Origin of the sequence: Gilliamella apicola (assembly GCF_003202915.1) — a bacterium.
Classification (GTDB): domain Bacteria; phylum Pseudomonadota; class Gammaproteobacteria; order Enterobacterales; family Orbaceae; genus Gilliamella; species Gilliamella apicola_Q.
This window is the reverse complement of sequence record NZ_QGLP01000005.1, coordinates 288,358-403,700: the sequence shown is the minus strand read 5'-3', so window position 1 is coordinate 403,700 and position 115,343 is coordinate 288,358. Positions and strand designations below refer to the sequence as shown.

The following is a 115,343-nucleotide window of genomic DNA, read 5'->3' as shown; positions in this document are numbered from 1 at the left end:
TTGGTATTTCGGTGGATACCGCAACGGATATTGCTAAAGAATCGGCCGATATTATTTTGCTAGAAAAAAGCTTAATGGTATTAGAAGAGGGGGTAATATGTGGTCGTGAAACCTTCGGTAATATTATGAAATATCTTAATATGACCGCCAGTTCAAATTTTGGTAATATCTTCTCTGTATTGGTGGCAAGCGCGTTTTTACCGTTTTTACCAATGCTTGCGATTCATCTGCTTATCCAAAATTTATTATATGATATTTCACAACTATCATTACCTTGGGATAAAATGGATGAAGAGTTTTTACAAAAACCACGTAAATGGGATGCGCCAAATATTGGACGTTTCATGATTTGGATTGGCCCAACATCGTCGATTTTTGATATTACAACATATGCATTAATGTGGTTTGTATTCAGTGCTAATAGTGTTGAAGCCCAATCATTATTCCATTCCGGTTGGTTTATCGAAGGGTTGTTATCCCAAACCTTAGTGGTACATATGCTAAGAACACAAAAAATTCCATTTATTCAGAGCACAGCGGCATTTCCAGTGATTGTTATGACTATGTTAATTATGGCGGTGGGTATTTATATTCCATTTTCACCAATCGGTAGCTTAATTGGTCTTCAACCTTTACCATGGTCATACTTCCCATGGTTGATTGCAACCTTATTGAGTTACTGTGTTGTTGCCCAAATAATGAAAAAGATTTATATCAAACGCTTTGGACAATGGTTCTAAAATAATAAAATTGATGTAAGTAATGCTTACATCATTAACTAAAAGAATATAAATATTAAACTAATGTGTTATAGTGTTTTAATAAAACATCATTGAAAGCATAACGGATGATAATATTTATATAGCAACAAAACGCTTTAAATATCAATTTAAGGCGCATTTATATAACAACAAGAGGAGTAAAAAATGAAAACCCCACATAAAAATTTAATTACACTAATCAAAAACCGTAAGTTGAAAAAAGCGCAAGAAAAATTGAATAAATGACGATTTGCCTAATGATTTGTGTAAAGTTGTAATCAAATTAAACCCCATAACTTGGGGTTTTTTCTCACATAATAAAGATCGAAAACGCTTAATTTGATAAATTAAGCCGAAGCTTTTTTCAAAATCTCATAAAGTTGATCTTTTAATTTTAGTTTCTGTTTTTTTAGATTTTCAATACTTTCTGAAGTATCAACAGCAATACCCGATTCGATGTTTTTAATTTTTTGATCAAGCTCATTGTGTTCATCAAATAACTTTTGGAAACGCAAATCGGATTTTTTTAATTTAGAAATTAAGTCACGATATTCTGGAAACATACAGCCCCCTTACAAGATTAGTTAAAATAATAGCAGTTATTTCTAAATCAGCTTACAATATTCTCAATTGTTTTAATAGCAATTTTTGAATGGGAGATGTTTATGAGTGAAAAGATCGTTATTGCCAAAAGTGAAGGTAATGATTTATACATCCTTGCATCGTTGGCCAATCGCCATGGTTTAATTACTGGTGCAACTGGAACCGGTAAAACCGTAACCCTACAAAAAATGGCGGAAAAGTTTTCGCAAATTGGTGTACCTGTATTTCTTGCTGATGTAAAAGGTGATCTAACCGGCCTTGGTGAAAAAGGAGTATTATCGGAAAAAGTACAATCACGGTTAGCAAATATTGGGGTAACTGATTGGTTACCTACGTCATCACCTTTAGAATTATGGGATGTATTTGGCGAAAAAGGTATTCCAGTTCGCAGTACGGTTTCTGATATTGGTCCGATTTTATTGGGACGACTCTTAAATCTAAACGACATTCAATCTGGCGTTTTACAATTAGTTTTTAAAATTGCTGATGATAATGGTTTATTATTACTCGATTTTAAAGATTTAAGGACTTTTATCCAATTTATTGGTGATAATGCTAAAAAATTTACTACTCAATATGGCAATATTAGTTCAGCAACAATAGGGGCAATTCAACGAGGATTACTTACTTTACAACAGCAAGGTGCAGAATTCTTCCTAGGTGAACCAATGTTCGATATTTATGATTTGTTGCAAACTAATGCAGAAGGTCGTGGAGTTATCAATATTTTATCCGCCAATAAATTATATAATTCCCCAAAATTATATTCAGTTTTCCTATTGTGGTTATTATCCGAACTGTTTGAACATTTACCGGAAGTAGGTGATCTTGATAAGCCTAAACTGGTATTCTTTTTTGATGAAGCACATTTACTTTTTAATGATATTTCCCCGGCTTTATTAGAAAAAATCGAACAAGTTGTTCGTCTAATTCGTTCTAAAGGGGTAGGTGTCTATTTTGCCACCCAAAGCCCAACCGATATACCTGAAACTATCCTTGGGCAATTAGGTAATCGCGTCCAGCACGCATTACGGGCATTTACCCCTAAAGATCAAAAAGCGGTTAAAGTTGCCGCCCAAACTATGCGAGCTAACCCAAATTTTGATACCGAAAAAGCTATCATGGAGCTTGGTGTCGGCGAGGCTCTTATTTCATTTTTAGATGAGAAGGGGCGACCGAATATCGTTCAACGAGGCATGGTCATTGCCCCAGATTCTAAAATGGGACCAATGGATAGTGATAATCAGCTGTCGATCATTCATCAATCCCACTTTTATGACAAATATTCAAAAACTATCGATCGTGAATCAGCCTACGAAAAACTCAAACAAGGTTTTACTATCAATACGGCCAATGATCAAAATCCAGCAGAAAGCAATTCAAAACCAAGCTCTACAAATCAAGATGAGCACGGTGGTGTAATGGATTTTTTAAGTTCAATTTTTTTTGGCAGGACAGGGTCAAAAGGCGGACAACATGACGGGATAGTTCAATCTGTTGCAAAAAGTGCAACTAGACAAATGGTTAATAAAATTGGCAAACAAATTACACGAGGGATCTTGGGTGGTTTTAATAAATAAGTTAAATAACTAACAGATAAACGGCAAAAAAACTTAAGGAGTTATAGATGTTAAAATTGTTTATTGAATGGTACAAAAAACGCTTTAGCGATCCACATGTGGTATCGCTGATGATTGTTATTATTGTGTTATTTTTTATCATCTATTTCTTCAATAAAATTTTGCTGCCCATTTTAATTGCCATTGTTTTATCTTATCTGCTTGATAGACCTGTCAATTATCTACAACAAAAAAAAGTTCCGCATACATTAGCCGTCGTTATCGTGTTATTAGTGTTTATGTTAGTTGGTTTAGCTGGAATGATGATTTTACTTCCTTTGATTTGGCAACAAGGTGTTAGTTTAATTACTAATATTCCAACAATGTTGAATTTTGCTAACAAATTTATTACCTCTCTGCCTGAACATTATCCTGAACTTATTGATGTTGGATTATTTGATTCGATAATTCAAGGCATAACCAGTAAAGTGGTGCAAACCGGTAATTCATTATTACAGTTTTCAATTAGCTCTTTATTTAGTTTAGTTTCGGTGATTATTAATGCCGTCTTAGTACCGATTATTATGTTTTTCTTATTAAAAGATAAATCGAAAATATGGGGATATTGTTCTAAGGCTTTACCCAAAAATCGAACTATATTAAATAAAGTTGCTACCGAAATGGATCAACAAATATCGAATTACATAGTCGGTAATGTTTTACATATCATTATTTTATCGGTCTGTGTTTATATACCGTTTTGGTATTTTGGTTTGGATTATGGATTATTGTTAGCCGTTTTAGTTGGTCTTTCAGTGCTGATCCCCTACATTGGCATTATTATTTCCAGTATTCCGGTGGTGTTAATTGCGCTTTCGCAATGGGGCTTCACAGCGCAATTTAGTTATTTAATTTTCTTTTATATTCTTATTCAAGCTCTTGATGGTAATTTATTAGTTCCTTATCTTTTTTCTGAAAAACTTAATTTGCATCCATTGGTTATCATTGTAGCCGTAATCATTTTTGGCGGATTATGGGGATTTTGGGGCGTATTTTTTGCTATACCTTTAGCAACATTAGTCAAAGCAATTATTAATGCTTGGCCGAATCTAGAAGAGATAAATAATATAAAAAATGAAAAAAAGCAGATTAAATGATTAATCTGCTTTAATCTGAAAAATTAACTATGACTTTTGAGATAATCTAAAACAATAGTGTGATGGTTAGCCGTTTTAAAATCATCAAAAACTTTTTCGATCTTGCCATCTTTATCAATCAAAAAACTTATGCGATGAATACCATCATAAGTTTTTCCCATAAATTCTTTTTCACCCCAAACGCCAAAGGCATCACAAGTTTTATGATCTTCATCTGAAAGTAGGGTAAAGTTTAATAATTCTTTATCAACAAAACGTGATAGTTTTTCCGGTTTATCCGTACTAATACCAATAACAACTACATTATATTTTTTAAAATCATCAGCACTATCACGCAAATTACATGCTTGTACTGTGCAACCAGGCGTCATCGCTTTAGGGTAGAAATAGAGTAAAATACGCTGATCTTTAAACTCTTTTGAACTAATTAGCTCACCATCTTGGTCAGGTAGAGAAAATGGAGGTGCTTTTTCACCTTCTTTTAGTGGATTAACCATAAATTTAATACCTATGTTAATAGTTAAAATTTTAATCGATATGAGTATAATTTACTATATTTTATCAAGTTAACTTATGTTTCTAAAAAAACGGCTTGCTGCATCAATTGTTAGATTGATCTCTTTATCTGTGTGCATAAGTGACATGAAACCAGCTTCGAAGGCTGAAGGAGCAAAGTAAACTCCTTCAGCGAGCATATGATGATAGAATTTTTTGAATAATTCAACATTACAATTCATTACATCCTTATAACTGCTCACTTCTAGAGCAGTTGTAAAGAAAAATCCAAACATTCCTCCTGCATGATTAGCTACAAAAGGTACATTAAAACGTTTTGCCGCTGACAATAGGCCATTAACTAATGTGCTGGTTTTTTCCGCTAATTCTTGATAAATACCTACATCCATCAACTTGGTCAAAGTGGTATAACCAGCCGCCATAGCAACTGGATTACCGGAAAGGGTTCCTGCTTGATAAATTGGTCCGGTTGGTGCTAATTGTTGCATGATTTCACTTCGACCACCAAAAGCACCGACCGGCATACCACCACCGATAATTTTACCTAAGCAAGTTAAATCAGGAATAACATCGTAGTATTCTTGCGCGCCACCTAAGGCAACCCTAAAGCCAGTCATTACCTCATCAATAATTAATAAAGCACCATAATTATCACATAGACTTCTTAATCCTTGTAAGAATGACTTTTTAGCGGGAACACAGTTCATATTACCGGCAACAGGCTCAATGATAATCGCAGCTATCTGATCCGGAAACTGCTCAAATTGTTTTTTTACCGATTCTAAATCGTTATAATCACAGACTAAGGTATGCTTAACAAAATCATGAGGTACACCAGGAGAAGTCGGGTGACCAAAAGTAAGTGCTCCAGAACCTGCTTTAACTAATAAATAGTCCGCATGTCCATGATAACAGCCTTCAAATTTGATTATTTTGTCACGACCGGTATAGCCACGAGCAAGACGTATTGCACTCATGGTTGCTTCAGTACCTGAATTTACCATGCGTAACATCTCTATAGATGGCATCAATTGGCTAACAAGGTTGGCCATTTTTGTTTCAATTTCGGTTGGTGCTCCATAGCTTAAACCTTTACGAACGGCATTAATGACAGCCTCTGCTACGTCGGCATCATTATGACCTAAAATCATTGGTCCCCAAGATCCAACATAATCAATATATGCTTTTTCATCAACATCATAAATATAAGCACCATCAGCTTTCTCAATGAATATCGGTGTTCCACCAACTCCATTAAAGGCTCGTACAGGCGAATTAACACCTCCTGGCATTAAAGTTAATGCTTCGTGGTAAAGCTTTTCTGATTTAAATGTTTTAAGCATAATTAATGGTCTTCTCTCTAGAAATTGTTGTCGTATTTATTCATAAAATTAACTTAAATTCAAGCAAACCATGCAAATTTAACTAATTGATGTTTTCATTTTGTATTTTCTTTTTTCAAGAGTATATAATATAACAGTACTTAAAGTAGGAGAATAAAATGAGCGACGCGTTACCAATTAACTTTACTGATGCTGCAGCAAATAAAGTAAAAACTCTAGTAACGGAAGAAGAAAACCCTAATCTTAAATTACGAGTTTATATCACCGGTGGTGGGTGTAGTGGATTCCAGTATGGTTTTACCTTTGACGAAAAAGTTAATGAAGATGATCTAGCGATCGAAAAAAATGGTGTCTCACTTCTTATTGACCCTATGAGCCTACAATACCTTGTCGGTGGCACAATAGACTATATTGAAGGATTGCAAGGTTCACGTTTTGTGGTAGATAACCCAAATGCAACTACCACTTGTGGTTGTGGTTCGTCTTTCAGTGTTTAATCAACTCATTATCATTAATTAAATTTTCATTATTATTCATATTCAAACCAATTTTTGAGGGGATTGATTAAAAATTCCCTCAAATGTGACAAACATTGAGCAATTAGACAATTATTTTAAATTTTCTATTGACGTAAAAATTAAGATCGGTAAAATGCACAGCATCCAAAACGCAGTTACCTTTAGGTACTAAGTTTTGCGCCCGGGTGGTGAAATCGGTAGACACAAGGGATTTAAAATCCCTCGGCCTTTTTGGCCGTGCGAGTTCAAGTCTCGCCCCGGGCACCATTTAAAACACTTCTAATGCGGGAATAGCTCAGTTGGTAGAGCGCAACCTTGCCAAGGTTGAGGTCGCGAGTTCGAACCTCGTTTCCCGCTCCACTTGTTCATTCAAACAACACTAATAATCTATTAATTATTTAAATAATCGAGTTAATCCGAAATTTACTGTATTCCATACGAATCAACTTAATACAAGCAAATTTAAATCCGCGGTTTATATTACTAATTTTACATCTATATTCATTCTATTATGTCTACACAGTTTAATAGTAAAAATATAGGGTTACTAATTGTCTTTGTATTCCATCTGCATCATATAATTCAACGTTAAATGAAGTCGATTATAATTAAATCTATCCACTTAATGATTAAATTCTAGTCTAAGGTGTTTAAGCGAATCAAATACGGTATTCGAAATAAATTCGATTTTCATCGCCTTAAAAATTGATTCAGCAATTGCATTATCATATCGATAATCCTTAGGACTTAACAAATGCTTGATTCCAAATTCATATTAATATTTATCAATCAATTGATTATCAAAATCTTTCTTTTATTCGAATAAAAGAACTCAACATATTGTAATTTCAATGAAATTTGATTGGTTGTTTGAATAGTAAGTGATGCGGTTTTATTTATTCATTCGCATTGTAAAAGGATTTCTCAATTAGTGACATTGATAATTACATAAAGATAGTGTAAATGCTCTCTCTGACATAATTTAAATCAATTATCTGTTTATTTCGCTACGGCTCTACTTCGAACTTACTGTTTAATAGAATTCCAACGGTTGATTGAATACTTTCTTTAAAGTTAGCTCGGTATTCAATGCTTTTTAATATAAATTCTTTCTCTTTAGCTCTAGGGGTATCTTGAACTATAAATGAACCGACGGTTTAGTACAACATTATCCATTTATCTAATGTTGATTTGGTAAGGTCACATTTAATAATGATGGCGACAGAAAAAAGGATAGCATACAAAATTATAACTCGAACTATATTAAGCTAATTTATATTTAGGAGATATATTTAACGTCGATTATAGAGAATAAAATAAACACCATAAAATCAAAGGTACAGATTCGATAAAAATTGACAGCTCCGGCGAAAAAATTTTAAATATTAGTCGACTTTGCTTTAAATAAAGGTTTAGCTAATGTTAAAAAAGTTGAGACCTTTTAGTTAAACTTAAACATAGAATAACATTTTACAGTGGGACATGGACCAATTAATAATCCGTGATTTATTTCAATTATTAATGTAGGTTAATTATTTAAATTTAATTTAACCATAAAAATTTTTTACCTAGCTTATTTCATTATTTTTCTTAAACTCAATGAAAACGATATTAGAAATAGTTTTAATACTTACCTAATAATTACCTAACACTTTTTAAAATCTTAATAAAAACCGTACGATAATTGGTTGTTATACGTTTTGGTTTGTTTGAAATTTGCAATATCAGATTTTTATTAAAAAAAAGAAGTTATCAAAAAAATCTATTTTTATCGAAAGATTGTTTCTTTTTAACGTCTCTTTTTTTTACATGATAGTGTTATACTATTTATAACTTAAATTGTAAATAAAGATATTAATAATCATAGAGTAAGCAATTTCGTTTTACAGATCCTATTGTTTTCCAATTTAGTAACAAATATTTTATAATATAAACAAATCATTGATTAGAGTAATGCATTCATGAATATAAAACAACTTAAATACTTTCAGATACTCGCTAAAAATCAACACTATACTTACACTTCCGAATATTTTTCTATTAGTCAACCAAGTCTTAGTCATGCTATTGCTGAATTAGAGAAAGAGGTTGGTATCAAATTATTTCAGAAGAAGGGGCGTAATGTAGAGTTGACCAAAGAAGGGGAACAGTATCTCCTCTACGTTAATCAAGCATTACAATCGTTAAATGAAGGTGAACAATTTATAAAAGAATTAACTAGCATATCGCATGGACATATCCGATTAGCTTTTGTTTATTCATTATGTATGGGGTATGTACCCAAAATTATTAAAGCGTTTACTAGCTTACCGGAATATAAAAATATTTCATTTTCTTTTTATGAAGATTTAAGCGCTAATATTGTGCAAGAGCTGAAAAGTAAACGTTATGATATCGGGTTATGCTCTTATTTGCATGATGATCCTGAAATAGAATTCACGCGTTTAGCTAAACAAGAAATTGTTTTTATTATCTCAAATGAACATCCGCTATCTAAACGCAAAAAGCTAGATTTAAAAGATATCGCTAATGAGCCGGTAATTTTATATACCGAGCGTAGCGGTATGAAAGGTTATTTGGATAGTATTATTAGCGAATCAGGAGTTAAACTGACCAATGTGGTTAGTCATGTTGAGAGTGAAAATGCCATGATTGGTTTGGTATCCATCAATTACGGTATAGGCATGATGATAAACGTACCTGTTCCAGAACAAGCAAATGTTTCATTGATACCAATGAATAAAAATCGTCAAAAACGTGAAATTTATGTCGCAACCGTTAAAAACAGACCACTGATGCCGGTAGCGCAAAAATTTTATCGATTTTTAACCCAATATTGTGGAGATAGTTTTTTTAATAATTAATTTTGTGCTACTATTCATATAATTATTTAATAAATGTTGTTATTTACATAGATAATTTAAATATATTTGTTAAATGATAAACTTAAAACAACATATCTTGTTTTAAAAATTGATTAATTTCGGTAGCTAGAATAATTTGATGAGAGAAAAATGACACTATTAATTAAAAACATTAGCTTAAGCAATTCTGTATCAATCGAACAGTTAGGTTTTGGTACTTTTAAAATTGTTGATCAGCAAGAAGCCAATAACGCTATCATGACGGCCTTAAACGATGGTTATCGCTCATTTGATACCGCTCAACTCTATAATAACGAAAAAATACTTGGTGAAGCTTTTGTCAATTCAGGTGTTGCAAGACAAGAACTGTTTCTAACGACTAAAGTAAGTAACCTCAATCAAGGTTATGAACTAACGTTAAAATCCGTTGAACAATCCTTAAAAGATTTACAAACAGACTATCTAGACCTTTTCTTAGTCCATTGGCCATTAAAAAATTATTTTTTCGATACTTGGAAAGCGCTAGAAAAAATTTATGAAACAAAAATGGCTCGGGCAATTGGTGTTTGTAACTTTCATCAATCTCATTTTGAATTATTAAAAACTCAAGCAAATATTAAGCCAATGATTAACCAAATTGAGATTCATCCTTATTTAGTACAAAAAGAGTTAATCGAATACTTAAATAAAGAACAAATTGCGATTGAAGCCTGGAGTCCACTAGCTCGAGGTCGGGTTGTTGATGAACCTTTATTAATAAATATTGGTAAAAAATATCAAAAATCTGCCTCACAAGTAACATTACGTTGGCATGTGCAAAAAGATCTTATTGTTATCCCTAAATCGGTTAACCCTCAGCGTATAGCGGAAAATAGACAAATTTTTGATTTTGAACTCACTGAAGACGAAATGCTGCAAATCGATAGTTTGAATGAAAATTTTAGAACTGGCCCAAATCCTGATAATGTTTATCAAAAAAATGGTTTTTAAATATAACATATGTAATCTTTAATATATTATTTCTTAGGATAATTTTAAAACGTTATTCAAGTTATTAAATTAAGATTACATATTCTTATCTCTTTTCTGGTTAGAAAACTTTCCTATAAATTGAATCTCATAACTAAATCAATCTGTCACATCTAGCAGATTTCTATTTTTTAATATTGAGACCTAAAATTAATTTTTATTTTAATTAAATCACCAACAGTTATTAACAAAATAGCTTTAACTGTAATAAAATATTTACATGCATTTTTAATTTAATTATTTGATATGGTTATAGTTTATAATATTTTGTGGTTATCTGTAAATAATTGTTGCAATTATGTATATTAAGAATAACATATATAAAAGTACTAGGTTATTGATATGAGATTTTGAAAATGAATAAAACTATCTTTCTCGTTGGAGCGCGAGCGTCTGGAAAAACAACAATGGGGCGTCTACTTGCTGAAAAATTACATTACTCATTTATTGATACCGATGTTTACCTATATGAAACCACTAAACAAACTGTGGCTGAAATAGTAGAAAAAGAGGGATGGGAAGGTTTTAGAAAGCAAGAAAGCCAAGTTTTAAAAGATGTCACCCAACCATGTCGAGTTATAGCAACCGGTGGCGGAATGATTTTAGCTGATCAAAATCGTCTACATATGCAAAAAAGGGGGATAGTATTCTTTTTATCGGCTCCAGCAAACATTCTAGCAGAACGTTTAATGAAAGATCCGAAAATTGCTCAACGCCCTTCGTTAACAGGTTTATCTATTGCTGACGAGATGGAAAAAGTACTTGAAGATCGTCATCATCTCTATATGGATTGCGCAAGTCATGTAATCAATGTTGATTGTCCGGAGATGCAAATATTAGGGCAATTTTTAGAAGTGCTCAATATCGACTAAAAAATTTGTTTTTTTAATGATTAATTCATTACCATTGAGATGAAATTCCTCCGTTTGCCCATTTTAAATATTATTATTTATTATAACTAATTGAATATAAATAATAATTAATTAATGGCACAATTCCTAAGGTTATTTTTTCTTTTATTAAAACACATTTACCGCTAATATTAACTTTAATAGATTTATAAAATTTTTAAATTAATAATGGAGTATTAACTAATGAATAACTATAAGAACAACTCCTGTTCGATAGCAGGGTCTATCTATGCTAATTACATTATTCAAAGTATCGCTTTAATCGTAATTATGCAATTTTCTGTCGAAATCTCAGCGCAACTTAATACTGATCTAGTTGGTGTAGGTGGTGTTGCTGCAGGAATTGGTGTTGGTAAAATATTGTTAATGTTTGTTGGTGGAATACTCTCTGATAAATTTGGACGTAAACCATTTATTCTTATGGGTATGTGTTGTTACATAATCTTTTTTATTGGGATACTTTTTTGTCATGATGTAAATATTGCTTTCTTTTTGGCTATGTTTATTGGGGCAGGGAACTCATTTTTAGATACAGGTTCAATGCCAGCATTAACCGAATGCTTTCCGCGTTCTGCTGGAACAGCGAGTGTTTTAATTAAAGCATTTATCTCAATGGGTACATTAGTCTTACCATTTATTGTTACTCTATTTCATGCTTATCATTTATGGTATGGTTATGCTTTCCTTGGCTTTGTCGCTTGTATTGTTATAAATTTCTTATTTTTAATCCCAAGAAAATTTCCTTCTAAAAATACAGTTATCTGTGGTAATGAAGGTCATAGTGACTATTTTATTGGTAAGCCTAATATTTTATTTGAGGGAATTTTGTTAATCATTATGGGCTTTACCACAACAGCAACCTTTATCATCATTTTACAATGGTTACCAGCGATTGCTGAAAATGGTATTGGAATGGATCCAATCGCCTCTAAACAATTAATTAGTTATTATAGTATTGCATCAATAATTTCCGTGTTTACTACTGCTTATATCGTTAAAAAATTCATTAAACCAATTTATTGTATTATTATTCTGCCACTACTATCAGCATTAATTTTATTAATGTTCCTCTTTAATCTTAATCCTACAATGAGCTTAATAGCGGCAATTGGCATGGGGTTGACAGCAGCCGGAGGTGTATTACAACTTACCTTGGTTGTTATGCAACAATTATTTCCTAATCATAAAGGCTTTGCCGTTGGAACCATGTATACCCTAAGTGGCTTATCATTTATCGTTATCCCTTTAGTAGTACCAAAATTAGCAGTAACAAATGTTAGTTATGCGATCTTAGTTGATCTTGTCATCGCATCAACAAGTGTGATATTAGGTTTAATTGTTTATTCACGTTTCAAAAAAGTTATTGATATGAAGAAAATTTAATCACTATTTGCGTCGTAATTTAAAAAAAGCATCTTATTGCAATAAGATGCTTTACCATTCATAATTGTGTTACTGCAAAATAATCGGCATCAGCATTATTAACCTTATGATTATTCCCAAAACAAAATCAAGTTGGATTTTAATAGGTAGCTATCTAGTTTTGTCAGTAATCCTTGAGATAATTATTGATATTATCTATCCTAATTTCAGCCATATTTATGGTTCACATGCGAAAATTGGTTCCTATTTTTTAATGCCTATCCTGTGGATAATATATGGGGTATATATATACTTTCTAGGACTTAAACTAAATTATAAAAAGAGTTTATTGCACCATCTATAATTTCTAGTGGCACTAATTACATTAAAGTGAAAGATACTAAATACACTTTTTTTGCCATTCCGATCCAATACGTTGGTTTATTATCTTTGATATTTGGGATTGTTATGCTATCGATACAAATCGTTTATCGATACCTATATTTATAATATTTTATTAAGAGATTATCTGCGGAAGGTTGTTGAATGATTAACCACAAGTCTTACTCAGCATACTTGTGGCTTTTTATTAGTTAATCATTGTTGCTTGTAATTGATAACACAATCTTATCTACGATTTGGTAGTTCAAAAATTTTATGATATCTAGCAATAATCACCAAGGCTAAAATTGCCCCTAATACCGCGATAAAGGCGTCAAACAAAATAATATTAGCGATACTGGTTTTAGAAATAATTCCGGTCACAACTGGTATAGAGAAAGTAGCTAAACTAGAAGAGGTAAAGAAAATACCAAGGACTTTACCTTTACCTTCAGGATAAAATTCTGACATGGTGGTTAATGCTAATTGTAAAACTCCCCCAGCTGCTGTAAATCCTAAAATAAATCCACCTGCAATACATAAAGTTGGCGAAGGGAACAAGAATAAAACGAACAACATAATTGCCGATAAACAAGGATAAACAAACACTATATAAACCGGACGAATCCAGCTTTTAACTAATATTGAGGTTAAAATAACACTGGCTAATGTCCCAATAGCATAATAACTAATAGTTTGCGCAGATGCAGAAGGACTCATCATTGCAACCGATTCAGAGAATTTAGGTAACCATATTGATACTAAATAAAATGTGGCGGTTGATGTATAACCAATAATGATAAAACAAACACCTTCAATCCAAAAGTTAGCTTTTTGTTTTAATTTTGGTAATGGTTTGGTCTCTTGTTCGACGGATTCTTTTGCAATTTCTTCAGCTATTGGTTGTTTATGATTTGGAAAAGGCATTTTTAATACAGCTAAAGCATTAAGGGCTAAAATAGCAACGCAGAAAAGAAATGACCAACCATAATAAGCATTAGAAACGATAATTATCGTCATCACAATCGGTAACACAAATTGTCCACCAGCAATTGCCGCTTTGGTTAAAATGGATGCGGTTCCGGTAGCCTTAGGAAATGATTCCATTAATGCTGGGTAAGTACCTGCGTCTAGCGTTGAATTAGCAATACCGCCTAAAACAGCAAACATAAATGCGACTTGGAGATTTGGGCTAATCAAAATGCCAAGCAAAAAGCCTATATAAAAAAGTCCACCTAAAAAAACGAATGGTTTACGACCAAATTTATCAGATAATGCTCCCATAACAAACAAAACTATTAAGCGTCCAATCCCTAAACCTGAGATTACATAAGCAATCCCCTCACTATCAGTATTGAATTGATTAGCCAAATAATTCATATTTTGGGCGAGAATGATTGCCCCCATACCATGAACAAAATAGTTCATGTATAAGCATATCGAAGTAGGGATATAGTTATTTTTCATAGTGCATCCTTTGTTGAATAATTTAATTTTACAACTGTTATGTCATTCCAATTATTAAAAACAATTTATTTTATAAAATAGTTTTTTAGTTACCGATAATTTAATTCGCATCTGATTACTGAGTAATTAATATCGTTTTATTTCTATAAATCAGTGAAATAGATTTTTTTTATTTCTTCATTTCATAATCTTACCTAAATAATTTTAGCGATTATTTTATTTATTATGTATAAATTTATAAAAAAAATAAATTAAAATAACAAAATCTATAGATAAATTTATTTTATTGTTTTACATTATTAGCATCTTATTTTTACTAAATTCAGCTAAATTATTTAAAATTTCAGGAGGATTGCATGGCAATTGAACGTCCTATAGGGCTTGCGGCCTTAACGGTATTAGATGTATCTCCAGCAAATCAAGTTATTGTGGCCGCAGAAGCTGGTTATACTCATGTTGGTTTAAGACTTATTCCTGCCACACCTACTGAGCCGGTTTATGCAACAGTTGGTGATACCCCATTAATTCGGGAAGTCGAGCGACGATTAAAAGAGACAGGTATCAAAGTTTTAGATATTGAAATTTTTCGGCTCAAACCAGATACCCGAGTTATCAACTTTTTGCCGGTATTAGAAACAGGAGCTCGCTTAGGCGCAAGCCAAGTATTATTAGCCGGTAATGATCCTGATAAAAATCGTTTAGCTGATAATTTTGCACGGTTATGTGAAATTGCAGCCCCATTAGGTATCGCAATCAATATTGAACCAATGCCTTGGACAGATATTCCTACCGTTAATTCTGGGGTAGAATTACTCAAAGCCGCCAACCAAAACAATCAAGGTATGATTATTGATCCATTGCATTTTGATCGTGGAGCTAATACTCTGGAGGACTTGCAGAAAGTACCTAAGGATTGTTGGCGCTATATGCAATTATGCGATGGAACTAAAGAGAAACCAAAAGATACCGAAGGATTACTTTATCAGGCAAGAAATTATCGATTATCACCGGGACGTGGCGGCATTGATTTAGTATCATTATTAAAAGCTTTACCAGAAATGCCGATTTCAATTGAATGTTGTAATGATGAATTTGCGTTGAGTCATTCTCCAATTGAACGAGCTAAAATGTATCTTGAAGATACCAAAAAATTACTTAAACAAGTCGCTGAATCTTAATAATAACTAATTGGAGAGAAGTATGAGAGCAAACATCGATGGACATTTTTTATTAATCGGACTAATGGCTTATCCAATTCGACATAGCTTATCACCGAAAATGCAAAATATAATTTATTCTAAACTAGACGTTCCTTATGTCTATTTAGCTTTTGAGGTGACACAAGAAAAATTACCTGATGCGATAAAAGGATTACGCGCATTAGGTTTACGAGGTAGTGCGGTATCAATGCCAAATAAACAACTGGTCTGCCAATATTTAGATAAATTAACACCGGCTGTTGAGCTTATTGGCGCTTGTAATACCATTTCTAATGATGACGGTGTTCTAACCGGATATAACACGGATGGAATGGGATACATGCGTTCATTAAAAGAGGCTGGTGTTGATATTATTGGTAAAAAAATGACATTACTTGGTGGTGGTGGTGCCGCAAGTGCTATTGCTGTACAAGCTGCACTGGATGGCGTTAAAGCGATTTCTATTTTTAACCAAAAAGATGAATGCTTTGATAAAATTGTTGAAATAGCTAAGCGAATCAATGAAAAAACTGATTGTAAAGCCACGGTTTATGATTTAGATGATCAAGCTAAATTGCGTCAAGAAATCGCTGAAAGTGCCGTATTATGCAATGCTACTGGTGTCGGTATGAAACCGTTAGAAGGACAGAGTCTGATTACCGATCCTAGCATGTTAAGGAAAGATCTCGTTGTAACCGATTGTATTTATAGCCCACGTAAAACAAAATTACTGGAAATTGCCGAAGCACAAGGTTGTAAAACTTTAAACGGTATCGGAATGATGTTATGGCAAGGTCATGCACAAATAAAAATTTGGACAGGACAAGATGCTCCGATTGATTATGTAAAAGAAAAAATGGGTTTTAATGACTAAAAAATTTTAGTTAACTTAATATAATTAATATAAATATTAATATCAGCATAAATTATCCTCTTAATAATTTTGATTAAGAGTAAAGAAAAAATAAATTGGTGATTAGATGACAAAGATTACAGTAAAAGGTTTAGATATAGGCGTTGGAGCGCCTAAGATTATCGTTCCAATTGTAGGTAAAACAGAACAAGAGTTAGTAAATGAAGCTGAATTTTTAACGCAAATCGATTTCGATATGGTTGAATGGCGAGTGGATCATTTTCAAAATGTTGATGATGTTGAAAAAGTAAAACAAACAGCAAACAAATTACACGCAATCATTGGTCACAAACCAATTTTATTCACATTTCGTACCGCTAATGAAGGCGGTGTCTATCCTGCTTCGGTCGAATTTTATATCAATCTAAATAAACAGATGATTAAAACTGGCTTGATCGACCTTGTCGATATCGAAGTTTTCACCGGTGATCCATATGTTGAAGAAATTGTTGAATTAGCTCATCAACATAATGTTTTAGTTATTGCTTCAAATCATGATTTTGATAAGACACCAGCAAAAGATGAAATTGTCGCAAGATTACGCAAAATGCAAGATCTCGGTGTAGACATTCCGAAAATCGCAGTAATGCCGCGTTCGCGTGAAGATGTCATTAACTTATTGGCCGCAACAGCTGAAATGAAAGACAAATATGCGCGTAAACCACTCATTACCATGTCAATGGCAGGAAAAGGCGCAATTAGTCGAGTTGCTGGTGAAACCTTTGGTTCTGACCTTACCTTCGGCGCAGCAAAAAATGCTTCAGCACCTGGGCAGCTTGATGTTAAAGAGCTAAGACAAATTTTGAATATTTTACATAGAAGTTTAGCTTAAAAATAATGACTTTCTTACAAATAATCTAAAAAGATTAAGTGATTAAAAAGTTTGTTGTGAAGCAAGTCAAAGATATAAACCGTCAAGTTAAAATGATTAATCGTAAATAACGACGATTAATATAAAGATAATATTAGGAGTCTGTATGAATAATAATTGGTTAGGTTTAGAGGGTGATGTCTGCGTCATCACTGGTGCGGTCGGTGGTATGGGGGCTGAAATTTGCCGGGAATTTGCTAAACAAAAAGCAAATTTAGTACTGATCGATCTTAATGAAACCAAATGCCAAGATTTTGCCTCTGAATTAGCCAAAGAATACGGCATCAAAGCCATAGGTTTGGCTTGTAATACTACTGATGAAAAAAGTGTGGATAATGCCGTTGCTTTAGTTAAGCAACAGTTCGGCCGGTGTGATGTATTGGTTAATACTGCTGCTATTTTAAAATTCTGTCCGTTGGAAGATTTACCGCTTGATGAATGGCAATTAACTATTGATGTCAACATGACTGGTTACTTCCTTATGTCTCAACGTTTTGGTCGTATGATGATCGAACAAAAATCTGGTCGTATGGTGCATATTTCAACCGTAGCTTCACATACGCCAGAAACCTATAGTGGCGCATATAGCCCGACGAAAGCTGCTATTTCCATGTTATCAAAACAAATTGCTGCCGAATGGGGACAATTTGGCATTCGTTCTAACGCTGTTTGCCCATGTTTTGTTAAAACTCCATTGTCAAAAAAATTCTATGAAGATAAAGAAGTAGAAGAAGGCCGTACACGAATGATTGCCAGTCGTCGTATTGGTGAAACAATTGATATTGCAAATGCTGTTTTATATTTAGCCAGCAAACGTTCGGATTATTCTAATGGTACTGAATTAGTTGTCGATGGCGGTTATGAAATCATGTTAGGTGACTTAGTGCCAAGACCTGGTGGGCGCCGTCAATTTGCTATTAATTCACGTCAAGCGAATAAAAGCTAAACGCCCGCAATTATCTCATTATCTAACCTTAATAAGATCAATTTCTACCATAACACCACTTAAAGAGTGGTGTTTTCTATTTAAAAAATAAATAAAAAATATAAAAAATATTTATAAATTCAATAAAAAATAAACTGAATTTTGTTTGAATCACATTTGCATGTGATCATTCAATAATGATTGTAACTTGTTGTATTGAAAATTTTTAATTCATTGATCAACAGATAAATTAAGCTAATTTTGTTACTAAAATAGAACCAAAAACTCATAACCATTTGATAAATAATAACTCTATTTTTAATTCATCTATAGAAGAAATATATAAATTAATTGAAAAATAAAGAATATATTTATTGATAAATTGTGTATAATAGAGTTAATCGAATATCAATTTAAAATTTAAAAGTAGCACAACTTCAGAGTTGTGTGATGGTATGAGGGAGTAACATGAGCGATTTCTCTTCAATTTTTCAACCTATCACAATTAAACGCACCACGATTAAAAATCGAATTGTAATGCCGCCGATTGGAACTAACTTTGCAACCTTAAGTGGTGAATTTGTTGATGACCACATACAGTATTATGAACAACGAGCTAAGGGTGGAACTGGATTAATTATTCTTGAAAACGTCTGTATTGATTACCCATATGGAACTAATGGGACAACACAACTACGGATTGATAATGACCAGTATATACCTGGATTATTTAAATTCACAGAACGTATGCATAAACATGGTGCCACTGTCGCTGTACAAATTAATCATGCAGGTGCATCTGCTTATTTTGGACGACTGAATGGCTTGCAGCCTATTTCTGCATCAAATATTCCATCAAAAACGGGTGGCAATGCTCCAAGACCTATGTCAGTTGATGAAATATATTATGTTGTGAAACAATATGGATTAGCCGCATCAAGAGTACAACGAGCAGGATTTGATGCTGTCGAAATTCATGCAGGACACTCCTACTTACTTAGTCAATTCTTATCTCCAATATTTAACAAACGTACTGACGAATTTGGTGGGAGCGTTGAAAACCGTGCGCGAATAGTTCGCATGGTCATTGACGAAATTCGCAAACATGTTGGACCAAATTTTCTAATAATGTTGCGTTTTAGTGCTGATGACTTTATTGAAGGTGGCAATAGCTTAGAAGATACGCTAGAAATTCTAGAATATTTAAACGAAGGCGTTGATATTTTTGATGTATCAGCGGCTCAAAATGACACTTTATTCATGCAAATCGATCAGATGAACTTACCCGATGGTTGGCGATCATATATGGCGAAAGCAGTGAAAGACAAATTCAACAAACCAACCATTGCCTCAGGAAATTTCCGTGATCCAAAAATTATTGCTGATACGATAGCAAACGGTGTTTCCGATTTTGTTGTAATGGGGCGAGGATTAATTGCAGAACCTTATTGGGTTGAAAAAGTTAAAAATAACGAAATTGATACATTAAGACGTTGTATATCATGTAATATCGGGTGTGCAGATCATCGAATTGCCAAATCTAAACCAATACGCTGCACAGTAAATCCTGATATTATCAGTTATGAAGATTATAAACGCTATCAAATAACTGAACCACTTAATGTTGTCGTAATAGGTGGAGGGACTGCTGGGCTTGAAGCTGCAGCCACCGCAGCCGAAGTTGGTTGTAACGTAACCCTATATGAAGAAAAACCATTTCTTGGTGGATTATCATCCATTATTTCACGTTTTCCTTATAAACGACGTATAGCGGATCTACCAAAATTTTTGATCAACCGTATCAACAAATTAGACAATGTCACAATCCATTTAAATACAAAAGCAACACCAGAGATGGTAGCAAGTCATCACCCTGATCTGGTTGTCGCAGCCACAGGTGCTAAGGCTCTATTACCTCCTATTAAAGGATTACATGAACAGTTAGCAAAAGAGAATCGCAACGTCTTCTCAATTTTTGATCTGATGGATAATTTCGAATACTTTACTGATATTCCTAATAAAAAAATTGTTGTAATCGGTGGCGGAGCTGTCGGTTTAGATGTGGTTGAATATTTCTCTGAAAATAAAGCTAAAAGCACCACTATTGTTGAAATGCAGTCGGCATTAGCAAAAGATTTAGATATGATTGGCCGTTTATCAATGATGAGAATGATTGATGATAATCACGTCAACGTAATGTTAGAAACTACATTACAAGAAGTTAAAGAAGACCGCTTTATTGTTTCTCGAAATGGTCAAATTGAAGAGCTCGATTTCGACTATGGTTTTGTCTGCTTAGGTTTAACCCCTGTGTCAGAATTTACTGAACAATTCCGACAACATGCAGATAAAAACCACTATCAATTCCAACAAATTGGTGATTGCAAACAAGCAAGAAAATTAATTGATGGAATGCGAGAAGGCCGTGATGTCATCGCTGCAATTCAATCTATAGAAAGAAGCCGAGCACATAATATTCGTGGTGTAGATGTTAATTATGCTATTTAGTTTTTCAACTTGTTTATTTCACAATAAATGATTAAAAGAGAACTCAAAACGAGTTCTCTTTTATATTTAATCTAAATGTAATCATATCACTCAAATTTTATCTTGTTAGTTGCATAAATTTTTAAATGATAGTTTTAAACATCATCTTTAATGAAATAACTAGAAGAAAATTCAAAATCTATAAAAAAATATGCTAAAAATAATTTTTTATAGATTTATATGATTGATGTTAATAACTGTAAATTACTATCTTTATAAAACCTAATTAAAATTATTAAAAAATTCCATTTTTATTAATAGATTGAATTTTTTCTACACCTCTTTCAATTACGTCCCAATGTTCGACTATTTTATGATTTTCAACGCGGAAAATATCACATACTTTATTTACACTGCCATCAGCGAGGGTGCATTTATGAAATAGATAAACCATATCGCCTTCACTACACATATTAATAATTTCAAATTTTGGTTTTAATTGAAGGAAACCTCTGAAAAAATTAATAAAAGCTTCGCGACCTGTTTCAACTTTAGGGTTGTGTTGGATATAATCTTCGATAACATATTCAGGGATTTTATCAATTTCACCGTTTAATAAATACGTGCTGATAAAATTGTTTAATTAGTTCTTTATTCGTCATAAAACATACCATTTTATTAATAAAAATGAGTATTATATCTCTATATTAGGTTAATGATGCAGTTGTTAACGAGAAGTTAAATTATAACTTTCAGTCAGAAAATCAAATATTTCTTTATCGGTTAGTGGTCCAGAAAGAACAATACTAATCCAATGTTCTTTATTCATATGATAAGCTGGCAAAATACCTTCTTTTTTTCTTAACGATCCAATATATTCTGGTCTGAGTTTGACATTTAATATATCCACTTCTTTATCATCTTTGAGACCTAATTTTGTACCAGGCACATTCATCACAATAGCAAACCACTTATCTCCATCATCGTGATGCCGTAATACAGCATACCTAGGAAAATTGTTCCAAAGATAATTAGGTTCTGCATGAAATTGCTTTTTGGCATAGTTTAATAACGTTTCCCTTTTCATAATGACTCCTTGGAGTATTAAATAGATGATTAGAATAATTACTTTATATGATGGAACTAAGCAGTTTAACTAATGGCTTATATTTTAGCATTAAATATGCATTAACAAACTAAATGTAATAGTGATTATTTATCAATAAAATTCAGTCCTGCTGTGATAATATTTTTAAAACTAAATCAAGATTATTATTAATCAGTTCATTATAAAGTGATTTATTTTCTTTATAAACAACGCTGATATTGATTAATCCCTCTAATATCACCATTAATTGGTTGGTTAAAATTGTCTGTTGTGGGCTTTGAGGCAGCTGGTTATAAATCAGTTTTCGGATAAATTCTTTATGTTCAATCACCATTTGTTGTACGGCCTGATCGTCATGAATTTCTTCTTTTGCTCTTACAAATAAGCAGCCATTAAAATCGACTTGATTAAACCAATCGAGATGCCATTTGAATATTTGTATAATTGACTCATAATGATCAAGATTAGCAATTGTTTCAGTAAGTTTTTGTCTAAAGCGTAAATCCCTTATTTTCAATATTTCAAAAATTAAATTATCTTTATTACCAAAATATTTATATAACGTTGTTTTAGAACAACCCGATTGATCTCTAATTTCATCAACCCCGACATTGCCAAATCCTTTTTGATAAAAGAGTTGCTCAGCGGTATCAGCTATTAATTTAGAGGTTTTTTTCATTTTTGATCCAAAGTGTTTGATATATGAACAAATTTGTACTAATACAAAAATGAACATAGTTGGTCATTTTTAGGTTTACACCCATACTTTCACTCATTTAGTATAATAAAGAATAATGAAATCAATTCTTTTCAGCAAGGAAAAGTTGCCAACAAAATCAAAAAATAGTGAATTATTACAAAGTTTAGTTGGCAGTTTTGGTTCTGTTTTTTTAATGGTTTTAATCATTTTATAAATTACACCATTTATGATGCCACCTTTTGGAGCAAATTGTGTAATTTTATTTGCAGTATCCCTGTCACAATTAGCTCACCCAGAAATGTTATCTTTTTCATTTAATTGTCGCTTTCGTTGGATTAATTTTCTTAAACTATTTGGTTGTACTACCATTATTGTCACATTAGCAGTTGCTGGCACAATTAAAGATACTTTGCTCGCAACAGGTACTGCTATTGTCTTTGAAAATATTGATAAACCTAATTAAAACACACCCTGAACTACTTGCAAAAAAGTACTTATCGATTAAGTTAATAAGGACATATTTCACTTTATAGTTTACGTTAGTTTTCATCCAAGACTAAATAGAACAATACCTAAAATAAGGTTACAGTGGGCAAGAAGTTCTAACTGAAGTATCGATAACTTTAATGGCTAAGTTTGAGAAAAAATATTAATCAAGTTGATGGGATAATTTAAGTAATAGGTAGCCTTATATTTCGATTGATGACTTGAGTCCTAAGGATATAATTAAATCTAAAGGCAGAATGGTGAGCCTAGCCAAAATATTAGATAGTGCTCACCTTTATAATATTGTTATTTAACTGATATTATTTTTATTCTTCAGCATCCGATAAATTTTTTAATTTGGCTGGTTTTGAAAAAAGAATTATGATTAATTGAATTAAAAAACCGATTAACACTGCAAGAATACAACTTTTCACACCAAAATTTGCACTTATGTACACTCCTATGGCTGCCCCCAAAGGCCGAGCCCCAAAAGTAACAGTCATGATCACCGACGATACTTTAGCTATCATATTACTAGGCGTGACTAGCTGTCTTAATGATACTGTTGATATAGTCCATATAATAGGTCCAAATCCAAAAAAGAAGAAAGCGACAAAAACTAATATTTTGGCAGAATAAATAAGAGTTAAGAATATCAAAATTGAAGCCATAAAAGCAGATATAGGCCCTAAAGACAGTTGAAAACCAAAATTAATTTTTTTAGATATAATTTTGTATAAAAATGATCCTATTAACATTCCTAAACCAATTAAACTTAATGAAGCTCCAACTTCAAAAGAAGTAAAGTATAGATTATTGATAACATAATAAGCAAAAATAGATAATAGCAAGTATTGTGATAGATTAAACACAAAGGCAGTTATGGTTATTGGCATAAGATATTTATTTTTTATTAAAAAAATCAAACCATCACAAAGTTCTTGAATAATATTTCTTCCAGATTTTTCTATAAGTGGCTCTTTAGGTAAACATATTAGAAAAACAGCGCTTACTATTGAGAGCGAAAAAGCCAAGATGAACGCTAACCCGCCAGATAAATAACTAGCAAGAATACCACCTAAAGCTGGCCCAGCTGTAAAAGCCACACTTTTGGCAATTTCTATTGATCTATTGGCATTAATAAGTTGCTCTTTTATGACAAAAGATGCCACTAAAGCCGGACTTGCTACACTGTAAATAACAGTACCCATGGCTATAAAAAAACCGAATAATGCAATTTTATTGATTGATAGACTCCCTGAGAACGTCAAATAAAATAATATAAATATAGCCGTTGCTCGAACTATTTCTATTATGATCATTAATTTTTTTCTAGATACTCTATCTGCAATTACTCCCATCGGAATCGATAGTAATAGAAAAGGCAAAGTATTTATCATTTGTATAAAAGCGGTTTCAGCTGCTGAAGCACTCATAGATAGCACTGCTATAATCGGCAGCACGGCTATTATTATTTGTTCAGAGAATTGCGCGCATAAATTTGAATAAGAAATCTTATGAATTAGCAATTTGTTCATCTTCTCTTCCCATTATTTATTAGTAAAATACCATAAGAAATTTTAGTAAAAATGTATTATTTGCGATCGCCAATATTACTTTTAATCGCGTGTTCATCTATATGCAAGTAAGCTTTTAATTAGATCTATGTCTGGAGAGGATAGGTACCTTAATGATCGCTTCCATACATTTTTATTTTCTATTAAAGATTCATGTCTATCTTTTATAATAGAAAAATGACTGCATAAATATTATAATTTCTACGTTTTTGAATTTTATTTTTAACACTTTCCATTTATCCTTTCCTTGTGTTTACCTGATTGTTTATTTTTAAGTTATAGTAAAATTTATTCAGCATTGTTAACAATCCGAATCTTGCTAAAGTTTCAAATGACTGTTGTCAATAATGTAAAAAATTGGGTAGGTCGCACTAATTAATATTGGTTTTATTAGATCATTGTTATGAAAAAAATAAAGAAGATGAGAACAATGGTAATTAATTAACCTTGTAAAAAAAACAGTCTTACAAACGAGTTTTAAAGTAGGTAGTAATACTGAATCAAAATGGAAAGAAGTGAGTTGAGATTGTTGATAATTATGACCTAACTAAATTAGCGCCAAACAAATGTATAATTTAGTACCAAACAACTAGTTTATATACTGCTCAAAATAATTGTAACGCTAAAAGGGTGTGCTTGCAAAACCCTCAGTTATTTCTTCTTTATGAAGCTCGCTTTAATTATTACTAGTTTATTGTAGTCAATCATCTGTTTTAGCGCCTTCCCAACCAATCATCGCGGCTTTCCGATCGCAACCCCAATGATATTGCCCCAGTAATCCTGTTGATTTTATAACCCTATGGCAAGGAATTAAAAATGCAACTGGGTTATCACCAATAGCAGATCCAACCGCACGGCTAGCTTTTGGATTATTTATTTTGTTTGCTATGTTGCTATAGGTTGAGAGTTTGCCCATAGGGATTGTTAATAAAGCCTGCCATACCTTAAGTTGAAAATCAGTACCCTTGATATGTAGCTTTATTTTATCTAGTCTTGACCAATCTTGTGTAAATACAATTATTGCATTTTGTTGCATCTTATCTCTGTGTTTTTGGTACTGAGCATTAGGATATTGGTTTTTCAATAATTTAAGTGATGATTCTTCATTATCAACAAAAGCGATATAACAAATTCCCTTTATTGTCGATGCAACAATAGCTTTTCCAAAAGGACTTTCAACAAAACTGTAGTTAATTGATAAGTTTTCACCGCCATTTTTATATTCTCCAGGAGTCATACCTTCAATATCAATAAACAAATCGTGTAATCGGCTCGTACTTGATAATCCCAACTCATAGGTAGTATCCAATAATGAAGCTTTATCTTCTTTTAGAAGTTTTTTAGCATGAGTTATATTGATGTATCTTAGGAATTGTTTAGGACTAACACCCGCCCAGTTAGAAAACATACGTTGAAAATGATAAGAACTTAAATTTACATGCTCTGCTGCTTGTTCAAGTGTCGGTTGAGATTTATAGTTTTCACTCAAATATCCGATAGCTTTTCTTATTCGAGCAAAGTCTATCTGTTTTTGTCTTTGTATCATGAATACTCCGTTTCAACTAGCCAGTGAAGCAATGTAGGAATGTTCTTGTTTATTTGAATATTGACTAATCTGTTTTAATCCTCGGAATAACAAATTGTATTTTGGAAAAACAAGTGTATCAGTATCTCAATTCGTACTAGCTCCATTCAACTTTCTTAAGTTTTTTCAATGTAAGTTACTTGAATTTGTTTATTAGTATTTGACTTTTTAGCACCACTATCAGCCAGTTTTAAATAATCACTTTTGTATAACTTTTCATGCTTTTTTTATTATAATTAATGATAGAACCTATAATATTTAATATTTCAACAATTAAAAACCCGAATCTTGCTATTAAAATAATTCATTTTGCAAAGTAAATAATGAGTGCATTGGCTTATCTTTGATTATGTCGGTTTCAAGAAGATCACCTATTAATTTAGGCGAACATTTATTATGTAGGTGTCTATTAGCTAGGACTTTTCTCTTTGATGATGTCGCATAACAGTATACACATCCCAAAGAGCAGGTATCATATGTTCCAATATCAATACTTTCTATACATTGACAGGTTGGTCGCTGATTTTTATCTTTCTTAGCCAGCAATAAGCAACCAGTCATCTTTTCAATGCGTGTTTTATCGATACAAGCTCCATGAGAAATATTGCAATTCAATAACTCTATTTCCTCAGCACATGTTTGTAAAGTTAGTTGATTAAATCTAGCAATTTCAGATAGTGAACTGCATAGATTTAATATGTCAGCTAACTCTAATTGTATGATTCGTTCTTTAATTAAAGACTGTCGTATGTGTGGATAATCATCAATAAAACTAATGATACAGGTATCTGTGTAACCGCGAAGAGAGGAAGCAATTTGATTAAAAAAATCGATGTGATAGTCAACTGTATAGTGTGTATTTATTAATATAGGATCATATCGCCAAATAACACGATCTTGTCCAACTTGCTCAGCTAATTGCTTGAATATTGCTATTCGTTTTTGCAAAGAGGGAAGATGTTTTTCAATGTCTGTTTGATAAGCTGTTAATGTAAACTGAAAATAAAAAGGATAACCTGAAAGATTCGCCAGTTTATTTAACATGGGAAGTGGGTTTTTAGTCCAAAATACAATACAATCAACTATATCGGGTGATAGAGAAATGCGACTTAATTGCTTTGGATTCCTTGGATTAGAAACCAGAACAAACCCATCTTTCAGTCGGTTAAAAAACCATGAAGAGTAAAAAGCTGGAATATCTGTTCTACGGCTGGCACTGATAATCATAATTTATTTATTTTACGTTTCATAGATCGAATGATGATTTTTGTACTAGAATCCACTTTCAATGATTCGGTTATTTTTTGTAATGCTTTATTATAAATCCAATCATCTAGCTGATTTTTCTGCAAGTATGACATTGTTAACGTAGGCAACTCACGAAAGTAAATAGAAATTGCCCATGCAACAGCCATCTTAACATAGTAATCATCGTTTTTTATTTGATCAAACAAAGTGAATGCTTTCTGCGCATACTCATCATCAACAAAATAAAAAAGCAACATGACCACAGCAAAGCGAATATCATATGGTTTATCCGATGCAAAATAGGGCTGTAGAAATTGCCATACAAGCTCTTTTTCTGAAACCTCAAACTTTAAACCACAACAAAAACTATCACAGACTGACCAGTTATTAATTTTAGAGATAAATTGTTTCACATAACGTGAACGCTCAGTCCATGGCAATTTAATTTCACCTATAATCATACCTTGTAACATCACTTCCTCGAAGTATAAGGGATTATCCATTGCAAGGTAGTATTCATAATCAATCTGTACTATTTTTTTTGCTATCTTACGCAGTTTAGGTAATCTCACACCTAATAAATTATCAATGTTGGGAATAAGCTTTGCAGCAAAGATCCGATAATTTTCTTCGGCTATTTTTTCAAGTTCTTTGCGAATTTTTTCTCTCATGATATGATTTTACAAACTTTATTATCTATTACAATCTGAATCTTGCTATTTGATAATTACATTCTATATGTTGAAAAATAAAGGTTCGAGTTTGGCAAAAATCTAGCTATCAGATTTAATTTTTCTTATTAAGAGTTACTTTAAAAATTTCAAAAATTAGATTATTTGTATTACTGTAATATTTTCATAACATTGTTTTAGTGCCCCGATTGTTCTCTAATTTCATCTTCACGACATTTCCGAGTCCTTTTTGATAAAAGAGTTACTTGGCTATATCAGCGATTAATTTGAATGTTTTTTATTTTTTTGATTCAAATGGTTTGATAAGTGAACAGATTTGTACTAATATAAAAATGAACAGAATTGTTCATTTTTATTTTTTTACTCATACTTTTACTCATCGAATAGGATAAAGAATAATGAAATCATTTTTTTTCAGCAAGGAAAAGTTGCCGCCAAAGCCCAAAAATAGTGAATTATTGCAAAGCTTAATTGGTGGTTTTGTTTCTATATTGTGTCTTATCGCCTTAAGCCATTTAACTGGTTACACTTATATCATGGCGCCATTTGGGGCTAGTTGTGTAATTTTGTTTGCAGTATCTCAATCACCATTAGCGCAACCAAGAAATGTTATCTTTGGCCATTTGATATCGGCGTTTGTTGGACTAGTTTTTCTTAAACTATTCGGTAACGATATGATTGTTACTGCATCAGCTGTAGCCATTGCAATTGTCGCAATGCAATATTTTCGAGCAGTGCATCCACCAGCCGGTGCTAATCCATTGGTTATTTTATTGACTGCGGACAAGATCGATTATGATTTTAATTTTCTTTTATTTCCGGTATTGTTCGGCGCAGTGATATTAGTTGCTATTGCTTATATAATTAATAATCTTTTCAATAAAACTCATTGGCCAATTTATTGGTTGGCATTGTTCAGTAGTAAAAAATAGTCTTAATCTATTGTTAGTGAAGAGAAGGCTACTCAAATTTAAACAACTTAGTTTGTTGATCTAAGTAGCTAAGTAAATCTGGCATGCGATGTTTGCCTGCCATCGATTTAATGTCTTGTGCTGCTTTGGTTAATGCTGTTCCTAATGACGTGACATATAACGGCTTATTACTTTGGCCGCGTGTCACTTCTATCACATATTGACTATTATCAGCAAAGGACTTTTTAGCAACACCAATAACAGGTATCTTTTTATCAAGGGCTTGATATAGATGACCACCTAAACCAAGCTTACCGTCATTTAAATGAACATAACCGTCAACAATAATCGCATCAATTGTATTGAGATCGACCTGAGACAATAACGCTAATATGCAAGGTAATTCACGTTGATAAAATTGACCTGATTGATATGGGGCAACATTCGATTGGTAATCAGTGACAACGGATTTTATCTCCTTGATACTATCAGTAAATTGCTCAAACAAAATACCAACGGTTTTCGCTTTATCATCCAAATAGTAAACATCTATTGCAAGTATCATTTTTTTAAATTCCTTTTTGGAGTAGAATAGCACTGCTCTCATATATCTCTCTCTATTAAAAAACAATTAGTCGTTAATTTCAAATAAATAAAAATTTAGTTCCTGACACATCTTGTTAACTATTATTTATCCAATTACGCCAGAAACATGGGCCTTTTAGATTGGATCGACACTTGGAGGTAGGAATGTATTTACTCGAAATGGCACCAAAATTTTTAGTTGCACTTATTATTTTACTTATTTATGTTAAATTATCTGGTAAAAGCCAAATAGCGCCGATGTCGCAATTAGATCAAGTCGGTAGCATGGTTATTGGTGCGTTGGTAGGAGGAACGTTACTTAATGCTAATGTTTCAGCGTGGGAATCAGCTGGCGCTGTGGCAATTTGGGCAGGACTGCTTATTTTAGTTCGATTCATCAAATCTAAAAACTCAAAATTACGCGACGCTATCGACGGTGAGCCGATACAATTAGTTAAAAATGGTCATCTACTCTCTGAAAATTTTATTAAAGCCAATCTACCGGTTAGAGATTTCGAAACGTTAATTAATATTCAAGGAATTTGCGCTTTTAATGAATTAAAACAAGTTTGGTACGAATTAAATGGATCATTAACCATTATCAAAAAAGGTGACAAAGATATCGCGGTATTAGTGATTGAAAATGGAGCTATTAGCCAAGACAATCTTGAACAATTACATAAAAGTGAAACTTGGCTTAAGCATGAAATTAAAAAGCAAGGATATAAAGATATTAAAGAAATCTTTTGTGCAGAATGGTTTGACGATAAATTATTGGTTTACCCTTATGATGACGTTCGTAAGTCAAAATCCGAGAGTAAAAAATAATGACTAAAAATGCAAAATAAAAGGGGGGGCGGGGAGAAACTCGGCCCCCCTCTTATTGGAAACTTATTACCGAAGTTGACTATCTTTACTGCCACGACGATTGTATAACATGGCGGATTTTGTCAATTGCTTATCCACCTCTTGCTGACACGCCAAACAGTATTGCACGCCGGGTAGAGCAAGTTGTCTTGCTTTTGCAATAGCATCGCCACATTCAACACAAAACTCGGCACTTGGCTTATCGTGTTTTAGTTGGCGTCTGGCAATTTCGATAGCATCAGTGATTGTGCTTTCAATTTGTTGGTTAACTGCATCATCAGATGCCCAACCACTAGCCATATTTACACCTCCTAAAAATTATATTAGATGAATAATATGGTGCTTATTTGACCAGTTTCAAGTAATATAAATATATTGTTTTGAGGGTAAGTAAGTGTTGTAATTTTAAATAAAGATCGTTTCTATTAATATCAATTAATTGGGGGTTTTTATGCAACATTATGAACAAGCAACATTTGCAGGAGGATGTTTTTGGTGTATGGTAAAACCTTTCGATAAATATGAAGGTGTCATTAGTGTGATCTCTGGTTATACAGGTGGCCATACGGTAAATCCAACCTATCAACAAGTTTGCCAAGGCCACACAGGCCATACTGAAGCGGTGCAAATTACCTTTGATCCAACGCTGATCAGTTATAAAAAATTACTCGACATTTTTTGGCAACAGATTGATCCGACTGATTCACAAGGACAATTTGCCGATCGTGGCGAGTCTTATCGTCCGGCAATTTTTTATCATAATAAATTCCAACAGCAGCAGGCGATAGCATCTAAACAAGCGTTAGAAGAGAGTAAACGATTTACTCAGCCGATTAATGTCGTTATAGAGCCGGCAACAACGTTTTATCCAGCTGAAGATTACCACCAAGATTACTATAAAAAACAACCCGAACATTATAATCGTTATTATCGCTTATCTGGACGAGCTAATTTTATTGCCAATAATTGGCAAGATAAGCCAGCAACAAAAAGTGAGTAAGCAATGCAAAGTTATCCGCAGTATAGCAGTAAACAAAAATGGATCCATTGGTCATCAGCCTTATTAATCGTGATTACTATTTTGCTACTTTTAGCTAAAGTGACAATGTCGAATATTTTAGGCGGTATGCCAATCGTTTATTTATTGCATAAATCTTTAGGAGTTGTTGTTTTGTTATTAACGGTATGGCGAATAATAGTAATTCGTAGTCAAGGTGTACCAGATGTTTTACCTAAAGAGCAAAAACTCAAACGTATATTGTCAAAATCTACTCAAGGAATTATTTATCTGTTACTGATTATTGTGCCTTTATCGGGGTATTTGATGAGTGGGAGAGATCTTAATGTTTTTGGGTTTATATCGATTCCAGCTATAGATATGCCAAATAACCTACATCAACTTTTTCATACAATGCATCTAATTGGTTCAGAGCTATTAGTAATTTTAGTGCTATTTCACATATTAGTTGCGTTGTACCACTATTTCTGGATTAAAGATAACGTATTACAGTCAATGTTAAATAACCGCGATTAATACGAATATAAAATTTCAATACTAGTTATCGCATTTATAACATAGCGTGAGGCAGATATACTATGAAAAAATCATTGAAAGAAAAGGCCATCTCAGCACTAACACCTATGCAATATCAAGTCACACAACTAAATGGTACCGAACCGCCATTCGATAACCAATATCACGCAAATCATCGTGAGGGGATCTACGTTGATATTGTTTCTGGCGAGCCACTATTTACCTCACTTGACAAGTTTGATTCAGGGTGTGGTTGGCCAAGCTTCGCCAAACCAATTAACCAACAGCAGATTGTAGAAAAAGAAGATAACAGTTACGGAATGAACCGCGTTGAGGTACGCTCGTTAGAGGCAGATTCACATCTTGGCCATGTTTTTAATGATGGACCACTGGCATTAGGAGGATTACGTTACTGCATAAATTCAGCGGCGTTAAAGTTTATACCCAAAGAAGAGCTTGAAGCTCAAGGTTATGGAGAATATTTAAGATTATTTGAATAAATTGAAATTATTTATTCATTATCTAAATAAAGGATGCAAACTATCCAAGTCAGCAGCACCGAGCTTTCAGATTTATTATTGAGTTTAATCAAGATATATAGAGGCAATTTTGCTTAATATATAGATATAGTTGGTATATAACATCTTATTTTTATATACCAACATCATTGTATTAATCAGTGATTATACCTATAGTTTATAAACTAATTATTGATAAGCTAATTTTTTCGTTTAAATAAAATATAACTGATTAATAAAAAAACTAAACTAGTTAGCATTGATCCAACAAAAGGATAAATGCCTATCACAATACTGGTTTGTGCGAAAAGATTATCGGCGATATAAAAAATAAAACCAAAACTTATACCAATAATCACCCTAACACCCATGGAGACGCTCCGTAAAGGACCGAAGATGAATGATAAAGCTAGCAATAACATAACAGCAACTGAAACTGGTTTAATCAATTTCTTCCAAAACAGCAAATCATAATATTTAGTGTCTTGACCTGACATTTTCAAATATTGTGAATATTGATAAAGTCCAGAAGCTGACAAAGATTCAGGATCAAAAGCCACTATGCTCAACTTATCAGGAGTGATATTCGTCTTCCACTGCATGTTGAGCAGATTAGTACCTGTTACTTGCTGTGGATTAGTAAGATCATTCATCTCAATTTGTGATAACGTCCACTCTCCATTTTCAAACGTGCCGCTATCAGCATGGGTAATTGATAACAACTTATTATTATCGACACTATAAATATCAATATTGGAAATTGAGTTATCGCTATTGACATGACCAATAAAAATATAATCATTATTATCTTTTGCCCACAAACTACCACGCTCAGATAATAATGAGTTACCATAAAGTTTTTCTGACCGCATATTTCGTGCGGTTTGTTCACTGATCGGGGCAACCCACTCACCTATTGCCATTGTGATTAGTACCAAGGGTAAAGCGGTTTTCATGACAGCTAAAGCAATTTTAAAACGGCTAAAGCCTGAAGTTTCCATTACAATAAGCTCGCTACGTGAAGCTAAAATTCCCAAGCCGATTAAGCCACCTAAAAGTGCTGCCATAGGGAAAAATATCTCTAAATCTTTAGGAACCATTAATAAAGAATAAAAACCAACAGACAAAGCATCATAATCAAATTTGATTCTTCTAAGCTGATCGATAAAACGGATAATTCCTGATAAACTAATTAATAAAAATAAGCAAATCCCAATGGTATTTAAAATAGTTTTACCAATATAGCGATCTAAAATCGAAAACATCGTTCTCCCCTTAAAACGCAGTAAATTTTAAACGAAGTTTACGCATAAATAAGTTATCCCAACAATTCAAAATCAAAGCCAGTAAAAAATAACCTGAATTAATCATACAAAACCACAAAGCTGGATCCAATCGTTCTTTACCTGCATTGGCTTTAACTGAGCTAGAAAGTAAAAAATAGACCAAGTAAAGCAATAATGCTGGTAAAATTTGTGCAAGTCGTCCTTGTCTTGGGTTTGAAACACTCAATGGAATAACCAAAAAAGCCATCAAAGGAACTGAAATAATTAACGTTAATCGCCAAAAAAATTCAGCTTTAGCCTTAGCTGTTGGATTTTCGTGAAGTTCCAGTAATCCTAATTGCTGAACATCCATTTTATCTTCATCAACATTGGTATCTAACTCCTTAGGTTTAATAATAGCTAAATAATTATGAAAATTAGAAATTCGGAATTCTTTTAGCTGCGCTGTTCCTTCATAGCGATTTGCATCCTCAAGAGTAATGAATTGGTTACCTTTTTTATCTTCTTCGGTTTTCCCTCTATTGGCAATAATGATAGAGGGACGTTGACTGTTTTTCGGATTGATCTGGGCAATAAATACATTATCCATCTTATTACGATCAACATTACCAATATAAATCACCGAATTGCCATCAGGGGTTTGTTGAAATTGACCTGCTAACAGACCGGCCAAACTTGGATTGATCTTGGCATTTTCGACTAATTGATCTTGTTTTATACTTGACCAAGGACCAAACCAAAGGCTATTGATCGTAGTTAATATACAGGTAATTACACAGAGAAATAGAACTACCTGATAATTAAGTCTCCTTTTAATTCCACAAGCATGCATTGCCACCATCTCACTGTCAGAATAGAGTCGTCCAAATGTCACCAATACCCCTAAGAACAGACTTAATGGCAAAATAAGATCAGCCATACTTGATACGCCCAACACTAAAAGCGGCATAATCAAATCACGAGGAATACTGCCATCAATTGCACTGGATAAAATTTTGATTAATTTTTGAGAAAAGAAAATCAGCAATAAAATAAACAGTATTGCGCCTTGCGTCTTCATCGTCTCTTTAATTAAATATCGGCGAATTATCACTCTTTTACCTATCTATCCGTCTTATAAAATCAGACTATTATAATCAGATTTGCGTTGTTTAGTTATCTTTTTGTTGCTATCGTTCAATGAACCGATAAAATGTTACTATTGACCATAAAAATCTTACAAGAGAACGCTATGCAATACACAATCAAAAACAGTACATCTATCATTAAACAAAAAGAAGAATGTTTAGTCGTTACCGTCCAAACAGGTAAAACACAATCTAACTTAATCAAAGAGATAGATCAATCAACTAATGGCATGATAAGCCAATTGATTAATTCAGGTGACATTAGCGGTGAATTGGGTAAAACGACTTTTTTATACGTTACCCCAAATTCAAATAAACAAAAAATATTAGTAGTTGGATGTGGCCAAGGCAAAAATTTTGATATCAATGCAGCCAAAAAAGTGATTCAAGCTGCTATAAAAGAGCTAACTACCAAAAAAGTTAAAAACATTTGTTGGGATATTCTAACTCTCAATTCAGCATTAAGTGGTGAAATCGCTAAGCAGTTACCACAAATTACCAGCGAATTAACCTACAGTTTTGATCAATTCAAATCAACAAAATCAAAACAACCAAACTTACAAAAAATAACTTTGCTTTATAGCGATAAACAAACCATCAACCATGTTGAAAGTCAATTATCCCAAGGGCAAATTATTGCCGATGCTATTACAAGTACCAAAAACATTGCCAACATGCCATCTAACGTCTGTAATGCCAAATATTTAGCAGAGGAGGGCGAAAGTTTAGGCAAACAATACACCAACTTAAAAGTTACCTGCTTAGGTGAGAAAGAACTAGCCGAACTTAACATGAATGCTTACTTAGCAGTTGGAAGAGGATCGGCGAACGAATCAATTATGACCGTCATTGAATACCATGGTGCGAAAGACAAAAAAGCCAAGCCTTATGTATTAGTTGGTAAAGGGTTAACCTTCGATTCAGGCGGTATATCTATTAAGCCTTCTGCTGGTATGGACGAAATGAAGTATGACATGTGCGGTGCAGCCACTGTCTTTGGTGTCATGCAAGCTGTCGCTGAATTAAAACTATCTATCAATGTGGTTGGTGTAATGGCAGGTTGTGAAAATATGCCCGATGGTAATTCTTATCGCCCTGGCGATATCCTAACAACTATGTCCGGCACCACTGTGGAAATCATCAACACCGATGCAGAAGGGCGTTTAGTATTATGTGATGTATTAACTTATGTTGAACGTTTCCAACCAAAAACGGTGATCGACATAGCCACTCTTACTGGGGCTTGTATTATTGCACTTGGTCATCATTATACTGGCGTGATGGGCAACAACCTACAACTCATTGAGCAATTGGTAAACTCGTCCAACAAAGCGGGCGACAAAGCATGGTCATTACCTATTGATAGCGACTTCCAAGAACAAATTAAATCAACCTGTGCTGACATCGTTAATGCGGGCGGTCGAGACGGTGGAACCATTACTGCTGCTTGTTTCCTATCTCGCTTCACGGAAAAATATCAATGGGCTCATCTTGATATTGCCGGTACAGCTTGGAAATCAGGAGCCAACAAAGGCGCAACTGGCCGACCGGTTGCGATGTTAATTCAATACTTACTTGATCAAAAATAAGTAGATAAACATCATGAAAAAAGTGATTTTCTATTTACTAGAAAACCCAACCCCAGCTAATGACGCTGGGGTACTATTCCAAGAAAAGCTTGCCTGCGAAAAAATTGTCGAAGCGTGGCAAAATAAACAGCGTGTGCTAGTTGCTTGTCAAGATCAAGCACAAGCCGAAAGAATCGACGAATATTTATGGCAGCTAGACACCAACAATTTTGTCCCACATAATCTAGCTGGGGAAGGTCCAAAAGGCGGATCACCTGTGGAAATCTGTTGGCCACAAAAACGTAGCAGTAATGGCTCACGCCATCTACTTATCAATCTACAAGAACAATACCCTGAATTTGCTGGCGTATACCGCGACATCATCGACTTTGTTCCTGTCGATGATCAACAAAAATCGTTAGCCAGAGAAAGATATAAAGCTTATAAAGAAGCAGGTTTTAATCTTAAAACTATTCCAATTACGTGTTGATGAACAAAAGCATTAAAAAATGACTTCAGCCTAACTAGTTTATAGAAATATGATAAAGTTAGTTTTTAAAGTAGATTTGGAATAAATACAGCGCCTATTCTTAAAATTACCTATTAAAGCATCACAATTCTTTTTTAGGGATAAAAAAATCATAAAAATCGATAACATAAAAATATATTTACAATTTATAAAAAGAGTTCGCGTAAACTCTCTTTACTCGGGCGTAATTACATTATTGAATTAGTCACCTAATAATAAAATGTCCGAAACTCATAGAACCCTAAAATTTGAGGGAGGAGCGTTTTATTACCCAAATCTTATAAATAACATACCATTATCAAAAATAATTTAATAAATTAAGAAAAATGGTATGAAAAGAATATTTTTTGTTTTATTACTCCCCGTCATATTTACAACTTTTGCTTTTGCCGAAAATTCAATACAGTGAAAAGTTGATTCATGTAAATCTATTTCTGATAAAGATCAGCGATTAGCTTGTTATGATGCAGTTTTTGATGTCTTAAGAATCATACCATGCTAATACATAACTCAATAAATTTATAAAAAATTTATTAGAACTTTTGTTATAATAACCAATTATTAATCTTAAGCCAAAAATAAAATGTTAAAAAAATTATTGGTGCTCCTCATATCTTTTTTAGCTTTAATCGGTTGCCAAGAGCGACAGAAGATTACTGCAGAAATGTTGGTAGGAACTTGGCGTTGTGAAGTTGATAATAGTCGCGGCACAAAATACGATTTTGACGGTTCAAAGTTGAGAACAATGCTACCTTATACGTTAAATAATGCTGATTATGTTGTACTTATCGGGAAAGAGGAAGAAAGACTTTTGGTGCAATCTAAATATTATCAGCTTATTGTGCCGATTTCACCTGATAATAATTACACAAAATTTAAAGGTGCCCTTGAATGTAAATCGAAATATCAAATCAACAATATCATAACTGAAATGGAGTATAAATTTATTTCAGAAGATGAATTAAAAGAGAGCTCATTTACCAAATATGAACGTTGTGATATTCAAAAATCGATTATGGAATTCAATATAGAAGCGACATGTAAACGAGTACATTAACACATATCAACTGCTTCAGTGGTTAGTTTACGAACGCCAGCCTAAAACTATCACCAATGTGCCAAGTAAGATAATCCCTGCGCCAATTAAATCAAAAGTAGACAGCTTAATATTATCTACAAATTTAAGCCAACCTATTGAAACAACAATATAGATTCCACCATAAGTAGCATAAATCCGACCGCTAGCTTCAGGGGGTATGGACAGTAACCAAGCAAATAACATTAAACATAATGCAGCTAACGCTAAAAAACAGTTGGATGCTGCTTTTTTAAACCAAACATAAACACAATAACAACCAAAGATTTTGGTTAATGCGGTTAACACAAATAGTCCAATAATTTTTATCATAAAGTATCCCTAAATTACTAATGACATTATCTTATCATAACCATTGATGTCAAACGTCTTACTATCAAGATTATTAATTTGCAATAATTTTTCGATGATAAAGTTATAATTTGTATTATCAATTCATAAAAATGATAATAAAAGTTATAGATTATAATTAGAAAAAAAGCATCATCAAAAGTGATTGTAACTCGAGTAGAAACATATATCGCTAAGAAATTTTAAGCTAATGGATAAAAGATTTATAATCGTTAAAAAAGATGAATCTGGCGATTGAAGCTATTATTGATTTTGCGATGGGCTTTTAGCTGATAAGTTTTCTCATATATCGGGAAAAGTTGTTTATGATGAATCTATTTACTCAATCAACCAACTTAATATTCTACCAAATAAACCATTCATTTTTGCGTTTCGGTTAGTAGAATTAGTAGAGTTAAATTTGGTTTAATAAAAGTTATGTTGAATCGGTTTAATGAAAATGGAACCATATAAAATTAATCTTTATTCCCAAAGAAGCTAAGCATCATTTTTGGATTATTGGTGTAAAACCACTGAAGATGAGAAAAAATCTAGTTGTATACTTGAATTAGAAGAATCAATTAGAAGACTAAAAATAAAAAAATACTAAAAATTGCATTTAACCTCTATCCTGAGGAATAGCTATTTTTCTTATTTTAAAACGTATATATTGTGGTTTAAAATTAACTACCAAATAATAAATACTTTTATAACTTAACAAATATACACTTTTCAATTACAACCCAATCTTAAAATCAATTACCTTAAAAAATTTTGTGCTGAAGTTTTAAAGCCAAAATTTATTGTATTAAAAGTAAGTCAATTTATAACAAGCAATCAGAGCTTAAAACCTGCACATTATTAGCATTAAAATCGCAATTTTAATTTATAACCTATTAATATCTTTACAATACTTAACAATTGAAACTTTAAAATGAGTTGCTGAGCTGATTTTTGTGACTATACTATGAGGGTGATCAAAAAGTGTTCAATTTGAGTGAGATTTAAATAAAAACTTAACATTAATTGGCAGGTTTATAAGAGTGAATTATAATTTTAACCATAACAATTGTTCATATCACAATATTAATTTAGTAAGTTTCAACAATCAAGATTTAGTTTTTACATTCAGTTTATTTTTCCATAAGCTTCTAAGCGTTTTCTATAAATTATTTTGTAGTTTTATATACAAATATTTTTTTTTGAAGATATTATTTGTTCTATTATTATTAATCCCTTATCATGGTCAAGCATTAACATCTATCACATCGAATTTTATTCATGGTCATTCGCCCTATTTAACCTTTGACGGTGGTCGCACTCGTGCTACTGATATCAATAGCCTTCTTTGGATAGCTTTATCAAATGGTGTTAAATTTACTCCGACAACAAATAATTCATCAACCCTACCAATTGAGTTGCCAAATGTTGGTGAAAGTTTTGCTGATATAGATATGTTAATACCAACTGATAATGATTCTATTTCACTAAATACGATTATCGGCTCACCTTATAATTATTGGGGAGATGATGATGGAGATGGTCAAGGTATAAATGGAATTTCAGTTAGCGGTAGCTTAAGTTTATCCATAGTAGATAAATATAATCAAGCTGTTGCACGTCGTGATGTATTATCAAACTGTAATGCACCTTATAAAATAACCTTAACAAGTACAGATGGAACGTTAAGTACTCAGTATGGTGTTCCTAATAATAACAACTTTAATGCTAGTAATGTGACTTACTATATTAATCCTAAAATAATTCCTGAGGTTTGCTTTGTAATGCCTTCTTTAGAAAATAGTGGAATAGTTGAAGGAATCAATTTTAGTGGTCCAGCTAATATTTGGAAGGATAAAAAGGGGTTTATTCCGCAATCTAATGACCCATCATCTTACCATTTAAATTTTCCTACTACAGGGGCTGATAAGCTGGCATTTGATTTAGAGATAGTTAATGGTCAAATTTTGAGATGGACACCGGTTAATAAAAGTAACATTATAGCTACTGTGTCTTTCAATAATGCTACTGGTTCAAGTGTTAAAGTAACATTATCAGGCCCCTCTGCTAATCTTACTCAATGGGATTTGGACTCGCCAGCGCCTATATTTAAGCCAGATTTACCACAAGTATTTGAATTATTAGGTAGGGATTATCAAAATAATATTGTTGTCAAATATGGATTTGTCTTAAAACAATGGTTTGTTAACCGAAGTACCAAAGACTATTCATATTCCAATTCATCAAGATGGTGTTCAGCGATTGGCTACAATATGCCCAAAGTAAAAGATTTGACTAATGCTGTTTGTTTGGGGCTATGGGCAGGGGATCATTGTGAAGGTTCATCCGGTGCTTTACCTGCATCAGATGGTAATTATTATAAGCGTCAAATTAATGCTGGTTTATTCTCAGAATGGGGAAATATGCCTACTTATAGCAATGCTAAATTCGGCATAAATCATTATTGGACATCAGACTCGAATGGGAATGGCGAACAGTTTGGCGTATATGCAACTGGTGGTGGTATCTTCAAATTTAACCCGAATGATAGCAGTGACACTTATAGCCACACAATTTGCGTTGCCCCTTAGTTTTTTTATTACAAGGAAATATATTAGGAAATATAAAACCAAAACAATTGAATTAATTACTGCTTAAAAAACAGTTTAACAACATGTTATTTATAGTTATTAAAATTAGCAATTTATAGCTAAGTGCTTTATAAAATGAAAAGAGATTGTAGAACAAGGTTTTTGAAGTTTGATTTAACTCTTAATTGTTACTTAATCTCTTGCTTTTTGTTAAAAGTTGAATCTAAATCAAATTAGGCTTTCATGCTACTGTGTTTAAATGTTGTTATTTATGATGAAGATTTGCTTTATCATGCTGGTAAGATTATTTATTGCCGATTGTGCGCTAAAGCGAAGGTTTGACCAAGAGTTCTTGCAACATTTTTTTATCCGAACAAGAACGTCTAGCGATATATATTTATACCAACCAATTGAACACGCTAAACAAATGATTGTTTTCGAAGAAAAGTTAGTAAAAACTATCTTAACAACTATGTAAAGCATCATAAACGCAGAACCATTAGCAAATATTGATTATAATGAATTGTTAACTTTGCCACATTAATAGAAATTGATACATTCCAACAAGATAGTCTATGCTTATTAGCGTTTTATATTGGTAAAACGAGATTGAGCGACCAGTCTATCTATCATCATTAAAATTCATCAACTAAAGCGCCTATGAATAAGATCGTTTAGTAATAAACGGTCTTTTATTGTACGTATTGCTATTGTTACTCTCGCCAAAATCGATTTTATGTGACTAACAATTTATTGTTATATCATTTTACGGTAGAATAACCACATTTTTATGCCTTGAATTAGGATTGATGCCTTTATTATGAAAAATACGACTTATAATCCACAAGAAATCGAACAACCTATTTATCAACATTGGGAAGAAAGTGGTTACTTTAAACCTAATGGTGACAAATCTCAGCCTAGTTATTGCATTGCTATTCCACCACCAAATGTAACTGGTAGTTTGCATATGGGACATGCTTTCCAACAAACCATTATGGATGCGCTAATTCGTTATCATCGTATGCAAGGCAATAACACACTTTGGCAATCAGGTAGTGACCATGCCGGTATTGCAACCCAAATGGTGGTAGAACGTAAAATTGCTGCTGAAGAAAACAAAACTCGCCATGATTATGGTCGTGAGGCGTTTATCGAAAAAATTTGGCAATGGAAAGCAGAATCAGGTGGTAGCATCACTAAACAGATGCGACGTTTAGGTGATTCGGTTGATTGGGATCGCGAACGTTTTACTATGGATGAAGGTCTTTCAAATGCGGTTAAAGAAGTTTTTGTAAGACTCTACCAAGAAGATTTAATTTATCGTGGTAAACGCTTAGTTAACTGGGATCCAAAATTACGTACCGCAATTTCTGATCTTGAAGTTGAAAATCGTGAAGTAAAAGGTTCAATGTGGCATTTACGCTATCCATTAGCAGATGGTGTTAAAACTGCAGAAGGCAAAGATTATCTAGTTGTCGCAACAACTCGCCCTGAAACACTATTTGGTGATACAGGTGTTGCCGTTAATCCAGAAGATCCTCGTTATAAAGATCTAATCGGTAAATTTGTCATATTACCATTTGTTAATCGTCGGATTCCGATTGTTGGTGATGAACATGCGGATATGACAAAAGGTACTGGCTGCGTAAAAATTACCCCTGCGCATGACTTTAATGACTATGAAGTAGGGCGTCGTCATCAATTACCAATGATCAACATCTTAACTTTTGATGGCGATATTCGTGCTCAAGCTGAAGTGTTTGATACTAATGGTGAGCCAAGTACTGCATACCCAACCGATATTCCGGCACAATTCCAAAATTTAGAACGCTTTGCGGCGCGTAAATTAGTTGTTGCGCAGTGTGAAGCTCAAGGTATTTTAGAAAAAATTGAACCGCATGACTTAACTATCCCGTATGGCGATCGTGGTGGTGTAGTAATCGAACCTATGTTAACCGATCAATGGTATGTAAGAGCAAAAGTATTAGCGGAACCAGCCATTGCCGCGGTAAAAAATGGTGATATCCAATTTGTACCTAAACAGTATGAAAATATGTATTTTTCATGGATGAATGATATTCAAGATTGGTGTATTTCGCGACAATTATGGTGGGGCCACCGAATTCCAGCTTGGTATGATAATCAAGGCAACGTCTATGTTGGTCGTGATGAGGCTGAAGTTCGCCGTGAAAATAATCTGGCAGCAGATATCGAATTGTCTCAAGATGACGATGTCCTTGATACATGGTTCTCATCAGCACTATGGACATTTTCAACTTTAGGTTGGCCAGAAAACACTGATGATTTAGCTACTTTCCATCCAACAAATGTGCTAGTGACAGGTTTTGATATTATCTTCTTCTGGGTTGCTCGAATGATTATGATGACCATGCATTTCATTAAAGATGAACATGGTAAACCACAAGTACCATTTAAAACGGTATATGTGACCGGGCTAATTCGCGATGAAGAAGGGCAAAAAATGTCGAAATCTAAAGGTAATGTTATCGATCCTTTAGATATGATTGATGGTATTTCACTTGCCGATTTATTAGAAAAACGTACTGGTAATATGATGCAGCCACAATTAGCGGAAAAGATTGCCAAACGTACAGAAAAACAGTTCCCAAATGGTATTGAAGCGCATGGTACTGATGCCTTACGTTTTACCTTAGCCGCGCTTGCATCTACTGGTCGTGATATCAATTGGGATTTAAAACGCTTAGAAGGTTATCGTAACTTCTGTAATAAACTATGGAATGCCAGCCGTTATGTATTGATGAATACCCAAGATCACGATTGTGGTTTTAAAGGTGGGGAGTTAGATTATTCATTAGCGGATAAATGGATCTTAGCGGAATTTAACCAAACTGTGAAAACCTATCGAGAAGCATTCGATACTTACCGTTTTGATTTAGCTGCTAATATCTTATATGAATTCACTTGGAATCAGTTCTGTGACTGGTATTTAGAGTTAACTAAATCAGTATTGACAAATGGTGAACAGAATCAGCAACGTGCTGCTCGTCACACTTTAGTCACGGTACTTGAAGCCTTATTACGTTTGGCGCATCCAATCATTCCATTTATTACTGAAGCTATTTGGCAAAGTGTCAAACCATTAATGGCAATCAAAGCGGATACCATTATGTTACAACCAATGCCAGCATTTGATAGCCAATTAGTTGATGATAAAGCGGTTGCCGATATCAATTGGATTAAAGACGCTGTCATTGCGGTTCGTAATATCCGTGCTGAAATGAATATCGCACCAAGCAAACCATTACAGCTATTGATTAGAAAAGCATCACCAGCGGTTCATCGCGTAATTAGTGACAATGTCACCTTTATCGAATCATTAGCAAGATTATCAGAAATAGTCTTGTTAGATGAGGGGGAAGCAGGGCCATTATCAGTCACTAAATTGGTTGATGGCGCTGAACTCCTTATCCCAATGGCTGGGCTTATTAATAAAGAAGATGAGCTAGCTAGACTAGAAAAAGAGATCGCTCGTATTGATGGCGAAATTGCGCGTATTGATAATAAATTATCTAATGCTAGCTTTGTCGATAAAGCTCCCGCAGCAGTCGTTGCCAAAGAGAAAGAAAAACAACAAGGCTATATTGCTGATAAAGCCAAATTGCAAGAGCAGTATGCAGCCATAAAAAGTCTTTAACAACTTGAATAAAAACCCTCTCATATGAGAGGGTTTTTTATCTAATTAAACCGTTAACTAATCTTGAAGTAATCAAAATGGCAATGACCAATGGCATTATCTGCTTCAGTTGCGGCAAAAATTCCTACTTTAGCCCCCACCCATTTACCTTTTCCAGCTGCGAAGCTAGGTTTAATTAACATCCAGTCTTTCTTATGATCTTTATAGTAAAATTGACAGATACCATTCAAACCAACTTCGACTTTAAGTTGGCAATGCTGTGAAGATAATTGACCGACAATTTGTTGATATTCGTCAACTTGACCTGAATCTTTCATCCAGCCATATCGATAATACAAATTATACTGGCCATTATCATAACCGATCATAATCGCAGCATAACGTTCACCATAAACGATTAAACCGCCCAAATCACCTGATTGCTTAGCGTTCAATGTAAGTTGAGTTTGCGCCGTGAATTGCCATGCTGAAAATTTTTGCAGCAATAAGTTAGCTGCAAAATAGAGTGTACGCTGTTTATTATGCATAGGTAATGGATAACAACTTAAGGTTAATCCTTGATCACTTGCTATTAGCCAATCAGGATTAGGATTTGCCTGCCATTGCCACTGTAAACCAAATTTACCATGCTGGAAATCGTCACTGGTTTGGATTTTATACTCTTCTGAGTGATGGAATACAGTTGGTTTTTTATATGATAATACCGGTTGTCCAGTGGAATCATTATTGATACTCTCACCAATGCGAGGCCAATCATCATCCCCCCAATACATAGGCTGTAAATGAACAATACGACCATATAAATGGGCATCTTGAAAGTGTACAAACCAGCACTCATTGTTGTCCAATTCGATCCATCCTCCTTGATGCGGGCCGTTAATTGTCGTATTACCTTGAAATAGCACATTGCGTGCAGTCCAAGGACCCGTTAAATCATGGCTACGTAACACCGATTGCCAACCGTTTTCAACACCGCCAGCTGGTGCAAAAATGTAATACCAACCATTGCGCTTATAAAGTTTTGGTCCTTCAAGTGTCGGTAAATCGGCAGTGCCATCATAAATAATTTGACCTTCGCCGATTAATTTTGAGCCATCGTTGGCCATTTCAAACAGCTGCAACTTATGTTTTACACCACAACGACTTTGCGCAAAAGCATGTACTAACCATGCTCGACCATCATCATCCCAAAATGGACAAGGATCAATCCAACCGAGTGCTGGTTGTAAGCAGTGCGGTTTGCTCCATTTACCCCAAGGATCAGAGGTATTAGACATAAAAATACCTTCGTCAGGAGTACTAAAAAACACCCAAAGTTTTTCATCATGATAGCGAATCGATGGCGCCCAAACCCCTTTACCGGGTTGGACTGCATCATAACCGGGTAAGTCAAGTGCATCAAAAACATGATTGATAATTTGCCAATTTACCAAGTCTTTAGAGTGGAGGATCGGTAATGCTGGCATATGGTTAAAGCTAGATGAAACCATAAAGAAATCATCATTTACTTTGACAATATCCGGATCGGAATAATCACCGCAGATTATAGGATTGTGATAATAATCTAAACTCATATAATTTACCTTTAATTGTAACTATTACTTATCGACATACTATCTTAGTCATGACTATCTTTATTTTGTTGTCTAGCAAGTAAATCACTTTGAATTTTTTCCATCATTTTGTCATCTAATTTATAAAAACGCATTAACCACCAAAGTAACAAATAGGAAAATGCTGGTCCAATAGTTAAAAGACCAATAATGCCCATTGTGGCTAACGGTGTTTGTTCATTTACACCTGCTTGATAACCTAATAAACCTAAACAGATTCCGACTAAAGCACCAGCGATTGCCATGCCGAGTTTTAAGGCAAATAAATTACCTGAAAAAGATAGGCCAGTTGCTCGGCGTCCAAATTTCCATTCACCATAATCAGCCGCATTGGCCATCATATTCCATTTGAATGGTTGATACATGGAATGGAAAAAACCAATTAAAAAATAGAGTGGGAAAATAACCGCTAACCACACAGGTGGAACAAAAAACATTACTACGCCAATAACAAATAACGTTAAATTAATATTTTTAAATAGTTGAATAGCAGTAAAACGTTTAGCAAAATAACCAGCAGCCATCGCGCCTAATATAGTACCAACCACCGATGTTGACACAAAGGCTGATTTCATCGCTGTACCTGCTGCTGAGCTAACGCCACCCATCATCAAGTAAGTTGCATAGTAAAGTGTTGCTGAACTACGCATAACGCCAGCCATACTTGAAAAGAAGGTAATAAGAGCAACAATACACCACTGATCATTGCCTAATAAGCATTTTAAATCTTTTTTAACACTGACATTTTTATCTTCAATTGGTACTACTCTTTCTTTAGTGGTTGCAAAACAGAACACTAACATACCAATTGCAATAACGCCCATAACCGCCATGGTTAACTGAAATCCGAGTTGCTTATTTTCTTTTCCTAACCAATCGACTAAGAATAATGTACCTATTGATACCATTAGTCCTGATGCTGATGCAATAGTAAATCGATAGGATTGAGCAGATAGGCGATCTTTTTCATCACGAGCAATAACACCACCAAGAGCACAATAAGGAATATTAATAAATGTATAACAAAGCATTAATAATGCATAAGTAACGTATGCGTATAAAAGTTTACCTGAATAACCAAAATCTGGTGTTGTATAAGTCATAACAGCCAATACAGCATAAGGAATGGCAAACCAGATCAACCATGGTCTAAATCGTCCCCATCTTGTTTTAGTACGATCGGCAACCATACCTGTAATCGGATCGATAATAGCATCAAAAATTCGCGTAGCGAGGAACATTATGCCAACCGCAGCAGCAGAAAGGCCATAAATATCAGTATAAAAATAGGTCAAAAACATCGTCACCGAGGAATAGACAATACCACAGGCTGCATCCCCCATCCCAAAGCCGATTTTTTCCATGACTGATAATTTTTTATTATTATCCATCATAAACTCCTTTTAGTTATCAAAATATGATGTAGATAAAACTGTTATTATTTAATTATCAGTTGTCTTAACAACTTATAAGAAAATAACAATAAATAGAGTTTATAAAATTCATTTTCAAAACAGTATTATGATTTTGCCTACCTTAATTACGTTATATGGTTAATGTGATTGATATCACAAATTTATAAGGCTTATTTGACATCATAATGAATGATAAGATGATATTTGATAGGCTTTTATAGGCAAGTTGCCGTGAATTGTTGTGGATTATTTAGTTAATATAACTCTATTGTGGATAGAGATTAAATAACATAATAAAAACTGAAGTGACCTCCAATAGTTGGACAACCAATTACTGGGGCTCACTTCACAGTGGAGAGGTTTTTAGTACCATTAAAACTTATAACCAACCCCAAACATTACCACCCATGGGTCAAGATCATATTTTGCTGTGACTTTAGTATTAGCTAAATGCGTTTTCGCTTTAGTTTCAATATCGATATAACGGACCTGAGCATTAATCAACCAATTTTAATCAAGTGAGTAATCAGCGCCCATTTGTGCAGTTCAACCCCAAGAATTATCCAAATCTAAACCATGAAAACCGGCTTTTTTAGCTTTGCCACTAAGTTTTTCATCAAAAAAGAAGGTGTAATTTACGCCAAGACCAACATAAGGTTGGAACTCGTAACTACTATCAAGAGGATACCAAAGAGGACTTAATGTCGGTGGTAGATGTTTAATCTTACCTAAATGAGCATCAGCCAATCCAGTTGAGTTGCCGCCACTTAGTTTTAGTTGATGACTAAAAGGCGTTGCGCCTAATAATTCAATAGCAAAACTATCGGTAATCATATATTGAAAATTAAGTCCAAGTTGTGTGTCATTATCGGCTTTAGCTTTAAGATCACTCTTTGCACCGCCAACTTTAACATGATCACTTTTATCTTGTGGATGAATATAGACAGGACCACCGCGAATAATAATTTGGTCGGCACTATGTGCCAAAGCGGTTGAGCTAGCTAATCCAAAGGTGATTAGCATAGCAATTGACGATACTCTCATTTAGGACTCCTTATTATACTTATATAAAATGTTAACTGATGGCAACCATAGAGGTTAATTAACAGACCGTTTTAAATATAAAGCGCTAAGGATTGAGGTAACAATAACCTAAAAGTTATCGATAAATATTTTAGCACCATAACATTAGCAATGATATGGTGTGATAAGGATTTACTGATGAAATAATTGCAGGTTTATTGACCTCTTGATTAAGAGTCAAGTGTTCAATTTAACTCAAATCCGCTTTTGATGACGCCAAAGCCACTTACCGCTAATAAGTCGATGATAAAAGAAGAAGCTTCGAATGATCCAATCTAAGAACATACCAAACCAAACCCCAATCACCCCAAAGCCAAAATAGACGCCAAAAATATAGCCAACTACAATCCTACACATCCACATACTACCGATGGCGACCCACATGGTATAACTGGCATCTTTAGCACCTTTAAAGCCATATGGCAAAACAAAAGAGGAAGCCCAGAAAGGGGTAAACAACGCATTAAACCATAACAAATGTTTGGAAATCTCGATGACTTCCTGATCATCGGTATACAGTGAACTTAAGAGCCCGGCAAATGGAATCGATAAAAACGCTAAAAAACAGAGTAACAAACTGGTTAAATGAAAGATAAACTTCAGTTGCCTAGTAGGTTGATAGATTTGCCCCATACCAATACGTTTACCAACAATAATAGTAGAGGTTGCACCGAGTGTACCGCCTGGCAAATTAAGTAATCCAGCAATAGAGAATGCGATAAAATTAGCTGCAATCGTTGACGTTCCCATACCGGCAACAAAAGTTTGCGTTAACAATTTTCCAATGTTAAACATTACCGATTCAACACTAGCCGGAATTCCGATTCCTAAAATATCGATTAAAATCTTGCCATTAAACGCATGGAAGTAACTGCGGAAAGGAATAAATAACGCTCGACTTGGTTTGATGGTTAACACCAATAAAATAAAAAACATCCCACAATAGCGAGACATCGTTAAGCCAATACCCGCCCCAATAAATCCAAGACCATGCCAACCAAAAGCGCCATAAATTAGAACATAGCTAATCGACAGATTCAAAATATTCATAATGATGTTTAAATACATTGGTAACTTAGTATTACCAGCGCCGCGCAAGGCACCACAACCAACTAAGATAAAGGCAAGGGCAGGGTAACCTAAAACGGTTAATCTTAGAAAGGTGAGCGTTAATTCCTTAACTTCAGGATCGGCCTTACCGGCAATAATTTCGACAATCCAATATCCGGAAAACTCAACAAACAAAAACAGTAAAATTGAAATTATAACTAATAACGTAATCGACTGCCTTGCTGCCACCACGGCTTTTTTACGATTGTGTCGCCCCAAACTGAACGCTACTACCACCGACGTTCCCAGCGCAACAGCCATAAAAAATGACATTACAATCATATTAAAGCTTTCCGCCAAACCGACGGCTGCCATCTCGGCCTTACCAATCCAACTCACTAAAAACGTACTGAAAATACCCATCAAAATGACGGATAAATTCTCAATTAAAATTGGCATTGCTAAAGGGTAAATTTCGCGCCAAAACAGCACATTATTAGAACGTCGCTTTTTATAAAGTTGAAGATTCTTCAATCGACTAACAAGTTGAAAATCCAATTTCAGTCCTAAAAATTTATTTAGAAAATTTAGTATATTATAACGCCTTTATTTGCTAAAAATGAAATTAAGTTTTATAAAAAAATCAACATTAATAATTATCATTATCAATAATGGATTATAGTTATTTTAAAGCCAAAATCCATCCAATAAATCGCTAACGTTAGTTATAACATCAGCTAGTTCCAATAATAAAAGTTTATTTTGGTAAATAAGTATGGTGTATTTAATTTAGCGACATTAGCAATGTACTGACAACTGAGTGAGGTTAGCATGGCAAACAGGGATGTTTGGTAAGGCTGTGTTTTGTCAGGAACAAATCACCGCCGATGCGTTAAGAGCGAACGAAGACGGAAGTTAGTTACATCGTAACCACTTGCATAGTCGCTGCGGGTGTTGGTAAAGCGGATTCGTGCAAATCCGCTTTACTCGGTCGTAAACGTTATATAGAAATAGTCACAAAATCGCTAAAAATAACAAACATCCGATACTAAATAAGCCCAAATGTGCGGAGCGGGTTTTTGAACTTAAAATGCTCAATGATTAAAATGTTCTTAATTGATAAAAATACCAAGAAATAGTAAAAATAACTCAAAATAGGGCTAAAAATTGAGGGAGCAAATTTTTAATTTGTTGGTGTTTTTATCGTTAACAAGTTGGTTTTGAATTATAATTTTTCATTGAACTTTACAAAAGTTAACAAATAAACCGTCAAAAAAGTTGCATGGTTTTTTCCAATCACTATACTTTTATAGCATATTTATACGGATGGATAAATTTCATGCCATTAGGATTGAAATCTCAAATAAATCATTTAATTAGATTGACAAGGATATCTGATATGGATTATAATTTTCAACACGCAACACGCAACACGCAACCTGCCCAACCTATAATTTCACCTTTCTAAAGTTTAGCCCACACCGTTTATTATTTCACTGCAGTTTATTATTTCGGCAATTTCAGCAAAATTTTTCAAAATTTCTTAGTTTAGCCTTTTTATCTCGGCAGATGGTTTTCATATCAACTGTGGTTGTTTTACAGTCTATCTCTTTTTCTAATTATGCATTAACCACTAAAACGACCAATATTATTCAAGGTTCAGCACCTTATTTAACCTTTGATGGTGGTCGTACCCGGGTAACAAATACCGAAGCGTTACTTGGGATATCCCTTTCTGATGGTAGAACATTTACTCCCACAACCAATAATTCAAGAGACAATCCTATCGTTTTACCTGTTGCTGGTCAGAGTTTTGCGGATATTGGTATGTTAATACCAACGGATACTAATTCTATTGCATTAAGTTCACTTATTGGCACACCTTATAATTATTGGGGGGATGATGATGGCGATGGTCAGGGGATTAATGGTATCACCGCTACCGGTAGTTTAAATTTATCTATTGTTGATAAACGGGGGCGAACTGTTGCCCGTAATGAAGTGCTTAATATTTGTAAAGGAGCGCCATATAAATTAACGTTATCTAATACTGATGGTACATTAAAAACACGTTATGGTGTACCGAATGAAAGTCATTTTAGCGCAAGTAATGCCACTTATTATATTAATCCTAAGGAGGAAACGCGGATTTGTTATGCAAGACCTGACTTAACTTCTTTTGAGGTTATTTCTACTGCTGTTTGGATACCTAGTTGGGGTTTTCTACCACAGTCATTTACGCCATCGTCTTATGGTTTAAACTTCCCGACTACTGGAGCTAATAAGTTATATTTTGATTTATATATTGGTGGTATTAGTCAGGCCTTATCTTGGGCTTCGGTTTCTCATGGTGGTATTACGGCGACGATGACCAATTCAACAAGTACCAGCGTTCGAGTCACCCTAACAGGTCCTGTTGCTACAGAATCGCAATGGCAATCAGATAATCCAGGTAGAATCGACAGACTATCTTTACCTCAAGTATTTGAGTTAGTCGGTCGTGATAATCATGGTAATGCTGTCGTCAAATATGGATTTAAGTTAAAGCAGTGGTTTGTTAATCGTGGTAATTATACAAGTAACCTTTCTAGTCTATCATCTTGGTGTAATAAGATTGGAGGATACCGTGTCCCAAATGTCAGCGATTTAACTAATGCGTCTTGTCGGGGAAATAATACAGAAGACTCTTGTAACGGTCTAGTAGAGGCAACGCCTTCGTCACCTGATAGTTTTTACAGTCGTTACATTGGTGCAGGATTTTTCACGGAATGGGGGTATATGGTCTCGTCCCCGTACAATTACCCTGATGCTAACTTCAACTACGTTCGCTATTGGGCGAATGATAAGACAAATAGTAACCAATATTCTTTTATCGTTGACTCGGGAGGGGGGTTTATGCTTGCCTACCCTACCAGGGAAGTTGAGAACGAAAAACTCTCCGGAGTCTGTACCTATCCTTAACTATTATTTCTTAGTTCTTCGTCCTTGAACTAAAAAGCTAGGTATAAGAAAAATAATGTTAGGACGTTAAAAAGCGATTTTGTGGTGCGACATTCGCAATGTGCTGACAACTGAGTGAGGTTAGCATGGCAAACAGGGATGTTTGGTAAGGCTGTGTTTTGTCAGGAACAAATCACCGCCGGTGCGTTAAAAGTGAACGAAGGCGGCAGGCAGTCACATCGAGACCACTTGCGTGGTCGTCGCGGGAGATGGTAAAGAGGGTTCTCGCCAACCCTCTTTACTCGGACGTAATCGCCGTATAGAAATAACCGCAAAACAGCAAATGTCCCAAACTCAAAGAACCAAAAAATTTTGAGGAACGGGGTTTTTTATCACCGTAAATTTAGCAAAAAATTAAATGTTAATCCGGAAAAACAAAATTGTAACTTAAACTTGAACGCTTAAGCAGATAGCTATATTATACGCGCCTTAAAATTCATCAATCAGCCTGATACTTGAAAGAGTCCCAATGTTAATCAATGCCAAAGATATTCTCGAAAAATTAAATCCACATAATAAAGTGAATTATGATTCGATTTTGCAAGAGGTAATTGCTGATTGGCAGTTGGCGTCGGCTCGGCCAAAATTGTTAATTCATAGTTGCTGTGCCCCGTGTAGTACTTATGTGTTGGAGTATTTGGCGCAGTATGCCGATATTACGATTTATTTTGCTAATTCCAATATTCACCCCCGTGTAGAATATGAATATCGCAGTAAGGTTCAGCAGAAGTTTATTGCCGACTTTAATCAAAAGACCAATAACCATGTACAGTTTTTAGAAGCTCCTTACCAACCGGCTGAGTTTATTAAGCAGGTGGAGCATTTGCGTGATGCGCCAGAAGGTGGAGAGCGTTGTCATCTTTGTTATAAGATGCGCTTAGATTTGGCTGCAATTAAGGCGCAGGAGTTGGGTTTTGACTATTTTGCCAGTGCATTAACACTGAGTCCTAAAAAGAATAGTCAAAAAATTAACCAACTTGGTTTTGAGATACAGGAGATTTTTTCCGTTAATTATTTACCTTCTGATTTTAAGAAGAATAACGGTTATAAGCGTTCTATCGAGCTTTGTAAGGAGTACGATGTTTATCGTCAATGCTATTGCGGTTGTATTTTTGCGGCAAAAACCCAAGGTGTCGATTTGAAGAATGTGATCGCTATTGCTAAGCATGGTTTGGCGCAGGATTAGTGCCAATAAGAGTTATTTTCTTTAGTTTCTGTTAGTTAAAAAACATCCAAAAATGTCATTTCCCAAACAAATTGATTAAAAATTTGAAAGATTTCGCTATAATAATTTCATCAAACAATAATAATTATTTCTATATTTTTGTGATCCTTTTATAGGTTAAGTCTAATTTGCAAAATGTGAGTTTGTTATGCCAAAAATGTATAGACTTGGATTGGATGTTGGTTCTACGACAGCTAAGTGTGTCGTGCTTGACGAACAGGATAATTTTATTTATACCAATTATGTTCGTCATAACACCCATATTGTACCTACCGTTTTATCCCTTTTAGATGAAATTAAACAGCAAACTGGTGATGATGTTACGTTATCCGTGAAAGTAACTGGTTCTGCTGGGATGGGTATTTCGGAAAAAGCCGATATCGCCTTTATTCAAGAGGTGGTCGCCGCATCGGAAGTGGTGCAGCGCAAATATCCAGAGGTTAGAACGTTAATCGATATTGGCGGTGAAGATAGTAAGATGATCTTCTTTTTTCCTGATCGTCCACCAGATATTCGTATGAATGGTAGTTGTGCCGGTGGCACAGGTGCCTTTATAGATCAGATGGCAACCTTGCTTAATACCCCTGTGCAGGAGTTTGATCTGCTGGCAACTAAACATGATAAACTCTATCCAATCGCTTCACGCTGTGGCGTGTTTGCCAAAACCGATGTGCAAAATTTAATTAGCCGTAATGTCTCCAAAGAAAATATTGCTTATTCTGTATTACATGCGGTTTGTATTCAATTGGTTAATACGCTAGCGCGTGGTTATGATATTGTTCCCAAAGTAATGTTGATTGGCGGACCGTTTTCGTTTATTCCAACGTTAGGCAGAGCGGCTTTAGAAACACTAAAGTTAAATGAAGATCAGATAGTTACCACCGAGCATCCTACTTTATTGTCAGCTTGGGGGGCGGCAATTCATGCTATTGAGCGTAGTGAGCTCAAGCTAAATGATTTTATCGATAGGTTAAATGCGTCAACTAAAATTCAAGTTAATCAATCTTTTCGCTTAAAACCATTATTTAATCAGTCGTTATCTTTTGCTGATTGGCAACAAAAACGCAAATATATTGAAATTCCTCGCTTAGCTTTAAGTGCTTATCAAAAGCAAAATGCTTATTTAGGTATCGACAGTGGTTCAACTACCACTAAAATTACCTTGACTAGTGAAGATGATGAACTGCTTTTTACTTATTATGCACCAAATAACGGTCACTCAATTACCGCACTTATTAAAGGTTTAACCGTACTTAAGGATGAGATTGCGGCATCTGGTAAAGACATTGTGATTGCTCGCAGTGGAGTTACCGGTTATGGTGAGGAGTTGTTGAAAGCTGCTTTTGCTATCGATGATGGTTTAGTTGAGACGATGGCTCACTTTGCTGCGGCTAAACATATCGATCCTAAGGTGAGTTTTATCATGGATATTGGCGGTCAAGATATGAAGGCTATTTTTATCGCTAATGGCGTGGTAAATCATATTGAGTTAAATGAAGCTTGTTCATCGGGTTGTGGTTCGTTTATTGAGACTTTTGCTAAATCCCTTAATTCCAATACCATCGATTTTGCTGATGCAGCGTGTAAATCTAACAATCCTTGTGATTTGGGCACACGCTGTACAGTGTTTATGAACTCTAAAGTGAAACAGGCTCTGCGTGAAAATGCCACTATGGGCGATATTTCAGCGGGTCTAGCTTTTTCGGTGATTAAAAATGCTATTCATAAGGTACTTAAATTACATGATATGCGTAAATTGGGCGATCATATTGTGGTGCAAGGCGGAACTTTTAAGAATCCGGCGGTATTTCGAGCTTTAGAGCAGTTGACTGGTGCACAGATTGCCAGTTCTAATATTCCTGAGTTGATGGGTGCTTATGGTGCGGCATTAGTGGCGAAAAATCACTATCAGCAAGATCAAACTCCATCACAATTTATTGGTTTAGATAATCTACAAAAAGCCGAAGATAATAAGGCCAAGCCTTCACGCTGTAAGGGATGTGAAAATAAATGCGATATTATGATTTATCGTTTTGCTAATGGTCAGCGTTATTATTCTGGTAATAAATGCGAACGCTTTTTAAGTAATAATCAATATCAAGATAAAAATGCATTTAATATGTTTGACTATAAAAATGCGTTGTTATTTGATCGAACCAATATCCATAATGCTGAATCTAAGCTTAATATCGGTATTCCTCGTGTTTTAGGTCAATATGAAAATTTTCCGTTCTGGCATACCTTGTTAACCAATAGTGGAATTAATGTGACACTTTCGCCATATTCTACCCACGATATCTACGAGAAAGGGGCAGGTACGGTGATGTCGGATAGTATCTGTTTTCCTGCCAAACTGGTACATGGGCATATTATGGAACTGATCGAACAGAAGGTTGATCGTATTTTTATGCCGATGGTGGTGTTTGAGGCTGACCATTTTGATAATGCCGTTAATAGTTATAACTGCCCAATTGTGAGTAGTTATGCTGAGGTGGTAAATAGTGCTATCAATCCGCAGACCAAATACAATGTACCGTTGGATTATCCGGTAATCAATTTTAGTGATCAGAAATTATTGAAAAAGGGCTGTATTAATTATTTAACTTCGCTTGGTATTACTGAAAAGATAGCTAATCAAGCATTTTCTGATGCATTAGCTGCTCAAGCTGAATATAAACACTCGCTGTACAACAAGGCAGTTGAGGTGTTGAATAATGCTAAAGAGACGGGGCGATATGTGTTCATTTTGGCTGGTCGTCCTTACCATAGCGATAGTTTAATCAATCATAAAACCCCAGAGATTTTAAATGCCTTAGGTTGTGATGTGATAACCGAGGATTCAGTATTAGGAGTGATTAATCAATTATCCCCTGAGTTGCAAATCTGTTCGCAATGGAGTTATCCAAACCGTTTATATGCTGCTGCGAGTTTTGTTGCTGAGCAACCCAAAAATATTCAGTTCGTACAACTTAATTCATTTGGTTGCGGTCCTGATGCGATTGTGACCGATGAGTGTAAGGCGATTTTAGAGTCAAAAGATAAGACCTGTACAATAATTCGAGTCGATGAGATCACCGCAACGGGTTCGGTGCGTTTGCGTTTACGTTCGATTATTGAGTCAATCCGTATGAATCACCAACTACCATTAAATGTGGTTGAGCGTAAAAAGACGGCTATTTTTGCTAAACAAGATAAACAGCGACGGACTATTTTAGCACCTTATATCTCCGATTTTTATTCACCATTATTACCGCCAATTTTTGCTTTGTCAGGCTATAAGCTTGAGACTTTGCCAAAACCAGATAAAAGTTCGGTCGAATGGGGATTAAAGTATTGTAACAATGAGATTTGCTATCCAGCGACCATTATTGTAGGTGACATAATTAAGGCGCTTAATTCAGGTAAATATCAACGTGATGAGGTGGCTATCGGCATTACTCAAACGGGTGGACAGTGTCGAGCGAGTAGTTATCTTTCTTTGATTAAGAAAGCCATGATTAGTAATGGTTTCGAAGATATACCTATCGTGTCGCTCAGTACCGGTAATATTAATGAAATTGAGCAACCAGGTTTTAAAATTAATTGGCTAAAAACTTTACCAACTACGTTTTTTGCGATGTTATTTGCTGATTCGATTTCGAAGATGTTCTACTCGATTGCGCCTAGAGCCAAATTTAAACAACAAGCTAACCAATTGAAAGAGCTTTATATTAGAAAGTTACAACATCTTATCAATCAACACAAAGGCAAAAAGGCGATCTTTGCGTTGTTAAAAGAAGCGGTCGATCATTTTAATCAAATCGAGACGTTAAATAAGGATTGCCCGCAAATTGGGATTGTTGGTGAAATTTACGTTAAATATAACAGTTTTGGTAATCAACATAGTGTTGACTGGCTTGTTGAACAGGGGATTGAGCCAATAATTCCACCAATGATTGAGTTTTTTGCTCAGTGTTTTGTTAACTATGATAGTAATGTTGATAATTATATTGTTAACAAAAGTTTTGTGACTTACTTTGTACATTTTTTTGAGAAGGTGGCACAAAAGTATATTGAGCAAACTAATCAGATTTTGTCTGGTTTTAAAAATTATCAACCATTCCACAATATTCGTGATATGGCGAAAAAAGCACAAGAAATCCTGAATTTGGCGAATCAATATGGTGAAGGTTGGTTAATACCTGCAGGTATTATGACCTTTGCTGAGCATGGCATTAATAATGTCATTAGCTTGCAGCCATTTGGTTGTATTGCTAATCATGTTGTGTCTAAAGGAGTGGAGAAGCGCATGCGCGATCTTAATCCAAAACTGAATCTGCTCTATTTGGATTTTGATGATGGTGCTGGTGAGGTTAATGTTCTCAACCGTTTGCATTTTATGGTAAGTTCATTAAAGTATGCCCAGTTACAACGTATTGTTTAATTGCATATAACATATAAAAGGAAGGACCGTGTTTTCAATCTATCAATTAAAATCGCGCTTTCAAGCACTGCTTCGTCCTTATGTAACATCGTTATATGCATCACATATTACCGCGAATCAGGTCACACTAACCGCTTGTGCAGGTTCGATATTAATTGCTTTGTTAGTTGGCTATTTTGCTGATCATCAATGGTTGTTTGGCTTAATACCGATCTGGATGTTTATTCGGATGGCACTCAATGCTATTGATGGCATGCTAGCCCGAGAATATAACCAAAAATCGAATCTTGGTGCGTATTTAAATGAGATCTGTGATGTGGTTTCAGATTCTGCATTACTATTAATTTTTACTCAATTAAATCAGATCCATGTTAATCTAGTGATTATAGTCATTTTGTTATCATTCTTAACTGAGTATGCAGGTGTACTCGGCATGATGATTGGTAGTTCACGGCGTTATGATGGCCCCATGGGTAAAAGCGATCGGGCTTTTGTTTTTAGCCTAATAAGTTTAGGTATCGCTACCTCTTTGTTGCCACTTGATTGGCTTAATACACTACTGTGGCTTATTACCTTTTTGCTATTAATTACGGTAGTTAATAGAGTTAAAAAAGGATTACAAGAATCAAAAAATAAAAAGGAATAAAAGGAAATAAAAGGAATAAGCTATGCGAGAAGAACAACAAAAAATGTTTATTAGCCATGATGGTTGTCAATTATTTTATCGTTATTGGCCTGCCGTCACTAGCCAATCATCTTCAAAAGCAATTGTGCTTTTTCATCGAGGTCATGAGCATTCTGGACGAGTGGCGCATTTAGCCGATGAACTTGAGTTGCCGGATTTTCATATTTTTGCATGGGATGCGAGAGGAAATGGTCAATCGGAGGGTGAACGCGGTGATGCCCCTAATTTTGCTACGCTAATTAAAGATGCTAATTGCTTTATTGAACATATCATTGAAGAATATTCATTAAATATGCAAGATATTGCCATTATTGCTCAAAGTGTTGGCGCGGTAATTGCCAGCGCTTGGGTACATGATTATGTGCCAAATGTTCGTGCATTAGTGTTAGGTTCGCCAGCATTTAGCGTTAAATTATATGTTCCATTAGCAATACCTGGACTTAATTTATTGTATAACTTGAAAGGCAATTTCTTTGTAAATAGTTATGTTAAACCGAATTTGTTAACCCATGATGCTAATCGCGCTGATTCTTTTAATAAAGATCCTTTAATTACGCGACCAATTTCCGTCAGATTACTACTTGACCTCTATGCGGTAGCGGATCGTATTGTTAAAGATGCCAATGCTATTACTGTACCCACTCAGTTATTAGTTTCTGGCTCTGATTTTGTTGTGCGCCGCAAACCACAAAAAGCCTTTTATGATAATTTAGGAACAATTCAAAAAGAGTTCCATATTTTACCAAAATTTTATCATGATACCTTTGGTGAGAAAGATCGAAATATGGCTATTGCTAAAGCTCGACGGTTTATTCAAGGCTGTTTTGCGAATCAACCGAATATTCCGCCGTTAACTAATGCCGACCGGGTTGGTTATACTCGAATGGAAACCGATAGATTAGCTTTACCTCCATCAGGTTGGATCAAACCATGGTATTGGAAATTCGTTAGATCAACCTTAAAATATGCTAGTAAAATGTCGGATGGTATTAAGCTGGGTTTTGAAACTGGTTTCGATTCTGGCAGTACGCTTGATTATGTCTATCGAAATGAACCGTCTGGAACCTCTAAACTTGGGCGTTTTTTTGATTATCTCTATTTACAATCAATTGGTTGGCGAGGAATTCGACAACGCAAGAATCATCTAGAGCAACTATTAAAACAGACCATTGAACAGTTACAGCAATCTGAGCAAGTTAACATTGTTGATATTGCTGCAGGACATGGTCGCTATATTTTAGAAACCATTAATCAAATAGCCCATAAACCCAATTCGGTTTTATTACGAGATTATAGTGATATTAATATCCGTGATGGGCAAGCGCTGATTGCGCAACAAGGGTTGAGTGATATTGTCCGTTTTGAAAAAGGCGATGCTTTTAGTCGTGAAGAGCTTTCACAATTATCACCTAAACCTAATTTAGCGGTAGTATCAGGATTATATGAATTATTTGGTGATAATCAATTGTTGCGCCAGTCTTTATTAGGATTGGCCGATGTGATTCCACATGGTGGGTATCTAATTTATACTAATCAACCTTGGCATCCGCAATTAGAATTTATTGCCAGAGCGTTAACTTCACATCGGCAAGGACAACCGTGGATTATGCGACGACGAACGCAACTTGAGATGGATCAGTTAGTTGAGGAAGCGGGATTTAGCAAAGTTACTATGTTGGTCGATCAGTGGGGCATTTTTACGGTTTCTGTCGCTCAACGAAATTCGCATTGATTATGCCAAAACTATTCAACCGTCTAAATGTTTATAAATGTGTGTGGTTAGCCGGTTTGTCTTTGTTCTTTTTTGCCAGTTATAATTTTGCTAACTGGCTAACTTCGCAACGTCAGGATGTACCGAGTCTATTTTTTAGTTGGGAACATTCTATTCCACTTTGGCCATGGACGATTGTGCCTTATTGGTCTATCGATCTGATGTATGGTCTTGCTATTTTATTGACATCTTCCTGGCAATCTCTAAAAACTCTTGGTTTGCGACTATTAACCGCGCAAATGGTTTGTATTATTTGCTTCTTACTTTTTCCGCTTAAATTCTATTTTGACCGTCCCGTTTTGAATGGATTTTTAGGTTTACTGTTTGATATTTTAATGGGATTTGATAAGCCTTTCAATCAAGCTCCTTCATTACACATCACATTATTAGTTATTTTATGGCAATTTTATGCTCAATATTTTCGGCGATTAGGGCGTTATATATTACATTTTTGGTGTTTTTTAATTGCACTTTCAGTTTTAACTACATGGCAGCATCATTTTTTTGATATTCCGACTGGATTATGGGTAGGCTGTTTGTGCATTTGGTTATGGCCTGATAATAGGCTGACACCATCAATATATCGGCCATTGAATTATCATTGGACAATCGTCTATCTGGTCTTATCTCTGTTATCCCTTACTATGGCTATCTATCTCTCTGGATGGGCGCTTTGGTTATTATGGTTGGCTGGCGCTTTGGTATTGGTTGCCGTTAATTATCTATTTTTTGGTGCCTCAGGTTTTCAAAAACAGCAAAATGGTCGTTTTAAGTTAGCCGTAAATCTGCTTTATTTACCGTATTTTATTATTATGTGGCTAAATTCGCGAATATGGACAATTAGACATCAAGCCGATGATTTGATAGCCGATGACGTCTATTTAGGTCGTATTCCGTCAACTAGCGCATTAAACCAACATCATTTTATATCAGTAGTTGATTTGTGTGCCGAGTTGCCAATTGGTCATTTTAAAGGCACTTATACGCTCATTCCAGTTTTAGATATGACACCACTTTCGCAAAAGGAGTGTCAGCAAGCTGCGCAAATTATTGAACAATATCGGCAACAAGGTAAATTACTCGTTTGTTGTGGTTTGGGATATTCCAGAAGTGCAACCGCTGTTGTTGCTTGGTTGTTATGGACAAAAAAAGTCAACAATTTGCAACAAGCTATCAATAAAGTAAAAAAACATCGGCATTCTATTGTGATTTCTAATCAGCAACAACTAATTTTAGCTAACTGGTTGGCAAACATTAAAGATGGGACAACGACATGTTAAGTAGTAACAATAACCGGTCATCAACAAATACTATGACTAAAATAGATTTAGTGACGTTTTGTAGTTTCTTGTCGCTAAGTAAACAGATTGATATTTTTTCAATGCTATTATCGTTGTTAGTTGTTTTTGTTGCCTTGCTGAGTTCTTGGGCAATACCATTAACCATTATTTGTTTGATGATCTTTATTCTCGGTTTAATAAGTAAGTATTACGCTATAAGAATCGAGTTTGATAGAAAATTGTTTAAACACTTAACTAACCATGTGGATCATTTGTATGATGAACTATTAGCGATGGATAGGGCGTTAGCCAATTTAAAATTAATTAGGCCTAGTCAATTTACCTCAAGAACCATTGCAGATCGCCAAAAAGGGGTTTTATCGTTGTTTAAAAGGCAGATAATCTTATTTTTAGCGCAAAATTGTTTAATCATTTTTGCGGTTATTAATGTTATTATCAATAATTAATCCGTTATTAACTAGTAATACTGCACCTAGGAGAATTAAAATGTCCCAATATCAATATGATACGTGTTTATTGTTTTTGGGCATAGGCCTGTTTTTGTTAGTCGCAACAATAATTGGCCAAATTTTAAAATTTCGTTGTAAATCACCCAATAGTGTTATCGATAATTTAAATACTCGGATAAATGCATGGTGGGTAATGGTTGCCATTATTGGGGTTGCTTTTTGGTTTGGGCAACTGACAGTGATCTTTTTATTTTTTGTTATTTCAGGTGTGGCATTGCGTGAATTTCTCATTTTAACGCCGATCAATCGCTACGATTATTGCGTGCTGATTTTTGCTTTTGGTATTGCTCTACCAACGCAATATATTTTAGTCGCCTATGCGTGGTACGGTTTATTCAGTATTTTTATTCCAGTGTATGCCTTTTTGTTCCTTGCGATATTCGCCACGATTTCAACTCGTAATTTTTTAGAAAGAATAGCCGATGTGCAATGGGGATTGATGATTACGGTTTATTGTATTTCATGTGTACCGGCGTTGTTAGTGTTGGATATCGAAAATTATCAAGGTCGTAATTTGTTGTTAATTGCTTATTTGGTGTTAATCGTTCAATTATCAGATGTGTTGCAATATGTTTTTGGTAAATTGTTTGGTAAACATAAAATCAGTCCGAATATCTCACCATCAAAAACGATTGAAGGTTTCATTGGTGGCCTTTTATCTGCCAGTTTTATTGGAGCGTGCATGTGTTGGATCACCCCTTTTACTTTTCTGCAATCGGGATTAATTTCATTAATGATTACACTTTTGGGCTTTCTGGGGGGATTAGTGATGTCAGCCATTAAACGTGACCGAGGGGTAAAAGATTGGGGAAGGCTTATCGATGGCCATGGTGGTATACTCGATCGCTTCGATTCTATCTGCTTTGCTGCACCAATATTTTTTCATGTAGTGAGATATTTTTGGGTGGACTAGTTTTAGCATTATTAATCGATAGTTATTAAAAAACAGTGCGATATGAATAAATTTTAAAAATTAATGCTAAAAAAGAGCAAAAAAAATGAATTTATGATATAAATACGGGTATTGTATTAACATTAGATATAAGTAAGGACTATAATATGTTAAAAGAGCAAATGGTAGTAAAAAATGCAACTGGTTTACATGCACGCCCGGTAACAACGCTTGTTAAATTAGCTGGCCGTTATAAATCATCAATTGAACTTGTTTATAACGATAAAGCCATTAAATTAAAAAGCATGATGGGATTACTTGGAGCTGGTGTTAAAGGTGGTTCAACTGTTGAAATCATCTGTGATGGTGAAGATGAACAAGCAGCAATGGATGAAATTCGCGAATTATTTGCTACTGGCTTTGGTGAATAATTTTAAGCAATTTTATCTAGCTTATTTTATTGACTTAGAAATGAAAATCCCGTCGACCAAAGGTCGACGGGATTATTTTTAAAAGGGCATTAACTAAATACTTTCAAGTAGACCTAATAGATTAATCTAATCTTTAATAATTGAATTCAATTCTGAATGATCAATTGAAGGCAATAATTTGGTAAAACCTCGAGTTAGATAAAGTAAATAACAAAATCCAATGGCTAACCAAATTAAACCCACCGTCATCGCTGTCGTTTCAAGACTGGTCCATAGCCATAACGAAAGTGATACGCCAATTGCTGGCATTAATCCATATTTTAAAAGCATTGGTACTGTTTTTTTAGTACCACTTAAGTAACTTTTGATTACGCATAGATTAACGAAGGTGAAGGCAACTAATGCACCAAAACTGATCATCGATACGACTAAGCTTAAATCAAGTACCAAAGCGAATAGGGAAAAACAGGAAACAAAAATAATTGATAAATAGGGTGTTCTAAAACGTGGGTGAATTTTATAAAAGATCCTTTTTGGCAACACACCTTCACGCCCCATCGCATAAAAGATTCGTGACACGCTAGTTTGCGCTGTCATAGTTGAGGCAAAGACACCAGTTAAATAGGCTGTTTGGAAGAAGTTATACATAAAATCATTGCCATATTTACCAAGTACATTGGTTAAGTGACTTATGTTATCCACTTTGCGCATTACATCCAAACTTGCAGTATCTTTATTATCAGCAAAATCAGTCCATTGTGGATAGGCTAAATGCGCACAATAGGAGACAACTAAAAATATACAACCAGCAATCAATACGGTACCAATAATTGCTCTTGGTAAGGTTTTTTTAGCGTCGTTTGATTCTTCAGCTAGCGTCGCAATGGCGTCAAAGCCTAAGAATGCTAAACATAATATGGCCGCTCCAGAAAATAAACCACTAAAATCATCGCTTGTTACTGATATTGGTTTTAACATTGTTTCCGGTGTTAAATGGACATTTGTTAAGGTTAAAATAATAAACAGAACAATGAATAATGCTTGAAATAAATTCAAAGTTATATTGGCCCAATTAATTAACTTGATTCCAAGGTAATTTAATACACTTACACCTACAATAGATGCCAATACATATACATAAGCCGGAATACTATCATAAAGTTCATGTAGATAGATGCCTAAAACCAAGTAATTTAATATTGGTAAAAATAGGTAATCAAGAATTTGCGCCCACCCAACTAAGAAACCGGCTTTTCCACCAAATGTTCGTTGTACATAGGTGTAGGCCGAACCAGCAATAGGGAGTTTGTTTGCCATTCGACAATAACTCAATGCTGTGAAAAAGATCATGGCAAGGGTGATAATATAGGCTATAGGTAAGTGTCCATTACTGACAACGGTAACTTCCCCATAAGTGGTAAAGATCCCTAAAGGAACCATATAAGCTAAACCAAATGCAATCAATGCAGGTGTGGTTAAAACTCGTTTCATTTTTATTGCGGACATGACTTACTTTGCTCCTCTGTCCCAAAAAACAATAAAAAACTACTAAGTATAGTTTTGCCTTTTTACCCGCTTAAAGCGGCAGGGAATTCTGCCACATTATCACAATTATGCAAGCTAATTTTTAGTAAAGATTATAAATCCGGATGGTTTGTAAGCTTTTTCGAAAGAAAAAAATCAATTACGATAAGCTGATTAGGGTTATTGCCAGGTTTGATGGATAAATTTCTCAGCAGCTCATTGTTATCCGATTTTTATAAACAGTAATATTTTTTATCTAAAAGTATTGTATAAAGATTACACAGAGAACAGCGATTAATCAAGAGCACATATTATGGAACCAATTCCCATTTTACCTGTTGAATTAACTAATGATGTTATTTCACATAAGTCATTGGTGATTAAATTGATGGCTGAACAGAGTAAAGTATATTTAAGGGATTTAAATAAATTTTCTGATGATGTCATGCAACATGAGCAAGAGATGGAAACTGATGTTTTGCCCAATATTGCATTACCGCATTCTAAAAGTGACGCAGTGAAAACACCATTTATTGTCGTGGCAAAATATAATCAAGGGATAGTCTGGAATAATGGCAATAAAGTGAAGCTAATGGTGTTGATTGGTGCACCACAAAATGCCAATAAAGAGCATTTAATAATTATTGCCAAATTGGCGTCTAACTTGGCTGATGACAATTTTATTGGGGTTCTTTTAAATAGTGATATTCAACAAATTGTAGCAGAAAAAATCCGAGGTTTATATGAGTAAAGAATCCTTAAAAAATAAAAAGATTGTTGCTATATGTGCCTGTTCTGCCGAAATGGCCATACTTATATTGCTAAACAAAAAATTGAAAATGAAGCTAAACAGTGAGGATGGGATTGTAAGATTGAAACCCAAGGAGCAGCTGGAATTGATAATGTATTAACTGAGAAAGATTTGAAAAGAGCTGATGTAATTTTGTTAGCGACAGATATTTCAATCGATAATGCTGAACTGTTAGAACCTTTTAAAAAGGTGATTAAGGTTAGCACTAGTGAAGCGGTTAAAAATACAGCTAACATTTTTAATAATGCCGAAGCCTTATCATCCCCAAAAGAAGTAAAAGAGAGTATTGGTAAAGAGATATTTAGATCGTTAAATACTGGTATCAGTAAATTTTTACTGGCTATCATTGCTTCCGGTATTCTTCTCTCAATCGTTTTAATGACTGGACATGTGGTAGGAAAAGCTATTTTACCAAGCAATCAATTCTTTGCCAATTTGCAACAAGTGGCTTTCTACGGCTTCGCAATGATGGTGCCAGTGCTTGCGGCTTATATGGCTTACTCTATTGGTGGTAATGCCCCCTTGGCACCAGCGTTTATTATGGGAAATGTAGTAAATAATCCAATTGGCAGTAATCATGTATCTACTGGTTTTATTGGTACAATGATTTTCAGTGTCCTTATTGGCTATTTTGTTAAATGGTTTAAAACCGTTAAATTCCATCCGGTTATTGCTTCGGTTATGCCGGTGATGATTATTCCAACAGTAACATTACTGGTCATGACGCCTATTTATATTTAAGATTTGTCATATCCCCTTGATTGGTTTGTAAAAGTAATGGTAAAAACTTTAAAAGTCATGTCAGAAGTTAATGCGGCATTTTTAGGTATAGGAATCAGTGTGCTTGCTGCGATTGATATGGGTGGACCTTGTAGTAAAGCTGCCACCGTCTTTACGTTAGCAGCTATGGCAGAAAGTGTTTATGGTCCTAATGGCGAGCTCCGTATGTGCTGTGCAATTCCTCTTTTAGGATTAGCAATATCCTCTTTACTGGTATCACGTTCTAAAAATACCAAAGAAGAAAAACAGTTTGGTATCACTGCGTTCTTTTTATCTTTAGCAGTTAGTACTGAAGTCGCGATTCCATTCGCCATTAAAGATCCGTAACGAGTTATTATCGCTATCGTTGTAGGTATAGCAGTTGTGGGTATGCTAGGTATGATTAATAGTATTGATTCCTTGGTTGCATTTGGTGGTTTAGTTACACTTGATGCTGTAACCAAAGGTGCATTGTGGTATGTGATTGATATGTTCATCGGAGCATTTATTATTGCTACGATTTTTCACTTTACCCGAAAACCAGCAGTTGAAGATGATGTTGTTGATGCTGACACGTTATAAAAAACTACCCCGAACCATTGGCGGGGTAGTGAATTTACTTAAAGTTTAATAGGCTTGTTGATAAACCGTTTTGCCGCCAACAATTGTCGTTAGTACTTTGACGTTTTGCATATCTGTTGCCGGAATGGTAAACGGATTGCGATCTAAAATAATTACATCAGCAAATTTGCCTTTTTCAATAGAGCCGATATACTCATCTTGTTTTAACATGTAAGCCGCACCAATAGTTGCACAACGTAGCACTTCAACGGCAGTTAAATTGCGGTCGCTATTTAAGCGTGGATGCTCGGTGTCAATTTGTCGAGTCATAGCAATTTGGAAATCATACCATTCATTAAGTGGATCAATTGGCCAATCACTACCAAAAGCACAGGTTACACCGGCATCAATATATTGACCATGGGCTTCTAAACCATTATAACGTTCAGCACCAAACAGTGTTTGGTATTGTTCAACCATTGCCGAGCTACAGCCAGCCCATTGGAATGAAAATACCACACTGGCTTTTAATTGTTTATAACGGGCAAATTGATGCATAGCACTGAGTTCATTATGGGCCGTACTTGGGCGAATATCCGCATCAGGTAGTGCTTTTCGCATTTTTTCAATGGCGTTAAGAACCACTTCGATTGCCCCTTCGCCAACGGTGTGCATGTGAGGGTGAAAACCTGCTTTTGATGATTCAAGGATTAAGGCATCTAGCATTTCTGTGGAGTAATAGAGATCACCATAGCGCTCTTTTTCATTTTCTAATTGATAGGGTTTTAGCAAACGCGCTGTCATTAATGGCGCTTGCATTACGCCATCAACGAATAATTTCGTATGCGATACTTTTATTCCCGGTTTTGGTTGCCAATTTTGGTCGTCATAGCGTTTAGCAAACTGTTTTACCCGAGCAATAACCGCTGGAACGTCTTCAATCGAATCGACATCATCAGGGGGTAACTCACGAGCTCCAAATAAGCGTATTGAAAGCTCATCTTGCTGTTGTAATTTTAAAAATGCATCGGCTTGGGTTTCAGTAATACGCGCATCCATTACTGAAGTTACCCCTTGCTTATTTAATTCTGTTTGTGATAATTTAGCGATGTTTACCGCTTGTTCATCGGTAAGTTTAGAAATGCTGTCAAATGCACGCATTGCAGGAGCATCTTCTAATATACCATTTAATTCGCCATCTTTAGTACGCCCAATTTTACCATCAGAAGGCTCTGGCGTATTACGATCGAGTCCAAATTTTTCTAAAGCAATACTGTTAGCAACAAGTGTATGACAATCATTTGAGAATAAAATAACCGGACGCGTGGTATTAAGCTTGTCAAGATCAAAACGGGTAATGTCAGTACCGATTGGTAATACTTCTTGACGCAACCAGCCACGAACTTGTAACCAATTTGTGCTGTTACTAAGGGAATCGTTATCTAAATATTGTTGAATAATGGCCAGAGTGGCATCGACAGTTAAACTTTGATAATTTAGATTACATGATGATAGTTGCATGCCACCCCAAAAAGTATGTAAATGGGCATCAATAATGCCGGGCATCATAGTTTTACCTTGTAGATCATAAATTATCGTACAATTATCAACATATTGAGTGTTATTTATCTCTTGTGTGGTGCCAGTTGCAATAATATAGCCGTTTTGAATTGCAATAGCTTCACAGACTGTATCGTGTTTGTCAGCCGTGTAGATGTGGCCATTAATATAAATAACATCGGCTTTTGCCATTATACGTGATTCCTTAATTAGAAGATTGAAGTGAAAGGTGAACGATAACAGATTTATAAAAAATTTGTCAAATGCAATAATTTTCTTTATTGTGTGTTGAGTTTATGCTACAACTATTATATTTAGTTACAGCGTCACAAGGTGAGCTTATGAAATACCAACAATTAGAAAACCTTGAATGCGGTTGGAAGTGGCACTATCTAGTAAAAAGACATTTAGAAGGTGAGCTAATTACTCGTTATATAGAAAGGAGTGCAGCAGAGCAAGCCGTAAATGAACTACTATTATTAGAACACAAACCGACAGCTGTCGTTGATTGGATTAAGCAGCATTTAAATCCCGGTTTAGATAATCGCATGAAACAAACTATTCGGGCAAGGCGAAAACGGCATTTTAATGCCGAGCAACAAAATACACGTAAAAAGTCTATTGATTTGGAATTTCTAGTATGGCAAAGATTAGCTAATTTAGCTAAACGCCGAAAATGTACGTTGTCACAAACAATTACGCAATTAATTGAAGATGCAGAACAAAAAGAGCAATATGCCACTAAAGTATCGACAATTAAAGATGATTTACTGTCATTACTCGATGATAATCTAGACGGTAAATAACTTAAACTACAGGATAAATAGGTTTAATTATGGGAAAATCCCTTGTTATTGTGGAATCACCAGCAAAAGCAAAAACGATTAATAAATACCTTGGCAAAGATTTCGTGGTTAAATCAAGCGTGGGGCATATTCGAGATCTTCCAGTAAGTGGTAGTAGCCACCGCAATGATAAAGCCAGCAAAGATAAAGCTGAGAAGAAAGTAAAACGATCTGAAAAACAGATCTTAGTCGACCGTATGAGTGTCGATCCTTATAACGGTTGGAAAGCTCATTATGAAATTTTGCCAGGCAAAGAGCGGGTAGTTGATGAACTTAAAAAATTAGCCAAAGATGCGGATATGATTTATCTGGCAACCGACTTGGATAGAGAAGGGGAAGCCATTGCTTGGCATCTTAAAGATGTTATTGGTGGTGATGATGATAAGTATCGCCGCGTTGTATTTAATGAAATCACTAAAACTGCCATTCAAAATGCATTTAAACATCCGGCTATGTTGGATATGGATCGCGTTAATGCTCAGCAAGCACGCCGATTTATGGACCGTGTGGTGGGTTTTATGGTGTCGCCGTTACTCTGGAAGAAAGTGGCACGTGGTTTATCGGCCGGTCGTGTTCAATCAGTTGCGGTACGATTAGTTGTTGAACGTGAACGTGAAATCCATGCTTTTATTCCTGAAGAGTATTGGGAACTTTATGCCGATTTAAAAACTGCTAATCAAGAAAAATTAACTATGCAAGTCACGCATTATAAAGATGATGCGTTTGAACCAAAAGATCAAGTTTCTATTGATATTGCGTTAGCAGAGTTAAATAACAAGCAATACCAAGTTACCAATATTGAAGAAAAACCGACTAAAAGTAATCCAACTGCACCATTTATTACTTCAACTTTGCAACAAGCGGCAAGTACTCGCCTTGGTTTTGGAGTGAAGAAGACAATGATGTTGGCCCAGCGCTTATATGAAGCCGGTTATATCACTTATATGCGTACCGATTCAACAAATTTGAGTCAAGATGCATTAAATATGGTTCGCGATTATATTGGCAAAAACTATGGTGATAAATATCTACCGAAGTCACCGAATGTTTATACAAGTAAGAAAAATTCACAAGAAGCACATGAAGCAATTCGTCCGTCAGATGTGAATATTTCAGCAACTAGTCTTAGTGATGTCGACGTTGATGCGGTTAAATTATATCAATTAATTTGGCGTCAATTTGTTGCTTGCCAAATGACATCCGCTGAATATAACTCTATTACAGTTACTGTTAAAGCGGGTGATTTTACTTTAAAAGCCAAAGGTCGTACTTTACGTTTTGATGGTTGGACAAAAGTACAATCACAGTTAAGTAAAAATAATGAAGATAAGATGTTACCAGCAGTATCGGTTAAAGATATTTTAGAACTTTTGAGTTTAAATCCAGATCAACACTTTACTAAACCTCCTGCTCGTTATAATGAAGCTTCATTGGTAAAAGAATTAGAAAAACGAGAAATTGGTCGTCCATCTACTTATGCAACCATTATTTCAACCATTCAAGACCGTGGATATGTACGATTAGATAATCGTCGTTTTTATGCGGAAAAAATCGGTGAGATTGTTACTGATAGGTTAAGTGAAAACTTTAATGATCTTATGAGTTATGATTTTACCGCACGCATGGAGTATGCACTTGATGAGATTGCCAATAAAAAACAAGAATGGCGCGAAGTTTTAGATCAATTCTTTGAAGATTTCAGTCAACATCTTGAAATTGCAGAACAAGATCCTGATCATGGAGGAATGCAATTAAATCCACTCGTTTTAACACCAGAAATTAAATGTCCTAACTGTAGTCGTGAAATGGGAATCAAAACAGCAGGAACCGGTGTGTTTTTAGCATGTTCTGGTTATGCGTTGCCACCGAAAGAGCGTTGTAAGCAGACAATTAACCTAATTCCTGAACATGAAACTTTGAACATTTTGGAAGAAGCGGAAACAGCAGAAACTAATGCTCTAAGAGCACTTAAACGTTGCCCTAAATGTCATACTGCGATGGATAGTTATCTGCTGGATAATGAGCGTAAGTTGCATATTTGCGGTAATAACCCAATTTGTGATGGCTCATTAGTTGAAAAGGGTACATTTAAAGTAAAAAGTTACGATGGTCCAATTATTGAATGTGAAAAATGTGGATCAGAAATGCATCTTAAGTCAGGCCGTTTTGGTTTGTATATGGGATGTACTAACCAAGATTGTAAAAACACTCGTAAAATCTTAAAAAATGGTGATGTGGCTCCACCTAAAGAAGATCCTGTTGATTTACCTGAACTAAAATGTAGCAAATCAGATGCCCATTTTGTGCTAAGAGATGGTGCATCAGGTATCTTTTTAGCGGCACATAATTTTCCTAAATCTAGGGAAACTCGTGCACCTTTAATTGAAGAGTTACAACGTTTTAAATATCGTTTACCGGAAAAATTCATTTATTTAACCGAAGCACCAAGTCATGATCCAAATGGTAATCCGAGTATTGTTCGCTTTAGTCGTAAAAGTAAGGAACAATATGTCACATCTGAAGTGAACGGCAAATCTACCGGTTGGGTGATGAAATATGTTCATGGTAAATGGGTTAATAGTAAAAAATAGGTAAGAACACCAGGTCATTTTTGAAGAATAGATCAGGTTAAGTAGCCGTTTTAGTATAAAAAAGCTGTCTTGTGCTAAAGTGTGAAAGGAATTACCTTGCAATTTTCCTCTTTCTTAAATTATTGTTGAGAAGAGGGAAATGTATATGGTCAAAGGAGCCTTTGTCATGAAGTTGCAACAACTGCGTTATATTGTTGAGGTCGTCAATAACGATCTCAATGTCTCTCTTACCTCTGAAAAACTGTATACCTCGCAACCAGGGATTAGTAAGCAGATTAAATTATTGGAAGACGAGCTCAATGTACAAATCTTTACCCGTGTAGGTAAACATCTTTCAGAAGTTACGCCAGTTGGTGATCAAATTATTGCTTTAGCCCGTGAGATTTTAAATAAAGCACAAGATATTAAAATTCTAGCTAAAGAGTTTAGTCAACCAAATCAAGGCTCATTAACAATTACCACCACTTATACTCAAGCTCGGTATACTTTACCATTGGTTATCCAACAATTTATGCTGCAATATCCAAGTATTACCCTTCATATGGAGCAAGGTTCATCCGCTCAATGTCTCTTGCAAGCACAAACCGGACAAGCGGACTTTGCTATTGTTACTGATTTGTCAGATCTTAGTGATGATATGATTGCTTTACCTTGTTATCACTGGAACCAGGCGGTGATTGTTATGAAAGATCATCCTTTAGCCAAAAGTAGTCTAATCACAATCGAAGAATTATCTAACTATCCGTTAGTCAGTTACGACTTTTCTAATGATGGTTCCGACCTAAATCAAGCATTTATTAAGGCTAATCAGGTACCTAATATTGTTTTTAGCACCACTGATGCTGATTTGATTAAGACCTATGTTAAGTTAGGTGTTGGTGTTGGCATTGTTGCTAAAATGGCAGTTAATGAGAACTCTGATAGTGAGTTTGTGGTACTTAATGCCGGCCATATATTCCCCTACAGTACCACTTATATCGCATTTGCACGTTCTCTGTTTTTGCGTAACTATATGTACGATTTTATTAGTCAATTTTCACCGCATTTAAATAGACAAACCATCGATAAACTTAGTCTTTGTGAAAATAATATCGAGGTGCAAGCTATGTTTAATGGCGTTAAGTTACCAGTTAGATAAAGGTATTTGTCATTTTCGGCTGATAAAGTTTAGTAAACCAAGCAGCGAATGGTGTGCTTGGTTTTTTAGTGGTTATTTATGTCTAGTTTTTAAAATACCGATCACATCTTGTAGAGCAAGGTTTTGATCTTGCAGTAAGACAAGTAAGTGATAGATTAAATCAGCTGATTCATTTTTTAACTCTTCTTTATCGTGTACCGTGGCTGCAAGCGCCGTTTCAACGCCTTCTTCGCCAACTTTTTGGGCAATACGTTTAGTACCGTCATGGTAGAGTTTTGCGGTATAAGAGGATTGCGGATCGGCTTGTTTACGAGCTCCCAATAATTGCTCTAAATCATATAGAAAGCCCCACTCAGTTTTACTGTTAGTGAAGCAGCTATTTGCTCCGGTATGACAAGTCGGTCCGATTGGGTTGACTAAGATTAACAGGGTATCGTTATCACAATCGGATGAGATACTAACTACATTTAAAAAGTTACCCGAGGTTTCACCTTTGGTCCATAAACGTTGTTTGGTGCGAGAATAAAAGGTGACTTTTCCGCTGCTTTGGGTTTGAGCTAAAGCCTCTTGATTCATATAACCAAGCATCAGCACTTCGCCAGATACATAGTGCTGAATAATCACTGGCATTAAATTATCGACTTTTTGCCAATCAAGTTGTTTGGTATCTATTTGTATTTGAGAATGTTGAGTTAGCATAATCGTATTTCTACTCCATGTTGAGCTAAATATTGTTTAAGTTCACCAATATTAATAATTTGTTTATGAAAGACTGAAGCGGCTAAAGCACCATCAACGTTGGCCTCTTTAAAAGCTTGTAAAAAGTGTTCCATCGTACCTGCGCCGCCAGAGGCAATCAGTGGTACTTGGCAAACTTCCCGAATCGTTTTAAGTTGCTTAAGATCGTAACCATTGCGAACGCCATCTTGATTCATCATATTTAATACAATTTCACCGGCACCTCGCTTTTGTACCTCTTGCACCCAATCAATCGTATTCCATTTGGTGGCGACTGTGCGTTTTTCATCGCCAGTGAATTGATAAACGTGGTAACTATCTGAATCTTTATCATACCAAGTATCAATCCCCACAACGATACACTGCACCCCGTAACAATCCGCTAATTCAGTAATTAAGCCCGGATTAGCTAAAGCAGGGGAGTTAATTGAAATTTTATCCGCACCATAAGTGAGAATTCTTCCTGCATCTTCAACCGTTTTTATCCCACCAGCGACACAAAATGGAATATCTATTACTTCAGCGACTTTTGCTACCCAACTTTTGTCTACTACCCGACCGTCGGATGAGGCTGTGATATCATAAAATACCAATTCGTCAGCCCCTTCTTCGGCATAGCGTTTGGCTAGCGGTACTATATCACCTATGATTTCGTGATTACGGAATTGTACACCTTTAACAACTTGCCCATTACGAACGTCCAAACAAGGTATTATCCTTTTTGCCAACATGCAATTGCCTCCTGAACTGTAAATTTACCTTCGAGTAATGCTCGACCGACGATGATACCTGCAACACCGCTCTCTTGTAACGCTTTAACATCGTTCAATTGTCCAATTCCGCCAGAAGCTTGAAAAGCAATAGCTGGGTATTTTTGGCTGATCTCTTGATATAACTTCACATTAGAACCACTTAACGTACCATCTTTGGAGATATCAGTACATAACACATGCTTCAAACCATAAGCTAGGTAATCATCAATAACTTGTTCTAAGGTTTGTTTAGAATCCTCTTGCCAACCATGAATCGCGACATTTTTATTACCTTGTTGATCAATACGAACATCTAGGGCTAATACCAAAGATTCAGGACCATAAGTATCAAACCACTTTTTAACCAAATCAGGTTGTTTGATAGCTGTTGAACCAATAACTACCCGTGTTGCACCTGCGGATAATAATGCTTTAACGTCATCCTCTGTACGAATTCCACCACCAATTTGTACCGGGACTTGTACGCCTTCAATCAATGATTTTATTAATGAGATTTGTCGAACTTGCGGATCTTTAGCTCCAGTTAAATCAACAAGATGTAGTTGTTTCGCACCTTGTTTTTGATAATCTTGTAGGCGAATTAAGGGATCCTTTCCATAATCACGTTTTTGGTCATAATCGCCTTGATGTAATCGAACCACCGTACCATCAATTAAATCAAGAGCTGGAATAATAATAGGGTAAACTGCCATTTTTATATCTCCAAAAAGTTCTTGAGCAATTTTGCACCGGCTGAGCCAGAACGCTCGGGATGAAATTGCACACCGTAAAAGTTGTCTTTTTGCACGGCAGCGGTAAAGCTTTCGCCGTAATTGGTTTCTGCGATAGTTGATGAGCATAATGGTAAGGCGTATCCATGTACAAAGTAAAAGTAAGCACCTTCAGGAATATCTCGAAATAGATGGTGTCCGGCTTTTGGGGTGACTTGATTCCAACCCATATGCGGTAGTGGTAGTCCACAATCAGGAATTTCGATGACTTTTTCATGGATAATACCTAGAGTGTCGACATGCCCTTCATTACTATAATCGGCTAAAAGTTGCATGCCAAGACAGATACCTAATACTGGTTGAGTGCAGACTTTAATTAGCTCTATTAAATTGCGCTCCATTAATTTTTGCATCGCAGCTGATGCTGATCCAACTCCAGGTAACAAGAGTTTGTCAGATTCAAGCACAGTATCAGGATCAAGGCTAATGATTGGATTATAACCTAGTCGCTGTATCGCGTATTTAACCGATGAAAGATTGGCGCAGCCAGTATCGAGAATGACAATTTTCATCTATAACACTCCTTTCGAGCTAGGTAGTCTGTCACTTTCAATTTTAATCGCTTGTTTAAGTGTACGCGCAAAAGCTTTAAACAAACTTTCGATTCGGTGATGGTCGTTGTCGCCAGTTGTTTCAATATGTAAAGTAATTGCCATCGCATAACTCAAAGAATAGAAGAAATGCTCGACCATTTGCGTGCTCATATCACCAACTTTCGGATCACTAAATTGCGCAGAGAACACTAGGTAAGGGCGGCCTGAAATATCCATTGCACATTTCGCTAAACACTCATCCATTGGAATAACAGAGGCATAACGTGTAATTCCCCGTTTATCACCAAGTGCTTGTTTTAATGCTTCGCCTAGAGCAAGACCTGTATCTTCTATGGTGTGATGATCATCAACATGAAGATCGCCTGTAACTTGAATATTGAGTTTAATACCTCCGTGAGTGGCGATCTGATCTAACATATGATCAAAAAAGCCAATACCGGTATTGATTTGACTACCACCTTGCCGGTCTAACCATACTTCAACCAATATCTTAGTTTCTTTAGTATTGCGTTCAACTTTGGCATAACGATCAGCGGTGGTTAAACGTTGGGCTATTTCATTCCAATTAAGATTAACTGGATCATAACGTAAGCCTTTTATTTGCATGTTTTCAGCAAGCTGCATATCAGTTTGTCGGTCACCTATAACGTAGCTGTTTTGTTTGTCTAAGTTGCCACTGGTTAAATAAGGGAGCACTAATTTTATTTTAGGTTTACGACACTCACAATTGTCCTCCGGGAAATGTGGGCAAATAAGTACATCTTCAAATATTACACCTTGTGAGGCAAATATTTGCAGCATTAAATTGTGTGGACCATCAAAATCAGCTTGCGGATAACTACTGGTACCTAATCCATCTTGATTGGTTACCATCACTAATTTATAACCAACTGCTTGTAGTTTAAGCAGTGCTGGGATCACATTAGGTTCAAACGCAAGTTTTGCAAAACTATCAACTTGAAAATCGATAGGAGGTTCAACGATTAACGTTCCATCACGGTCGATAAATAAATATTTTTGTAACATATTTGCTCCTATTTTATCGCTTTAAGTGCGGTTATTACGGCATCACACTCATCTTGGGTACCAATCGAAATTCGCACAAAACCATTTTGTCCAATTGATTTACTTTGATCGCGTAGAATAATACCTTCATGCCAAAGTTTACTAAATACCTCTTTATTACTTTGAAATTTAACACATAAATAATTTGATTCACTAGGATAAACTTTTTCGACAATTGGTAAAGCAGAAAGTTGTTTAGCAAACTTCTCTTTTTGATTATTTAGATTGATGACATGCAATCTCATCGTTTCGATACCTTTTTTACTCAATGCCTGAGTGGCAATGTCCGCTACCGGGGTAGCAAGAGGGTATGGAGCGATCACTTTTTGTAAAGCATCAATTATTGGTTTATTAGCTAAAGTAAATCCACAACGCAATCCGGCTAAGGCAAATGCTTTTGATAAGGTACGTAAAATGACTAAGTGCGGATAATCATTAAGCCAACTGACTACGGTTGAGTTTGGAGAAAACTCAATATAGGCTTCATCAATAATAACTAATGCGCGATCTTTGACTAAATTAAGTAATGCTTTAATATCCTCAGGATTGATTAAATTCCCAGTTGGATTGTTTGGTGAACAGACATAGATTAATTTAACATTATCCAGATTTTGTTTAATACCTTCTAAATCAAGTTGCCAATCAGATTTTGTTGGTACGGTTTTAGTTTTTATTCCTAAAGTTTCAGCGCTGACTTGATACATACCATAAGTTGGAGGGCAGTAAAGCACCGTATCGGTATCTGGCTCACAAAAAGCACGCATTAACAGCTCTATCGCTTCATCGGCACCACGACTGACAATCACTTGCTCTGGGGTGACACCAGCATATTGCGCATAACTATCTATAACTTGCTGAGGTTGTGCTTCTGGATAGCGGTTTAACGTTTGTTCGGTTAACTGAAAGTTGGGTGCCACTGGGTATTCATTGGCATTTAGCCACACATCACCGTTACCGCCAATGCGTCTAGCGGATTGATAGGGTGTCAATTTTTGTACGTTCTTTCTGACTAATTGATTAATATCCATTTTAACCACCTATTGTTTAGTATCAGCGTTAAGTTTAGCTAAGCGAATAGTCACGGCATTTTTGTGGGCAGTGAGTTGTTCTGCTTGTGCCATTAGTTCAACTGCATTACCTATTGCTTTTAACCCTTCAGCCGATAATTTTTGCACTGTCATACGTTTTTGGAAATCAGGTAATCCAAGGCTTGAATAAGTTGCGGTATAACCATAAGTTGGTAATACGTGATTGGTACCAGAGGCATAATCTCCAGCAGATTCTGGTGACCAATCCCCTAAGAATATCGAACCAGCACTATTAATTTTATTAACTAGTTGATCGGCATTTTCGGTTTGAATAATTAAGTGTTCTGGACCATAACGATTGCTGATAGTTACACATTCATCTAAATCTTTGGTTACGATAAGTCGGCTCTCTTGTAACGCTTTTTCAGCAATTCCTTGACGTGAAAGTTGAGCAAGTTGCTTATCAACTTCGACTGAAACTGCTTGGGCGATCTTCTCATCTGGTGTAAGCAGTACAACCTGTGAATCGGGGCCATGTTCAGCTTGAGAAAGTAAATCCGCTGCAATAAACGCCGGATTAGCGGAACTATCGGCAATGACCAGAACTTCTGATGGGCCGGCTGGCATATCTATTGCTGCGCCATCCAATCGTTGGCTAACTTGGCGTTTCGCCTCGGTAACATAAGCATTGCCGGGACCAAATATTTTATCGACTTTAGGAACTGATTGAGTACCTAATGCCATTGCCGCAATCGCTTGTGCGCCACCCAATTGATAAATTTCTGTTACACCACAAAGTTCTGCCGCATATAAAATTTCGTCAGCAATTGGTGGAGGTGAACATAAAATCACTTTACGACAACCGGCAATTTTAGCTGGAATGGCTAACATTAATACGGTTGATAGCAATGGGGCTGAACCACCCGGTATATACAGGCCTACAGAGTCTATCGGTCTTGTTACTGACTGGCATTGAATGCCAGGCATGGTTTCAACTGTTATGGTCTGCTTAACTTGAGCTTGATGAAATTTTTCAATATTGCTTACCGCTAATTGCATTGCCTGTTTTAAATCAGGTTTAACGCGACTCGTGGCTGTTTTTATCTCATCTTGGGTTAATTTAATTTGATCGATTTGCACTTTATCAAATTTATTACTTAACATTTTAAGTGCTTCGTCGCCATTTTGTTTAACTTGCACCAAGATATCGTTAACCGCTTGACTAATAGCATCGGAAGCTGCAATTGCCGGGCGAGTTAATAATTCTGCTTGTTTTTCTTTAGAACATTGTTGCCAATATGAAAGCTTCATTTTGCTTACTCCATCATTTTTTCAATTGGTAATACAAGGATTGAACTTGCACCTAATGCTTTTAGTTTTTCCATGGTTTCCCAGAATAATGACTCAGTACTAACCATGTGTAGTGCTACCCGATTTTGTTCGCCGGTTAATGGTAAAATGGTTGGGTTTTCAGCACCTGGTAATAGTGATACGACTTGATCTAAAACTGCGGTTGGCGCGTGCAACATAATGTATTTAGATTCGCGAGCTTGAATCACACCTTGAATACGAGTCATCACTTTATCGATCAACGCCTGTTTGGTGGGGGACATTTCACCTTCACGTTGAATTAAGCAAGCTTTAGATTTATAAATAACCTCAATCTCTTGTAATCCATTAGCTTCAAGGGTTGCACCACTAGAGACTAAATCACAAATTACATCGGCTAGACCTGCTCGAGGAGCGACTTCAACTGATCCATTGAGTAAACAAGTTTTAAAACTTACATTATATTGAGAAAGATAACGGCGGAGCAGGTGAGGATAAGTGGTGGCGACACGTAGATCATTTAAACACTCAGGGCCAGTGTAATTAAAATCACGAGGGGCGGCTATCGATAAACGACATCCGCCAAAATCAAGTCGACGTAATTTTTTGTATTGTGGATTTTCGCCTTCAGCTTGTCTATCTAGCACTTCTTCTTCTAAAACATTTTCACCGACAATACCAATATCAACAACGCCATCAATAACTAGTCCGGGTATATCATCATCGCGAACGCGTAAAATATCAATTGGCATATTTTCGGCAAAAGCAATTAAACGTTGCTCTTGCAAATTGATTTTAATTCCACATTGAGCTAGTAATTTTTTTGACTCATCGCTTAAACGTCCTGATTTTTGCATTGCTATACGTAAACGTGAATTATCCAACATATTATTCTCCAACTTATCCAAATAAAATTATTAACCACAAACAAAAAACCCTCGGAAGTTTGATCTTCCGAGGGTTCTCTATTTGCTTTTGCGATATCACCGGAAGACCATTTGTCTTCCAGCACCAATCGCCCGAAGACTATTCAGGAATGATGGTGATGATGATGTTTGCTAACTAAAACACAAAAACAATTCATAAAAAATGAAACCTTTAAATTTAACTGTTGTAAAAAATATAACAGAAATGATTAATGAGCAACTACTTTTTGATGATTTATTAAAAAATTTGTAAATAAGTTAATTTTCAAATGAATGATTTTTGCTTAATTGATATTTAGATAAGCACTGCAAATCATCATAATTATAGAATTTGCTGCAATTGATGGCTGACTTTATAACGGGCAAAATTTTCAATTTTATTTAAGAATAATTTTAAAGCATTACTATCAAATTGACTAACAATCAGGTAACAACCATCACCAGTAATCTTATAAAATTCGGAAACCTCAGCATAAGATTTTACTAACTTTTCAAATGATTCAAATTGATTTGTGTTCATATAAATAGTAATAAATTGTAATTGATTCCTTTGTTCTTTAATGGTGAATCTTTGTATACTATGATTGTTCAGTAATTCTTGCACACGTTGTCCAACAGCTTGACTAGACAAAAATACTTTTTCGCCGATCTCTCGCCAAGATTGTCGGCTGTTAATTCTTAATTCATTTAATATAGCGCGATCTTTTTTATCCATAGTTTCAATTTGAAAGCTGACTGAGGTTTATTATTTCAATTTTCTATGTCATTTAGAGGTTGATTATTCCAAAATAATAACACGAAAAATTACAAAGGAGAGCAAAATGGTTCAAGCATTGATGATTATTGATGTACAAAATGATTATTTCCCCAATGGAAAATACCCATTAAACAATACCGAACAGACATTGCAATATACCTTAAAGCTACAAAATTATTTCCGACAAAAACAATTACCGATTATTTATATCCAGCACGTTAACCAAGATGCTAATGCTCTCTTTTTTGTTAAGAATAGTGTGGGTTGTCAGTTACATCCCAAATTGCTTCCTGTAAAGCAAAATAACGAATTTATAATTGAAAAGGCTTATCCCAATAGTTTTTATCAAACACAATTACTGCAAAAGTTACAACAAGAAGGGATAACACAATTAGTGATTTGTGGCATGATGAGTCATATGTGTGTTGATTCTACTACCCGCTCAGCCTGCGAGCTTAATTATCAACCTATTCTTATCCATGATGCTTGCACCACTCGGGATCTTGATTTTAATGGCAATATTGTTCCATCACAACTGGTTCATAATAGTTTTATGTCAGCATTGATGCGGTTTGCGACAGTGATGAGTTGTGAATCATTTATTAAAACAATTTAACAAGTTTAAGCACCTTTCTCAACCTTTGAGGATGAATAAAAATCCTCATTTTTGACAAGAATATTTATTAATGATAATTCTAAATAAAAGGAATTTAATTATAAACAACTTAGTAATTAGGATTTTATATGCATCATGTTGATAGTTACGTTTTTGACTTGCTCTTTATGATAATATTTTTTTATGGCATTTACGGGTATTCATTCATATTTGTTTTCGTACCGATGCATTGGATTATCAGAGTAATTTTTATATTTCCAGTCGTTATTTGGTTAATCTTTTGCTTTGTTATGCATACCTACCTTATTATTTTTCTATTTTCGTTAACAGGTGCTGTTTTTCCAATAATACGTCGACTATGTCAATCACAAACGAAAAAAACTCATGGTATAAAACGTAAATTTGCTTCTATATTCAGTTATGTATTATTACCATTATTTTGTACTTTCTTTTGGCCTGCCTATATAATAGCACCTATAGTTATTGAATATATAGAAAGTAGACTCAGTAGTAAATGTAGAGAAAATGGACGTTTAGTTGGATTGTCTAAAGGTACTATTCTGCGTATTTATCCTAATTCCAAATATTCACCATTTTGGATTAGAAAATTATTTGATTCTACTAATGTAAATATTTCTGAAAAAAAATTTTGTGATCAGTTTTCACATGCTCAAGCCTATCAAATTGATAAAATAAGTAAAATTAGAATTAATTCAAGGAATTTATGCACTCATCCAACATCTAAAGCAATAATCGCTTATTGCAATAATTTAAAAATGAACTTTTAAAATTGGATAGATTAGACATCAAATTTGTGAAAAAAAATAAAGATAAAGTTAGTGATCTTAGTCTTGGGTCATTTCAAAAAAGATTAGAAGATGCAAAAGAGAAAAGCAGAAAATCGAAAAGTTGGGTATATGATGAATGGCTGGAGACAAAGCAATTCAATAATGGTATCGAATTACACAGATTTTATCCAAGTCAAAACACAATAATCATTCCTCAAGTAGATTGGTTACCACCGCAAACAGATGCTTTAGAAATTAATTGCTATCGTAAAAGTGTTTTAAGGTGTAGTTATAATTATGAGTATAATCAAGATTGGAATGTATCAGTTTTCTATATTTTTAATATTGGCGATAGTATCGAAAATGACGATGATGATAATATGCCAATTTATGATCAAGCTTTCATTAATATGAATTTAGAAGGCGCGCAAAAAGCTCATCAAATAGTTGAAGATTTCATTGAAGGTCTAAGTGTGAAATGAATTAATATTATAATTTTTAAGTCATCATTAATATGAAAAATGGTAATAAGTAAAATTGAACGGAGCGCGATTATAGATTATAGAAAATTTGGTATATTGGAACGAGTATTGACTCTTAAATATTCAATCAAATCTTTTTAAAAAGAGACTTATATTAGCGTTCGAATATTTTAGGCATCAATTCATAGCTTTGCTTCTATACAGATTATGGGTATCTATCACGACCGTTTGCTACGTTTGCCTATTGCAGGTCATAAAGAAGTAAGGTGATGGAAATATTTGCGAGGAATTGCATGAAAGAGAGAGAAATAAGAGCAGTATTTGATGAAGAAACTATAACAGTTTATCAAGCTTATAGGAAAGAGATAGCTTTATCGGCGATAAAAGCTCAAACATTTGTGCCACCATTTAAAATAGAGAGAATGACATGGATTAAACCTTCTTTTCTTTGGATGATGTATCGATCAGGATGGGCACAAAAAGAGGGGCAAGAACATATTTTAGCTATTAAATTAAAACGCGAAGGTTTTGAATGGGCTTTAAAACAGGCATGTTTATCCACTTTCAACAATTCTGTTTACCACAATCATACAATTTGGCAAGAACAATTAAGCAAAACTCCTGTACGTGTACAATGGGACCCAGAAAAAAATATTCGACTTGAAAATTTGGATTTCAAATCTATACAAATTGGTTTAAAAAATGAAGCGGTTAAAAAGTATGTTGAAGATTGGATTATTCAAATTGACGACATTACTGACTATGCAAAGACAATTCATCAATTTATTCTTAATAATCAAATAGAAAAAGCAAGTAAAATGCTACCTATTGAAAAAATTTATCCTTTACCGGATCCAATAAAGCGTATAATAAATGCTGATTAAAATTAATTAGTTATCTAATTGTTGAATTTTTTAGGATTGAAATTATGCCATTTTTAATGGTAATGAATGTTGATTATATGATTTAAGTTTTGTTTATATATAGGAGTGTATTGGTAATTAACGATAACTTTTTCAAATTAATGAATATTAAATCAGTAAATGATATATACATCAAATTTAAGTGAAATTTAAAAAAGTCATTTTTTGAATGATTAAAATGAGTAAAATAAAATGACTAAATGATAAAAATTTCAATGAAAAAACAACGACCTTGAATATGGATATAGATAATTGAATCGAGCATTATTTTATAGAAAATTTGGACTACCTGAACAAGTATTGACGCTTGAATGTTCAAATAAATTATCTATAAAAGAGAACTGTATTAGAGTTCAAATGTTATATGCACCCATCAATGCTTCCGATCTTATTCCAATTACTGGCGCTTATCAGCATCGTATCACACTGCCACAGATTGCTGGTTATGAAGGGATAGGTAAAGTCATCCAAGCGCCAAAATCTCACCAACAACTTATTGGCAAACGGGTTTTACCGTTAAGAGGAGAGGGTACTTGGCAATCTTTGGTTGATTCACCAGCCGAATATGCTGTTCCCGTTCCAGATTATATCGAAGATAAGATTGCAGCACGAGCTTATATTAACCCCGTTGCAGCATGGCTGATGATTAAACAGTTTTCACCCAAAGGAAAGCATATCCTTGTTACTGCAGCAGGTAGTGATTGTGCAAAATTGCTATGTAAATTGGCAATAAATGCTCAACCATTATCTATAACCGCTATCAGTCGTTCAAATAGTCATATTCAATTTTATGACAAGTATGCGATAAAACATATTAATCAGTATGATGATGAAGCGATAAAATATTTTGCAAGCAAAGCTGACCTAGTTTTCGATGCCGTTGGCGGTATTTTAGCGGAAACCGTTTTGAATCATTTATCAAATTTAAGTTAATTTGTCTCTTATGGATTGCTTTCCGGTACTTTTTTTCAGCCTAAAAAGCGATTACCTAAAGTTTATTGGTTTCATATCCGTCAGTATTTAGAACAAATAAGCCAAAATCAGTGGCTGAAGATGTTTGAATAAATATGGCCTGTATTAGATATAAATGATTTAAATATAGCTAGTTTATTTAAATTAAATGATTGGCAAGAGGCAATAAAAACTTATCGACAACCATATATAAACAATAAACCATTATTCACATTTGATTAAACCTTAGATATTCTAATATGTTGTTGTTTATAAATATTTAGCAAAGATGATTGTTGATATTTATCTTCCCTAAAAACATGTAATAACCCTATCCAAGCGAATAGTTAATTGGTTGTAAGAAGACTATAATCTGACTATGAGGGGGAGGGCAAATTTAACAAACCTATCGTTAATGAGCAATTAATTATCTATCACAAAATGATAGTTGCTGCTGCACCAAAAATATCTAGCCGAACATGGCACCGCTTATCCCCAATATGCCTTTAAATAACATAAAATCATTATGTAGAGTCATTGGGTGAAGAAAAAACAATGGAATTTTTAACAAAATAATATTTGTTATGCAATAAATTTAAATGGCAGATATTAATGATAGTAATGGTGACTTTGGTCGACAGATAATGTCATCTCATGGTGGAGTGTCCAAACAACCTGATTTTATCATTGGTTATGACATCAAAGGAGGACGCCTTTCTCCTATACGTGACAATTATAAAATTAAGGATTTAAATATCTATGCCATTTATGCAAATCGTAAATTGTTACCTCTTAGAACTTCATGTTTGATTAATTTTTTAATTATTGATTTAAAAAATTTACAATGGTAAAAAATGATAAATAAAATATTTACTTAATATAGGCAAGTAGATATTATTGCTTAAGTTTTATAGCGTCAATTATTATAAAATGACTAAATTTGATTTAATTTAAAATAGTTGTAATAAGGAATATAAAATGGGTCTATTTTCTCGTTTGTTTGGTAAAAAATCAGAATCAAAACAGATGGATAATTCGATTGTTCCAAATCCTGATATTGATAGTGCCGTTAGCTTAAGTATTGTGTTTAAAGGTGCACTTAATATTGATAATGATAAATTATTAACCAAACTTAAATCGATTGATCCGACTATAAAGGACATCCGATATGAAATACCTTTCGGACAACTTGAAGAAGGCATCTGTATTTTAGTGAGTTGGGGAAAACATATTATTAGAATATTTGGTCTTAATGCGCCTTACCCTAAAGATGTTTTGGAATTATGTGTTACTCCAGCTAGTTATAATCAAGAAATAAAACAACAAATTTATGAAAGTGATAGTCATTTGTTATTATATTATGTCGGCTATGAGCAAGATATATTAGAGCAGTATTTAGCTTTAACACGTTTAGCGGCATGCTTTGAACAATTTAATGGGTTAGCAGTAATTAATGAGAGTGCGCATACTTCATTGCCAGTTAGCGTTATTAATGGAATGGCTTCGGAAAAAGATGGTTTAACTACTTTAGCGGAATGTTTACCTATATTGTTTTCTGGTTTTGTAAAATATGAAATAGAAAATTGTAAAGGGATATGGATGCGCACTTATGGCGCTCATACATTTGGTTTACCTAATTTTGCTGTATTAGCCAATAGCCATGAGGAAAGTGGCTATTATTTTGATATGTTTAGTAATATTTTAAATTATTTACGACAAAGTCAAGCGACAATGAACCCGGGTGATACTATGGAAATGGGGGATAATCGAATGATGTCACTACGAGCTCCACAAGATGAAGAATATTTCTTAAAAGATGAAAATGAACTGCTAATAATTGAAATTAATAACTAATTTTATAGTATCAAAATGTGATAATATCAAAATTTTAGGAAAGGTAATTAATCCTTTGTTTTTACCTTCCCTAAAATTTAAGCTATTAATGTTCTAATGAGTGTAGATACCTTTTATCTGATAAAACAGAAAATCGACCAGTATCTAATAGTGCAAGGCTAAATGCAGTTAAAGACATAAATGCTGGATACTCCCAACCACCACCCGGATTGGTAAATGACCAACCATTAGCCCAATGTACAATGGTTATGATTGCTAATTGAAAGAAAGCAATTAATGCTACCGCACGTGTTAAAATACCTAATAATAACAGTGCCCCACCGCCAATTTCAAAAGTGATAACAATATAAGAAAAGAAACCAGGAAAACCAAGAGTGTGAAAATACTCAGCAGTTCCTTCAGGGGTTAAAACAAGTAATTTGGTAAAACCATGGGCCAAAAACATCATACCTAAAGCAATACGTAATACAAATGAAGCTACATCTGTTTGATATTCTTTCATATTGTGTTTCCTATATTATGTTAGCAAAATACTAATTATAAAAAAATCATGTAGATCTATTACAAAAGCTATTACTTATTTAAAACATAGGATATTGCGTGTGTGATTGTCTCACAATTAACAATTAATAGTAAAGTAACATAAAATTAACATCCGCTTTATAACGATATTTATTTACTAAATGATACAGCTATTATTGGAGATAGGTTAAAAAAATAGCAGTGCGACATTGAATTGTCGCACCGTTATTGCTTACTTATTGTTGGTGTCGAATAGATTTAAATTTTTCTGTCGTTTGTTTAAGAGCGGTTTCGGTTGGTAAACGTTCCATTGAACTTGCGCCATAGAAACCATTACAATCAGGACAATTTTGTAAAATATATTCTGCGTCTTCAGGCGTTGAAATAGGGCCGCCGTGGCAGAGTATTATTATATCTGGACGAATAGCTTTAGCTGCTTTGGCCCATTGGTTTATTAAAGGAACACAGTCAGCAAGTTTTAATGCAGTTTGAGCGCCAATACTTCCGCCAGTCGTTAAGCCCATATGTGGAACTAAAATATCTGCACCTGCTTTGGTCATGTCAATTGCATCTTGTTCACTAAATACATATGGTGTAGTTAGCAGATCTTTCTCATGTGCTTTGCGAATCATCTCAACTTCTAACGCATAGCCCATACCAGTTTCTTCAAGATTAGCTCTAAAATTACCATCAATTAAACCAACTGTAGGAAAGTTTTGTACACCAGCAAAGCCTATGGCTTTAATTTGATCTAAAAATTGATCAAATTGGCAAAATGGATCAGTTCCATTAACGCCGGCTAAAACAGGGGTATGTTTAACGACTGGAAGAACTTCTTTGGCCATATCCATAACAATTTCGTTTGCATTACCGTATGCTAGTAAACCAGCAAGAGAACCTCTTCCTGCCATACGATAACGGCCAGAATTATAGATAACAATTAAATCAATACCGCCAGCTTCTTCACATTTGGCTGATAATCCTGTTCCTGCGCCACCACCGATGATCGGTTGTTTTTTTTCAATCATCTCATGGAATTTTTTAAGCAATTGAGCACGCTGACTACTCATAATATTCTCCATTATTTCATTATCTTATTAAATTCATTGACAACGAGATTACAAAACTCAGATGAATTAATATGATATGGCGTTTTTATTAATCTTCGTTTTTCCGTTTGAATAAAAACTTTCTCGAATTCGTCAATAAAGGCTTTATCCGCTTCTGGTGACCAAAAATCACCATTTTCAATATCTAGTGCAGAAAAACCTCTTTCAGGAATAATAAAGACAACATCACCTAGACATTTATTTAGTTTAGTCGCAATCCAGTTAGCCATTATTTTGTTTTCATGAGGAGTAGTTCGCATTAAGGTAACTTGAGGATTATGTGGATAAAATAGGCGATCACGGTATTTTTCTGGAATAGTATCCGGACTACCAAAATTAACCATATCCAATGCACCACATGAACCAATGTAAGGAATTCCACTTCGCGCAATTGCTTCAAAGCGATCATCATCACACGCTAAAACTCCATCAAAAAGATGGTCACAAACTTCAGTAGTGGTGATATCCAGTACACCTTTTAATAAATGACTATCAGCCAGTTTTTCCATTGCCTTACCGCCACTGCCTGTTGCATGGAAAACAAGACAATCATATTTATTATTTAGTTTTGATGAAAGTGACTGTACACAAGGAGTGGTTACGCCAAACATAGTTAAGCCAACGGCAGGTTTGTCTTCTACTTGTTCTTGAACTTTAAATAGCACAGATCCAGCGATAAAATTAGCCGCATTAGCAAGAACTTTCCGTGATATAACATTTACGCCGGCAATATCAGTTACTGAGTAAAGCATAGCAATATCGCTTGCGCCAATATAACCCGAAATATCGCCTGATGCCATAGTCGATACCATTAATTTTGGTATGCCAACAGGTAAAGTTTGCATGGCTGGTGTAATTAATGCAGTTCCACCCGAACCACCTAAACCTAATATAGCTTCAACATCATTTTGGGCATGTAAAAATTGTTTAAATGCATTAGCCATCGCCACAATAGCGTTACCTCTATCGGCATCAAAAACTGCTTTTTCACCTTCAGGGTGATAACTTGCTACCTTACTGGCGCTTATATCTGCAATGTGATTGAAATTGTGAGGCTGCTTAGTAGAGATATCAACTATTTTACTGTCAAGATTTCTTCGATTCAGTAAATGTTTGATAAAAACAACTTCATCTCCTTTTGTGTCTAGTGTCGCGACTAAGTAAATCACTTTATGCGATACCATTCGTTTCTCCTTAACAGATAGAATAGAACTAATGCTCTAATTTAAATTAGAAACTGCTAGATTGTTAATTATATGCTAAAAATGAGATTTAAGTCTCATTATTTTTAAGTTTTTTTTTAAAATTTAGTTAATTTCAAAAAAGTTGTATAATATACAAATATTTAGATAAAATAAAAAATAACACTATAAATATGAATAATTCATCAAGCGTGAAAAAGTATACTGGTGCAAAAAAACGCACTTACGATCAACTAATCAATGTTGCAATCGAGGCTTTAGAACAGGGTAAAGATATATCCATTACTCAATTATCAGATAAATGTGGTATTTCTAGAGCGACAGCCTATCGTTATTTTCCTACCAAAAGTGATTTGATATCAGCTGTGGTTGAACAATCTCTTGGTCCTATATTTCTTTGGACATCCGATAAAGATAAAGTTGAAGATCGAGTGAATGACTTTTTAGTATTTGCATTTCCGCAAATGTTAAAGCATGAAGGAGTACTACGTGCGGCATTAAGACTTTCACTGCAACAATGGGCAATTGAACGCTCCAAAATTACCGAACAATCACAGAAACTCGTTCGTGGTAATCGTAAAGAAATTCTGTCTAAATTGTTACAGCCACTCAAGCAGCAATTACCTGAAGAAATCTATAATAATGTTTTGTACTCAATCTCGATTATATATGGTTCTGAAATTTTTATGGTATTGAAAGATATTTGGAATTTAGAAAACCAACAAGTTATCACGCTTGTCCAATGGATAGCTAAAGCTATCATTAACCAAGCCAAAGAAGATGCACAAATAGAACTTACCGATGAAATAATCAAAATTGTTTAATTACGAATAAAGCATACAACACCATCAACTAGGGTCAATATGTTGTTTTTTTTTATAACTGTTTTAAACTATTACGATATTTTGTTTTAATCGAATAATAAATGGCTGTTTTAACTAATTTACTTAATAGAATTCTTTTTCCGATAATTAAACCAAATTTTCAAAAACTCGAAGAACAGTTATCTAAAAAAACGATTATTATTACTGGAGCAAGCTATGGAATAGGCGAATCACTTTGCAAACTCATCGCTAACATTGATTGCCATCTTATTTTAGTCGCCAGAACTAAAAAGAAATTAGAAGAGATCCAAATATCCTTATCTAGCCAAAAAGCAACCATTCAACTCTATGCAGCTGATCTGCGTGACGTTAATCAATTAGACAATTTTTTAAATTTTATTCAATCCTATCACATTGATATTTTTGTTAATAATGCCGGCATATCGATTTGTCGGTCAATTATGCAATCGCTTGACCGTCGGCATGATTTTGAGAGAACCATCAAATTAAACTATTTGGCGCCGGTGAGCTTATGTTTAGCATTGATACCTAAATTGGCACAATCACATGGACAAATTATAAATGTTTCGGCGATTAATGTATTGTTAGCTCCAACTGTAAATTGGGCGGCTTATCAAGCGTCAAAAACAGCGTTCGATCAGTGGTTACAATGTGCAACACCAGAACTTAGAAATCAATATATCCATGTTTCAACAGCCTATTTACCGTTAGTTAAAACGCGTATGATTTTGCCAACAAAGGCTTATCAAAATTTTCCAGCATTGACACCAGTTCAAGCCGCAACCATCATCTGTCGTTTATTACAAACTAAAAAACGGCAGTATAAACCATGGTGGATAATTATAGGACAAATAGCATCAGTGTTGTTTTATGGAATTTGGCTAAAATTAACTACGTACTCTATCAAACGTAAGAAATGATTAATGTTATTATTGCACTCGTTAAAACGAAATTATTAACCTTTAAAGGAATAAGGTTGCTATTAAAAAGTATACCTGCTGTCGGTATGAATTTAATGGCTTTACTTTATGTTCGTCATAAACTATGTCCGCAGCAGATAGCTATTAACGAAAATGGTAACGAACTTGATTATCAGACGCTCTATAATCAAGTTCAACATCTCGCAAAGCAATTGGCAGCCTACGGCAATATCCAGCCAGGTCAAAAAATAGCCATGATAGCTAATAATCATTCACTTCTGATACAAACGCTTTTTGCGTTGGCAAGATTAGGTGCAGATATCTATCTAATCAACACTGAACTATCGTCCGAGCAGCTTAAAAAAATTAATCATAATATCGATTTTGATTTAATAATTTATGATCCAGAAGTATCAGAAATTGTCTCTTCACTTGAAATCAGCAAAATAGCAACATTACATGATAATCAAGTTTGCATTAGTTCACTTTTAAAGAGTCCATTGCTTAATCAAACAATAAAACTTAGAGTGACGCACTTTTCAAAAATTACCGTCCTAACAAGTGGTACGACACAACACTTTAAGCTAGCCACACGGAAAAGTCATGCGCAAAATTTTATCACTCCTTTTAGTCAGTTATTAATTAAACTCAAACTTAGCCATTACAATAAAGTGTATATAGCAACGCCTATATATCATGGCTTTGGTCTGGCAACGTTATGTATCTCTACGTTATTAGGAGCAACGATATTTATTACCAAGCGTTTTCAAACACCAATTGCCTGTAATATGATTGCTAAATATCAAATTGAAGTTGTTACGCTGGTTCCTTTGATGCTTTCTCGCATGATAAATTATTCTGAACAGCAACTTAGTAGCTTACGTTGTATCATTACTGGCGGTGCGCCAATCAATATAACCCTAGTTAACAAAGTGTTAAATCAATTGGGTAAAGTGTTATTTAATTTATATGGCACATCTGAAGCAGGTGTATGCATGATTGCGACACCTGATGATTTAAGTAAAAATCCCACCACAATCGGCAAACCAATAAAAGGGTTAAGTTCTAAGCTTATTTCAAAAAATAATACTATACATGGACCTAATGAACTTTTTATAAAATGTGCATGGTCAATAGCAGGAAAGGATTGGATAGCCACAGGCGATTTAGCTGAAAAGGATAATCAAGGTTACTATTATTTAAAAGGGCGGGTTGACGATATGATAGTATCAGGCGGCGAAAATGTTTATCCTTTTGAAATCGAAAATCATTTATTAAAACACGAAGAGATTAAAGAAGTAGTGATTATTAGTGTTGATGATGAAGAATTTGGCCAACGATTTATTGCTATTATTGTTTTAACACCAAATTCCATGCAAACAGAATCGACAATTCTAACTTGGTTAAGACCTAAAGTTGCACGTTTTCAAATGCCGAGAAAAATATATATTGTTGACGAATTTCCAATGACAAGTATTGGTAAGGTCGATAGAAAAAAATTAAAACAATTAATCGACCAAATCCGTAGTTAGATCATTAAATGCCTAAACAAAATTCTTAACTATTTTTAGACAAGTTAATAGTATGTTATTAAAACGATAAATAAACCTTTAGTAAACGTTGTAAAAATTGTTTATCAGGTTTTTAAATTAAAGGAACGGTTTTGGTGATTTTATCAAAGTCACTTCGAATTGGGCTGATTGAGTTAACATGATTATCTTTTGTTTGAAATTGTTCTTGTGATGAAAGATTTATTTTCAAAAATTTTCTAAAACCTATGAAAATGTTATGCCATCAATATTAATTTTTATTTGCTAAAATGATCTATATGATTTCATCATGACTTGCAAATCAATGGGCTAGGGTAGCAAGAATGATGAATTTAGGATGAGTTATTAGCTGTTGTTTAAAAATTTTTTATTTTAGTTAATTTTATCGATAATAAATAATAAAAAAAGACACATCCATGTAAGGTAGTGTCTTTATTTAAAGTTAATCAGATAATTAACTTGTTATCATATCTATTTTCTTAATGATATTGGACTGGTGATTTATTTTGTTCGTCGTCAACTAAAACTAAACAAGTATCACTAGTTAATACTGCTTGTTGTAAACGCTGTTTCGCTTGCTCATTAAGTCCATTAAAGCAAGCAACTATATAACTACAAGTTTTATTATATAATGCTTTTTCAATAGTTGAGACTAAATTTTCATTATTTAAATGAGTTAAATGAACGACTTTTTGTTTATCAAGTCCTGCAATATTTATCCATGAACGTTTTAGCATTGGTCGATCTGACAACCACAACTGCCATTTTTTTTCTTTGTTAAATGAACGTAATAAAGGCCGCTGTTGTTGTAACACTTGTTGAAAAGGTGTTTCAAAATTGATAGCCATAAGTTGTGGTGAATAATGTTCAATAAGCATAATAACTCCAATGCTGTTGATTTATACAGTGTATATTAATACAGTGATTTGGAGTTGTAAATACTATTTATAAGCATTTTTATCTTATTTGCGAGATAAACTATCTTTATGAACGAAAATATTGATAGGTCAAAATCCCTAAAAATGTCATTAGAACTGATCCGGCGACATGAATAGCAATAGTTGTTAATCCCCAACCAATACGACCTTCTTGTAGAAAGTTAACAATTTCCGCCGAAAAAGTGGAAAAGGTCGATAATCCACCGCAAAAACCGGTGATCACTAATAATCGCCACTCAGCAGATAAGTTTGAATGATTAAAAAAAGCTATTGCAAAGCCAATAATATAACCTGCAATCAGATTAGATAGTAACGTTCCTAATGGAATCGCAAAGGCAATAATATTTAATTTAAGTGACAGAAACCACCGCAGTAAACCACCGGCAACTGAACCAACCGATATAGCTAAAATAAGTTTTAACATGTTAAATCCTAAAAAATACGGTACATTTTTATTCAATTTATTTTTTATGGTTAATGGCAACGAATGATAACTATAACCGAGACAAAAAGAAAATGCATATCTTTTGTTGCAGCATCATTTTGGATTTAAAAATTCGACAGCTTATATTCGAATTTTACTCTTAATTTTAGAAAAATCATTTAATAAAGAAATTATGAATCTATTACATAAAGTTGTTATGCACATAATTTTTTATATAAACATGTTTGTTAAGTATGGTTATTTTGTTTACTTCTTACCATTTATTATATGAATTATTGCTATTAAGAATCAAACTTATACAATTGATAAAATAATTGACAAAGCTTTGAACTACAATTAAAACCTGATGTAAAAACTAAAATAAGATCGAATGATTAAAGTTAGTTTGATTTTAAAACTTAACAAATTGAGTAAGAAAACAGTAACAGGATGAATTATAATTATGTTACAAAAAACCGATATATCTTTTAACGCGCAATATCAGCAAACTGCTTTAGGGCCAATGATTATTTTAAAATCACCTTATGGTATTTCTTCTCCGGAGGCCATTAGTTATCAAAATAAACCAATCATTTCTTGCAACTACTATAACAATTCTGATGGTTATAGTTATAAAGTGATTTATATAATGCTTGACAGTGATTTACAAAATTATACATTCTATATAGAATCTGATGGTTATTTGCCAACATTTTTTATTAACCCAGCTGGAAAATTGTATACTTCTATTGAGGTTTATCATCCTGATAAATACGGTTTAATCACCATGTTTCCTTGTTTTGAACGCGATAATATTACTTATCCAAAACCTAAAAAAATGCTACCTAGTGATTATATTGGTATTTTCCATAATTTTGCCATGTTTAAGTATGTTGATATTTTTCAACCAAACAGTTGGATAAATTGGTTGCGGTTGAATTTAAAGACGGTGAGTTAAAAAAAACCTATACTTCCAAAATTCCTTTACCAAAATATAATGTATTTAGTATAAATAATGACAATAAACAAATTCATATCATTGCGAAAGATGAAGAAAATTGTTGGCTTCATCGTAAAATCGATGAAAAAGGTAAAGTATTACAATCAAGGAGTATTGATATAACCTGTGATCATTATCCCTCTTGTATTTTAAACTTAAGTTTTGAAAAAGCATCATATGTTGTAAGTTATGACGAAGATGGAATTTTTTATCTAATTACTATTACCTCACAAGGTGAGGCGATACGAGATAAGTTATTTGATATAGATTGTTGTATATATTCAGTATGGGAACCGGTAAAAATTGCCAATGAAATATTTGTGATTTATTTTACCACAGAAAGGGGGAACGGCTGGATAACCTTGCGAAACAATAAAGTGATCGAGGCATTTTTACAACAGCAAGCTAGCAAATTTAATAATTTACTTACTAATGAAAATATAGTATTAGCCAAAGAAGAATTAATTATTTCTGATGTGATTTCCTGCCAAAACAATAGTTATACAATTGTGTTTTATGGTGATCAACAAGATAGTAGTAAACATAATACAACTTTGTTTATTTTAAACAGAACGCTTGTTTGAATCTGTTTTTAAGTTGATATCAGGGTTAGGTAAATTTGCTTAATGATAGATAATTACCTAATGATTAAGTAAAATAGAAGCTTATATTCGTTTAATTTAAGGAATAAAGTATGTTTACAGGTATTGTGCAGGGTGTAGGTAAAATTATTGATATCATCGATCAAGATAAATTACGAACTTATCAAGTCAAACTGCCACATCACTTAATCAATAATATTGAAATTGGTGCATCAATAGCGAATGATGGCTGTTGCTTAACCGTAACAGGGATTGAAAATGATTGTGTAACTTTTGATATTATGCAAGAAACATTAGCTTTAACAACTCTCGGCAGTAAAAAGTTAAATGATTTGGTAAATATTGAACGAAGTGCTAAATACGGTGATGAAATTGGTGGTCATGTAATGTCTGGTCATGTCTCTTGCCGAGCCACCATTATTGACATTCAGAAAACAGCAACCAACTGTCAAATGACGTTAGCTATGCCAGAAAAATTTATGAAGTATGTTTTATTCAAAGGTTTTATTGGTATAGATGGCGCAAGTTTAACCGTGGGAGAAGTCAAAGATAATCAATTTAACATTCATCTAATTCCAGAAACATTAGCGATTACCACTTTAGATTGTAAAAAGATTGGTGATGAGGTAAATATTGAAATTGATTCACAAACTCAAGCTATTGTTGATACGGTTGAAAGGGTATTAGCAGCGAAAAAGTAAAGTTAATCAATGACAAATGTTTAACAGTTAAATAAAAAAATATCATAAAAAAGCTATAATTGTTAAATTTATTCTTTTTACTATCTTTATTATCGAACCGGCAATGATTAACCATCTTTACCTTGAATTAAAATCTACATGAGAAATCAGTGATAATACTGTTCCAATATTATTTTTTCTCTATGCTGTGTTCGATAGGATGAGTCTATTTATTCTTATTAATTTCATTTCGCTATTATAACTATTCCCAAAAATAGTACATAAAAATTCCGAGTAAAATACTCCAAAAAAATCTAAACAAGCAAAATTCTGTTAATTCTTGCTTGATTCTGTTTAAATGACAAATTTTTAATGCTATTTTATTTATTAACAATATCAGTAAGTTATTCATTGTACTGATGAACAATTAAAAGAGAGTATTAAATATTTCACTTATGCTTTAGAAGGTGGTTACCACTGCTATGAGGATTTAATAGCACGAATGCTGTTTCAACAGGGCGATCATTATAAAAATAATGATTTTAAAAAAATTAATAAATTAACCGAATATCGTAAATCATTAACACCAGAAGATTTAAAAATAGCAATTGATTATACCGAAATAATGGCTGAGCATAGTTAAGGATGACAGAAGCCAATTTATATGGTTTAGGGCGTGAGCTAGAACTCATAAAAGCCTATGCATGGACACTATTAAGTGATTATGCAAAACAAAAAATCATTGAGATCGATAATAATTTAACATGGGATTATTATCAGCTTCCTCCAGTTTGGCAATATAATAAGGAAATTCAAACTCGTTGAAAACAAATTCTCCCCCCAGTACATAAACAGGCTGCCCAAAATGAGTTAGCTGAGTTAAAAACCAAAATTATTGATTGGAATTATAATCGTTGGCAAGAGCAAATTGATGATTTTCATCCTAAACCTTAATCTTTTGAACTATGCCAGCTAATAAACTTAAAGCTAGCAAATTATAGCCTGTTATTAGAAATGAAAGCTAATTACGATTCATTAATGTTTAGTAAAACACAAATTGACTCTTTAGGAATCCCTAAATTAAAAACAATAGGGGAAAAAAATTGGATACATTACTAAAACAAGCTGAGTGACATAATACTGTGTGTTCGGCGCATCTTCCTGCGCGATGTTGTTGGATATTTATGATACCATTGTTATATGATGCATTTACAGCTAGATTAACATTTAAAATGTTACCTACTATAACTACAGTGTATGTACCAACTACTTTACTTAAATAATGAATAAGGAATTAATTATGCCAATACAAATGCGATTAGATCTTATTGATTACACTATTGAAGTTTTTTTCCCCAACGTATTGGAAAATAATATTTTAAAGATACGAAATCAGTTGGATGAAGCATTTAAAATTTATCAAAATAACTTTAATTCGGATGCTAACTGGTATCATTTTCGTAATTCAATCAAAGCTGATCCTAAATTATTGGCCTACAATAAAGAGGGTTTGACTGAGTTAGTTTTGAAAAGCTAACATCTGGATTTAAAAGAGTTGGAAATGATGGGGATCTGATACTCTCTTTTATAGATATTGATAAAGATCCAGCGATCGAAGGACAACTATTATTTTACATGGCCTCAAGATATTTAAATAGCCCATTTCTCACATCTCAAATTAAATTTTTATTTACCCACAAAAAAGCAGGAATTTATAATAAAATTATTCAATTTGTTACAGAATTAGCAAAAGTATTTAGTGATTGCTATATTGAAATTAATCTGAAAGATACTTTCCCCAAACAAAATGCACTATTTCCTAAACGTATTGGCACATCAATGATTGTTTATATTCCTAGCCCATTAAATGCTGATGATTATCCTGAAGCTCATAGAATTATCCCAATTAATCGGGATGATAAACAAGTGGGGACGGTTATTATTTCACTCGATCACATCCCGAATCGCGACAATGTAGAGGATATTGAAATTATAAATCGTTTAGATGTTCGTTTACGCGAGGCAGATCTATTGCCAATAAGAAAATAGCATGGCGATATCTAAAAAGCAAATAAAGCGAAATAGTGAAAATCCTAAAATTTTTTATTGATTTAAATTAAAAATCTATATGATGATAATGCTAGATTAAAAACTGTCAGTTGTAAAATATTGCTATATAAAAAGAGAAGATTAAAAACTATTATGGTGGAGTGATGTTGTTAAAAGCCAAGCCAAACTAAATCCAGATGGCAAAGTATGGTCTATCCATCCGCTGGCAATGTTAGAGATTGTTATATCTAATGATTTGATTGATTTGGAAAATTTTATTGCTATGTATAAATGAGAGCATCATAAACTTATAAAAGCTTCCAAAGATGCTAGCACTGAAAAGATATAATAGAAGAGCCTAAATATGATCAAGAATCAATAGAAATATTGCGAGGAATACTTAAACAAGTAAATCTATTATTTCGAAAAAACGCACAATATCCCCCTAATCTTTATTATCTATCTTATATGTTAGCAACCGGTATTGGGCAACTACATATGGTAAGGAGTTTGATTCATCTGTAGAGCGTGGTAATAAATCCTATTTTAATCAATATGATCCTGTTTAAGCGAGTACAGAAGAACAAAAAGTGGCAAAGAATATTGTTAATACAGTAGAGGGCGATGGTTTAAAATATCGTGGTAGTTGTTTAGTGTATTTGACTTGAAAAAAATCACAAAAAAGCGAGTGAATATTTAAATGTTGATTTTATCAATCAACCAAAAAGAGCAGCAGAGCTTGATTATGCTCTACCAATTTTGATTTGGGGTTCAATAAATAACATTTTTTCTAAAAAGAAATTATTAAAGTACATTAATGAAGAAAAGATTGATTATAAACTCGCTAGATATGTAATAAATACTCAAGTTTATGCTGATGTGATAGCTCAAACTACTAGATGTTTTGAAGCAATACTTAGGCAAACATCAAATTTGATTGAAGTGTTTTAATATGAAAAAAATTCTTTTATTAATGTTATTGATAACAATAGGCAATGTTTGTCACGCTGAAAGTCTTGTACCAATATAACCTTTATAAGAGTGATTACTATTACAGAATATCTCAATTAATCATTTAATTATCAGGGATAATAAGTATCAGGAGAATCTTTTAAAGGTTTGGTTAAATATATTAAAGAAAGTGACTTGGTAAAACCCAATCTATCAACGAAGTTATTGTTATTGGCAAACGATTATTATTAATAGACATCATGAATCTACTAAGACAAATTTAGTTAGGATATAAAAGATGCCTGTAATTTTGATCAAGCCACAAATCGAGAAGACGTAGCTCAACTTTTTATTTGAATTATAAAAACTAAAATAGGTAATAAAAATGTATGAAAAAATACTTGAATATGTTGAGTTACAGAAAAAGATAACAACTGAATTTAAAAGATTAAATGCAAATTGTTTAGATTTCAGCTATTTATTAGATTTTCCAAAAAAAGGAAAATTTTGTTTAAATAGTGAAGAATGGAGTTTTGTTAAACATGGTTCAGGTTTTAGGTTTATACGCATAGCTCCTTTACCTCGTATAATTATCCATCCTCATTTTTTTCCTTTTGCCTACAAAATAGTTGATGCTTGGCGATTACTACAATTCTGGCAATCGCAGACAGGAGATATCTATGATGAACATGTGATAAGAGATCAATTAGAAACACTATTTTTAGATAAAATGTTAGAAAAAATAAATCTTAATCAATATCAGATCAAAAATTAATATTGTATTAGTTTTGAATCTTTTCTCGATGACGTAACGTGAATGAGTATAATTGTTGTAACAAATAGCGAATCAAAATTAGAGGCTAATGTTTAAAATTATGCAAATACCAACTTGAAACAAGTTGATGGTAGAACACACCAAATAGTGAAGTTATAGCTTAGTAAAATCCGATAATAGGATGATAGATCATTTATAAAACCCAATTAACTTATAGGGATATAAAAATGCGAAAAGTATATTATTTGTACCATGTTCGTTATGAAGATACTGACGATGAAGATGTTAAAATAATTGGTATTTATAGTTCACGTAAACAGGCTAAATTAGCTATAGAACAAATGAAAAAAAAACGGGATTTATTGATTATCCAAATGACTTTTACATTGATGAGTATATCATCGATAAAGATTATTGGACTGATGGTTTTAGTGATTAAGATTATATTGAATGTAACTTGGTTGTTTAATTTTTTCTAATTGTGTTATTTATTAATATAAGGATATAAAAATGAAGAAAATATATTATTTATACCATGTTCGTTATGAAGATACTGACGATGAAGATGTTAAGGTTATTGGTATTTACAGTTCACGTAAACAGGTTAAATTAGCTATAGAACGAATGAAAAAAAAACGGGATTTATCGATTTTCCCGACGATTTTCAGATTATTCAAGATGTTATTAATCGAGAAGGATGGTTAGAGGGGTTTGTGACTTGTTAATATCTAATAGATTAAATACTTTAGATAGCCATGGAGATGAAAATGCAAAAAGTCTATTATTTACATCATACAAGAGATAAAGGTACAGAAGATGAAGATGATAAAAAAATTGGTACCTTTGGTAGTTATCAATTAGCTGAAGAAGTCATAAACAGAATAAAAGATAAACCGGGATTTATTGATTATCCAAATGACTTTTACATTGATGAGTATATCATCGATAAAGATTATTGGACCTATGGCTTTAGTTATGAAAAGGATTTGAAATGATATGTACTAACTTATTAGTTATGGGAATGAAGCAGTTGGTTAAGATTGGCTTTTATACTTTGGATCTGTTTGTATTTTAGGGTTGTAACCAGTGGTACCTAATCGTTTAATAGACTTCCGTGCCTGAGATTAGCCGGTACCTGATTTACGTTTCGACTGTGATTTAGCCTATTCAAATTAACGTTTTTATCCATTTTCACCTTAATGAAAAACGGTTTACTAATAATCAATTATCAATAACCCGATATAGACCCCTCAATTTTTTTATAAAACTAAGCCTCTAAATCAAATCAAAGTATCAATTATTTATAAACGCTTGCAACTAATCAGAAAATTTCATCGTTAAAGACAGATATGATATCACTGTCGGTAATATCACTAACAGCAAAGAGGCGGTGACTGTTTTGAAAATTGAAGAACCGACATCAGCAAACATCGGCCTGATACCGATACTATTTTTTATATTTTGAATTATAACTCTTAAATATATGCAGAAAATAATCATTTTTCTTCCCTGATATGGTTATCTTTTAAAAAGTAATATTTTATTAAAGTGACTAAAAACATTTTTCAATTTTAATAGGTATAATTGAGATGATTTGGTTAAGGAACGTTTATTTCCTCATATAATTCAAAAATGTTAATACAAATTTTCACTAAAAAACTATACACCGAAGTTGATAAATTCAATGTTAGTGTATTCAAGTTTGATTTAGTTTTAGTCGTTATAAAACAGTACCTTATATTTATTAGACGTTTTTTATCAATATAATAAAAATATTCATAAGTAGAATCCATATTAGCCGGGTAGTTTAGGATTGCTATTTGACAAAATTCTGACTGCAAAATTACTCAAAGTGAATTGGTTAGCCTTAGCTAATGCACTGGATAAATTAATACTTTTCTCATGTTTTTTCTACCATTGGTTGTTTAGTTTAAAAACCTATCACTATGTTTTGTTTGATTTCTACCAAGAAAAGGTCACATTTTTTTCCAGATTAATCTGGAAAAAAATGTAATCGTCTTATTTATTTAACTATTTATACTTTTAATCATTAAGTTATGAATTTATTGCAACAACAGATCTACAAGGAGTTGAGTAATGGAAAGACAGATCAAATTACTTAAACTGCTTTTTAGCCAATCGGAATTTAAACCAGCTGTTTTTTTTAGTTCAAAATTATCAATTTCAACTAAAACTGTCTATGACGATATTGCAAAATTAAATGAGCAGCTAACTACTGTCCCGAATACGGATATTCAAATTGAAAAGTTACCTCGTAAAGGAGTGATGCTAATAGGTGAAAAAAACGATATTGCACCGATTATTAGCTATTTAGAACAGCAAAATAGTCATAGTTATTTCAATAAAAAATCACGACGGTTAAGTCCTGAATACCGTCGCTTAGATATCATCAAACGCTGTTTGCTTAAAAGCGAAACATTATCACTTGAACAGTTATCCGATGACTATTTAGTCAGTAAAACATCGTTACACAAAGATATCGAATTTATTAATCGTACTTTTGAACAAGAAAATATCCTGTTAAATGTTACTCATAAGGGAATTTATATTGACGGTAATGAAAACCAAATTCAACGCGCGATTAAACACTTTTTATCTTTGTATATTCACAAACAAGATGATCATTATTTAAAGCAATTAATGAAATCTTTTATTGGCGATGACTCATATGAACAAATAACCCAATTATTATTAGACCGATTTGAATCGGTAGTTGCTCAATCTTCTGAACATTATTTATCTTCTTTACTGATTTCTATTGCCATACAACTTAAAAGATTGCGTTTAGGCTTTTCAATTCCTGAAGAAGATGATTTTTTATTTAATCATATCCGATATATGCAATCCTATTTGATTGCCTCGGAATTAGCTAAAACATTAGAAGCCAATTTTCAAGTCGAGTTTTCGACCAACGATATTAAATATCTGAGCAAATTATTTTTTGCTCATCGAATTATTGATGAAAACGCCATTGTTGATGATAGTTTTTATGAGGAAATTATTCGTAGGATCATCAAAAAAATAGGTGATATTGAGAGTGTCGATTTGTCGGCTGATAGCAAGTTGTTTCACTCATTATTGTCACACTTTCCTGCAATGATAACTCGGTTACAAAAACAGATTCGTATCATTAATCCACTCTTGGATGAAATAAAACAAGAATATTCAAAGTTATTTAGTGTGTTATGGTATGCACTTTCAGACTTAGAACGTAAATTTGATATTCATTTAAATGATCATGAAATCTCATTTTTATTGATTCATTTCCAAATAGCCTTAGATAAAGCCGCTAACGCCAATAACATTGTTATTATTTGCCAATATGGATGTTCATCATCAAATTTAGTCTTAAATAAAGTCCGCAAACTTTTACCATCCAAAGACAATATCGAGGTATATTCTCTTGCAAAATTAAATCCGACAATGCTAAATAATGTTGATTTGATTATCACTACCCTAAATATTAACAATATCAACAAACCGATTGTCAAAATATCGTCACTATTAAATAAACAAGATTATCAAAATATTATTCAAGCTTATGCAAACTATGTACTAAATAAACAATCCGACTTTTCGGATAAGGGTAATTATTACCCATCAACTGCCAAATTTGTTAATGCCGATCTCATTAAATTAAATGTTGATATTCAGCATAAAAGTGATTGCCTTAATTTGCTGATAAGTAAGTTAGAAGATAAAGGTCTAGTCACTAAAAACTACCGTGACTCAGTTTTATATCGAGAAGAAATCGGCGATACTTCAATCGAAAACGGTATAGCTCTACCGCATGGCTCACCAATGTTTGTCATTAAATCGAGTATTTCAATTATGACTTTAAAACGACCAATAAAATGGGGCATGATTGATGTCAGCATTATTATTATGGTTAGCCTTTCCGAAAACAATATCAATAGCATTAATGACGTTTTTACCGAAATTTATGAAATTGTTTCGAATAAACAAGCAATTTCATCTTTAAAAAATCTTACCAATTTCAAACAACTTAAACAATTTTTGGATAATCAAAGAGGAATCAAGAATGTACTTTGATCAACATTTATGTCTATTTAACATTGAGGCAAAAACCAAAGAAGAGATCTTAACCACAATGGCACAAATGTTATTGTCACATGGCATTGTTAAACAAGATTATTTAACCGGGATTTTAACAAGGGAACAACAATATCCAACCGGTTTATTAATTAATTCAAATGGTTTTGCAATTCCACACACCGATTCCACCAAAGTTAATCAATCACAAATTTGCTTTGCCTCGTTAAAGAATCCCGTCATTTTTTCAGGTATGACTGATGATAAAGAACAGATACCGGTCAAATTCATTTTCATGTTAGCAATGAAAGAGCCTCATGAACAAGTTGAGAATTTACAAAATTTAATCGGCTTATTTCAAAATGAGGAGCAAATAAAATTATTAGAACAGTGTCAATCAATTAACCAATTTATCTCTATTTTAAATAGCGCAGGCGTTAAATAGGCTAGATTATTTTTATCAAGGAGTTACAAATGGATAGTGTCATTAATATTTTTCAATGGCTAATAAATTTAGGTGGTGTAGTGTTTTTACCTATCATCATTTTTATTATCGCTCTGTTTTTTCGAGTTAGCGTTTCCAAAGCGATGATGTCAGGTATTACCGTCGGTATCGGTATTGTCGGTCTCGGTTTAGTTATTGGTTTATTATCTGATACGTTAGGTATTGCCATCCAAAAAATGGGTGAACAATACGGAACGTCATTAAGTATCATGGATATTGGTTGTGGAGTCGGAGGACCATTAGCATTCTCTACCACCTTAGGTTTATTACTGATTCCTGTTTCATTAATTATCAACTTTTTATTTATCTCACTTGGTTTGACTCGAACCTTAAATGTCGATATCTGGAACTTCTGGTTTGCTATCTTCCTTGGTTTAGTGGCATATTCAGTAACAGGTGAATATTGGGTTGGTATTATCGGTTGTATCACTGCGGTAATGTTGCAGTGGTTTTTAGCCGATCTATTACAAAAACCAATTAGTTCATTCTTTGGATATCCGGGGATTGCCGTTACTCACCTTATGGCGTTATCAGGAGCAATTGTCGCCATACCGTTAAATTGGCTATTTGATCGCATTCCAGGTTTAAATAAATTAAATGCCGATTCAGAAACCTTAACCAAACGATTTGGGATTTTTGGTGATACCGTGGTAATTGGTTTAATCATCGGTATTGTCGTTGGTATCTTAGCCAATTACGATGTTCCACAAATTGGTAAATTAGCGATTTCAACTGCGGCAATCATGAAAATCATGCCGAAAATGGTCGCAATGTTCATGGAAGGTTTACTGCCAGTTGCTGATGCTGCACGTGAATTTACCAGTAAAAAACTCAATGGTAAACAAGTTAACATCGGTATGGATGCAGCGTTAACCGTTGGTCATCCTGCGGTAATGGCAACAGCGCTTATTATGGTGCCGGTATCACTATTATTAGCCTTAGTTTTACCGGGTAACAAAGTGCTACCTTTTGGTGATTTAGCATTTTATGCCTTTGGCATCTGTTTAATGGTACCGTTTTTCAAAGGGAATATTATCCGTTCAATTTTAGGTGGCACCATCTATTTGGTCGTCTGCTTATATATGGCAACGTGGCTTGCTCCAGTTATTACTGATGTATTCCATTTGGCTAATTACGATGTGGGTACTGCTGGAATTGTTACCGTAATCCTATGTGGATTATGGCCGGTAACCTTATTTGTACTGTTATTAACTCACCTTGGTTTTATTGGTTTAATTGGTTTGGCGCTAGTTATTCTTTGCTTGCTTATCTATATCAACAAAATCAAAAAAATTGAAATGTATTAAAAGGAAATAATCATATGAAAAATTTACTTATCATGTGTGGCGCAGGGCATGCAACTTCAACTATCGCAGTAAGCAAAGTGAATAAATGGCTTAGTGATGAAAAATTAACAGATCAGGTAAAAATTTATCAATCTAAGATTGCTGATGAGCTTAACAAAATCGACTCTTATGACGTGGTGGTTAGTACCACTATTGTACCAGACTCAATTAAAGCTAAAGTGATCAATGGATTACCATTACTTACTGGTTTGGGTTTAAATGAATTTTTTGCTGAATTGAAAAAACGTTTAGCCCTCTAGTTAAAAAACATCATTAATTATTTATAAAATTGCCTCATTTACCTTAATGTATTTAACTATAGCGTAAATGAGGTAGTAACAAGGAATAAAGCGATATGAACATTATGCATCATGCTATCGAAATTAATACTGTGGCTGGCAGGCACTCTTATCATGACATTACCGACCAATTAAGACAATTTGTTAAACAGTCTAATATTCAGAATGGTCAATTAACTATCGCGACTACTCATACTACTTGCTCGCTATTTTTTGAAGAATGTATGCACGATACCAATTTTTTTGGTGATGAATTTCTACAAGTGGATATCAACAACACATTAGAAAAAATTGTTCCACGCATGACTAGCGAAAATCAGTACTACTCTCCCGGTCCAAAACATGTGGAATTTGGTTTAAGTCTTAGTGACCCTAATTATCCCGCAGAAAAGTGGGTCATGTTAAATACTGATGCTCATATCAAATCATCACTGTTTGGCCATTTTTCAATCGTACTAATCATCAAAGATGGTCAGCCATTGTTAGGGCAGTTAGGACGAATTTATTTTGTCGATTGGGATGCACTACGTGAAAGAAAACGTAATGTTAATTTTATGCTGATGGGTTGTTAAACAAGGGGATAATTATGATACTCTCTCCATCGCTATTCAATTCTGATCTTTATCAGATCAAAGAAACTTTAGAAAAGCTGCAAACGTCAGGTATTCGTCAACTACATATTGATGTAATGGATAATCATTATGTACCCAATCTAGGCTTTAATGCTAGCTTTGTTAAAAACCTGAAAGCGCATACTGATTTTATTTTAGATTGTCATCTAATGGTTGAAAAACCTGAGTTAGCCGTAGCTGATTTTATCGATGCTAAAGCTGATATTATTACCTTTCATTATGAAGCAACAGATCATCATTCCTATATTATTAATAAAATCAAAAATAGTAATATTAAAGTCGGTATAGCCGTCAACCCGTGTACACCAGTTGAAAACCTAAAACTGCTATTACCTCTGGTGGATCTAGTTTTAGTTATGACCGTCAATCCAGGCCGAAAAAATGAAAGTTTTTTACCTTTTACCCTACAAAAGATAGAACAATTAAAAAGTGAAAAACAAACCGGTAATTATCATTATGATATTCAAGTTGATGGCAATATTACTGATCAAAACATATCTTTATGTGTTACAGCTGGCGCCAACAGTATCGTATCGGGTGGCTTTATCTTTAACAACAATGCGCTTGAAAGCAATATCCAAAGTCTAAAAGCAGCAATCAAATAGGAACATCATAATGGATACTAAAGAGGTTTTATCAAAAATATTGACTGAAATATCAGCACAAGTAAGCTCTATCAATGAGGAACAAATCAACCAATTTAAAAAAGCCATTATGACTGCAAAACATATTTTTTTAGCAGGAACAGGGCGCTCAGGGTTGATGATTAGTGCATTTGCTAATCGATTAATGCATTTGGGGTTGAATGTTAGCTTGATAACTGAAATTAGTAAGCCGAAAGCAAATTTAGGTGATTTATTAATTTTAGGATCGAATTCAGGTGAAACTCAAAGCTTAATTGCTTATGCTCATCAAGCAAAAACGCAAGGCGTGAAAATAATATTATTTACCACCAGTAGCAACTCTAGCTTAGCCAAATTAGCTGATAATATTGTGGTTATTCCGATAAAAGTGTTTGAACTAAATCAACCCATGGGCAGTACTTTTGAACAACTATCATTACTAACTTATGACAGTATTATTTACAGCCTAATGACCGAATTGCAACAGACGCCTGAATTAATGAAAAGTCGTCACGCGAATATTGAATAGAGTGCAAACTAAACTAACAATCGTGAGATAAAATTCAACTTATTACAGTAATTCCAATGCTAGATCGGGCCGATGAACATTATGTTATTAAATGTGGGTGAAAAAATTTTGATCAAAGCCCTTTTTTGAATCAAAAATTGAGGAAAGGGGTTTTTTAGGTTATAAAATTCTTAATTCTATAAAAAAACACCGTTAATTTATCTTATCGATTTTATTAACGGTGCTGATTTATTTACCTATAGCTATAAATTTAAACTGTCGACTATGTTTAATTAATTGTTTTTAAATAGTGAGCAATTAGTGCAATATCATTTGGAGTAGTTTGACAGCAGCCACCAATTAATTTTGCTCCTAACTTGATCCAAACGGGCAATTGATTATCAAAGGTACAATTATGTTGATGATCTTGGTGCCATTGTTTGGTGGTTGGATCATACAGTTCGCCCGAATTAGGGTAAACAATTAATGGTTTAGAGGTTAACTTCTGTAGTTCGGTTAAAGCGAGGGTGACTTTTTCTAAGGCTATGCAATTAACGCCGATGCTAACAACTTGATCAATCTGATTCAAATAATCAATTACCTCAAAAAGTGGTGTGCCATCGCTAAGGTGATTAGCATCTTTTAGAGTGAACGAAAACCAAGCTGTCATTGTTGGAAATAGTTTTAACAATTTAGTTAATGCTTTTATTTCAGCAAAGTTGGGTAGAGTTTCACAAGCTAGGATATCAACTTTTGCATCTATAAGTGCTTGTAGGCGAATTTGATGAAACTCGATAAATTCATCTTCACTCAATTGATAGTTGCCGGTGTATTCAGAGCCATTCGCCAAATAAGCACCATATGGGCCAACTGAGCCGGCAATAAATAGTGGTTTATTACTGTCGATTTGTTCTAAATAGTCTTGTTTAGCTTGCCGGGCGAGCTCGACACTTTTTTTTATGAGTTTTATGGACTCGTCCTGTGCGATACCTTTTTGTGCAAAACCTAATGGTGTAGCTTGATAGCTGGCAGTGATAGCGCAATCGGCGCCAGCATTAAAATAATCATAATGAACCTGACGGATCAGTTCGGGTTGTTCTATTAATACTTTGGCTGACCATAAGTTGTCATTTAGATCACAACCACGACGCTGTAGTTCACTAGCCAGAGCGCCGTCGATGATTATATAATTGTTTTGGTTTAATAATTGAGTTATTGGGTTAGGCATCAGCTATTTTCTCTTTGTTGATAGGCTCGGGTTGCATAATAGGCGATATAGCAGATCACCACAAATGGAATCCCGCAATAAAGGGCAATGCGTTGTTCTGGATCGAATGCTAAACCAATACAAGCTACTAGGCAAAGTATGAAACCTAAAATGGGTACTAATGGGTAAAATGGTGCTTTATATTTAAGCTCTTTTATCTCAGATGGTGATAGTTGTTTTCTGAAAAAGTAATGAGAAGCACAGATGCTTAACCAAACCGCAACTACCGCAAAGCCGGAAATCGCCGTTAAGCCAACAAACACCGTATCAGGTGCTTTGACACTGGAGATCAGTGCTAATAATCCACCAAACATACTAACGGCAATAGCATTAACTGGAATGCCTTTTTTATTTAATTTGCTGAAATATTTAGGTAAAGTACCTTGATTGGATAGTGACCATAACATCCGGCCGGAGGCGTATAATCCTGAGTTAGCGGCAGATAAGATGGCGGTTAAAATAACAAAATTCATAATATCCGCTGCATAAGGAATACCAATACTTTCAAACACTTCGACAAATGGACTTTTGATAACGCCAGCTTGTTCCATCGGTAGTAGGGCTGCCAATACAAAAATAGTACCAACAAAAAAGATAATTAATCTTAAAATAGTGGTTTTAATCGCTAATGGAATGGTTTTTTCCGGATGATGCGTTTCACCAGCGGCTATACCGATTAGTTCAGTGCCCGAAAAAGCAAAGTTAACCGATACCATAGTCATTACAATTGGCGTAATACCATTCGGCAACCAACCATGTTCGGTAATATTGTGAAGAAACGGTGCTGGCATTGCGTTTTTCATCGGAATAATACCAAAAATTGCAGCACTACCTGCAATAATAAACACGAGTATAGTAATGACTTTGATGATCGAAAACCAAAACTCACTTTCAGCAAAAAATTGCGCGGTAATGATATTTAATAAGAAAATCACTATGCAAAAGACTAAGCACCAATGCCAGACTGAAACTTGTGGGAACCAGTATTGCATACACAGTCCGGCAGCGGTAAAACTTGATCCTAATGCTACAGTCCAAGTTAACCAATATAGCCAAGCAACAGTATAGCCAGTAGCTGGGTTAATAAATCGTGACGCATAGGTATGGAAAGCGCCCGTTTCAGGCATAGCCACCGCCAGTTCACCCAGACATAACATAACTAGATAAACAACTAATGCGCCAATTAAATAGGCAATAATAGCACCTATTGCACCTGCGGTAGCAATAATATAACCAGTGTTAAAAAAGAGACCAGTACCAATTACGCCACCTAAAGATAGCATAACTAAATGCCGCGTTTTCATGGAACGTTTGAATTGATTTTCATTACTGACAGAAGAATGTTTATTCATAAAGGTATATTTCTAATTAAAGTAAAAGAATCAAAAATTCTATATAGATAGAATAATTATTAAAATAGCTTTATTTCGGTGATACTAGTTATTTATGTTGTTAGCACGACATTTTTTAAATGGATTAGTTAATGTGCTCTAACAATCATAATTGTAATAGGTGCAACATTGTAATAGATACTACATGGATAAGCGATCTTTTTGTTATTAATTCCCCATTTCTGAGAAATTAAATTGTTCAATCGATTAACACAATTAAATTTATTTGATTTTTTGCTATTAATTGTTGTTTTTCGCTAGTTTAAGGTATGAGTCTAACTCGAGTTGTTGTATCATTTATCTATAAGTAAGTTATAATTTTTTAAGACCAATTTAGTAAATTGGTAAGTAATATAGCTGAAATGAATCTAAACATTGAAAGATAGTATGTTTTTTATCATTCTTATTCAATAAGATACCTTATTTTAAGATGAGTTATTAACAAAAAATTAATGTTTATTTAACGAGGAAATAAGTTGTTGCAAATTCGTATCCCACCAGACGATTGGTGGGATAATTTTAAGATGAATAAATTAATTTGCTAAATTCTTCAGAAGCTCATCCGAGCTCATCTTTTTGTCATTTATGGTAAATTTTCGACTCATTTTTGAATATTTTATTTTAGTGAATAGCCCTTCAACATCACCTTTTTTAAATATAAATAAAGGTGATTTATATAGTGCTATTTCAATGATATCCTGAGCATTTTGAACTGCTGTTTTAAATTCTTCATCCGTGATGTTTTCATTTTCTGGATTTACAATTTGAGCAATAAATCGACCTAAAACCTTGTAAGGTACTTCAAGGTTAAAATCAAATTGATTGAGTTTACTAAGATTGCTTCCCATGGTTAAGGCGGTTATTTGATCAAAATTTGAAACATCTATTTGTGCTCTGAAATTAATATCCCCCTCAGTATTGTGCCAATGTACCTTTCTAAAATTTATTTTGGTTTTTGGTGATGTATTATTATCAATTTTAGTTAATAAAGGTTGTAATTTGGAAAAGTGTTGTAAAAAAGATTTATCTATTCCCTTAAAATTAATATTTATAGCACCATTACCCATTTCCTGTTTGCCGTAATTAAATGCATCAACATTTAAATTAACTATACCATCTAGTCCCTTGCTATTTGCTTTAAGTTTATAGTGCCAATTTAAATTTTTGATAGTAATTTCCGGCGTATCGATATTATTTTTGAAATTTAGATTAAAATCATCAAAACTGGTTTGTGTATCCACATATGCTTTTGAGTAATCAATATCATTCACCGATTTTAAATTAGTGACCATTAAGTAGTCGCCATCGTTTCTTTGATAATCAATTTTGCTTGCTTTAATCGACATTGAAGGATTATCAAATTTGATATTTCCTGATAAACGATAATCAATTGCACCAAGATCAAGTTTACCTTGAAGAAGTTTATAAGCTTTGTCAGTTTCACGTAATAGAACTGGTTGAGTTGCTAAGTTAAAGTCTAGGTAATCAAAATAAGATAAACCAACATAGCCTTTAATGAATGGTTGATTACCTACACGCTGCCATAAATCCGGATTAAATTGTTCACTATTTTGAAATTCAACCCATGCTTGTTGTGGGGTTAATTTACCATGTATTAATGCAGCTAGTGGGAATGGACCATGGTGAATGATAATATCGTCATCATATATTATAGTTGGTTCAGACTCTTCCTCATCGCTGACTGAGATTTTTATATGTGTTTTTGTTGAGAAAATCCCTTTTTTGTCATTATCATGCGTGATTTGTAATTCAAATAGGTCTTGTACACTGTTCATTTGTTGGCATATATTTTTTACGTTGTTATCAAGCTCCTTTTCAATTACATTTCCGGTGTGCCATGCAATACCAACATAACTTAAACCTAATATTGCCACAACACCCACTGCTAATTTCGATTTCTTCATTTTCTTCTCTTAATTTCCGTTTCTTTCTATAACTTGCGATTTATATCAATTAAGTTATCGCTTAGCCAATTTATACTTCGGTTTTATTCCAACAGCTCCAAAACATCATTTTTGTTATAAATTTGTCCGTTTATGTTGGCTTCGTTACTATCTTTAAATATATCAATATCCATAAATAAACCTTGTTCTTCACCTTTACTTAACTTGAATAATGGTGAATCACCGAACAGATGTTGTAACATTTCTTGGGTTTCTTCTTCCCATAACTCAACTTGCTCATCAGTGACATCATGATGGTCAGGATCCCAAGATTGCGCCAATATCCGGACAAGCACGTTTAACGGTGCATTAACATGTAATGTTAAATTATGAATGCTATCAAGAGGGTTGTTTGCTTCAGAAATTTGATCAAGATTAGTAATATCTAGTGATCCTTTAATATTGATATCACCATTCAAATTGTGCCAGTTGAAGTTTTTTAGCGTAACTTTGCTTTCGATAGGTTGATTATAATGAGTTTCTACATCGACAAATTCATCGCCAAATATTGCTTTGTCTAAATCTTGATAATCCATATCTATCATGGCGTTCCCTAAGTTTTGTTTTCCATGAAAGATTGAATTTACACTACTGGTAAACGAGCCACTAAGAACTCGTGCATCACTTAAATTAACTTTTTGATTGATTGAAAGACCTTTTAATTGGATAGCTGGTTGACTATAACTTGATTGTGGAATTAAGGTAAAATTACCCAAACTAATTTGCGTATCAACATCCTGATTGACTGGATCAATCGTAACTTTACTGATTAAATTATCAAGTATAAAAGTGTCGAGATCATATTCATCAAAATCATATATATTATTAAAAAATTTATTTTTTTGATTGGTTTGTAATTTATCAAAAGTTAAAGCCAAATTAACGTGGTTTGATTGCTTTTCGCTAGGAAGGGTGAAATGAAGATTATTTAATGTCAAATATTCGCTATCAAATTGGTGATGGTATTTATCTAAATCCAATTTTATTGATGGCGTTGATTGATCGCTTTTGCTCGTGAATGTTAAAGTCGAAGCTCCTAATTCTGCTTCTAGATCAGATAGAAAATGTGTTTCTCTGTTTTGTTTAACTTTAAATCCGTTAGTTAACCATTTAAGTGTTACATCACCATTATAACTTATACTCATATTACCCGTTATTAATGGTCGAGCACCAATAACCTCAACCAAGTCAAATTTAGGGTCGGCAATTGGATATTCAATCCAAGCCATTTGTGGTGAAAAAATACCTTGTTTTAAGGCTGCTATTGGAAATGGTCCGTGATAGATAGTGAAATCAGTGTCAATCAAGGGGAGCTTATCATTGATCATTTCGTCCTTAGGCAATAAGGTTATATTGATATGCGTTTGGGTTGAAAAAATATGCTTCTCGACATTAGAATGAGTGATTTGTACGTTAAATACGTTTTGCGAATTATTTATTTGCTCAGTAACTCGTGCCAATGTGTTATCAATTTCTTTTTCAATTACATTACCAGTGTGCCATGCTATACAAATGTAACTTATACCTAGTACAGCAATAATAC

Annotated in this window: 108 protein-coding genes, 2 tRNA genes, 1 pseudogene and 1 other annotated feature (2 of these 112 only partly in view); of the genes and pseudogenes, 71 read left to right on the top strand and 40 right to left on the bottom strand. The window is 34.0% G+C overall.

The window, feature by feature from the left end; genetic code table 11:
* On the top strand, positions 1-740 hold the 3' portion of the coding sequence (mgtA, locus tag DKK79_RS08035; protein ID WP_110423621.1) for a magnesium-translocating P-type ATPase. The gene continues 1,969 nt to the left of window position 1, outside the view; the window shows 740 of its 2,709 coding nt (coding positions 1,970-2,709); the start codon falls outside the window, past its left edge; its stop codon occupies positions 738-740.
* Positions 741-1,108: 368 nt separating this feature from the next.
* Here mgtA and DKK79_RS08030 read toward each other — a convergent pair whose 3' ends face one another.
* Positions 1,109-1,324 carry a YdcH family protein gene (locus tag DKK79_RS08030; RefSeq protein ID WP_034882634.1) on the bottom strand — a complete coding sequence of 72 codons (216 nt, stop codon included), beginning with the start codon at positions 1,322-1,324 and terminating at the stop codon, positions 1,109-1,111.
* Positions 1,325-1,426: 102 nt separating this feature from the next.
* On the opposite strand from DKK79_RS08030, the gene DKK79_RS08025 reads away from it, so the two are divergent.
* Positions 1,427-2,944, top strand: a complete 1,518-nt coding sequence (locus DKK79_RS08025; RefSeq protein ID WP_110423620.1) for a helicase HerA-like C-terminal domain-containing protein — start codon at positions 1,427-1,429, stop codon at positions 2,942-2,944.
* A 47-nt stretch (positions 2,945-2,991) separates the two neighbouring features.
* Entirely contained in the window at positions 2,992-4,080 is a 1,089-nt protein-coding gene (locus tag DKK79_RS08020) for an AI-2E family transporter (RefSeq protein ID WP_110423619.1), read from the top strand.
* Positions 4,081-4,103: 23 nt separating this feature from the next.
* On the opposite strand, the gene bcp is transcribed toward DKK79_RS08020, so the two are convergent.
* Both bcp and hemL read right to left on the bottom strand, forming a co-directional pair.
* The gene (gene bcp, locus DKK79_RS08015) at positions 4,104-4,577 is read right to left on the bottom strand and encodes a thioredoxin-dependent thiol peroxidase (RefSeq protein WP_034882631.1); all 474 of its coding nucleotides are present in this window, start codon (positions 4,575-4,577) and stop codon (positions 4,104-4,106) included.
* Positions 4,578-4,646: 69 nt separating this feature from the next.
* A complete protein-coding gene (gene hemL, locus DKK79_RS08010; RefSeq protein ID WP_110423618.1) occupies positions 4,647-5,939 on the bottom strand; it encodes a glutamate-1-semialdehyde 2,1-aminomutase in 1,293 nt (430 codons plus the stop codon).
* A 158-nt stretch (positions 5,940-6,097) separates the two neighbouring features.
* Here hemL and erpA point away from each other — a divergent pair, with 158 nt between their 5' ends.
* The 7 genes from erpA to DKK79_RS07975 all read left to right on the top strand — a co-directional run bounded on the left by erpA (position 6,098) and on the right by DKK79_RS07975 (position 12,644).
* Positions 6,098-6,436 carry an iron-sulfur cluster insertion protein ErpA gene (erpA, locus tag DKK79_RS08005; protein ID WP_034882627.1) on the top strand — a complete coding sequence of 113 codons (339 nt, stop codon included), beginning with the start codon at positions 6,098-6,100 and terminating at the stop codon, positions 6,434-6,436.
* A 200-nt stretch (positions 6,437-6,636) separates the two neighbouring features.
* Positions 6,637-6,724: transfer RNA gene (locus DKK79_RS08000), tRNA-Leu, on the top strand.
* Positions 6,725-6,741: 17 nt separating this feature from the next.
* Positions 6,742-6,817: transfer RNA gene (locus DKK79_RS07995), tRNA-Gly, on the top strand.
* Positions 6,818-8,418: 1,601 nt separating this feature from the next.
* Entirely contained in the window at positions 8,419-9,321 is a 903-nt protein-coding gene (locus DKK79_RS07990; protein WP_034882622.1) for a LysR family transcriptional regulator, read from the top strand.
* A 150-nt stretch (positions 9,322-9,471) separates the two neighbouring features.
* Positions 9,472-10,311, top strand: a complete 840-nt coding sequence (locus DKK79_RS07985; protein WP_110423617.1) for an aldo/keto reductase — start codon at positions 9,472-9,474, stop codon at positions 10,309-10,311.
* 395 nt (positions 10,312-10,706) lie between these two features.
* A complete protein-coding gene (gene aroL / locus DKK79_RS07980) occupies positions 10,707-11,222 on the top strand; it encodes a shikimate kinase AroL (protein ID WP_110423616.1) in 516 nt (171 codons plus the stop codon).
* A 222-nt stretch (positions 11,223-11,444) separates the two neighbouring features.
* Entirely contained in the window at positions 11,445-12,644 is a 1,200-nt protein-coding gene (locus DKK79_RS07975) for an MFS transporter (RefSeq protein WP_110423615.1), read from the top strand.
* A gap of 606 nt (positions 12,645-13,250) precedes the next feature.
* On the opposite strand, the gene DKK79_RS07970 is transcribed toward DKK79_RS07975, so the two are convergent.
* The gene (locus DKK79_RS07970; RefSeq protein ID WP_110423614.1) at positions 13,251-14,471 is read right to left on the bottom strand and encodes an MFS transporter; all 1,221 of its coding nucleotides are present in this window, start codon (positions 14,469-14,471) and stop codon (positions 13,251-13,253) included.
* A gap of 356 nt (positions 14,472-14,827) precedes the next feature.
* Here DKK79_RS07970 and DKK79_RS07965 point away from each other — a divergent pair, with 356 nt between their 5' ends.
* The 5 genes from DKK79_RS07965 (at position 14,828) to DKK79_RS07945 (ending at position 20,887) form a co-directional block, all read left to right on the top strand.
* A complete protein-coding gene (locus DKK79_RS07965) occupies positions 14,828-15,649 on the top strand; it encodes a sugar phosphate isomerase/epimerase family protein (RefSeq protein ID WP_110423613.1) in 822 nt (273 codons plus the stop codon).
* 22 nt (positions 15,650-15,671) lie between these two features.
* The gene (locus DKK79_RS07960; protein WP_110423612.1) at positions 15,672-16,544 is read left to right on the top strand and encodes a shikimate dehydrogenase; all 873 of its coding nucleotides are present in this window, start codon (positions 15,672-15,674) and stop codon (positions 16,542-16,544) included.
* Between the two features lie 106 nt (positions 16,545-16,650).
* Entirely contained in the window at positions 16,651-17,415 is a 765-nt protein-coding gene (gene aroD / locus DKK79_RS07955) for a type I 3-dehydroquinate dehydratase (RefSeq protein WP_110423611.1), read from the top strand.
* 145 nt (positions 17,416-17,560) lie between these two features.
* The gene (locus DKK79_RS07950; protein ID WP_110423610.1) at positions 17,561-18,400 is read left to right on the top strand and encodes an SDR family NAD(P)-dependent oxidoreductase; all 840 of its coding nucleotides are present in this window, start codon (positions 17,561-17,563) and stop codon (positions 18,398-18,400) included.
* Positions 18,401-18,847: 447 nt separating this feature from the next.
* Entirely contained in the window at positions 18,848-20,887 is a 2,040-nt protein-coding gene (locus DKK79_RS07945; protein ID WP_025315400.1) for an oxidoreductase, read from the top strand.
* Between the two features lie 274 nt (positions 20,888-21,161).
* Here the strand turns inward: DKK79_RS07945 and DKK79_RS14930 are convergent, their stop codons facing one another.
* The 3 genes from DKK79_RS14930 to DKK79_RS07930 all read right to left on the bottom strand — a co-directional run bounded on the left by DKK79_RS14930 (position 21,162) and on the right by DKK79_RS07930 (position 22,653).
* On the bottom strand, positions 21,162-21,497 hold the full coding sequence (locus DKK79_RS14930; protein ID WP_110423609.1) for a nuclear transport factor 2 family protein: 336 nt from the start codon (positions 21,495-21,497) through the stop codon (positions 21,162-21,164).
* 96 nt (positions 21,498-21,593) lie between these two features.
* A complete protein-coding gene (locus DKK79_RS07935; RefSeq protein ID WP_086289960.1) occupies positions 21,594-21,953 on the bottom strand; it encodes an MmcQ/YjbR family DNA-binding protein in 360 nt (119 codons plus the stop codon).
* Positions 21,954-22,095: 142 nt separating this feature from the next.
* The gene (locus tag DKK79_RS07930) at positions 22,096-22,653 is read right to left on the bottom strand and encodes a TetR/AcrR family transcriptional regulator (protein WP_181415269.1); all 558 of its coding nucleotides are present in this window, start codon (positions 22,651-22,653) and stop codon (positions 22,096-22,098) included.
* A 247-nt stretch (positions 22,654-22,900) separates the two neighbouring features.
* Between DKK79_RS07930 and DKK79_RS07925 the strand changes: the two genes are divergently transcribed.
* Positions 22,901-23,137, top strand: coding sequence for a hypothetical protein (locus DKK79_RS07925; RefSeq protein WP_110423607.1), 237 nt, complete (start codon positions 22,901-22,903; stop codon positions 23,135-23,137).
* Positions 23,138-23,486: 349 nt separating this feature from the next.
* Here the strand turns inward: DKK79_RS07925 and DKK79_RS07920 are convergent, their stop codons facing one another.
* The 4 genes from DKK79_RS07920 to DKK79_RS07905 all read right to left on the bottom strand — a co-directional run bounded on the left by DKK79_RS07920 (position 23,487) and on the right by DKK79_RS07905 (position 28,241).
* Complete coding sequence (locus tag DKK79_RS07920) at positions 23,487-24,698, bottom strand: MFS transporter (RefSeq protein ID WP_110423606.1); 1,212 nt, start codon at positions 24,696-24,698, stop codon at positions 23,487-23,489.
* A gap of 739 nt (positions 24,699-25,437) precedes the next feature.
* Entirely contained in the window at positions 25,438-26,280 is an 843-nt protein-coding gene (locus DKK79_RS14775) for a methylated-DNA--[protein]-cysteine S-methyltransferase (RefSeq protein ID WP_181415304.1), read from the bottom strand.
* A 336-nt stretch (positions 26,281-26,616) separates the two neighbouring features.
* Positions 26,617-27,549: a DUF1848 domain-containing protein gene (locus DKK79_RS07910; RefSeq protein WP_110423604.1), complete on the bottom strand. Its 933-nt coding sequence runs from the start codon at positions 27,547-27,549 to the stop codon at positions 26,617-26,619.
* The gene (locus tag DKK79_RS07905) at positions 27,546-28,241 is read right to left on the bottom strand and encodes a DNA alkylation repair protein (protein ID WP_110423603.1); all 696 of its coding nucleotides are present in this window, start codon (positions 28,239-28,241) and stop codon (positions 27,546-27,548) included. Before DKK79_RS07905 ends, DKK79_RS07910 begins: the two co-directional genes overlap by 4 nt.
* Before the next feature lie 419 nt (positions 28,242-28,660).
* On the opposite strand from DKK79_RS07905, the gene DKK79_RS07900 reads away from it, so the two are divergent.
* Entirely contained in the window at positions 28,661-29,194 is a 534-nt protein-coding gene (locus tag DKK79_RS07900; protein ID WP_065613099.1) for an HPP family protein, read from the top strand.
* A 28-nt stretch (positions 29,195-29,222) separates the two neighbouring features.
* Here DKK79_RS07900 and DKK79_RS07895 read toward each other — a convergent pair whose 3' ends face one another.
* Positions 29,223-29,780: an endonuclease V gene (locus DKK79_RS07895; RefSeq protein WP_110423602.1), complete on the bottom strand. Its 558-nt coding sequence runs from the start codon at positions 29,778-29,780 to the stop codon at positions 29,223-29,225.
* A 143-nt stretch (positions 29,781-29,923) separates the two neighbouring features.
* On the opposite strand from DKK79_RS07895, the gene DKK79_RS07890 reads away from it, so the two are divergent.
* A complete protein-coding gene (locus DKK79_RS07890) occupies positions 29,924-30,586 on the top strand; it encodes a DUF421 domain-containing protein (RefSeq protein ID WP_110423601.1) in 663 nt (220 codons plus the stop codon).
* A gap of 66 nt (positions 30,587-30,652) precedes the next feature.
* Here the strand turns inward: DKK79_RS07890 and DKK79_RS07885 are convergent, their stop codons facing one another.
* Positions 30,653-30,925, bottom strand: coding sequence for a DksA/TraR family C4-type zinc finger protein (locus tag DKK79_RS07885; RefSeq protein ID WP_110423600.1), 273 nt, complete (start codon positions 30,923-30,925; stop codon positions 30,653-30,655).
* Positions 30,926-31,076: 151 nt separating this feature from the next.
* On the opposite strand from DKK79_RS07885, the gene msrA reads away from it, so the two are divergent.
* The 3 genes from msrA (at position 31,077) to msrB (ending at position 32,659) form a co-directional block, all read left to right on the top strand.
* Positions 31,077-31,625, top strand: coding sequence for a peptide-methionine (S)-S-oxide reductase MsrA (gene msrA, locus DKK79_RS07880; protein WP_034882588.1), 549 nt, complete (start codon positions 31,077-31,079; stop codon positions 31,623-31,625).
* A gap of 3 nt (positions 31,626-31,628) precedes the next feature.
* The gene (locus tag DKK79_RS07875; protein ID WP_110423599.1) at positions 31,629-32,159 is read left to right on the top strand and encodes a cytochrome b; all 531 of its coding nucleotides are present in this window, start codon (positions 31,629-31,631) and stop codon (positions 32,157-32,159) included.
* A 62-nt stretch (positions 32,160-32,221) separates the two neighbouring features.
* Positions 32,222-32,659: a peptide-methionine (R)-S-oxide reductase MsrB gene (gene msrB / locus DKK79_RS07870; protein WP_034882586.1), complete on the top strand. Its 438-nt coding sequence runs from the start codon at positions 32,222-32,224 to the stop codon at positions 32,657-32,659.
* 218 nt (positions 32,660-32,877) lie between these two features.
* Here msrB and lptG read toward each other — a convergent pair whose 3' ends face one another.
* Both lptG and lptF read right to left on the bottom strand, forming a co-directional pair.
* Positions 32,878-33,942, bottom strand: coding sequence for an LPS export ABC transporter permease LptG (gene lptG / locus DKK79_RS07865; RefSeq protein WP_034882585.1), 1,065 nt, complete (start codon positions 33,940-33,942; stop codon positions 32,878-32,880).
* Positions 33,943-33,952: 10 nt separating this feature from the next.
* A complete protein-coding gene (gene lptF / locus DKK79_RS07860; protein WP_110423598.1) occupies positions 33,953-35,056 on the bottom strand; it encodes an LPS export ABC transporter permease LptF in 1,104 nt (367 codons plus the stop codon).
* 138 nt (positions 35,057-35,194) lie between these two features.
* Between lptF and DKK79_RS07855 the strand changes: the two genes are divergently transcribed.
* The 3 genes from DKK79_RS07855 to DKK79_RS07845 all read left to right on the top strand — a co-directional run bounded on the left by DKK79_RS07855 (position 35,195) and on the right by DKK79_RS07845 (position 38,244).
* Positions 35,195-36,679, top strand: a complete 1,485-nt coding sequence (locus DKK79_RS07855) for a leucyl aminopeptidase (protein ID WP_110424057.1) — start codon at positions 35,195-35,197, stop codon at positions 36,677-36,679.
* A 13-nt stretch (positions 36,680-36,692) separates the two neighbouring features.
* Positions 36,693-37,148 carry a DNA polymerase III subunit chi gene (locus tag DKK79_RS07850; protein ID WP_034882583.1) on the top strand — a complete coding sequence of 152 codons (456 nt, stop codon included), beginning with the start codon at positions 36,693-36,695 and terminating at the stop codon, positions 37,146-37,148.
* Between the two features lie 703 nt (positions 37,149-37,851).
* Positions 37,852-38,244, top strand: coding sequence for a hypothetical protein (locus tag DKK79_RS07845; RefSeq protein ID WP_181415267.1), 393 nt, complete (start codon positions 37,852-37,854; stop codon positions 38,242-38,244).
* Between the two features lie 27 nt (positions 38,245-38,271).
* Here the strand turns inward: DKK79_RS07845 and DKK79_RS07840 are convergent, their stop codons facing one another.
* On the bottom strand, positions 38,272-38,595 hold the full coding sequence (locus tag DKK79_RS07840; protein WP_110423597.1) for a YnfA family protein: 324 nt from the start codon (positions 38,593-38,595) through the stop codon (positions 38,272-38,274).
* 1,220 nt (positions 38,596-39,815) lie between these two features.
* On the opposite strand from DKK79_RS07840, the gene DKK79_RS07835 reads away from it, so the two are divergent.
* Both DKK79_RS07835 and DKK79_RS07830 read left to right on the top strand, forming a co-directional pair.
* On the top strand, positions 39,816-41,204 hold the full coding sequence (locus DKK79_RS07835) for a hypothetical protein (protein ID WP_146212005.1): 1,389 nt from the start codon (positions 39,816-39,818) through the stop codon (positions 41,202-41,204).
* A gap of 820 nt (positions 41,205-42,024) precedes the next feature.
* Positions 42,025-44,883, top strand: coding sequence for a valine--tRNA ligase (locus DKK79_RS07830; protein WP_110423595.1), 2,859 nt, complete (start codon positions 42,025-42,027; stop codon positions 44,881-44,883).
* Positions 44,884-44,936: 53 nt separating this feature from the next.
* Here DKK79_RS07830 and DKK79_RS07825 read toward each other — a convergent pair whose 3' ends face one another.
* From DKK79_RS07825 to DKK79_RS07810, 4 genes and pseudogenes are all read right to left on the bottom strand, one after another.
* On the bottom strand, positions 44,937-46,457 hold the full coding sequence (locus DKK79_RS07825; RefSeq protein ID WP_110423594.1) for a glycoside hydrolase family 43 protein: 1,521 nt from the start codon (positions 46,455-46,457) through the stop codon (positions 44,937-44,939).
* 44 nt (positions 46,458-46,501) lie between these two features.
* On the bottom strand, positions 46,502-47,887 hold the full coding sequence (locus tag DKK79_RS07820) for a glycoside-pentoside-hexuronide (GPH):cation symporter (RefSeq protein WP_110423593.1): 1,386 nt from the start codon (positions 47,885-47,887) through the stop codon (positions 46,502-46,504).
* Positions 47,888-48,283: 396 nt separating this feature from the next.
* Positions 48,284-48,934 (bottom strand): annotated as a pseudogene (locus DKK79_RS07815) (OmpW/AlkL family protein).
* A 255-nt stretch (positions 48,935-49,189) separates the two neighbouring features.
* Positions 49,190-50,602 (bottom strand): EmmdR/YeeO family multidrug/toxin efflux MATE transporter, encoded by a 1,413-nt coding sequence (locus DKK79_RS07810; RefSeq protein WP_034882572.1) that lies wholly within the window; start codon positions 50,600-50,602, stop codon positions 49,190-49,192.
* 1,029 nt (positions 50,603-51,631) lie between these two features.
* Between DKK79_RS07810 and DKK79_RS07805 the strand changes: the two genes are divergently transcribed.
* From DKK79_RS07805 to DKK79_RS07765, 10 genes are all read left to right on the top strand, one after another.
* Complete coding sequence (locus tag DKK79_RS07805; RefSeq protein WP_146212004.1) at positions 51,632-53,005, top strand: hypothetical protein; 1,374 nt, start codon at positions 51,632-51,634, stop codon at positions 53,003-53,005.
* Positions 53,006-53,237: 232 nt separating this feature from the next.
* Complete coding sequence (locus tag DKK79_RS14700) at positions 53,238-53,360, top strand: hypothetical protein (RefSeq protein WP_258363439.1); 123 nt, start codon at positions 53,238-53,240, stop codon at positions 53,358-53,360.
* Between the two features lie 153 nt (positions 53,361-53,513).
* Positions 53,514-54,230: an epoxyqueuosine reductase QueH gene (locus tag DKK79_RS07800; protein WP_110423591.1), complete on the top strand. Its 717-nt coding sequence runs from the start codon at positions 53,514-53,516 to the stop codon at positions 54,228-54,230.
* A gap of 187 nt (positions 54,231-54,417) precedes the next feature.
* Positions 54,418-58,692 (top strand): acyl-CoA dehydratase activase-related protein, encoded by a 4,275-nt coding sequence (locus DKK79_RS07795; RefSeq protein ID WP_110423590.1) that lies wholly within the window; start codon positions 54,418-54,420, stop codon positions 58,690-58,692.
* A 28-nt stretch (positions 58,693-58,720) separates the two neighbouring features.
* On the top strand, positions 58,721-59,338 hold the full coding sequence (locus DKK79_RS07790; RefSeq protein ID WP_110423589.1) for a CDP-alcohol phosphatidyltransferase family protein: 618 nt from the start codon (positions 58,721-58,723) through the stop codon (positions 59,336-59,338).
* Between the two features lie 22 nt (positions 59,339-59,360).
* Positions 59,361-61,109: a bifunctional alpha/beta hydrolase/class I SAM-dependent methyltransferase gene (locus DKK79_RS07785; protein ID WP_110423588.1), complete on the top strand. Its 1,749-nt coding sequence runs from the start codon at positions 59,361-59,363 to the stop codon at positions 61,107-61,109.
* A gap of 2 nt (positions 61,110-61,111) precedes the next feature.
* Positions 61,112-62,428 (top strand): phosphatase PAP2/dual specificity phosphatase family protein, encoded by a 1,317-nt coding sequence (locus tag DKK79_RS07780; RefSeq protein WP_110423587.1) that lies wholly within the window; start codon positions 61,112-61,114, stop codon positions 62,426-62,428.
* A complete protein-coding gene (locus DKK79_RS07775) occupies positions 62,422-62,895 on the top strand; it encodes a hypothetical protein (RefSeq protein WP_110423586.1) in 474 nt (157 codons plus the stop codon). The genes DKK79_RS07780 and DKK79_RS07775 overlap by 7 nt, the downstream gene beginning before the upstream one ends.
* A 40-nt stretch (positions 62,896-62,935) precedes the next feature.
* Positions 62,936-63,871 (top strand): phosphatidate cytidylyltransferase, encoded by a 936-nt coding sequence (locus tag DKK79_RS07770; RefSeq protein ID WP_110424056.1) that lies wholly within the window; start codon positions 62,936-62,938, stop codon positions 63,869-63,871.
* Positions 63,872-64,017: 146 nt separating this feature from the next.
* Positions 64,018-64,281, top strand: coding sequence for an HPr family phosphocarrier protein (locus tag DKK79_RS07765; RefSeq protein WP_110423585.1), 264 nt, complete (start codon positions 64,018-64,020; stop codon positions 64,279-64,281).
* Positions 64,282-64,407: 126 nt separating this feature from the next.
* On the opposite strand, the gene DKK79_RS07760 is transcribed toward DKK79_RS07765, so the two are convergent.
* The gene (locus DKK79_RS07760) at positions 64,408-65,787 is read right to left on the bottom strand and encodes an APC family permease (RefSeq protein ID WP_110423584.1); all 1,380 of its coding nucleotides are present in this window, start codon (positions 65,785-65,787) and stop codon (positions 64,408-64,410) included.
* A gap of 331 nt (positions 65,788-66,118) precedes the next feature.
* On the opposite strand from DKK79_RS07760, the gene DKK79_RS07755 reads away from it, so the two are divergent.
* The 4 genes from DKK79_RS07755 (at position 66,119) to DKK79_RS07740 (ending at position 67,957) form a co-directional block, all read left to right on the top strand.
* A complete protein-coding gene (locus DKK79_RS07755) occupies positions 66,119-66,556 on the top strand; it encodes a PTS sugar transporter subunit IIA (RefSeq protein ID WP_110423583.1) in 438 nt (145 codons plus the stop codon).
* A 120-nt stretch (positions 66,557-66,676) separates the two neighbouring features.
* Complete coding sequence (locus DKK79_RS07750; RefSeq protein WP_110423582.1) at positions 66,677-67,357, top strand: hypothetical protein; 681 nt, start codon at positions 66,677-66,679, stop codon at positions 67,355-67,357.
* A 36-nt stretch (positions 67,358-67,393) separates the two neighbouring features.
* Entirely contained in the window at positions 67,394-67,723 is a 330-nt protein-coding gene (locus DKK79_RS07745; RefSeq protein ID WP_110423581.1) for a hypothetical protein, read from the top strand.
* Between the two features lie 51 nt (positions 67,724-67,774).
* Complete coding sequence (locus tag DKK79_RS07740; RefSeq protein ID WP_146212002.1) at positions 67,775-67,957, top strand: hypothetical protein; 183 nt, start codon at positions 67,775-67,777, stop codon at positions 67,955-67,957.
* Positions 67,958-68,002: 45 nt separating this feature from the next.
* On the opposite strand, the gene DKK79_RS07735 is transcribed toward DKK79_RS07740, so the two are convergent.
* Positions 68,003-69,688: an amidohydrolase gene (locus DKK79_RS07735; RefSeq protein ID WP_110423579.1), complete on the bottom strand. Its 1,686-nt coding sequence runs from the start codon at positions 69,686-69,688 to the stop codon at positions 68,003-68,005.
* A 149-nt stretch (positions 69,689-69,837) separates the two neighbouring features.
* On the opposite strand from DKK79_RS07735, the gene matP reads away from it, so the two are divergent.
* The 3 genes from matP (at position 69,838) to cysB (ending at position 74,070) form a co-directional block, all read left to right on the top strand.
* Positions 69,838-70,302, top strand: a complete 465-nt coding sequence (gene matP, locus DKK79_RS07730; protein WP_110423578.1) for a macrodomain Ter protein MatP — start codon at positions 69,838-69,840, stop codon at positions 70,300-70,302.
* 29 nt (positions 70,303-70,331) lie between these two features.
* On the top strand, positions 70,332-72,932 hold the full coding sequence (topA, locus tag DKK79_RS07725; RefSeq protein WP_110423577.1) for a type I DNA topoisomerase: 2,601 nt from the start codon (positions 70,332-70,334) through the stop codon (positions 72,930-72,932).
* 166 nt (positions 72,933-73,098) lie between these two features.
* Positions 73,099-74,070 carry an HTH-type transcriptional regulator CysB gene (gene cysB / locus DKK79_RS07720; protein WP_110423576.1) on the top strand — a complete coding sequence of 324 codons (972 nt, stop codon included), beginning with the start codon at positions 73,099-73,101 and terminating at the stop codon, positions 74,068-74,070.
* Between the two features lie 72 nt (positions 74,071-74,142).
* Here cysB and hisIE read toward each other — a convergent pair whose 3' ends face one another.
* The 9 genes from hisIE to DKK79_RS07675 form a co-directional block, all read right to left on the bottom strand.
* On the bottom strand, positions 74,143-74,769 hold the full coding sequence (gene hisIE, locus DKK79_RS07715; RefSeq protein WP_110423575.1) for a bifunctional phosphoribosyl-AMP cyclohydrolase/phosphoribosyl-ATP diphosphatase HisIE: 627 nt from the start codon (positions 74,767-74,769) through the stop codon (positions 74,143-74,145).
* Positions 74,763-75,539 carry an imidazole glycerol phosphate synthase subunit HisF gene (gene hisF, locus DKK79_RS07710; RefSeq protein WP_034884403.1) on the bottom strand — a complete coding sequence of 259 codons (777 nt, stop codon included), beginning with the start codon at positions 75,537-75,539 and terminating at the stop codon, positions 74,763-74,765. The genes hisIE and hisF overlap by 7 nt, the downstream gene beginning before the upstream one ends.
* On the bottom strand, positions 75,521-76,258 hold the full coding sequence (gene hisA / locus DKK79_RS07705; RefSeq protein WP_110424055.1) for a 1-(5-phosphoribosyl)-5-[(5-phosphoribosylamino)methylideneamino]imidazole-4-carboxamide isomerase: 738 nt from the start codon (positions 76,256-76,258) through the stop codon (positions 75,521-75,523). Before hisA ends, hisF begins: the two co-directional genes overlap by 19 nt.
* 17 nt (positions 76,259-76,275) lie before the next feature.
* Positions 76,276-76,863, bottom strand: coding sequence for an imidazole glycerol phosphate synthase subunit HisH (gene hisH, locus DKK79_RS07700; protein WP_110423574.1), 588 nt, complete (start codon positions 76,861-76,863; stop codon positions 76,276-76,278).
* Positions 76,864-77,931 (bottom strand): bifunctional histidinol-phosphatase/imidazoleglycerol-phosphate dehydratase HisB, encoded by a 1,068-nt coding sequence (hisB, locus tag DKK79_RS07695; protein ID WP_110423573.1) that lies wholly within the window; start codon positions 77,929-77,931, stop codon positions 76,864-76,866.
* 8 nt (positions 77,932-77,939) lie between these two features.
* A complete protein-coding gene (gene hisC, locus DKK79_RS07690) occupies positions 77,940-78,998 on the bottom strand; it encodes a histidinol-phosphate transaminase (protein ID WP_110423572.1) in 1,059 nt (352 codons plus the stop codon).
* Between the two features lie 9 nt (positions 78,999-79,007).
* Entirely contained in the window at positions 79,008-80,309 is a 1,302-nt protein-coding gene (hisD, locus tag DKK79_RS07685) for a histidinol dehydrogenase (RefSeq protein WP_110423571.1), read from the bottom strand.
* A 5-nt stretch (positions 80,310-80,314) separates the two neighbouring features.
* On the bottom strand, positions 80,315-81,214 hold the full coding sequence (hisG, locus tag DKK79_RS07680; RefSeq protein ID WP_034883689.1) for an ATP phosphoribosyltransferase: 900 nt from the start codon (positions 81,212-81,214) through the stop codon (positions 80,315-80,317).
* A 39-nt stretch (positions 81,215-81,253) separates the two neighbouring features.
* Positions 81,254-81,379, bottom strand: a sequence feature (His leader region).
* Between the two features lie 196 nt (positions 81,380-81,575).
* Positions 81,576-81,968 carry an Lrp/AsnC family transcriptional regulator gene (locus tag DKK79_RS07675; RefSeq protein ID WP_034883688.1) on the bottom strand — a complete coding sequence of 131 codons (393 nt, stop codon included), beginning with the start codon at positions 81,966-81,968 and terminating at the stop codon, positions 81,576-81,578.
* Positions 81,969-82,074: 106 nt separating this feature from the next.
* Here DKK79_RS07675 and DKK79_RS07670 point away from each other — a divergent pair, with 106 nt between their 5' ends.
* From DKK79_RS07670 to DKK79_RS07640, 7 genes are all read left to right on the top strand, one after another.
* A complete protein-coding gene (locus DKK79_RS07670) occupies positions 82,075-82,626 on the top strand; it encodes a cysteine hydrolase family protein (protein WP_110423570.1) in 552 nt (183 codons plus the stop codon).
* 128 nt (positions 82,627-82,754) lie between these two features.
* Complete coding sequence (locus DKK79_RS07665) at positions 82,755-83,414, top strand: hypothetical protein (RefSeq protein WP_110423569.1); 660 nt, start codon at positions 82,755-82,757, stop codon at positions 83,412-83,414.
* A gap of 26 nt (positions 83,415-83,440) precedes the next feature.
* On the top strand, positions 83,441-83,896 hold the full coding sequence (locus DKK79_RS07660) for a hypothetical protein (protein WP_146212001.1): 456 nt from the start codon (positions 83,441-83,443) through the stop codon (positions 83,894-83,896).
* A 293-nt stretch (positions 83,897-84,189) separates the two neighbouring features.
* Positions 84,190-84,780, top strand: coding sequence for a DUF4291 domain-containing protein (locus tag DKK79_RS07655; RefSeq protein ID WP_034883684.1), 591 nt, complete (start codon positions 84,190-84,192; stop codon positions 84,778-84,780).
* Between the two features lie 291 nt (positions 84,781-85,071).
* Complete coding sequence (locus DKK79_RS07650) at positions 85,072-85,752, top strand: alcohol dehydrogenase catalytic domain-containing protein (RefSeq protein ID WP_220019107.1); 681 nt, start codon at positions 85,072-85,074, stop codon at positions 85,750-85,752.
* A gap of 617 nt (positions 85,753-86,369) precedes the next feature.
* Positions 86,370-86,621: a hypothetical protein gene (locus DKK79_RS07645; RefSeq protein WP_110423567.1), complete on the top strand. Its 252-nt coding sequence runs from the start codon at positions 86,370-86,372 to the stop codon at positions 86,619-86,621.
* A 127-nt stretch (positions 86,622-86,748) separates the two neighbouring features.
* Entirely contained in the window at positions 86,749-87,624 is an 876-nt protein-coding gene (locus tag DKK79_RS07640) for a DUF4261 domain-containing protein (RefSeq protein ID WP_110423566.1), read from the top strand.
* A gap of 85 nt (positions 87,625-87,709) precedes the next feature.
* On the opposite strand, the gene DKK79_RS07635 is transcribed toward DKK79_RS07640, so the two are convergent.
* The 3 genes from DKK79_RS07635 to DKK79_RS07625 form a co-directional block, all read right to left on the bottom strand.
* Positions 87,710-88,126 (bottom strand): DoxX family protein, encoded by a 417-nt coding sequence (locus DKK79_RS07635; protein ID WP_034883678.1) that lies wholly within the window; start codon positions 88,124-88,126, stop codon positions 87,710-87,712.
* Between the two features lie 256 nt (positions 88,127-88,382).
* Positions 88,383-89,216 (bottom strand): phosphoenolpyruvate hydrolase family protein, encoded by an 834-nt coding sequence (locus DKK79_RS07630; RefSeq protein WP_034883676.1) that lies wholly within the window; start codon positions 89,214-89,216, stop codon positions 88,383-88,385.
* 11 nt (positions 89,217-89,227) lie between these two features.
* Entirely contained in the window at positions 89,228-90,439 is a 1,212-nt protein-coding gene (locus tag DKK79_RS07625) for a Tm-1-like ATP-binding domain-containing protein (RefSeq protein ID WP_034883674.1), read from the bottom strand.
* 191 nt (positions 90,440-90,630) lie between these two features.
* Between DKK79_RS07625 and DKK79_RS07620 the strand changes: the two genes are divergently transcribed.
* From DKK79_RS07620 to DKK79_RS07610, 3 genes are all read left to right on the top strand, one after another.
* The gene (locus DKK79_RS07620; RefSeq protein WP_110423565.1) at positions 90,631-91,281 is read left to right on the top strand and encodes a TetR/AcrR family transcriptional regulator; all 651 of its coding nucleotides are present in this window, start codon (positions 90,631-90,633) and stop codon (positions 91,279-91,281) included.
* 101 nt (positions 91,282-91,382) lie between these two features.
* Positions 91,383-92,222: an SDR family NAD(P)-dependent oxidoreductase gene (locus tag DKK79_RS07615; protein WP_110423564.1), complete on the top strand. Its 840-nt coding sequence runs from the start codon at positions 91,383-91,385 to the stop codon at positions 92,220-92,222.
* 56 nt (positions 92,223-92,278) lie between these two features.
* Positions 92,279-93,754, top strand: coding sequence for an AMP-binding protein (locus DKK79_RS07610; protein ID WP_181415265.1), 1,476 nt, complete (start codon positions 92,279-92,281; stop codon positions 93,752-93,754).
* Between the two features lie 497 nt (positions 93,755-94,251).
* On the opposite strand, the gene DKK79_RS07605 is transcribed toward DKK79_RS07610, so the two are convergent.
* Entirely contained in the window at positions 94,252-94,650 is a 399-nt protein-coding gene (locus DKK79_RS07605) for a cell division inhibitor SulA (protein WP_034883668.1), read from the bottom strand.
* 106 nt (positions 94,651-94,756) lie between these two features.
* Entirely contained in the window at positions 94,757-95,134 is a 378-nt protein-coding gene (crcB, locus tag DKK79_RS07600) for a fluoride efflux transporter CrcB (RefSeq protein WP_065578679.1), read from the bottom strand.
* 463 nt (positions 95,135-95,597) lie between these two features.
* On the opposite strand from crcB, the gene DKK79_RS07595 reads away from it, so the two are divergent.
* From DKK79_RS07595 to hxlB, 18 genes are all read left to right on the top strand, one after another.
* A complete protein-coding gene (locus DKK79_RS07595) occupies positions 95,598-96,092 on the top strand; it encodes a hypothetical protein (protein ID WP_110423562.1) in 495 nt (164 codons plus the stop codon).
* Positions 96,050-96,718 (top strand): hypothetical protein, encoded by a 669-nt coding sequence (locus tag DKK79_RS07590; RefSeq protein ID WP_146212000.1) that lies wholly within the window; start codon positions 96,050-96,052, stop codon positions 96,716-96,718. The genes DKK79_RS07595 and DKK79_RS07590 overlap by 43 nt, the downstream gene beginning before the upstream one ends.
* Before the next feature lie 110 nt (positions 96,719-96,828).
* Entirely contained in the window at positions 96,829-97,437 is a 609-nt protein-coding gene (locus tag DKK79_RS07585) for a riboflavin synthase (RefSeq protein WP_034883663.1), read from the top strand.
* Positions 97,438-97,918: 481 nt separating this feature from the next.
* Positions 97,919-98,059, top strand: a complete 141-nt coding sequence (locus tag DKK79_RS14495; protein ID WP_181415264.1) for a hypothetical protein — start codon at positions 97,919-97,921, stop codon at positions 98,057-98,059.
* Positions 98,060-98,061: 2 nt separating this feature from the next.
* Positions 98,062-98,241, top strand: coding sequence for a hypothetical protein (locus DKK79_RS07580; RefSeq protein WP_110423560.1), 180 nt, complete (start codon positions 98,062-98,064; stop codon positions 98,239-98,241).
* A 475-nt stretch (positions 98,242-98,716) separates the two neighbouring features.
* Positions 98,717-98,953 carry a hypothetical protein gene (locus DKK79_RS07575; RefSeq protein ID WP_110423559.1) on the top strand — a complete coding sequence of 79 codons (237 nt, stop codon included), beginning with the start codon at positions 98,717-98,719 and terminating at the stop codon, positions 98,951-98,953.
* Positions 98,954-99,051: 98 nt separating this feature from the next.
* Entirely contained in the window at positions 99,052-99,465 is a 414-nt protein-coding gene (locus tag DKK79_RS07570) for an Imm52 family immunity protein (RefSeq protein WP_110423558.1), read from the top strand.
* Between the two features lie 1,336 nt (positions 99,466-100,801).
* Complete coding sequence (locus tag DKK79_RS07560) at positions 100,802-101,191, top strand: DUF6896 domain-containing protein (RefSeq protein WP_110423556.1); 390 nt, start codon at positions 100,802-100,804, stop codon at positions 101,189-101,191.
* A 227-nt stretch (positions 101,192-101,418) separates the two neighbouring features.
* Positions 101,419-101,670 (top strand): DUF7336 domain-containing protein, encoded by a 252-nt coding sequence (locus tag DKK79_RS07555; RefSeq protein ID WP_220019105.1) that lies wholly within the window; start codon positions 101,419-101,421, stop codon positions 101,668-101,670.
* Between the two features lie 31 nt (positions 101,671-101,701).
* Positions 101,702-101,896 carry a hypothetical protein gene (locus DKK79_RS07550; RefSeq protein WP_110423555.1) on the top strand — a complete coding sequence of 65 codons (195 nt, stop codon included), beginning with the start codon at positions 101,702-101,704 and terminating at the stop codon, positions 101,894-101,896.
* Positions 101,897-101,958: 62 nt separating this feature from the next.
* Positions 101,959-102,186: a hypothetical protein gene (locus tag DKK79_RS07545; protein ID WP_110423554.1), complete on the top strand. Its 228-nt coding sequence runs from the start codon at positions 101,959-101,961 to the stop codon at positions 102,184-102,186.
* A 1,102-nt stretch (positions 102,187-103,288) separates the two neighbouring features.
* Positions 103,289-105,265: a BglG family transcription antiterminator gene (locus tag DKK79_RS07540; protein ID WP_110423553.1), complete on the top strand. Its 1,977-nt coding sequence runs from the start codon at positions 103,289-103,291 to the stop codon at positions 105,263-105,265.
* On the top strand, positions 105,255-105,710 hold the full coding sequence (locus DKK79_RS07535) for a PTS sugar transporter subunit IIA (protein ID WP_110423552.1): 456 nt from the start codon (positions 105,255-105,257) through the stop codon (positions 105,708-105,710). Before DKK79_RS07540 ends, DKK79_RS07535 begins: the two co-directional genes overlap by 11 nt.
* A gap of 29 nt (positions 105,711-105,739) precedes the next feature.
* Complete coding sequence (locus DKK79_RS07530) at positions 105,740-107,077, top strand: PTS galactitol transporter subunit IIC (protein WP_110423551.1); 1,338 nt, start codon at positions 105,740-105,742, stop codon at positions 107,075-107,077.
* A 14-nt stretch (positions 107,078-107,091) separates the two neighbouring features.
* Entirely contained in the window at positions 107,092-107,376 is a 285-nt protein-coding gene (locus DKK79_RS07525) for a PTS galactitol transporter subunit IIB (protein WP_110423550.1), read from the top strand.
* Positions 107,377-107,471: 95 nt separating this feature from the next.
* Positions 107,472-107,987: a YjbQ family protein gene (locus DKK79_RS07520; protein WP_110423549.1), complete on the top strand. Its 516-nt coding sequence runs from the start codon at positions 107,472-107,474 to the stop codon at positions 107,985-107,987.
* A 14-nt stretch (positions 107,988-108,001) separates the two neighbouring features.
* The gene (rpe, locus tag DKK79_RS07515) at positions 108,002-108,652 is read left to right on the top strand and encodes a ribulose-phosphate 3-epimerase (protein ID WP_220019102.1); all 651 of its coding nucleotides are present in this window, start codon (positions 108,002-108,004) and stop codon (positions 108,650-108,652) included.
* A gap of 10 nt (positions 108,653-108,662) precedes the next feature.
* Positions 108,663-109,199, top strand: coding sequence for a 6-phospho-3-hexuloisomerase (hxlB, locus tag DKK79_RS07510; protein ID WP_110423548.1), 537 nt, complete (start codon positions 108,663-108,665; stop codon positions 109,197-109,199).
* Between the two features lie 268 nt (positions 109,200-109,467).
* On the opposite strand, the gene mmuM is transcribed toward hxlB, so the two are convergent.
* The 4 genes from mmuM to DKK79_RS07490 all read right to left on the bottom strand — a co-directional run.
* A complete protein-coding gene (gene mmuM / locus DKK79_RS07505; RefSeq protein WP_110423547.1) occupies positions 109,468-110,406 on the bottom strand; it encodes a homocysteine S-methyltransferase in 939 nt (312 codons plus the stop codon).
* Entirely contained in the window at positions 110,406-111,797 is a 1,392-nt protein-coding gene (mmuP, locus tag DKK79_RS07500; protein WP_110423546.1) for an S-methylmethionine permease, read from the bottom strand. The genes mmuM and mmuP overlap by 1 nt, the downstream gene beginning before the upstream one ends.
* Positions 111,798-112,369: 572 nt before the next feature.
* The gene (locus DKK79_RS07495) at positions 112,370-113,761 is read right to left on the bottom strand and encodes a DUF945 family protein (RefSeq protein ID WP_110423545.1); all 1,392 of its coding nucleotides are present in this window, start codon (positions 113,759-113,761) and stop codon (positions 112,370-112,372) included.
* Between the two features lie 83 nt (positions 113,762-113,844).
* Positions 113,845-115,343, bottom strand: partial view of a DUF945 family protein gene (locus DKK79_RS07490; RefSeq protein ID WP_110423544.1) — the 3' portion only. 25 nt of this gene lie beyond the right edge of the window; 1,499 of the gene's 1,524 nt are visible here — the last part of the coding sequence; its start codon lies beyond the right edge, outside the window; it ends in the stop codon at positions 113,845-113,847.

Coding starts and splice junctions, on each gene's coding strand:
- DKK79_RS08030 (WP_034882634.1), bottom strand. CDS start 1,324: ATGTTTCCAGAATATCGTGACTTAATTTCTAAATTAAAAAAATCCGAT.
- DKK79_RS08025 (WP_110423620.1), top strand. CDS start 1,427: ATGAGTGAAAAGATCGTTATTGCCAAAAGTGAAGGTAATGATTTATAC.
- DKK79_RS08020 (WP_110423619.1), top strand. CDS start 2,992: ATGTTAAAATTGTTTATTGAATGGTACAAAAAACGCTTTAGCGATCCA.
- bcp (WP_034882631.1), bottom strand. CDS start 4,577: ATGGTTAATCCACTAAAAGAAGGTGAAAAAGCACCTCCATTTTCTCTA.
- hemL (WP_110423618.1), bottom strand. CDS start 5,939: ATGCTTAAAACATTTAAATCAGAAAAGCTTTACCACGAAGCATTAACT.
- erpA (WP_034882627.1), top strand. CDS start 6,098: ATGAGCGACGCGTTACCAATTAACTTTACTGATGCTGCAGCAAATAAA.
- DKK79_RS07990 (WP_034882622.1), top strand. CDS start 8,419: ATGAATATAAAACAACTTAAATACTTTCAGATACTCGCTAAAAATCAA.
- DKK79_RS07985 (WP_110423617.1), top strand. CDS start 9,472: ATGACACTATTAATTAAAAACATTAGCTTAAGCAATTCTGTATCAATC.
- aroL (WP_110423616.1), top strand. CDS start 10,707: ATGAATAAAACTATCTTTCTCGTTGGAGCGCGAGCGTCTGGAAAAACA.
- DKK79_RS07975 (WP_110423615.1), top strand. CDS start 11,445: ATGAATAACTATAAGAACAACTCCTGTTCGATAGCAGGGTCTATCTAT.
- DKK79_RS07970 (WP_110423614.1), bottom strand. CDS start 14,471: ATGAAAAATAACTATATCCCTACTTCGATATGCTTATACATGAACTAT.
- DKK79_RS07965 (WP_110423613.1), top strand. CDS start 14,828: ATGGCAATTGAACGTCCTATAGGGCTTGCGGCCTTAACGGTATTAGAT.
- DKK79_RS07960 (WP_110423612.1), top strand. CDS start 15,672: ATGAGAGCAAACATCGATGGACATTTTTTATTAATCGGACTAATGGCT.
- aroD (WP_110423611.1), top strand. CDS start 16,651: ATGACAAAGATTACAGTAAAAGGTTTAGATATAGGCGTTGGAGCGCCT.
- DKK79_RS07950 (WP_110423610.1), top strand. CDS start 17,561: ATGAATAATAATTGGTTAGGTTTAGAGGGTGATGTCTGCGTCATCACT.
- DKK79_RS07945 (WP_025315400.1), top strand. CDS start 18,848: ATGAGCGATTTCTCTTCAATTTTTCAACCTATCACAATTAAACGCACC.
- DKK79_RS07935 (WP_086289960.1), bottom strand. CDS start 21,953: ATGAAAAGGGAAACGTTATTAAACTATGCCAAAAAGCAATTTCATGCA.
- DKK79_RS07930 (WP_181415269.1), bottom strand. CDS start 22,653: ATGAAAAAAACCTCTAAATTAATAGCTGATACCGCTGAGCAACTCTTT.
- DKK79_RS07925 (WP_110423607.1), top strand. CDS start 22,901: ATGATGCCACCTTTTGGAGCAAATTGTGTAATTTTATTTGCAGTATCC.
- DKK79_RS07920 (WP_110423606.1), bottom strand. CDS start 24,698: ATGAACAAATTGCTAATTCATAAGATTTCTTATTCAAATTTATGCGCG.
- DKK79_RS07910 (WP_110423604.1), bottom strand. CDS start 27,549: ATGATTATCAGTGCCAGCCGTAGAACAGATATTCCAGCTTTTTACTCT.
- DKK79_RS07905 (WP_110423603.1), bottom strand. CDS start 28,241: ATGAGAGAAAAAATTCGCAAAGAACTTGAAAAAATAGCCGAAGAAAAT.
- DKK79_RS07900 (WP_065613099.1), top strand. CDS start 28,661: ATGAAATCATTTTTTTTCAGCAAGGAAAAGTTGCCGCCAAAGCCCAAA.
- DKK79_RS07895 (WP_110423602.1), bottom strand. CDS start 29,780: ATGAGAGCAGTGCTATTCTACTCCAAAAAGGAATTTAAAAAAATGATA.
- DKK79_RS07890 (WP_110423601.1), top strand. CDS start 29,924: ATGTATTTACTCGAAATGGCACCAAAATTTTTAGTTGCACTTATTATT.
- DKK79_RS07885 (WP_110423600.1), bottom strand. CDS start 30,925: ATGGCTAGTGGTTGGGCATCTGATGATGCAGTTAACCAACAAATTGAA.
- msrA (WP_034882588.1), top strand. CDS start 31,077: ATGCAACATTATGAACAAGCAACATTTGCAGGAGGATGTTTTTGGTGT.
- DKK79_RS07875 (WP_110423599.1), top strand. CDS start 31,629: ATGCAAAGTTATCCGCAGTATAGCAGTAAACAAAAATGGATCCATTGG.
- msrB (WP_034882586.1), top strand. CDS start 32,222: ATGAAAAAATCATTGAAAGAAAAGGCCATCTCAGCACTAACACCTATG.
- lptG (WP_034882585.1), bottom strand. CDS start 33,942: ATGTTTTCGATTTTAGATCGCTATATTGGTAAAACTATTTTAAATACC.
- DKK79_RS07855 (WP_110424057.1), top strand. CDS start 35,195: ATGCAATACACAATCAAAAACAGTACATCTATCATTAAACAAAAAGAA.
- DKK79_RS07850 (WP_034882583.1), top strand. CDS start 36,693: ATGAAAAAAGTGATTTTCTATTTACTAGAAAACCCAACCCCAGCTAAT.
- DKK79_RS07845 (WP_181415267.1), top strand. CDS start 37,852: ATGTTGGTAGGAACTTGGCGTTGTGAAGTTGATAATAGTCGCGGCACA.
- DKK79_RS07840 (WP_110423597.1), bottom strand. CDS start 38,595: ATGATAAAAATTATTGGACTATTTGTGTTAACCGCATTAACCAAAATC.
- DKK79_RS07830 (WP_110423595.1), top strand. CDS start 42,025: ATGAAAAATACGACTTATAATCCACAAGAAATCGAACAACCTATTTAT.
- DKK79_RS07825 (WP_110423594.1), bottom strand. CDS start 46,457: ATGAGTTTAGATTATTATCACAATCCTATAATCTGCGGTGATTATTCC.
- DKK79_RS07820 (WP_110423593.1), bottom strand. CDS start 47,887: ATGGATAATAATAAAAAATTATCAGTCATGGAAAAAATCGGCTTTGGG.
- DKK79_RS07800 (WP_110423591.1), top strand. CDS start 53,514: ATGTTAATCAATGCCAAAGATATTCTCGAAAAATTAAATCCACATAAT.
- DKK79_RS07795 (WP_110423590.1), top strand. CDS start 54,418: ATGCCAAAAATGTATAGACTTGGATTGGATGTTGGTTCTACGACAGCT.
- DKK79_RS07785 (WP_110423588.1), top strand. CDS start 59,361: ATGCGAGAAGAACAACAAAAAATGTTTATTAGCCATGATGGTTGTCAA.
- DKK79_RS07780 (WP_110423587.1), top strand. CDS start 61,112: ATGCCAAAACTATTCAACCGTCTAAATGTTTATAAATGTGTGTGGTTA.
- DKK79_RS07775 (WP_110423586.1), top strand. CDS start 62,422: ATGTTAAGTAGTAACAATAACCGGTCATCAACAAATACTATGACTAAA.
- DKK79_RS07770 (WP_110424056.1), top strand. CDS start 62,936: ATGTCCCAATATCAATATGATACGTGTTTATTGTTTTTGGGCATAGGC.
- DKK79_RS07765 (WP_110423585.1), top strand. CDS start 64,018: ATGTTAAAAGAGCAAATGGTAGTAAAAAATGCAACTGGTTTACATGCA.
- DKK79_RS07760 (WP_110423584.1), bottom strand. CDS start 65,787: ATGTCCGCAATAAAAATGAAACGAGTTTTAACCACACCTGCATTGATT.
- DKK79_RS07755 (WP_110423583.1), top strand. CDS start 66,119: ATGGAACCAATTCCCATTTTACCTGTTGAATTAACTAATGATGTTATT.
- DKK79_RS07745 (WP_110423581.1), top strand. CDS start 67,394: ATGGTAAAAACTTTAAAAGTCATGTCAGAAGTTAATGCGGCATTTTTA.
- DKK79_RS07740 (WP_146212002.1), top strand. CDS start 67,775: ATGATTAATAGTATTGATTCCTTGGTTGCATTTGGTGGTTTAGTTACA.
- DKK79_RS07735 (WP_110423579.1), bottom strand. CDS start 69,688: ATGGCAAAAGCCGATGTTATTTATATTAATGGCCACATCTACACGGCT.
- matP (WP_110423578.1), top strand. CDS start 69,838: ATGAAATACCAACAATTAGAAAACCTTGAATGCGGTTGGAAGTGGCAC.
- topA (WP_110423577.1), top strand. CDS start 70,332: ATGGGAAAATCCCTTGTTATTGTGGAATCACCAGCAAAAGCAAAAACG.
- cysB (WP_110423576.1), top strand. CDS start 73,099: ATGAAGTTGCAACAACTGCGTTATATTGTTGAGGTCGTCAATAACGAT.
- hisIE (WP_110423575.1), bottom strand. CDS start 74,769: ATGCTAACTCAACATTCTCAAATACAAATAGATACCAAACAACTTGAT.
- hisF (WP_034884403.1), bottom strand. CDS start 75,539: ATGTTGGCAAAAAGGATAATACCTTGTTTGGACGTTCGTAATGGGCAA.
- hisH (WP_110423574.1), bottom strand. CDS start 76,863: ATGAAAATTGTCATTCTCGATACTGGCTGCGCCAATCTTTCATCGGTT.
- hisB (WP_110423573.1), bottom strand. CDS start 77,931: ATGTTACAAAAATATTTATTTATCGACCGTGATGGAACGTTAATCGTT.
- hisC (WP_110423572.1), bottom strand. CDS start 78,998: ATGGATATTAATCAATTAGTCAGAAAGAACGTACAAAAATTGACACCC.
- hisD (WP_110423571.1), bottom strand. CDS start 80,309: ATGAAGCTTTCATATTGGCAACAATGTTCTAAAGAAAAACAAGCAGAA.
- hisG (WP_034883689.1), bottom strand. CDS start 81,214: ATGTTGGATAATTCACGTTTACGTATAGCAATGCAAAAATCAGGACGT.
- DKK79_RS07675 (WP_034883688.1), bottom strand. CDS start 81,968: ATGGATAAAAAAGATCGCGCTATATTAAATGAATTAAGAATTAACAGC.
- DKK79_RS07670 (WP_110423570.1), top strand. CDS start 82,075: ATGGTTCAAGCATTGATGATTATTGATGTACAAAATGATTATTTCCCC.
- DKK79_RS07665 (WP_110423569.1), top strand. CDS start 82,755: ATGCATCATGTTGATAGTTACGTTTTTGACTTGCTCTTTATGATAATA.
- DKK79_RS07655 (WP_034883684.1), top strand. CDS start 84,190: ATGAAAGAGAGAGAAATAAGAGCAGTATTTGATGAAGAAACTATAACA.
- DKK79_RS07645 (WP_110423567.1), top strand. CDS start 86,370: ATGGCAGATATTAATGATAGTAATGGTGACTTTGGTCGACAGATAATG.
- DKK79_RS07640 (WP_110423566.1), top strand. CDS start 86,749: ATGGGTCTATTTTCTCGTTTGTTTGGTAAAAAATCAGAATCAAAACAG.
- DKK79_RS07635 (WP_034883678.1), bottom strand. CDS start 88,126: ATGAAAGAATATCAAACAGATGTAGCTTCATTTGTATTACGTATTGCT.
- DKK79_RS07630 (WP_034883676.1), bottom strand. CDS start 89,216: ATGAGTAGTCAGCGTGCTCAATTGCTTAAAAAATTCCATGAGATGATT.
- DKK79_RS07625 (WP_034883674.1), bottom strand. CDS start 90,439: ATGGTATCGCATAAAGTGATTTACTTAGTCGCGACACTAGACACAAAA.
- DKK79_RS07620 (WP_110423565.1), top strand. CDS start 90,631: ATGAATAATTCATCAAGCGTGAAAAAGTATACTGGTGCAAAAAAACGC.
- DKK79_RS07615 (WP_110423564.1), top strand. CDS start 91,383: ATGGCTGTTTTAACTAATTTACTTAATAGAATTCTTTTTCCGATAATT.
- DKK79_RS07605 (WP_034883668.1), bottom strand. CDS start 94,650: ATGCTTATTGAACATTATTCACCACAACTTATGGCTATCAATTTTGAA.
- crcB (WP_065578679.1), bottom strand. CDS start 95,134: ATGTTAAAACTTATTTTAGCTATATCGGTTGGTTCAGTTGCCGGTGGT.
- DKK79_RS07595 (WP_110423562.1), top strand. CDS start 95,598: ATGTTACAAAAAACCGATATATCTTTTAACGCGCAATATCAGCAAACT.
- DKK79_RS07585 (WP_034883663.1), top strand. CDS start 96,829: ATGTTTACAGGTATTGTGCAGGGTGTAGGTAAAATTATTGATATCATC.
- DKK79_RS14495 (WP_181415264.1), top strand. CDS start 97,919: ATGCTGTTTCAACAGGGCGATCATTATAAAAATAATGATTTTAAAAAA.
- DKK79_RS07580 (WP_110423560.1), top strand. CDS start 98,062: ATGACAGAAGCCAATTTATATGGTTTAGGGCGTGAGCTAGAACTCATA.
- DKK79_RS07575 (WP_110423559.1), top strand. CDS start 98,717: ATGCCAATACAAATGCGATTAGATCTTATTGATTACACTATTGAAGTT.
- DKK79_RS07570 (WP_110423558.1), top strand. CDS start 99,052: ATGGCCTCAAGATATTTAAATAGCCCATTTCTCACATCTCAAATTAAA.
- DKK79_RS07560 (WP_110423556.1), top strand. CDS start 100,802: ATGTATGAAAAAATACTTGAATATGTTGAGTTACAGAAAAAGATAACA.
- DKK79_RS07555 (WP_220019105.1), top strand. CDS start 101,419: ATGCGAAAAGTATATTATTTGTACCATGTTCGTTATGAAGATACTGAC.
- DKK79_RS07550 (WP_110423555.1), top strand. CDS start 101,702: ATGAAGAAAATATATTATTTATACCATGTTCGTTATGAAGATACTGAC.
- DKK79_RS07545 (WP_110423554.1), top strand. CDS start 101,959: ATGCAAAAAGTCTATTATTTACATCATACAAGAGATAAAGGTACAGAA.
- DKK79_RS07540 (WP_110423553.1), top strand. CDS start 103,289: ATGGAAAGACAGATCAAATTACTTAAACTGCTTTTTAGCCAATCGGAA.
- DKK79_RS07535 (WP_110423552.1), top strand. CDS start 105,255: ATGTACTTTGATCAACATTTATGTCTATTTAACATTGAGGCAAAAACC.
- DKK79_RS07530 (WP_110423551.1), top strand. CDS start 105,740: ATGGATAGTGTCATTAATATTTTTCAATGGCTAATAAATTTAGGTGGT.
- DKK79_RS07525 (WP_110423550.1), top strand. CDS start 107,092: ATGAAAAATTTACTTATCATGTGTGGCGCAGGGCATGCAACTTCAACT.
- DKK79_RS07520 (WP_110423549.1), top strand. CDS start 107,472: ATGAACATTATGCATCATGCTATCGAAATTAATACTGTGGCTGGCAGG.
- rpe (WP_220019102.1), top strand. CDS start 108,002: ATGATACTCTCTCCATCGCTATTCAATTCTGATCTTTATCAGATCAAA.
- hxlB (WP_110423548.1), top strand. CDS start 108,663: ATGGATACTAAAGAGGTTTTATCAAAAATATTGACTGAAATATCAGCA.
- mmuM (WP_110423547.1), bottom strand. CDS start 110,406: ATGCCTAACCCAATAACTCAATTATTAAACCAAAACAATTATATAATC.
- mmuP (WP_110423546.1), bottom strand. CDS start 111,797: ATGAATAAACATTCTTCTGTCAGTAATGAAAATCAATTCAAACGTTCC.
- DKK79_RS07495 (WP_110423545.1), bottom strand. CDS start 113,761: ATGAAGAAATCGAAATTAGCAGTGGGTGTTGTGGCAATATTAGGTTTA.